The organism is Pseudomonas sp. TH31 (assembly GCF_016650815.1).
Classification (GTDB): domain Bacteria; phylum Pseudomonadota; class Gammaproteobacteria; order Pseudomonadales; family Pseudomonadaceae; genus Aquipseudomonas.
Genome location: NZ_JAEKEZ010000034.1, coordinates 56631 through 171973 on the forward strand (window position 1 = coordinate 56631; position 115343 = coordinate 171973).

The following is a 115343-nucleotide window of genomic DNA, read 5'->3' on the forward strand; positions in this document are numbered from 1 at the left end:
GGTGGCGGCCGGGCAGAACGTGCATTTGATTGGTGGCGCGGACGTGGCGGCGGAACTGGATGCCAAGCGGGCGATCAATCAGGGTTCGCGTCTCGCAGCCGAACTCTGAGGTTTCATAAGGTCCCCGGTAGCAGCTGTCGAGCCCCGGCGAGGCTGCGTTCGGCTGCGAAGCAGTCGTCAATCCAGCCCCTCGGTTTGTCTGCAACACCGCGGTGGTAGGTTTTACGACTGCTTCGCAGCCGAACGCAGCCTCGCTGGGGCTCGACAGCTGCTACGGGGGAGGGCTCACTGTAGACTCTTGTCTTTTGACAGACTGCGTAACGCCCATGCTTTCTCCTCCCGGCAACTGGCTACCCCAAGCCCCGCTCAACCCCCTTCATCTCGACTGGCTCACCGCAGCCGACATCCAGGTCGCCATCCTGCGCCTGGACCAAATTGACCCGCTGATCAGCGGCAACAAGTGGTTCAAGCTCATCGAACACCTCCACGCCGCAGACCACGCCGGCGCCGACGGCACCATCAGCCTCGGCGGCGCCCATTCCAATCACCTGCACGCATTGGCTGCAGCAGGCAAACGCTTCGGCTTCAACACCGTTGGCCTGCTGCGCGGTCATCCACAAGACACCCCGACCGTGAAGGATTTGCAGGACTTCGGCATGCAGTTGCACTGGCTGGGTTACGCCGGGTATCGCGCCCGGCACGACCCCGGTTTTTGGTTACCGTGGCAGGCGCAGTACCCGACACTGCAAGCGGTGCCCGAAGGTGGCGGCGGTTTGCGCGGGGCGCGGGGCTGTATGTCGCTCAGGGATCAGGTCACCGAGCAGTTGCACGGTTTGGGCTGGAGTGACTATGACGGTTGGTGGCTGGCCTGCGGAACCGGCACCACGTTGGCCGGATTAGTGTTGGCCGAGACGGGCGATCATCCGGTTTATGGCGCACTGGCGGTGCCCGATGATCATGGAGTGGCGCAGCAGGTTGAATCGATTGTGCGGGAGGGCGGATTGGCGAATCCGGCTTATGAACTGTTCGATGCCTGTCGCGGTGGATTTGCCAAGGTCGATCCGTTGTTGCTGGCGTTCATCGAACAGACCGAGCAGGCCAGCGGCATTCCCCTGGAGCCGCTGTACACCGGCAAAGCGCTATTGGCGCTCAAGCAGCAGGTCGAAATAGGGACATTCGCCAAAGGCACACGGCTGATCTTCATCCACACCGGCGGTTTGCAGGGCCGACGGGGCTTCACCTCATCACCCTGAAAAAATCATTACCCACTGTAGGAGCTGGCGAAGCCTGCGATCTTTTGATCTTGTTGTGATCGAGCCGAAATCGCTAAAGATCAAAATCAGGATCAAAAGATCGCAGGCTTCGCCAGCTCCTACAGGGGCAGGTGTTGTGTCAGTTGAACGCTTACAGGTTCGGTTCAGCTATTACGGCTCTCCCGCTTCGGCATCATCCGCAACAACGTGTTGTCCCCCACCACATAGTGGTGATACAGCCCGGCCACGGCGTGCAGGCCGATCAGCCAATATCCGATGGTGCCGCCGAGTTCATGCCAGCCCTGGATCTGCTTGGCCAGCGCCTTGTCCTCGGGGACCAGCAACGGCAGGTCGAAGCCGTAGAACATCACCTGATTGCCCTTGGCGCTGGTCACCAGCCAGCCGAGGATCGGCATGGCGATCATGAACAGGTACAACGCCCAGTGCATCATTTTGGCCAGTGTGGTCTGCCAATGCGGTGAAGCCGGGAAGATCTGCGGCGCCGGGCCCAGGCTGCGGGCGAACAAACGCAGCCACACCAGCACAAACACCGTCAGGCCCAGCAAGTAGTGCGACTCAGTGATCAGCGTTCGGCCACCACTGCCTTTGGGAAAGATCCCGCGAAATTCGATGCACGCGTAAACCAGTATCAACAAGACCAGCATCAGCCAGTGCAAGGTGATCGACACCGTGCTGTAACGTGAGTCGGAGTTCTTCCAGGGCATACGGGGGCTCTCCAGAGGTCAATGCTTAAAGTGCCGTTCTTGTGCGGCGCTGTGCTTTAACTGTAATCCTGTTTTGCCGGATTTGCCTGAGGCGATTTGCCCGTTCAATGCACTCGTTCAGCTAATTGACAACAAAAAAGCGCTCTTTTGTTGTAGGAGCGAGCGATGCGGCAACCCGACTTGCCCGCATCGCTCGCTCCTACAGTGAATCAGTTGGTTTGCGGCATCTCGCCTTTGGCCAGGCGCTTGTTGATATCGGCTATCACCTGCGGTAAATCGCTGATGGTGTCGATCATGTAGTGCGGGCGCGAGCCTTCGAACATTGCGTGGATACGCTTGCGCTCGCTGGCCAGTTCCTCGCTGCCGAGGGCCTGATAACCCGGGTAGTCCAGGCCCAGCGCGTTACCGGAGCAGATCAGCGCCACGGTCCACATGCCGGCGCGGCGACCTTCAAGAATGCCTGGCACGGTGTCGTCGATCTTCACGCAGGCGGCGACATCGTCGATCCCCAGGGCGATCACGTTGGCCAGGGCCTGAGCCGGCCATGGGCGGCCGTTCGGCACTTCGTCGGTGGCGACCACGTGATCGGCGACGTAACCCTTGGTAGCGGCCAGTTCCACCACTTTGTCCATGACCTGTTTCGGGTAGCCGGAGCAGGAGCCGATCTTGATCCCTTGCCGGCGCAGATTGGCGATGGTCTCCAGGGCCCCAGGGATCAGCGCCGAGTGCTCGGCGATTTTTTCGATTTGCAGCGGCATGAAGCGCTTATAGATGGCGGTGACGTCATCGTCGGTCGGTGTGCGGCCGAACGCCTTGCGATAACGCTCGGCGACTTGCGGTTGATCGCACAGGGTGCGGATGTGGTCCCACTTGCCCATGCCCATCGGCCCGCGGGCTTCTTCAATGGACACCTGGACGTCGAATTCGGCGAAGGCTTCGACAAAAATCTGGGTCGGCGCGAACGAGCCGAAATCGACCACGGTGCCGGCCCAGTCGAGGATCGCGGCTTGGAGTTGGGTTGGGTTGGTGTAGTTCATGTCTGGAATCCTGTACTTGGGTAGGGAGAAGCCCGTAGCAGCTGTCGAGCCCCAGCGAGGCTGCGTTCGGCGGCGAAGCCGTCGCCAAACCATCCACCACGGTATTTCGGGTGGATCGCGTCGCCAGGGTTTACGACGGCTGCGCCGCCGAACGCAGCCTCGCTGGGGCTCGACAGCTGCTACGGAGCGGTGTGCGTCAGATCTCGAACACTTCCATTTCCTGCAACACTTGGGCAATCGCCGCCACGGCCGCGTGCATCTGCGGCGGGTTCACATGGCCGATGCAGCCGACACGGAAGGTTTCGACCTGGGTCAATTTGCCCGGATAAAGAATGAAACCCTTGGCCTTGACCCGTTCGTAGAATTCCTTGAACTGGTAGCGCGGGTCTTTCGGCGCGTGGAAGGTGACGATGATCGGCGCCTGGATCGCGGCGGGCAGGAAGCTGCGCAAGCCGAGTTTGGCCATGTCATCCAGCAGCACCTGGCAGTTGTTGGCGTAGCGCTGATGCCGGGCCGGCAAACCGCCTTCTTCGTGGTATTGCAGCAGGGCTTCGTGTAACGCCGCGACCACGTGGGTCGGCGGGGTGAAGCGCCATTGGCCGGTCTTGGCCATGTAGGTGTGCTGGTCGAACAAGTCCATCGCCAGCGAATGTGAGTTGCCGGCGGCAGTCGCCAGGGATTCTTTGCGAGCGAAGACGAAACCCATCCCCGGCACACCTTCCAGGCATTTGCCCGAGGCGGCGATCAGCGCGTCGAATGGCACCTGCTGCGCATCGATTGGCAGGGCGCCAAAGGAACTCATGGCGTCGATGATCAGGCGTTTGCCCTGTTGCGCAATAACCTGAGCGATTTGCGGCAGCGGGTTGAGGATGCCGGTGCTGGTTTCGCAATGAATCAGTGCGACGTGGGTGATGCCCGGATCAGCCCGCAGCAGGCGATCAACGTCAGCAGCGGTGGTCGGTTCGTCTTCGGCGGTTTCGAAGGTGCTGAACGAGCGGTCGAGCACTTCGCAGATCTTTGCCAGGCGTTTGCCGTAGGCGCCGTTGATCAGCACCAGGACTTTGCCGTCACGCGGCACCAGCGTGCCGATTGCCGCTTCGACCGCGAAGGTGCCGCTGCCTTGCAGGGGCACGCAGTGATGGCTGTCGGCACCGTTGATGATCGACAGCAGTTGCTCGCAGACGCTGGCGGTCAATTGGTTGAAGCGGTCATCCCATGAACCCCAGTCGACCATCATCGACTGACGGGTGCGGCGCGACGTGGTCAATGGGCCGGGGGTGAGTAGGATGGGTTCGGCAGTACTCATTCTCGTGTCCTCGCAATCGATGGGATGAACCTACGGGGCTTAAATTGCAATTTGCCGTCGCATCAATCAAATTGTTTATTGTTATGCCAACCATCAGTGAGAGTTATTCATGAATCTGTTCCAGCTCCGCGCCTTCGATGCGGTGGCCCGCGAGGGCAGCTTTACCCGTGCCGCCGCGCGACTGTTCATCAGCCAACCGGCGGTCACCGGGCACATCAAGGCGCTGGAGGAGCACTACCAGATCACCCTGTTGCGCCGCACCGCCCGAAGGGTGGAGTTGACGGAGGAGGGCACCAAACTGGCGGCGATCACCCGGGCGATGTTCGGCCTGGCCGAAGAGGCGCAGGTGATGCTGGAAGCCAACCGGCAATTGCTCACCGGGCGCCTGGAAGTGGCGGCGGACGGGCCGCACATGGTCATGCCGATGCTCGCCAGTTTGCGTGCGCGGTATCCGGGGATCACCGTGAACTTGCGTTTGGGCAACGCTCAGGAAACCCTGTCGGCGCTGTTGTCCGAACATGCCGACGTGGCAGTGCTGACCCAGGTTGAACCGCGCAAGGGCCTGCATCTGCAAGCCTTGAGCGAATCACGGATCTGCGCGCTGGTGCCCGCCGGCCATCCGTGGGCGCAGCGTTCGAAGGACGTGCCGCTCAAGGAACTGGACCAGGTGATCATGGTGTTGCGTGAGCCGAGTTCGATTACCCGGCGTACGTTTGATGAGGCGTGCAGTCAGGCGAAGGTCAGCCCGCGGGTGTTGCTGGAACTGGACAGCCGTGAGGCGGTGACCGAGGCTGTCGCCGCTGAGTTGGGGGTTGGCGTGGTGTCGTCAGTGGAAGTCAGCCATGACCCGCGGGTGGTGGCGGTGTCGATTATGGGCGAAGGGTTGGTTAACCGGCACATGATCGGGTGCATGGAGCGGCGGCGGGATTTGCGCTTGATTCAGGCGTTTCTCGATTTGGCGCCCAAGGGATGAGAAAACGATAAATCTCGGCGTAGGAGCTGCCGAAGGCTCGGGCCGCGTTCGGCAGCACCTACACGGGAGTATGGTCAAACCAAACTCTCACGCACCATCTCCAGAAACGTTGCCACCACCCGCCGCGAACTCTGCTTGCGCAAGCACACCAGCGTCTCGGTCAGCCGCCGTTTGCAGTCGGTAATCGGCAACGCACAAATCCGCGAATCTGCACCAAACTCCGCGGCCGACACCACCCCGACTCCAATCCCGACCACCACCGCTTCGCGCGCCGCTTCCCGGCCTTCGACCTGAATCGCCGGACGAATTCGAAACCCGGCCCCGGCCATTTCCTCTTCCAGGGGCTGGCGCGTCACCGAACCGATTTCCCGCAGTACCGGTGGCGTGTCGTCCAGGTCCGCCAGGCAGATGGACTCGCGACTCGCCCACGGATGATTGCGTGAGACGAACGCGACGAAATTCGCCGCGGCGGCGGGGAAGGCTGATAAGGGGTGAGTCACAGGGTTCTTTTAAAGCCTGACACTGACCCTGTGGCTCAATCTCTAATCCAGGTGGGCATCAGGGTATATCCGGGCGATTGACCAGCCAATCGAGCAGCAGGCCCGTGTCGCCGCGCGGTGGCGGGGTGCGGGTGCGGTGTGGGGGCAGCAGTCTTGAGCCGGTGTAAAGGATCGGTCGGTCCGGGTCGCTGTCGAGAAAACTGATGTACACGTCAGTGCCGGCAACGGGGAGCCTGGACGAGGCGTTGGACGCACCGATGGCCACCGGGAGCCAGAGGCCCGCCGGCTCCTGCGCAGGCTGTCCCGGCCACAGGCTGACCTGAATCCGGCCCTGTTTATCGAGTGCCGCCGGCTGCCCGGGCTCGCCCAGCACCTGAGCGGGTTGAAAGCCAGGAATGTTCGGCCGGGGTTGCTTGAGCGCGGGCCGGAATACCGTTGACCAGGGAATGGCGCGAAACCGGTTGCAGTAGCCGGGGACTGCAAAGGGTTTGTCTGGAGCGAGGATCGAGGGTTGTTGCCCTTGGTGCCGGATCTCGGTGAGCAGCCATTGGTCGTTGAAGCTCGCCACCGGGTGTTGCTCCACCTGCACGATGCGTCCGCTGAGCAATCCTGTCTGGTCGCTTTGTCCATGGATTTGTCGGTGTTGGCAGCGCAGCCGTTCCAGCGTCCGGCGACTGCGTTGATCGCCATGCAATTGCCCGGCAGCAGGATGCGTGCTCAACAGGTTTTTGCCGATCAGTGGATGATTGGCCGCACCAAAGCTGACGGTGGCTGAGCTTCTGTCGTGAATCAATCTCTGCGGCAGGATCAACGGCGAGTCGTGGCGTTGAAACAATTCGTGGATCGCGGCAAAGGCCGGTTCCTCAAGCGGATCGCCATGGAAAGGTGTCAGCACCGGGGCCTGGGGGAAACTCAGGCTGTCATCGGCCAGCACCAGCACATGCCCGTCGCGGCGGTGTTCAAAGTGATAGTGGATGCCTTCTTCTTCGCAGAGCCTGTGCAGCAAGGCCAGATCGGTTTCTTCGTATTGAATGCAAAAGGGCCGCACGGGATAGTGCCCGGTGCTGAGTTCAAAACGGTAGCCGTACTCGGGCAACGAGTGTTCTTCCAATAACTGACGCAAAATCGCCGGCACGTTGAGCTGATGAAATACCCGCCGGGTGCGCTGTTGTTCAAGGCGTTGCAGGTGCGGTACCAGCATCAGTCGGTAGCCTGTCCGGTGCGGGCCACGGTGCTCGTGACTGGCACTGTGCAAAATACCGTGAATGCCCTGGCCGTCACCGAGGCTCAGAAAGGCCGGTCGTTGCAGCAGTCGCTCGAGGCTCATTGCCGGGGCCAGGCCGATCACTTCGATGTCGAACCGATAGGGCTGGTTGAGGCCTTCTTGGCCGCTGAACCGTAACACCTGCCAACTCAAATCATCCTCGACCAGGGTCAGGATGAAGGGACTTTCCTTGTCGTTATGCATTGCGTGTGCTTCTGCCATGAAATTCGGGGCGCAGAGGGTACGAAACCACGGCCCTGAATAGTCATCGCAAATCGACTTTTCAGATTTTCCCTATACGCAGTGTTGAAGATGCCGATGGCATGCCGGTCAACAGGATGGAATTTTTGGTCGATTGCCGACTTTAGGCCGTATAAACTTGCGGCCATGCGTCGGCCAATAGATGTCTCGGCGCCACAGATCAAGAGAGTGAGTAATGGGCGCACAGTGGAAGGTTAAACACAAAGAAGCGGCATCCAACGCCAAGGGCAAGATCTTCGGCAAACTGGTGAAAGAAATCACCATTGCTGCGCGTAACGGCACCGATATCTCCACTAACGCACACTTGCGTCTGGTGGTTGAACAAGCGAAAAAGGCCTCGATGCCCCGCGAAACCCTGGAACGTGCGATCAAGAAAGGCTCCGGCCAGCTCGGCGAAACCGTGCAATACCATCGCGTGACCTACGAAGGCTTCGCCCCGCATCAGGTGCCGTTGATCGTTGAATGTGTGACTGACAACATCAACCGCACCGTCGCTGAAATCCGTGTGGCATTCCGCAAAGGCCAATTGGGCGCTTCCGGTTCGGTGTCCTGGGACTTCAACCACGTCGGCATGATCGAGGCGTCCCCGGACAGCCCTGACGCCGACCCCGAAATGGCCGCCATCGAAGCCGGCGCCCAGGATTTCGAGCCGGGTGAAGAAGAGGGCACGACCCTGTTCCTGACCGAGCCTGCAGACCTGGACGCGGTGCAAAAGCCCTGCCTGAGCAAGGTTTCACCGTGTTGTCGGCCAAGTTGGGCTATCAGCCGAAGAACCCGGTCAGCGGGTTGAGCGACGAGCACATGGCTGAAGTCGAAGCCTTCCTGGAAGGCCTCGATAACCACGACGACGTGCAGGACATGTTTGTCGGGTTGGCGGGTTAAGTTTTTTCAGCAAAAGTTGTGTTGTCTGTAAAAGATCGCAGCCTTCGGCAGCTCCTACAGGGGAATGGTGAACACCTGTAGGAGCTGCCGAAGGCTGCGATCTTTTTCTTCAAGACGCCGCAACAATCTCCTGCAATGCAACGACAATCTCTGAAAACCCCGGCCGCGCCAGTACATCTGGCTGACAGCAACGCTGCTCAAGGTCCTCCAGCGTCACCTGATCCACATCGCTCAATCCCGAGTCGATGCGCGCCAGCAATTCCCCCAGCAGCACCCCGAACGCCCGCACTTCGATCCGTTGCAGCGCACGCGTTTCAAGGTTGTCGGTGGTGGCGTGGAACGATGCGCCGCCGAAGTCGCCCAGCAGACAGTCACCGTGCTCGTTCCACATAATGTTGTGGCCGTAGAGGTCGCCGTGGGTGATGCCTTGTTCGTGCAAGTGTTCAGCCGCGCAAGCGATGCCACGGGCGATGCGCAATGCCACGTCCGCGCTGAACCGAGTGTCATCGGTGTAAACGTCACGGCTGCAGGACGCCAGGCTTGGCAATGCCGCGAGGTTGCGGTAACTCGGGTCAATCAACTGCATCACCAGTCCGGCCTGGGCTTGCGGATGGTCGACAATTCGCCCTTCGATGCGGATCAGGTTGGGGTGCAGGCCTGCGGTGATGCAGGCGTTCATTTCGTGCAGCGGCGAGCCATCGCTGGTCATTTCGCCTTTGTAGAGTTTTACCGCGACCTGAGTATCCGCTTGCCCCGGTCGTTGCCAGGTAGCGCGATGAATCACCCCCGAAGCACCTTCGCCGAGTTTGTGTTCCAGGGTCAGCGCCGACCACGGGATGCTCGGTGTGGCCTCAAGGGCGGCGGCATCGGCTTCGGTTTCCAGCGGGTTACCGGCGTAGGCCAGCCAAGTCAGGGCCGGCAGGGTCAGCAGCCACTCGGGCAGTTCGGTGAAGCGGTTGGCCGAGATGCGCAACAGTTCCAGTCGATGGCATTGAACCAGGCTTTCGGGCAATTGCTGCAAGTGGTTGCCGGCGAGCATCAGTTTTTGCATGAGCGGACGTTCACCCAACTCGGTCGGCAGTTCGCTGATGCAGTTGTCGGTCAGGATCAGCCAGCGCAGCAACGGCGGCAGGGCGGCGGCCGGCACCTGTTCGATGCGGTTGGCCCTGAAGCCGATCATGCTCAGCGCGGCGCATTGGCCCAGGCAGGCCGGCAGCTCGGTGAACTGGTTGTCCGAGCAGAACAGAATCCGCAATCGGGTCAGGCGGTGCAGGTCGTCCGGCAGGCTGCTCAAGGCGTTGCCGCTGAGGTTGAGTATCTCCAGCGAATCCGCCAGGTCGAAGATTTCCGGGGAACTTGGTCAGGCCGCAGACCAGGTCCAGACGGGTGATGCCTGCCAGCTCACCGGCTCGCAATTGTGCAAGGGTATTCATGAACGGATTCGCTATTGATCTGGAAGAAGGGCGCGGGCCACATGATAACGACTTGGGACTGTACTGGCCCTGAAAAGATCGCAGCCTTCGGCAGTTCCTGCAGGTGATTGCATTTCTCCCGTAGGAGCTGCCGAAGGCTGCGATCTTTTGATCTTGACCTACGCTTCTCGCACTTCCACCAACTGCCCCAACCGACTCCGCGTGCGCGCCAGGTCAATGGCATCCCCATCCAGACTTTCCCGCAACGAACGCTGCCCCAATAGCACCAAATGCTTGTCCTGATCGTACAAAACGTCGATCAGGTTGATAAACCGTTGCTGCGCAGCGATCGAACAATCGTTCAGGTTGGGCAGTTCATCGATGACCCAGTGATCGAAACGCCGGCACAGTTCCAGGTAATCCATCACGGCGGTGGGGTGGTCGCACAGATCGCGGAAGGTAAAACCGACGGCTCGCCCCTCGCAGTACCGCGCTGGCAGATGCCGTGTTCCGACCGGCAACGCGAGGGGCAAAGCATTTTCAGGCAGGTTCAACGCCTGACGCTGGGCTGGCGTCGCCGGCCAGACGTACCGGCCCTGGGTAAACACCTGCTGGGTATGGGTTCGTGCCTGACTGCGGTAGTCATGAGGACCGCCGACTTCCATGACTTGCATGCGCGTGTTGATCAGGTCGATCACCGGCTTGAAACGCGCGTGGTAGAGCGGGTTCGGCAGCAAGCCTTCGGGTGGGTAGTTGGAGGTCACCAGCAGCAGGACGCCGCGGCGCAGCAACGCCTTGAACAGCCGGATGATGAGCATCGCATCGCCGATGTCGTGGACGTGAAACTCGTCGAAACACAACACCCGACAATCCTGCAGTAGCTCATCAAGGGTGTTCGCCAAGGCATCGGGTTGGTCATGATGGCTGAACATGCCCTGATGCAGCTGCGCGAAAAACTCATGAAAGTGCAGGCGCTGTTTTTGCGCGAGGGGGATGGCCTGGAAAAACCGTCCAGTAGCCAGCTTTTACCGCGACCGACAGCACCGTGCAGATACAGGCCGGGCAGGTTTTTCGCCGAGCTACCCAGCAATGTCGTCGCATGCCGGGCCATGCAGTCGATCACCCGTTGCTGGCTGTGGCTGAGGGTGTAGCCCTGAGCGAGCGCCTTATGGTGAAAGTAGTCGTGGATGACTCGATGGTTGGCGTTCCCGCTGGCAGGCGACGCAATGGCTTTGCCGAGCAAACGGCGCAGCGCGGGCCAGCGTGGTGTGAGTCGCGAACGGATTGGCGGTAGAACGGCCACGATAATATCACCCCGGGATCTTCAGGCCGGCTCACCGAGCTGCGGCGGCGTAGTGTAACCAAACGGGGAATCGCCCTACCACTCGTGTTGACATAGCCATTGCATAGTTAGACAAAAAACTGCGGTTTGTACAGCTGGTTTCCCGCTGGTGCATCAGCGGTTTTCCAACAATTCGATACAACCCCCCTCCGCGCTGAGGGACCCGGCGGGCCGTATGACTGGCGAATTCCCGTTGCGTTGCTAACCTGATTTTCAGAAGTCACCCTCGCAAGGAATGAGGCCGTGAATGGAATTCGGGTATTGGCAACCTTGAGCATGATGCTTGGCACGCAAGCGCTGGCCGCAGAACTCCAGGTGGAGGTGCGCGTCGACGTGCAGCGTGGCTGTCAGTTGGTGGGGCAGCAACGCAGTGCGGGCGTCGAGCAACTGGGCGTGTTGGACTTCGGCAGCACCGCGCGGCTGGATGACCCGGCCGGACCGTTGGGCGCGGCGTTGATGAATGAGCACCTGCCGCGTCTGGAATGCAACCCCGACACGCCTTATCAATTACGCGTCGATGGCGGCCAGCACGGCGGCGTCGGCGATGTGCGTTACATGGCGGGTTCCGCCGAACACGGCAAACCTATCCCTTATCGGCTCTACCAGGACCCCGCGCGACTGATCCCGCTGGCGGTGAACGTCCCGATAAGCGGCCGCGTGCCGGATACCGGTTCCGTGGCTTTACCTTTGTACGCCCGTATCGACCGGCTGGCGGAGATTCCCCGTGTCAGCCGTTATTCAGACCTGGTAAAGGTGACTGTCACCTGGTAACAGCTGTGCAACTTGCCCCCGAAGGAATCGGGTGGCGCAGGGAAGGGGGCATTCCTCGTTGAACGTCCGGGTTTTGGCGTCCTGAGGGAGTTGGGATTGGCACGATGACAAACAAGCACTGGATGGTTATCGCCGTGGGCGTACTGTTTTTTCTCGTCGAGGATGCCCAAGCGGCGATCAGCGGGCAGATCCACGCACGGCTGGTTATCATCGCCGGTTGCGAAGTGACCAATGGCGCCAGCCCAGGCAGCCCGGTCAGCGATTTCGGCAGCCTGGATTTCGGCCAGCAAGGCCCGACCTGGACCCACCCGATCAAGGCCAGCCTCAGCGACGATGCCAGCGGCAAATTGAATGTCGCCTGCAACCCTTCGGTCACCGGGTTCACCGTCACCATCGACGGCGGCGCCCATGGTGACGGTACGACCCGGCGGCTGAGCAACGGCAGCCAGACCCTCCCTTATCAATTGTTCCTCGATGCCTCGGGCAGTCAGAGCTACAGCATCGGCCAACAACACAATTTCGCTGTGACCAGCGCTGCGCGGATACCGATCCCGGTATTTGGCTCGGTGGTGGCGAATACCCGCGCGGTTCCGGCCGGTGTCTACACCGACACCCTGACGGTGACGCTCGATTGGTAAACCCGTAGAGGACGGACGCCATGCACATGTTTGTATCAAGGATAGGTTTGTCATTGTTCAGCCTGGCGCTGGTGTCCAGCGCTCAGGCCGCGACCACCGTCACCGGGCAGATCAGTTCCACGCTGATCCTGACCAGCAGTTGCCTGGTCAACGGCACGGCGGGCAGCACGGGACTTAATTTCGGTACCGTGAACTTCGGCACCACCACCAGTTTGTTCACCGAAGCGGACGGCCAGGTGCTGGGCGGTGGTGGCGGAGCGCTGTCGGTTCAGTGCTCCAGTGGTACCTCGCCAACCATCACCGTCGGCGCGGGAAGCCATGACGCTCAGTCCACGGGTGGCAGCCGAGCGTTATACGACGGCGTCGCCAATTACGTGCCCTACGACTTCTACACCGATGCCGCTCACTCGCAACTTCTGGCCATCAACGGTGTGATCAACCTTGCAGCCAGTACCGGCCAGACGCAGGCGGTGAACATCTATGGCAAAGCCGTGGGCAAGGCGGGACTGCCGGCCGGCACCTACACCGATACCGTTGCTGTCCAACTGACCTTTTAGTGCGATGGCTCGCCATGGCTGTGCCGCGCTGCTCCTGCTCTGTGCGGGCAGTGTGCCGTTGCCGCTGGCGGCGGTGACCAGCCAGAGTTTCCAGGTCAGTGCCACGGTGACCGCCGGTTGCCTGGTGGTGGGCGGGCTGTCGGACTACGGCAGCCTCAACTTCGGCAGCCAGTCGGCCCTGGCCACCAGCACGGTGCAGGTGGCGTTGACCGGTGGCGTGCAGTTGCAATGCACGCCGGGGGTGACGCTGAACATGACGGTCGATGGCGGTCAGTACAACAGCAGCGGGCGGCACATGCAGCTCACCACCGGCAGCAACCGGGTGGCGTATTCGCTGTTTCGCGATGCGGCATTCAGCCAGAGCCTGGGGGTCGGCCAGAGCGTGCCGGTGGCCTACAGCGATGCGAACAACATCAGCCTGCCGATTTACGGTCAGGTGCAGTTGCCGGGCAATCAGCCTGGGGGGACGTACAGCGATGTGCTGCAGGTGCAGCTGTCGTGGTAATGCGGCGTTTTGAAAAGGAGCAGCACATGTGGTCACAGGTCTTGCGCTGTACGGGGCTGGCAATGGTGTTACTCGGGGCTGCCAAGGCACAGGCCGCCAGTTCGGTGTTGATCTGGCCGATTGATCCGGTGCTGGAGGCCGATCAACAGGCCAGTGCCTTGTGGCTGGAAAACCGTGGCAGCGAGACTGCAAACCTGCAAATCCGGGTGTTCGCCTGGAGCCAGAGTGGTTTCAACGACCAGTATCAGAATCAGCGCGATGTGATCGGCAGCCCGCCGGTGGCGAAGATCGAACCGGGCCAGAAACAATTGGTGCGCCTGACCCGCACCCGGAAATTCCACCGGGGCAGGAGCTGGCTTACCGCATCATCATCGACGAAATTCCCTCGGCCAAACCGCCGGCTGCTGAAGATGGCAAGACTGCGGCGGCGATCCGGTTCCAGATGCGTTATTCGGTGCCGCTGTTTGCCTACGGTGCCGGGTTGTGGAGCAAGGAAGACACCACCCGCCAGCGTGATCCCAAAGGCATCGGCTTGCCGGACCTGAGCTGGCGCACGGTGGCGGTGGACGGTCGCTCGTACGTGGAGGTGCGCAACCAGGGCGCGGTACATGCGCGATTGACCGATGTCGCGCTCAAGCAGGGCGGCCAGACCAAACCGCTGGTGGAAGGTTTGCTCGGTTATGTGTTGCCTGGCGCAATCATGCGCTGGCCCGCGCCGGGGCCGATGGCCGGCGAGCCGGCGCTGCAGGTGCGGGTGAACGGCGCGGCGCAGGTGCAGAGCATTTCCCCGTTACGGTGATCACCTGTAGGAGCAAGGCTTGCCCGCGATGGCGTCCTTGAAATCGCCATCGCGAGCAAGCTTGCTCCTACAAAAAAGGCTGCGGAGGAACCTGTCCATTGACGGACATAAAGCGCGAATGAGCCAGGGTTGGGCTCGCAGTTTCCAGTGTCCGTTGTGGGCGGCGACCTGCGCGTGTTGGCTGATGATCATCCCTCGAGCCGAGGCCGGCGACTTGCCGCCTCCGCCCAGCGGCATGGAGGCCGTGGCCGATGCACAGTTGTTTCTGGAGTTGGTGGTCAATCAGATGAATACCGGTCGAGTCGTGGCGGTGGATCAGCGGGGCGGGCGATTCTTTCTGCCAGCCACGGCGCTGCGCGACAGTGGCATGAAACTGCCGGAAAACATCAGCGCCGACGTTGACCTCGACAGCTTGCCGGGCCTGCGCAGCGAGTACGACAGTATTGGTCAAAGGCTACTGCTCAGCGTTCCGCCGGACTGGCTGCCGGAGCAATTCGTCGGCAACCGCCAAGCCTACCCGCGCACCCCGGCACTCAGCAGTTTCGGGACTTTGCTCAACTATGACCTGTACCTCAACGACACCGATGATGCCGGCACCTACCTCGCGGCATGGAACGAAGTGCGGCTATTCGACAGTTGGGGCACGCTGTCCAACACCGGGCAATATCGTCGCACCTTGTCGGGGGCGGCGCTCAGCACGTTGAACAATGGCTATCTGCGCTATGACACTACTTGGCGTTATTCCGATGACGAGCGACTGCTGACGTATGAGGCCGGGGACCTGGTCAGCGGTGCCTTGCCCTGGAGCAGTTCGGTGCGCCTCGGCGGGGTGCAGTTATCCCGCGACTTCGGTGTGCGCCCGGACCTGGTGACCTACCCGTTGCCGCAGTTTGCCGGTGAAGCTGCGGTGCCGTCCTCGGTGGACTTGTTCATCAACGGCTACAAATCCAGCAGCGCCGACCTGCAACCGGGGCCGTACACCCTGACCAATATTCCGTTCATCAACGGCGCCGGCGAAGCGGTGGTCGTCACCACCGATGCCTTGGGTCGGCAGGTCTCGACCACGGTGCCGTTCTACGTCACCAGCAGTTTGCTGCAAAAGGGCTTGAGCGATTTTTCGGTGGCCACCGGGACCTTGCGCCGGGACTATGGACTTCGGGATTTCGGCTACGGGCCCGGCGTCACGTCCGGCAGTTTGCGTTACGGCCTGAGCGACAACTTCACCCTCGAAAGCCACGCCGAAGCCTCGGACTCCCTGACCCTTGGCGGCTTGGGCGGCAACCTGCGCCTGGGTAATTTCGGCGTTCTCAATACCGCGCTCAGCCAAAGCCGGTTCGACGGCGAAAGTGGCCAGCAGCTGAGCCTCGGCTATCAGTACAGCAGCCAGCGCTACAGCTTCTCGTATCAACGACTGCAACGGCGCGACCAATATGCCGACCTGACGGTGGTCGACAGTGCTTACACGACTTTGAGCAAACGAAGCGAACAGGCAACCCTGAGCCTTAACCTTGATGCCTGGGGTAGCCTCGGCGTCGGTTATTTCGACGTGCGTGCGGCGGACGAGTCGCGCACCCGATTGCTCAACCTGACCTGGAGCAAACCGCTGTGGCGCGATACCAGTTTCTATCTGTCGGGCAACCGCGAAATCGGTGACAGCAACTGGGCGGTGCAGGCGCAACTGGTGATTCCTTTCGATCTGCACGGTAGCCTGGCCATCAGCAGCGAACGCAGCAAGACCGGGCAAACCCAGCAGCGAGTCAACTATAGCCGTGCCGTGCCCACCGAAGGCGGGGTGGGTTTCAACCTCGGTTACGCTCAGGGCGACGGGCCGGCTTATCGTCAGGCCGACCTGACCTGGCGCCTGCAATCGGTGCAATTGCAAGCCGGTGTCTACGGCACCAGCGATGCCCAAACCCGTTGGGCCGATGCCAGTGGCTCATTGGTCTGGATGGACCGCCAGTTGTTTGCGGCCAACCGGATCGACGATGCGTTTGTGGTGGTCAGCACCGACGGTTATGCGGACATTCCGGTGCGCTACGAAAACCAGTTGGTTGGCCAGACCGACCGCAACGGCCACCTGCTGGTCCCCTGGAGCAGTGCCTATTACCGCGGCAAATACGAAATCGACCCGCTGAACCTGCCGGCCAACGTGCGCAGCCCCAACGTCGAACAGCGAATCGCGGTGCGCCGTGGCAGCGGTTACCTGTTGGAGTTTGCGTTGAGTCGGATAGTCGCCGCAAGCATCGTGCTGGTGGATGCACGGCAGCGGGAATTGCCCCTGGGCAGCGGCGTCGTGCATGAGCAGAGCGGCACGCAAACCGTGGTTGGATGGGATGGACTGGTGTACCTGGAAAACCTTCAGGCGCACAACAGTCTGCGGGTGACCCTGGCCGACGGGAAGACCTGTCAGGTGCAGTTTGCCGTGGACATGAAACAGGATCAGATCCCGCTGATCGGGCCGTTGGTGTGCGAATGAAGTGCCTGGCACTGCTGGCGTTATGGCTGCCGGGGTCGGCCTGGGCGTTGTGCTCGGTGGTCAGCACCTTGCCCGTAGCGTTTGGCTCGTTGAGTTCGATTGCGGTGCGCACCACGTCGCAGTCCAGTTCCACCACCAATGCGGGGTTGAGTTGCACCGGCTCGTTGCTTTCATTGTTATCCAGTACCGACCATTTCTATGCCACGGTCACCTCCACGCAAACCGGGCTGCTCGGCCCGACGGGCGACATCATTGGCTACACGCTGTACGGCAACAACTCCACCAGTTACCCGCTGACCCGCGGTGTGGCGTTCGACTTCGCCCGTAACGGCATCATCGATGCGCTGGGATTGCTCGGCAGCGTGGTGCCGAAAACCGTGCCGATTTATCTGGGGACGACCATCGGCAGTAACGTCGCGGCAGGGATCTACAGCGAAACCCTGAGCATTGCCTGGAGCTGGAATTACTGCTCCGGCCTCGGCATTGGCAGCTTGTGCCTGGGGCGCGACATCGGCAGCGGCAACACCACCCTGACGGTCAACCTGACCGTGGCCAACGACTGTACGATCACCGCGCCGAACATCAGCTTCGGCAGCGCCCCGGTGATCAGCGCGTTCAGCGCCGTTACCGGCCAGACCATCAACCTCGCCTGCACCAAGGGCAGTGCCTACACCGTTGGCCTGAGCGATGGTCAGCAGGCGATCAGCGTCGGTGGGCGGCGGCGGATGATTTCCGGCAGTAATTACCTGGCCTACGACATCTTCAAAAGTACCGGGACCACCCGTTGGGGCAGCGTCGGCACTGCGCGCCGGGCCAGTTCCGATGCCGAGGTCAACCCCGGCAACGGTTTGGGCACGGGGAGTCAGGTCTTCAATTACAACGCCAAAATCTACACCGACCAGACCACCCCGCCAGCCGGGACTTACCTCGACAGCGTGGTGCTCGACGTAGGTTTCTAGCCGTGCACAAAACCCTGTAGGAGCTGCCGAAGGCTGCGATCTTTTGACTTTGATCTTCAACAATGCCAACTGCGCAGAAGATCAAGATCAAAAGATCGCAGCCTTCGGCAGCTCCTACACGGATTGTGCAAAGCCATGGGGTTGTGGGTGCTGCCTACTAGCGTTCGATACTCCGATTCCACCGCGCATTCCACGCCGGGCGCTGTTCATTCACCTGGTCCCAATCAATCGCAATCGCGGTCTCCAGGTACTGCTTCATCGCCTCAACCTGACCCCGCGTCTTATCCGTGGTCGGGGTGTTGGGGTTGGACGGGATCTGGTCGCCATCCTCCAGCGCAGCCGCTTGCGCGTCAGGCGTCAGCAGAAACGCCGCGAGTTTCTGCGCCAATTCCGGCTGAGTGTTGTTGGCGATCGCACATTCGGCGACGTTCAGCACCACGGCGCCTTCCCTGGGTTGCGCATATTCCACCGGCATGCCCTTGAGTTTCAGCGCCGTGACCTGGGTTGGCGTCAACGGGAACAGCGCCGCTTCATCGGTTTGCAGCATCTCGGAAATCTTCGCCGAGCTCGGGATGTACTCCAGCACGTTGCGCCCCACGCTGTTCGGCCAGGCCTTGAAGCCCGGTTCGACGTCGGTTTCGCTGCCGCCCTGAATCCGGTTGAACATCAGGAAACCATGGAGGCCGAAGGTCGAGGAGGCCATCGACTGGAACACCACTTTGTCCTTGAAGCGCGGATCAGCCATGTCCATCCACGAGGTCGGCGCGGCCCAGCCTTTTTCCTTGAACAACCGCGTGTTGTAGGCCAGTCCGGTGACCCCGAGGCTGACGGCGACGGCCTGCTCCTTGATGCGGCCCTTGGCCGGAATCTGCGCCAGGGTCGGGTTGTCTTCGAGTTTGTCGCACAAGCCCATGGAGATGGCGCGGTACATGATGCCGTCGTCGAGGAACATCACGTGCATCTGCGGATTGCCCTTGCTGGCCTGGACCTTGGCCAGGATGTCGGCGGAAGTTCCCGGCACAATCACCACTTTGACGTTGTTGGCTTTCTCGAAAACCGGCAGCACCTTGTCGGCGTAAAGCCGTTCCATGGTCCCGCCGTTCATGCCCAGGTAAAGCGTTGGTTCGGCCTGGGCCTGAGTGACCGTGAGCAGAGCGCTCATGCAGGAGAAACCGAGCAGTGCAGTGCGTTTGAGGTTATTCATTGGCGCGACCTTCCTCTATCAAGCAACGGAGATGGAGTGAAACCGGGTGATGGAAAACGCATCCAGCGACGTCTTGGCGGCGCCGCTGCAGATGATCTCGGTGAGCGCCTGGCCCACCGCCGGGCCGATCTGGAAGCCGGCGCCGGCAAAGCCAAACCCGTGTAACAGACCGGGCTGGGTACCGCTGTGCCCGATCACCGGTTGGCGATCAGGCAGATAACCCTCGGTGCCGCTCCAGGTGCGAATCGCCTGGGCGCCTTCAAGAAACGGATAGAGCTCGACTGCCTGGCGGAGAATTTCGAGCACCGCGTTCTGGCCGGGGCGGGCGCGGGCGTCGTCGAGGGCGAAACCCTGGCCACCGCCCAGCACACAGTTACCGCGGGTGACCTGGCGGGCATAGATGCCACCGCCCTCGACCCCGGTGCTGGCGTTCATCACCAGCGGCAACGGTTCGGTGACCAGCATCGCCGGGTGCCCGGCATGCATCGGTACCGCTTCGCCAAACTGTGCCGCGAGGGCGCCGGCCCAGGCCCCGGCGCAATTCAACAGCCACGGCGCGCGAAGTTCGAGGCCGGTTTGAGTGCTGACTCGAAAGTGCTGGCCGTCGTGATCCACTTGGGTGACTGCACATTGCTCATGGATTTGCGCGCCATGTCGACGCGCGGTCTGGGCAAACGCCGGGGACACCAGTCGCGGGTTGGCGTGGCCGTCGTCGGGGCAAAACGACGCGCCGACCGCTACATCACCGACCCAAGGGAAACGGGCGCGTAACTGATCCTGGTCGAGGATCTGCAAGTCGAGGCCGAAGCCCTGGCTGCTGGTGGCATAGTCCTGCAAGGCGCGCAAATCGTTGAAGCTGCGTGCCAGTTTCAGGTGACCGCTGCGTTGGTACTCACCGTCGATGCCAAGCAACTGCGGCAGTTGTGCCCAGATTTCGTGAGCCTGTTGCGACAGCGGCAGTTGCGACAACGGTCGGCCTTGACGGCGTACGCCTCCGTAGTTCACGCCACTGGAGTGGGAGCCGCAAAAGTCCCGTTCCAGCAACGCCACGCGACGGCCGGCCTTGCTCAGAAACAGCGCGGCCGAGGCGCCGACAATGCCGCCGCCAATGATGATCGCATCGACTTCGATCATGGCTCGACCTCCAGGCCAAACGGCAGCGGTTTGATTGGTGACTGAGCCCGTAGTCGACCGATGTCCGACACGGGGCGCTGGCTTTCGCAGGCAATGATTTCTGCTGCCGCCGCGCCGCACATCCGGCCTTGGCAGCGCCCCATGCCGACCCGGCAATGGGCCTTGACCCGGTTGATCTCCCAATGTCCTTCGCGCACTACCTGACGGATATTGCCGGCCAGCACCTCTTCGCAGCGGCAGACGATCAGGTCGTCGGGGGTGTTGGCGGCCCAGTCCTCGGGAAAGGCGAAGGCTTGCTCCAGCCCATTGCGGAACGTACCGATCCGTTTCAGTGATTGCTCAAGGGCGGCGGGGCGCTCTGTCGGGATCAGGTCGCCGATATCTTCGAGCAGGGCCAGTGCTGCGCGTTCGCCTGCCATTTCGGCGGCATCGGCGCCCATGATTCCAGCGCCGTCACCGGCCAGGTACACCTGCGCGACACTGCTGCGCCCGGCGTTATCACGTTGCGGCAGCCAGGCGCGGTTGAGCGGGTTCCAGGCGAATTCACAGCCGAGCAGGTCGGCGAGCTGGGTTTCGCTGCGCAGGCCGTGGGCGAAGGCGACGGCGTCGCAATTGATTTGTTGTGAGCCTTTGGCGTTACGCCAATTCAGCGATTGTACGCGCTGTTCGCCGTTGACCCGAAGAAGGCTGGCGCCCTGATGTACCGGGATGCCGTGGGCGGTCAGCCAACTGCGGTAATAAATGCCTTTGGCCAGGGTTGTCGGTTGCGACAGCAGGCCGGGCAGGGCGCGGACCTGGGCGCTGAAAGGCGAGCTGTCGAGCACCGCCATCACCTTCGCGCCGGCCTTGGCGTACTGATAGGCCACCAGGTACAGCAAGGGTCCGCTGCCGGCGAACACCACCCGTTCTCCGATGGAGCAGCCTTGGAACTTCAGCGCAATCTGCGCCGCGCCGAGGCTATAAACCCCCGGCAAGGTCCAGCCCTCTACCGGCAAAATCCGGTCAGTGGCGCCGGTGGCGACAATCACCCGGGAGAATGCCAGTCGCGTGGCGCGGCCATCCTGCAAAGTGTCGAGAGCGCCGGCCTCGGCGTTCCACACCAGGGTTTCAGGGCGGTAGTCGAGCTGTTCGCGAAGTTCGTCGAGGGTCTGATGAATCGCGCTGGCCTTGCGCGCTTCGAAGCCATAAAGCTTGACTGCCGAGCGCTTGAAATTCGCCGGCTGACGCCGATAAACCTGCCCGCCACCGCGTGCGGCTTCGTCCAGCAGGATAGGGCGCACGCCATGCGCCACCAGGGTTTGCGCTGCACGAATCCCGGCGGGGCCGGCTCCAACGATGATCACGGGATTCATATCGATCCCTCGATGTTCAAGATCAAAAGATCGCAGGCTTCGCACGTACGGCGTAGGAGCTGCCGAAGGCTGCGATCTTTTGTGCGCACCGAATAAATGACGCTCATACGCTGCGCCCCGGTTCGCGGCTGATCTGTTGGCCGGCTTCGAGCAGCGTCGAGCAGGCGCGCACCCGGCGACCATCGCCGAGGCGAACCCAGCAATCCTGGCACGCGCCCATCAGGCAGAAACCGGCGCGAGGTTGGGCACTGAAGTCACTGCCGCGCAGGTGTTCGCTGCAGGTCAACACGGCGGTCAGCACGGTATCGCCGAGCAGGCCGCTGGCAGGTTGGCCGTCGAGGGTAAAGTCCAGGGCCGGGCGGTCGCCTTCGGCCAGTCGTTTCAGCAGAGCCATGGCGCCCTCATTGTTTGCCCACCAGAACCCGATCCAGGCCATAGACCCGATCGAGCAAAATCATCGTCAAGGCGGTCAGGCCAATCACCAGTGCCGACACCGCCGCCATCATCGGATCAATGGATTCGGTGGCGTACACGTACATCCGCACCGGCAAGGTTTGCGTGGCCGGCGAAGTCACGAAAATCGACAACGTGACCTCATCGAAACTGTTGATAAACGCCAACAGCCAGCCACCCGCCACACCGGGCAGAATCATCGGCAAGGTGATTTGCCTGAACAGTGTGAAACGCCCGGCACCCAGCGATTGCGCGGCATGTTCGGCGCTGCGATCCAGACCGATCGCCGACGCCAGCACCAGCCGCAGCACATACGGCGTGATCACCAGCACATGGGCGAAGATCAGCCAGCCGAAGCTGCCATTCACGCCCATCAGCGCAAACAGACGCAGCAATGCCACGCCTAAGACCAAGTGCGGAATGATGATCGGCGACAGGAACAATCCATTGAAAAAGCCGCGTCCGGGAAACTCGAATCGGGTGATGGCCAGCGCCGCCGGCACCGCAATCAGTGTCGCCAATGTTGCAGCGCAGAACGCCAGGATCAGGCTGTTGTAGAACGCATCGACAAAGTCGGCGCGCTCGAATACCGCACGAAACCAACGCAGTGAAAAGTGTGTAGTCGGCAGGCTCAGGGTGTTTTCCGGGGTAAAGGCCACCAGGCACACCACCACCAGCGGCGCGAGCATGAACAGCACCACCAGGGTATGAAACAGCAGGGCGAAAGGACCGTTTTTGGACATGACGAGTTATCCCAATGACTTCTTGTAGCGGCCTTCGATCATCCGGTTCCACGACAGCATGATCAGCAGGTTGAGCAACAGCAGGGCCACGGCAATCGCCGCGCCCATCGGCCAGTTCAGCTCCGACAGGTACTGGTCGTAGATCAGCGTCGCGACCATTTTCAATCGACGGCCACCGAGCAATCCGGGAATGGCAAAGGAGCTGGCGGCGAGGCCGAACACGATCAAGGTGCCGGACAAGACGCCGGGCATGATTTGCGGCACCAGCACTTTGCGCATCACCGTGAGGTGGCTGGCACCGAGGGACAGCGCAGCCTGTTCGGCCGCCGGGTCGAGTTTCTGCAGCGAGGTCCAGACCGGAATGATCATGAACGGCAGCATCACGTGGACCAGCGCAATCACCACCGCGAACGGCGTGTAGAGCAACTTCATCGGTGAGCCGCCGAAGGCCTGCAGGGTCTGGTTGACCAGGCCTTCGGCACCGAGCAAGAGGCTCCAGCCAAAGGCGCGCACCACCACCGAAATCAACAGCGGCGTGAGGATCAGGATCAGGAAAATCGAGCGCCACGGTGCGCCCATGCGACTGAGGATGTAGGCCTCGGGCACGCCGATCACCACGCAGAGCAGGGTGGTCAGGGCGCTGATCCAGAACGTGCGCAGAAAGATCTCGTAGAAGTACGGATCGCCCAGCAGGCTGCTGTAGTGGTCGAGGGTGTAAGCGTTGCTGTTGATCCCCGAGCTGTAGTCGAACACGTTGAACGACAGCACCAGCGTCAGCATTAAAGGAATGACCAGCAGGCCCAGGTACAACGCCAGCGCCGGAGCCGACAATAAATACCCTTGGCGTCCCTGGCGGACGGAGGCGAGCAGACTCATGCGCACACCTCGTCGACACTCAGCACCCGCAGCAGCGCCGCGTCCCAGTCCAGGCCCACCGCCGTGCCTTCGGCCAGCGGTGCCGAGCCGTCGTTGCGGCGCACCACGCTGAGTTCGCCAAAGGGCGTCGAAACGCCGTACAACCATTGGCTGCCGAGGAAGAAGCGACTGACGATGTTGCCTTGCAAACGGCCGTGATCTTTTTCCCGTAGATCGATTTTTTCCGGGCGCAGGCTCAGAGTCAGGTCGCCGCCGCTGTGCACCTGAACCACACCCGCATCATCACGCTCGCCGGGCAGCAGATTGGCCTTGCCGACGAACCCGGAAATGAACTCGGTACGCGGGTGTTCATAAAGGGTGTAGGGCGCGTCGATCTGGGTGATGCGCCCGGCCTGCATCACGACTACTCGATCACTGATGGACAGCGCTTCGCACTGGTCGTGGGTGACCATCAGCGTGGTGATCCCGACTTCACGCTGGATGCGGCGAATCTCGAACTGCATCTCTTCGCGCAGGTTGGCGTCGAGGTTGGACAACGGCTCGTCGAGCAGCAGCACTGGCGGCTCGATCACCAAGGCCCGGGCCAATGCGACTCGCTGACGCTGACCCCCCGACAATTCCCGGGGATAGCGTTCGGCGTGCTGGTCGAGGCGCACCAGTTTCAGCACCCGAGCCACCCGTTGCTGCAACTCGGTGTTGGGCACTTTGCGCATCCGCAGGCCGAAGGCGACGTTGTCTTGCACGCTCATGTGCGGGAACAACGCGTAACTCTGGAACACTACGCCCAGGCCACGGCTGGCGGGTTTGGCGTGGGTGATGTCGCGACCGTCCAGCACGATGCGCCCGCTGCTGACCTCGACGAAGCCGGCGATCATTTGCAATGTGGTGGTTTTGCCGCAACCGGAAGGGCCGAGCAGGGAGACGAACTCGCCTTTCTCCACCGAGAGGTTGGTGGCGACGACTGCGTCGATTACGCCGTAGCGTTTACCGAGGTTTTCAAGTTGCACGAATGCCATAGCTGCGCTCCACCTGAGATTGTTATGCGCGGCCTGAAGTCGCGCTTTTTTGTATGGGCAGATACGAAAAGATGCTGCGGGGTGCGTTGGCGCTCGACTTGGGTCGGCTGCCGCTGTTGTTCGAATCGCCCCTGTATGGACGCAGAGTAGGACGAAGACTAGGATGGGCTCAATGGTCTATTTCACTGAGACGATGATTATTTTCAAATTCATTCAGTGAGTAAATTTTAAGTCGAGAAAATTAATGTCTGATTCCATTCAGCGGAATGAAAATAAAAATGAAGTCGGTGTCGGCGCGGTCTCCCGACTGTTTGCAGTGCTGCGCAGCCTGGGTGACACCGTCGAGGTCGGCGAGCGGGTGACGCAACTGGCCCAGCGCATTGGCCTGTCGCAACCGACCACCCACCGCTTGCTGCGCAGCTTGATGGACGAGGGCATGGTCGAGCAGGACGTGCGCAGTAAACGCTATCGCCTGAGCCTGGACTTTTTCGCCCTGGCCGCCCGTGCGGGCAATAACGGCAACCTGCGTGAACTGGTGCGACCGTCATTGCTGCGGTTGTCGGCGTCGCTGGGGGATTCGTTGTTTTTGCTGGCCCGCAGTGGTTTTGATGCGATCTGCCTGGACCGCAGCGAAGGACCGTTCCCGATCCGCACCTTTACCGGGGACATCGGCGGACGGGTGGCGCTGGGTGTCGGGCAGGGCAGCCTGGCGATCCTGGCGTTTTTGCCGGAGGAAGAGCGGGATACGGTGATTCACTACAACCTGCCGCGACTGAAGGATTTTCACCTGTATGACGAGGTGTTCCTGAGGTCGGAAGTCGAGAACGTGCGCAATCTGGGGTATGCCGGGCGTAACACCGGGGTATTGCAGGGCATGGCCGGGGTGGCGGTGCCGATTCTGGATCGTGACGGGCGGGCGGTGGCGGCGTTGAGTGTGGCTACGGTCAGCGATCGGTTGGGGCCGGATCGCTTGCCGACGGTGGTGGAAATGCTCAAGCGCGAAGCGGCGTTGATCGGGCCGCGGATTAATCCGTTTGATCCGTTGCTGCGCAGGCCTTCGCAGGTGTTTGGGCAGGGCTGAAAAAAGATCTCAGCCTTCGGCAGCTCCTACAGGGTTCGCGTGCTTCTGTAGGAGCTGCCGAAGGCTGCGATCTTTTGATCGTTCTAAAATTGTACGGTTTGCCTGAGCATCTGCCCCGCCGCCGTGTCGCTCGGGCTGACCATTGCATAGTTGTACCCGGCCCCCGACCAATACTCGGCCTGCAACTCCCCGTCACTGCGACTGCCCCGTGGCAGTAAGTAATTTTTCGGGCCCGGTGGCCGCACGTAAAAGCTGATTTTGTGCCCTGTAGGGTCTTCGTAAACCACCATCGCCGCCGGTCCTTGCTCGGTGCTGAGCAAGCGCCCGCTCACCGGTTTGAAGCCTGCGCCCGAAAGATCAGGCAAGCGATTGGCCTTGGTGAAGTAACGGTCGAGCCAGCCTTGCATATCGCCGTCGTCGCTGACTTTGTAGTCGGCCGGCAGGATGCCTTGCTGTGCAATCAAACGGTAAGCCTGAATCGCATCGGTCATCGGCGCCTGGGCACTGACGAGGGTCATGTCCCTAGCCTGCCAGCCACTGATTCCGCCGATGCTGACGGCGACCAGCAGCATTGCCGCGCTGGCCAGATGCCGCCGCGACTGACGTTTGAGGCGCTGGCGAATCAGTGTCGGGTCAAGTTCCGGGTTGGCCGGTTGCTGCAAGGCGCCGCCAAGGGCTGCGCGCAGTTGCTGGGCATCCTGCTGCCAGGCGCGTACCAGCGCAGAAATTTCCGCGTTGCTGGCCAGAAAAGTCTCCACCAGACGTCGGTCGGCATCGCTGAGTTGGTGATCGACGTAGGCGTGCAGATCACGCTCGCTTGGGGGCATGCTGATCATTTGAGTCTCCGCAGAGAAGGACGGGTGATTTCGCCGTCGCTGAGTTCGCGCAAGGCCTGGCGGGCGCGGGATAGGCGGGACATCACGGTGCCAGTCGGGACACAGAGAATCTCGGCGACCTCTTTATAGGTCAGGCCTTCCACCGACACCCAGAGCAGCAGCGCGCGCTGCTCGGTGCCGAGCTGGTCGAAGGCTTGCAGGGTCGATTGGGCTATCACGGTGCGCTCGGCCGATGGCTGGGAATCGTCACGGCCGGTAAAGAACTCGAGCATCCGCGCATAACGACGAGAGCGCCGGTGAGCGTCGAGAAACTGTCGATACAGAATCGAAAACAGCCAGGCACGCAGGTCGCCGTCGGGGCGTTTGTCGCTCCAACTCGACAGCGCTCGCTCCAGGCTGGCCTGGACCAGGTCGTCGGCGCTGCTGGGGTTGCGCGTCAACGACACGGCAAACCGACGCAGTCTGGGAATGATTTCTCTCAGTTGTTCGTCGATATCGTTCATGAGGTTCTGACTAGTCACTACGCTAGGGACTAGGAAGACGCCCGGCACTTGAGGTTATTCCACGTCCGTAAAAATAAATACGGCGTGATGGAATAAACCGGTTTGGGGCGCGTCTGCCTGGTTCTTCTCACTTGTGGCCGATGGCCCTGGAGTCTTTCATGGTAGATCGCTCATCACCGCCAACCGGGCCGACCCGGCCACCGCTGAGTGCCGCCAGCCTGGCATTGCGTCTGACCGGCATTGCCGTGATCGTCGCGGCAGTGGCCGGGGCTTTTGCCTACGTCAACGGCACCTTTGACCCACAGCGCCTGACGCCGAAAAAGCTGATCAATGTGCTGGAAACCAACAACGGCGTGCATCCGGGGTTTCGGCGTAACCACTCCAAAGGCGTGTGTGTGATCGGGCATTTTGAAAGCAGCGGCGAGGCGCGTAGCTACTCCACTGCTCAGGTCTTCAATGAAGCGCAGACCCCAGTGGTCGGCCGTTTTGCGTTGCCGTCCGGCAATCCTTATGCGCCGGACACTGCCGTGCCGATCCGCAGCATGGCATTGCGTTTCACCCAGGCTAACGGTCAGCAATGGCGTACAGGGATGAACAGCATGCCGGTGTTCCCGGTGGGGACGCCCGAGGCGTTCTATCAGTTGCAACAGGCCCAGTCGCCAGATCCGGCCACGGGCAAACCGAATCCGGCGGCGGTGCCGGCGTTCTTTGGTTCGCATCCGGAAACCGCGCCGTTCCTGGCGTGGGTCAAAACCGCCAAGCCGTCGGCCAGTTACGTGACGGAAACCTACAACAGCGTGAACGCGTTTTATTTGGTAAACGCGGCCGGGCAGAAGCAGGCGGTGCGTTGGAGCATGGTTGCGCTGGTTAAGGATGCGGCGGGTGCCACGGCGCCTGAAGGTGGCGATTTCCTTGAAAAAGACCTGGTGCAGAGGATTGCTGCAGGGCCGTTGCGTTGGCAGTTGAACATCACGTTGGCCAACCCCGGCGATCCGGTGAATGACGCCAGCAAGGCCTGGCCCGATGGCCGCAAGGTCCTGAACGCCGGGACGTTGGTGCTTGAAGCCACGCAGCCACAACTTAACGGCGAGTGCCGAGACATCAACTACGACCCGCTGGTACTGCCGGCCGGGATCGAAGGTTCCGACGACCCGTTGCTCGCCGCGCGCTCCGCCGGCTACGCCAGTTCCTACCTGCGTCGCACCAGCGAAGTCAGCCAGTTGCCCGTCGCCAAACAGGAGGCTCAATAATGAGTGTCCAACCGAAGCATTTCGCCCCGCTGGCGCGGCTGCTGCACTGGCTGATGGCACTGATGATCATCGCGATGCTGTTTATCGGCGCGGGCATGGTGGCCTCGGTATCCGAGCGCCATGAGTGGCTGATTCACCTGCACAAACCCTTGGGCATTGCGATCTTGCTGCTGGTGATTGTGCGTCTCGCCGTGCGTTTCTCGACCCAACAACCACCGTTGCCGGCAGATCTGCCGGGTTGGCAGGCGCTGGCAGCCAAGGCGTCGCATGTCTTGCTGTATGCATTGATGCTGATATTGCCGCTACTGGGCTGGGCGATGATTTCTGCCGCCGGGGACCCGGTGATGCTCAGTAGTTCGTTGCAGTTGCCATCGATACTGCCGGCCAACGCGCAGGTGTTTGCGTTTCTGCGCAAGGCTCATGGGTATCTCGCCTATCTGTTGTTCCTGACGGTGTTGCTGCATCTGGCTGCGGCGTTGTTTCATGGCTGGGTACGCCGCGACGACGTGCTGGACAGCATGCTGCGGGGCAAGGATCGCTGATCCCCTGTAGCAGCTGCCGAGCACCGCGAGGCTGCGTTCGGCGGCGAAGCCGTCGTAAAATCAGCCACCGCGAAGTTTCAGGTATACCGAGGTGGCAGGATTGACGACGGCTTCGCCGCCGAACGCAGCCTCGCGGTGCTCGGCAGCTGCTACACAGTTAGTGTGAAGCAGCTTCCATGGCCACCATGCAGCCAACGAGCGCAATCAACGCAAGGTTTCGACCATGTCAGCGACGGTCGTCAGTACGTCTTTACCCAACTGTTTGGAGCGTTTGCCCGACCACCCCGTCAGCGCGTTCGGCGCATCGTTGTTATCCTTGAACGGCATCTCCAGCGTCAGCGACAGGCAGTCGAACTTCTGGCCAACGCTGTTGCAGGCCAATGTCATATTGGCCTGGCCCGGCAAGTCGCGGGTGTAGCCGTACTTGGTCTGGAAGTCCTTGGTCAGGTGCTTCAGGTGATCGCGGAAGTGAGTTTCGAGCTTCTCGATCCGCGGTGTATAGCCGGGATTGCCTTCGCAGCCGGCGGTGAACACGTAGGGAATTTCTTCATCGCCATGGATGTCGAGGAACAGATCCACGCCGTATTTTTCCATCTGCTGCTGTACGAACAGGACTTCCGGGCTGACTTCCTGACTGGCGCTCTGCCAGGCGCGGTTGAGGTCCTGGCCATTGGCGTTGGTGCGCAGGTGACCGTGAAAGGCACCGTCCGGATTCATATTCGGCACCAGGTACAGGTCGGCGCTGGCCAGCAGTTTTTTCAGTACCGGGTCGTCATGTTTTTCCAGGCGTTCGATCACGCCTTCCATGAACCACTCGGCCATGTGCTCGCCGGGATGCTGTTGCGCGATGATCCAGACCTTGCGCTGGCCTTCGGCGCCGGTGCCTTTGCGCAGCAACTGGATATCGCGGCCCTCAACGCTTTTGCCGGTGGCCAGCAGTTCGGTGCCGGCCTTGGTCAGCGCCTGCTCGATCAGCCAGTCATGGCGACCGCGGCTGTAGGGTTCGAAATAGGCAAACCAGGCATGGGTGGCCGTGGCTTCCAGGCTGAAACGCAGGCAGTCGCCTTCGAAAATCGTCGGTACGCGGAACCAGTTGACGTGGTCGTAGGACGCCACCGCTTGATAACCGTCCCAGGCTTTGTGGTACGAAGATTTGCTGGCGTTACTCAGGCGAAACCAATGCTCTTGACCGACATGCAGACCACTGGCCTTGAAGTGAAACCACTGGAAATGCTGGCTGCGGGTGTCCGGCTTGATCGCCAAAAGGGCTTGAAGCGGGTTGCTGATGTCCAGCACTTCAATGTTGCCGCTGTCGAAATTGGCGCTGATGTCGAAAGAGGATTTAGCCACGGTCATAGTCGATTCCTGATTATGATTTATGGCAGCTACTTTACACGCAAGAGGGGGAGAAATCGGGGGGAAATTGCGGGGTGCAATGAGGGGGGCGTCCTCCTTGACGCCGAAGCAGCTTAGAGGCTGTGGAATTGATTCTCAAGTGCTATTTTTCATTAGTTTGACCCCTGTGTTGCCGGGGTTCGCTTGCCAACAGATATTCTTTTGATATCATGCCCGCCATTGAATTAGCAGCACCGACAGTCTTCATTAGCCTGAAGCCAAAGCCAGAATAACTGGCAAAAAAAGACCCGGCAAAAAGCCGGGTCAAAAACCGTGATTAGCCTGATGAGGAGATAGTCCAGGAGACCGACCTAAGGTCCTCTGGTCCATCGACTGATCTCGCGACCAGCTGCATGCAATAATAATCATTCTCGTTTGCAAGTCAAATGATTTTATCTGTGCGATTGGAAAACCCTTTCCTGTCCTCCTCGAAAATACCTCCGTCTCAGTCGTTCTGATCGCCATCCAGGGATCGGTCGACCATTGCCTGCGCCATATCGATCATGTGTACCACCGAAAACGCCAGCGCACGGCCCGTGCCTTGCTGGTTTGCTGCTGATTCCTGTGCGGTGGCGGCAGCACAGCGCAGCAGATCGGACGCATGAACCAACGCCTCTTCACGGCTGATGTTGCGGTTGACATCAAAAAAGCGCGACTCGACTTCCACCTCTGAAACAGTTGGTTTCAAGTAATGATCCAGCACCCGCTGTGCGGCGGCGTAGCCCTTTGGCGAGGTGAAAGTGGTGTCGAACTGCAGGTCCTTCATGTCGTTGCTGGGGTTTGTCATGGTGATAGTGAACTCCGTGATAGATTCAGATCCGTGAACCCATCCTAGTACGTACTGTATTTGTGACGAGTATTTAAATACTACATTTTGTGTTTTGCGGGTCGGAGTCGCCCACGTATCGTGCCGCACATGGATAAATGGATTGAATTGGTCAAGGCCAAGATGAGTGAACTCAACCTCACTCAAGAGCTACTCGCTGACCGCCTCGGAATGTCCCAGGGCGGCATCGGCCACTGGCTGAATAAACGTCGCGACCCCGGCATCGTCAACATGAACCGCGTGCTGAAGGCTCTTGGAATGGACTTTCTCGAAGTGGCGCTGGTCATTCGCGAGCCGCTGGCCTCGGAAGCTGAAGAGATGCCCCTGGCGCTCAAGTACAACCCGTACTTCCGCTACCCGGTCAGCGATTGGCGCAAACCGGTTGAGGTGCGTGATGGTGAGCTGACGGTGTACGGCAAGGAGCGTTTTGAGCTGAGCGACTATCACGCCCAGGGCCCGGCGTTCTGGCTCGTAGTGGTCGGTGATGCAATGACGGCGCCCAGCGGTATCAGCATTGCCGAGGGCATGCTGATCCTGGTAGACCCGGCCATTGTGCCGGAGCCCGGAAAACTGGTGATCGCCCAGTGGCCGGACAGCGCCGAGGCGACGTTTCGCAAGCTGATCGAAGAGGGCGGGCAGCGTTACCTGGTCCCGCTCAATCCGACGTATCCGAAAACCCTTTTCACCGAGGAATGCCGAATTATCGGTGTAGTGGTTCAGGCAACAGCCAAATTCTAGTCAGATCGGTCCTCGCAACGCGCAGGACCGATCCTCATTTCACGCTTCTTCCAACTCAACCAGCGCACTGCCTTCGCTGACCATTTCGCCTTCCTGGCAATACAACGCCTTGATCACCCCGGCATGGGGCGCACGAATGCTGTGCTCCATCTTCATCGCTTCCAGCACCACCAGTTGCGCCCCGGCTTCGACCGTTTGCCCGGCCTCCACCAGCACCCGTACGATGCTGCCGTTCATTGGCGCGGTCAGGCCGCCCTGATGGCTGTGGCTCGATTCGACGGCAGCGATCGGATCGTAAGTCTCGATACGGCGCAGTTCACCTTCCCATTGCAGATACAGCACGTCGTCACGGCGGATGGCCCGATGCTGGCGGCGCACGCCGTTGTGTTCGATCAGCAGCTGTTCGCCCTTGAGTTGCGCAGTACTCACATCGCCCAACGTCAGCGCATGATCCTGGCCTTCACAGCTCAAATGCAGGGTGATTTCCTTGGGCAGCCCGGAGCGCAAACCGCTGTTAAAGGCCCACGGCGAATTCGGGTCATCGGCACGCAACACCGGCGGCTGGCTCTGCGCATATGCCTGTGCAGCCGCTTGCCAGAATTCATCGCGCAGGTTGGCAGGTGCTGGCAGCAGTTGCTCCTGATAACGGGGAATGAACCCGGTATCCAGTTCCGCTGCAGCGAATGCTGGATGGCCGACGATCCGGCGCAGGAAGTTGATGTTGGTCTTGAGCCCACCAATGGCGAACTCATCCAGCATGCTCAACAACCGCAGTCGTGCCTGTTCACGGTCCTCGCCCCAGGCAATCAACTTGCCGAGCATCGGATCATAGAACGGCGAAATCTCATCGCCTTCCTCGACACCGCTGTCCACCCGCCGCCCCGGTCCTTCGGCCGACTCGCGATACAACTCCAGAAGCCCGGTGGCTGGCAGAAAATCATTGCCCGGATCTTCAGCGTACAGCCGCACCTCGATGGCATGTCCAATCAGCGGCACTTCAGCCTGAGTCATCGGCAGCGCTTCACCGCGCGCCACACGAATCTGCCAGGCCACCAGGTCCAGGCCGGTGATGGCTTCGGTGACCGGGTGCTCGACTTGCAGGCGCGTGTTCATCTCCATGAAGAAGAACTCGCCGCGCGAATCCAGCAGAAACTCAACGGTGCCGGCCCCGACGTAACCGATAGCCTGGGCCGAACGCACAGCCGCTTCGCCCATGGCGCGACGCAGTTCCGGGCTCAGGCCTGGCGCCGGTGCTTCTTCGACGACTTTCTGGTGCCGGCGCTGGATCGAGCAATCCCGTTCATTGAGGTACAAGCAATTGCCGTGTTGATCGGCAAAGACCTGGATTTCCACATGACGGGGCTTGAGCAGGTACTTTTCCACCAGCATCTGCGAATCGCCGAAAGAGGATTTCGCTTCACGCTGGGCCGAGGCCAGGGCTTCGGCCAACTGGCTGACGTCCTCGACCACTTTCATGCCTTTACCGCCGCCGCCGGCCGTGGCCTTGAGCAGCACCGGATAACCAATGCGCTCACAGGCATCGCGGAAGGTGTCGAGGTCTTGCGCTTCGCCGTGGTAGCCGGGCACTAATGGCACGCCGGCGGTCTCCATCAAGGCTTTGGCGGCGGACTTGCTGCCCATGGCGTCGATGGCCGAGGCGGGTGGGCCGAGGAAAATCAGGCCGGCGGCTTCGATGGCGCGAGCGAACCCGGCGTTCTCGGAAAGAAAACCATAGCCTGGGTGGATCGCCTGGGCACCACTGGCCTGGGCGGCGGCAATCAGTTTGTCGATTTGCAGGTAGCTGTCGGCAGCTTTACTGCCGCCCAGGTCGACGCGGATATCCGCTTCGCGGCTGTGCCGGGCGTTACGGTCGGTGGCGCTGTGCACAGCCACGGTGGTCAGGCCCAGGGCCTTGGCGGTGCGCATCACCCGGCAAGCAATTTCGCCACGGTTAGCCACCAGCAGGGTAGTGAGAACAAGTGTGCTCATCAACGCGGCTCCTTGGAGGGGGGACGGCTTGCCAGTTCGGCGGACGCTTTTGCAGAAAGGCCCGCAGGCCTTCCTGGCCTTCCGGGCTGACACGAATGCGCGCGATGGCGTTTTCGGTGTAGCGGCGCAGGGCCGGGGTCAGGGCACCGTTACCGACTTCACGCAGCAAGTCCTTGCTGACACGCATGGCGGCCGGGCTGTTGAACAGCAGGTTGTCGATCCAGTGTTCGACGCTTTGCTCCAGTTCGGCAACCGGATAACTCTCCGACAACAATCCGATTTCCCGCGCCCGCTGCCCGCCGAAACGCTCGGCCGTCAACGCATATCGCCGTGCCGCACGTTCGCCGATGGCTTGCACCACGAACGGGCTGATCACCGCTGGCGCGAGGCCGATGCGCACTTCCGACAAACAGAACTGCGCGTCATCGGCACCGATGGCCATGTCGCAGCAACTGATCAGACCCAGTGCGCCGCCGTAAGCCGCGCCTTGCACTACCGCCAGGGTCGGGACTTTCAGTTTGGCGAGGTTGTACATCAACTCCGCCAGTTCCCGGGCGTCGTCGAGGTTGGTGTGGTAATCGAGTTCGGCCGATTGCTGCATCCAGGCCAGATCGGCGCCTGCGCTGAAATGCTTGCCGCGACCACGAATCAGCAGGAAGCGCAGGCTGGCATCGCCCGAGACCTTGTCCAGTGCGAGGATCAATTCGCGGATCATTTCGGCGTTGAAGGCGTTGTTCTTTTCTTCACGGCTGAGCCACAGGGTGGCGAAGCCCCGTGGGTCGGTCAGCAGTTCGAGGGTGTTGAAGTCGCTCATATTATCCATCTCCACAACTCTTGCTTGCAGGCGCGAGGCTTGCCCGCGAAAGCGATTGTTCAGTCACATCTGTATTGGATGTACCGACGCCTTCGCGGGCAAGCCTCGCTCCTACAGATCACATCCGGAACACGCCGAAGCGGCTCGGTTCGATTGGCGCGTTCAGCGACGCGGATAAGGCCAGGGCCAGTACGTCGCGGGTCTGGGCCGGGTCGATGACGCCGTCGTCCCACAGCCGTGCGCTGGAGTAGTAAGGGTGGCCCTGTTCTTCGTACTGATCGAGAATCGGTTGCTTGATCTCGGCTTCCTGCTCGGCGCTGAAACCCAGGCCGCTGCGTTCGGCCTGCTCGCGTTTGACCTGAACCAATACGCCAGCAGCTTGCTCGGCGCCCATCACGCCGATGCGCGCGTTCGGCCACATCCACAGGAAGCGTGGATCGTAAGCCCGCCCGCACATGCCGTAGTTACCGGCGCCGAAGCTGCCGCCGATGATCACGGTGAATTTCGGCACCTTGGCACACGCCACGGCGGTGACCAGTTTGGCGCCGTGCTTGGCGATGCCGCCGGCCTCGTATTTCTGACCGACCATGAAGCCGGTGATGTTCTGCAGGAACAGCAACGGGATGCCGCGCTGGCAGGCCAGTTCGATAAAGTGCGCACCTTTCTGCGCGGCTTCGGCGAACAGGATGCCGTTGTTGGCGAGGATCGCGATCGGGTAACCGTGCAGGTGGGAAAAGCCGCAGACCAATGTCGTCCCGAACAAGGCCTTGAACTCATCGAACACCGAACCGTCGACCAGTCGTGCAATCACCTCGCGCACGTCGAACGGCTGCTTGGCGTCGGCCGAGACCACGCCATACAACTCATTGCTACTGTAGAGCGGAGCAATCGGCGTGCGTTGTTGCAGTTCGCCGAGCTTGCGCCAATTGAGATTGGCAACGCTGCGTCGGGCGAGGGCGAGGGCGTGTTCATCGCTCTCGGCGTAATGGTCGGCAACCCCGGAAATCTTGCAGTGCACATCGGCTCCGCCCAAATCTTCAGCACTGACCACTTCGCCGGTGGCCGCTTTCACCAGCGGCGGGCCAGCGAGGAAAATCGTTGCCTGATTACGCACCATGATCGCTTCGTCAGCCATCGCCGGTACGTACGCGCCACCCGCCGTGCACGAACCCATGACCACCGCAATCTGCGGAATGCCCATGGCGCTCATGTTGGCCTGGTTGAAGAAAATCCGCCCGAAGTGCTCACGGTCAGGAAACACTTCATCCTGACGCGGCAGGTTGGCGCCACCGGAGTCCACCAGGTAGATGCACGGCAAACGGTTCTGCTGGGCGATGGTCTGGGCGCGCAGGTGTTTTTTCACGGTCAGCGGGTAGTACGAGCCACCTTTCACCGTGGCGTCGTTGGCGACGATCATGCACTCGACGCCTTCCACGCGGCCGATCCCGGCTATCACGCCGGCCGCCGGAACGTCTTCGCCATACACCGCGTAGGCCGCCAGTTGGCTGATTTCCAGAAACGGCGAACCTGGATCGAGCAAACGGTTGATCCGTTCACGCGGCAGCAATTTGCCTCGCGACGTGTGGCGCTCTTGCGCCTTCGGGCCGCCACCTTGCTGCACTTGGGCGAGCAGGGTGTGCAGGGCGTCGACCTGTTTGAGCATCGCCGCGCTGTTGGCGGCGAACTCCGCCGAACGGGGGTTGAGCTGGGTATGCAGGATCATGGGCTACTCCGTAGCAGCTTCGAGTTGCAAGCTACAAGCTACAAGTTGAAGCAAGAGCGCGCTCCTCTTGCCGCTTGCCGCTTGCCGCTGACGAAATTTATTTCGTTTCGTTAAACAGTTCGCGACCGATCAACATGCGGCGAATCTCACTGGTGCCAGCACCGATTTCGTACAGCTTGGCGTCGCGCAGCAGACGCCCCGCCGGGAATTCGTTGATGTAGCCGTTGCCACCGAGAATCTGGATCGCGTCGAGGGCCATTTGTGTGGCACGTTCGGCGCTGTAGAGGATTACGCCGGCCGCATCCTTGCGGGTGGTTTCGCCGCGCTCGCAGGCCTGGGCGACCGCGTAGAGGTAGGCGCGACTGGCGTTGAGTTGGGTGTACATGTCGGCGACTTTGCCCTGGATCAGCTGGAATTCGCCGATGCTCTGGCCGAACTGCTTGCGGTCGTGGATGTACGGCACGATCAGGTCCATGCACGACTGCATGATCCCGGTCGGGCCGCCCGAGAGGACGACGCGCTCGTAATCGAGGCCGCTCATCAGCACTTTCACGCCGCCGTTGAGTACCCCGAGGATGTTTTCTTCCGGCACTTCGACGTCATCGAAGAACAGCTCGCAGGTGTTCGAGCCGCGCATGCCGAGCTTGTCGAACTTGTTGCTGCGGCTGAAGCCTTTCGAGTCACGCTCAACGATGAATGCAGTGATGCCGTGGGGGCCTTTTTCCAGGTCGGTCTTGGCGTAGATCACGTAGGTGTTGGCGTCGGGGCCGTTGGTGATCCAGGTCTTGCTGCCGTTGAGCACGTAGTGATCGCCGCGTTTGTCGGCGCGCAGTTTCATCGAGACCACGTCGGAGCCGGCATTCGGTTCGCTCATGGCCAGGGCGCCGATGTGCTCGCCGCTGATCAGTTTGGGCAGGTATTTGGTTTTCTGTTCGTGATTGCCGTTGCGGTTGATCTGGTTGACGCAGAGGTTGGAGTGCGCGCCGTAGGACAATGCCACCGACGCCGAGCCACGGCTGATTTCTTCCATGATCACCACGTGGGCCAGGTAACCCAGGCCAGCGCCGCCGTACTCTTCCGGCACGGTCACGCCGAGCAGGCCCATGTCACCGAATTTGCACCACAGGTCAGCGGGGAACAGGTTGTCGATGTCGATCTGAGCGGCGCGCGGGGCGATCTCTTTGGCGACGAAGGACTGAACCTGATCGCGCAGCATGTCGATGGTTTCACCGAGGGCAAAGTTCAGGGATGGATAGCTCATGGGTCACCTTTTGGCTTTTTTGTAGGGTCGGGAGGGCGTGATTCGGCTCTCACCTTTACGTTAACGTAAGCTTGTGATGAATGGCTGTCAATCACCCTTTACGTTAACGTCAACTTGAGCGACTCTGTAGGAGCAAAGCTTGCTCGCGATGAACGATAATGCGGTCCTACTGCTACACCTCGATGCTCCTGTCGCAGGCAAGTCGGATCGCCGCATCGCTCGCTCCTACAATAAAGACAATAGGGGTCGTCATGGATCAACCCAGTGCAAACCCGCAGCGCAGCTATACCCGCGGTTCCCAGGAAAAAGTCTTGCTGGCGATGACGATCGGCGAGAAGTTCGATCACACGGTCGCGCAGTACCCGGACGGGGAAGCGCTGGTCGTGCGTCATCAACGGTTGCGCTACACCTGGCAGCAATTGGCCGACACTGTGGACCTGCATGCCCGGGCACTGTTGGCGCTGGGTTTGCAAGCCGGCGACCGCATGGGCATCTGGGCACCAAACTGCGCACAGTGGTGCATCAGCCAGTTTGCCAGCGCAAAAATCGGGGTGATCCTGGTCAACATCAACCCGGCGTATCGCAGTTCTGAATTGGAGTACGTGTTGAAACAGTCCGGCTGCCAATGGCTGGTTTGCGCCGGGGCCTTCAAGACCTCCGACTATCACGGGATGCTGCAAGGCCTGGTGCCGGAATTGGCGGAGCAATCCATCGGTGAACTGCAGAGCGAACGCTTGCCGGACCTGCGCGGTGTCATCAGCCTCGATACTCGGCCGCCCTCGGGTTTCCTGCCGTGGTCGCAACTGGCGGATCTCGCGGCCAGTGTCTCGGTCGAGCAGTTGAACGAACGCCAGCACAGCCTGCATTTCGATCAGCCGGTGAATATCCAGTACACCTCCGGCACCACCGGTTTCCCCAAGGGCGCGACCCTCAGTCACTACAACATTCTCAACAACGGTTACATGGTCGGCGAAAGCCTGGGCCTGAGCGCCAATGATCGGCTGGTGATCCCGGTGCCGCTCTATCACTGTTTCGGCATGGTCATGGGCAACCTCGGTTGCATCACCCACGGCAGCACCATGATTTACCCCAACGATGCCTTCGATCCGTTGCTGACCTTGACCACCGTTGCCGAAGAGAAAGCCACCGCGCTCTATGGCGTCCCGACCATGTTCATCGCCATGCTCGATCAGCCTCAACGTGCCGGATTCGATCTGTCGACCCTGCGCACCGGGATCATGGCCGGGGCGACCTGCCCGATCGAGGTGATGCGCCGGGTCATCAACGAGATGCACATGAGCGAAGTGCAGATTGCCTACGGGATGACGGAAACCAGTCCGGTGTCGTTGCAGACCGGTCCGTCGGACGAGCTGGAATTGCGCGTCACCACCGTCGGCCGCACCCAGCCGCAACTGGAAAGCAAAATCATCGACGAGGCCGGTAACCTGGTGCCGCGCGGCATGATTGGCGAGCTCTGCACTCGGGGTTACAGTGTGATGCTCGGTTACTGGAACAACCTGCAGGGCACCGCCGAGGCCATCGATCAGGCCGGCTGGATGCACACCGGCGACCTGGCGAGCATGAACGAGGAGGGTTACGTGTGCATTGCCGGGCGTAACAAGGACATGATCATTCGCGGTGGCGAGAATGTTTACCCGCGGGAGCTGGAAGAGTTCTTCTTCACCCACCCGGCAGTGGCGGACGTGCAGGTGATCGGCATTCCCTGCTCGCGATACGGTGAAGAGATCGTTGCCTGGATCAAGTTTCACCCCGGCCACAGCGCGACCGAAGAAGAGTTGAAAACCTGGTGCAAGGCGCGCATCGCGCACTTCAAGACGCCGCGTTACTTCAAGTTCGTGGAAGAGTTTCCAATGACCGTGACCGGCAAGATCCAGAAATTCCGGATGCGCGAGATCAGTATCGAGGAGCTCAAAGCGATACCGTAGGAGCTGCCGAAGGCTGCGATCTTTTGACCTTGCTCTTTTGAAAATCAAAAGATCGCAGGCTGCCGTAGGAGCTGCCGAAGGCTGCGATCTTTTGACCTTGCTCTTTTGAAGATCAAAAAATCTCAGGCTGCCGTAGGAGCTGCCGAAGGCTGCGATCTTTTGACCTTGCTCTTTTGAAAATCAAAAAATCTCAGGCTGCCGTAGGAGCTGCCGAAGGCTGCGATCTTTTGACCTTGCTCTTTTGAAGATCAAAAAATCTCAGGCTGCCGTAGGAGCTGCCGAAGGCTGCGATCTTTTGATCTTGCTCTTTTGAAGATCAAAAAATCTCAGGCTGCCGTAGGAGCTGCCGAAGGCTGCGATCTTTTGATTTTGCTCTTTTGAAGATCAAAAAATCGCAGGCTGCGCCAGCTCCTACAGGAATCGGTTTTGGTGAATGACAGAAAGCACAAAGGGGAGCCGAAGCTCCCCTTTAATTTGTCGTTGCGCGTGCTCTTTTTTATTATTGAGGGGCGGTCTATTGTTGTTTTTGGCAACCGTGGCCCTTTACTGCTGTTTTTGTCGACCCCCATCCGGGGTCAAGAGCAAACGTATTTTTTTGAGCGCTGATCTGCTTTTTCGCCAAGCGATCCAACCAGTTCGGGAGCTACCTGAAGGTAGTTTTATTGTTCTCTGCCCGGTTGCGGGTTACTTCGAAAAGCACCCTGAAAAGCACACCTTCTCCAAAAAAATCTGTTAGCTGCGTCTCTGCCGTGTTGTTCTTGTTATGTCAGAGTCGTTACGTCTTATTTTTATTAGGTTTGCTGCTTTTTATTCTTGTTATGCCATAGAGATAGCAGAAGCCGTGCCAAGTTTTTAAAACCCTTTAAATTCAATAACTTGAGTTTTTTGTAGGATTTTCCTCTCAGTTAAAACTCAACAATTTGTTTCCGTGTTACTCGTTTGTACCCGCACTCCAGACAATGCGGTAACACCCGGACACATCCGCCTCCCTCACTGGGCGCTGCGAGCCTTTGCCACGCGCGAACCGGTCTGGCGCCCCAGCACAGTGCAAATCTGTTGGCCCGCCGGAATCAAGGCGTCCAGGTCGATACCGGTCTCGATTCCGAGACCGTTGAGCAGGTACACCACGTCTTCGGTGGCGACGTTACCGCTGGCGCCCTTGGCATATGGGCAGCCGCCGAGGCCGGCGATGGAACTGTCGAACACCGCGATGCCTTCCAGCAGACTGGCGTAGATATTGGCCATGGCCTGGCCGTAGGTGTCGTGGAAATGCCCGGCCAGTTTGTCCCGCGGCACATCGGCCGAGACCACCTCGAACATCCGGCGGGTAGCGCCAGCGGTGCCGGTGCCGATCGTGTCACCGAGCGAAACCTCGTAACAGCCCATGGCATAGAGCTCACGAGCGACCATCGCGACGTGCTCCGGCGCGACGTTACCTTCGTAAGGACAACCCAGCACACACGACACGTAACCGCGCACGCTCACGCCGTGTTGCTTGGCGGCGTCCATGATCGGTACAAACCGCGCCAGGCTTTCGCTGATCGAACAGTTGATGTTGCGCTGGGAAAACGCTTCGGAGGCGGCGGCGAATACCGCGACTTCCTTTACCCCGGCCGCGATGGCGTCTTCAAACCCGCGCAGGTTTGGTGCCAGTGCGCCGTAGGTTACGCCGGGCTTGCGCTGGATCTGCGCGAAGACCTCGGCGGAACCGGCCATTTGCGGCACCCACTTGGGGGATACGAAGCTGCCGACTTCGATATAGCCAAGGCCCGCAGCGCTCAAGGCGTCGACCAGTCGCACCTTGTCCGCGACGCTGATGGGCTGGGCTTCGTTTTGCAGACCGTCGCGAGGGCCGACTTCGATCAGGCGTACGTGGGTGGGGAGGGACATGGTTTAGGACCTGTTGTAATTGTCTGAATGTTCCGAGAACCCTGCAGGAGCAAAGCTTGCTCGCGAAAGCGTCGGTTCAGTCGACATCAATGTTGAATGACATACCGCTTTCGCGAGCAAGCTTTGCTCCTACAGCGGATTGCGTTTACCTATTGGACAGGCTGCTGACTCTTGATGGTCTGCTCCAGCGCCTGGGTGCAGCGTTCTTGGGCGGTGTCCAGTTCCAGCTTCATCTGCTCGATGTCGAGCATCTGTTGTTCCAATTGATCACGCCGTTCGGCGATTTTGGTCAGCATGGTTTGCAGCTGTTTCTGATTACCTCCGGTGGGGTCGTAGAGTTCTATCAGCTCGCGGCATTCGGCCAGGGAAAAACCGATGCGCTTGCCCCGCAGGATCAGCTTCAGGCTGACCTTGTCCCGGGGCGAATAGATGCGTTCCTGGCCACGGCGCTCGGGGCTGAGCAAACCTTGCTCTTCATAAAAGCGAATGGCCCGTGTGGTGATGTCGAGCTCTCGGGCGAGGTCGGAAATGCTGTAGGTCTGGCTGCTCATGGAAGCGCTCGAAAGAAGGTCATGGCGTTAAGCTAATGTCAGGTTGACGTTTACGTCAAGGGAGAAAAGATCGCAGCTTTCGGCAGCTCCTACAGGTGGAACACAATTGCTCTGTAGGAGCTGCCGAAGGCTGCGATCTTTTGATCTTTGTTAACTTGGCTGCTTATCGAGCTTCTTCTCATGCGCCGTCACCTGCTGGCACAACTCGATCATCTGCTCGCGCATCCAGCGATTCGCCGGGTCCTGGTCGGTGCTTTCGTGCCAATACAGGTGAGTTTCCACCGGTGGCACGTCGTTGACCGGCAGATTGAACGCGTGCAGTTCATGACGACGGGCGAAGCGCTCCGGCACGGTCATGACCATGTCGGTCTGCTGCAACACTTGCGACGCCATCAAATAGTGCTGGGAGCGCAGGGCGATCTTGCGCTGAATCCCCATTTTCCCCAGCGCCAGGTCGACATGCCCCAATCCACTGCGGCGGCTGGAAATGTGAATGTGGGTCAGTGACAGATAGTCATCAAGGGTGAATTTCTCTTTGCCCGCCAGCGGATGGCCCTTGCGCATGGCGCACACGTAACGGTCTTCCATCAACTTGACGTGGCGCACTTGCGGGTCGGTATTGAGCGGCGCATCCACGGCGAAGTCGAGGCGACCGGCCGCCAGTTCCTTGGTGGTCTCGCGGCGCTTGGACAGGAAGCTTTCGATGATCACCGCTGGCGCGAGACGGCGCAGGCGCTGGAACAGCGCTGGCAGGATCACCGCTTCGGTGAGGTCAGTCATGCTGATGCGGTAGGTCTTGACCGCTTGCAATGGGTTGAAGATGCGACTTTCCTGTACCGACACCCGCAGCAAGGAGAGGGCATTGCGCACCGGGCCGATGATGTTCTGCGCCATAGGCGTCGGCACCATGCCTTGGGCGGTGCGCACGAACAACGGGTCGTTGAAGGTCTCGCGCAGGCGGGCCAGAGCGTTCGAAACCGCGGGCTGAGTAATGCCGACAATCTGTCCGGCGCGGGTCAGGTTGGCTTCGGTGTAGATCGCGTCGAAGACGATGAAAAGGTTGAGGTCGACCTTGCTCAGATTCATTACGCGGCTCTCTTGTTGTAGGGGCGTTTTTGGCCTTGATGATCAGCCGATCATATATCGGTGATGAATGTTAATACACGCCGAGAATAGGCTAGGTAAATTTTCATAGCTGTTCTAGCATCGATTACATGACCTAAACAACCTCTCCCAAGAAGGTAGCTGCTCATGGATTTCGCTTATTCGCCCAAGGTTCAGGAACTGCGTGAGCGCGTGACCGCGTTCATGGATACCTACGTTTATCCCGCTGAAGCCGTGTTCGAGCGTCAGGTCGCCGAGGGCGATCGCTGGCAGCCGACCGCAATCATGGAAGAGCTCAAACTCAAGGCCAAGGCTGAGGGGTTGTGGAATTTGTTTCTGCCGGAGTCCGAACTCGGGGCTGGCCTGACCAACCTCGAATACGCGCCCCTGGCCGAAATCATGGGCCGCTCGCTGCTGGGGCCTGAGCCGTTCAACTGCTCTGCGCCGGACACCGGCAACATGGAAGTGTTGGTGCGCTATGCCAGCGAAGAACAGAAGCAGCGTTATCTCGAACCGCTGTTGCGCGGAGAGATTCGCTCGGCGTTCGCCATGACCGAACCGGATGTGGCTTCGTCGGACGCGACCAACATGGCCGCCCGCGCCGTGCGTGAGGGCGACGAGTGGGTGATCAACGGCAAGAAGTGGTGGACCTCAGGCGCTTGCGACCCGCGTTGCAAGATCCTGATCTTCATGGGCCTGAGCAACCCCGACGCACCGCGTCACGCCCAGCACTCAATGATCCTGGTGCCGGTGGATGCACCGGGCGTGAAGATTGTCCGTCCGCTGCCGGTGTTCGGTTACGACGATGCGCCGCACGGTCATGCCGAAGTACTGTTCGAAAATGTCCGGGTGCCGTACGAAAACGTCCTGTTAGGTGAAGGACGCGGCTTCGAAATCGCTCAGGGTCGCCTTGGCCCTGGCCGGATTCACCACTGCATGCGTTCGATCGGCATGGCCGAGCGCGCGCTGGAATTGATGTGCAAACGTGCTGTGAGCCGTACCGCGTTCGGTAAACCGCTGGCGCGATTGGGCGGCAACATCGACAAGATCGCCGATTCGCGGATGGAAATCGACATGGCGCGGCTGCTGACGTTGAAAGCCGCGTACATGATGGACACCGTGGGCAACAAGATCGCCAAGAGCGAAATCGCCCAGATCAAGGTTGTTGCACCGAACGTCGCCTTGCGAGTGATCGATCGGGCGATCCAGATCCATGGCGGGGCAGGGGTGTCCAATGATTTCCCGCTGGCCTACATGTACGCCATGCAACGCACCCTGCGCCTGGCCGACGGTCCGGACGAAGTGCATCGTGCGGCGATTGGCAAGTTCGAGATCGGCAAGTACGTGCCGAAAGAGATGATGCGTAGCAGTCATTAAGACCGCGTCGCTGCCATTCGCGAGCAAGCCCGCTCCCACATTTGGAATGCGTTCCCCTGTGGGAGCGGGCTTGCTCGCGAAGGCGTCGGCTGATTCAACACAGCCCTATCAGTAAACCCAAACCTCAACCCGCCGATTCTTGATCCGCCCTTCATCCGCGCTATTGGCCGCCACCGGCATCTCGGCGCCAAAGCCGCGAATCTCGCGAAACACCACGCCGCTTTTCACCAGTTCCCGGCGCACCGCCATCGCCCGCAGTTTCGACAACAGATCGGCCCGCGCCGGATCGTTCTTGGCATCGCCAAACCCCACCAGCGTCACCTCACGGTTGGCCTTGTCGTGCTGCTTTATATAGTCGAGTACCCGAGCCAGATCCTGCCGGGCCTTGTTATCCAGCGTCGCACTGCCTTCTTCGAAGCGAAAATTCACCGTCAGGCGCTGGGCGTGCCGACTGAGGGCCTGATAACCCTCGGGCATCAGCGCATTGGGCGTGACGCTCATCGCTTGCACGGTCTGGGCGATAAACCCGTTGGCGGCGACAATCGCCTGGCCCTTGCTGCTTTGGGCAAATGCCACCAGCGCCTCGGCCCAAGGATTTTTCCCTGTCGGCGGCAGGTAAAAGAACAAACGGCGGGACAGCGGATAGTCTTCGGTGGCAATCAAACTATTGAGCGGCAACATCGCCTGGGATTGCCCGTCGACAATCGCCACGGCCTTGGCCTGGCGCACATAAGGAAGGCCAATGAAGCCGATGCCTTGCGGGTCCAGGCTGACAGCGTCGGACAATTGCTCGCTGGATTCGAAACGTTTCACCGCACTGTCGAGCGTTTTCCCACGACGGCTGAGGACCAATTCCTTGAACGTATCGTAGGTGCCCGACTGATCATCCCGCGCATACAGATGAATCGGCCCACCCCTGCCGCCGAGTTCTTCCCACGTCGCGGCTTCGCCACTGAAGATGCGTGCCAGTTGTTCGGTATTGAGTTGGTTCAGCGGATTTTGCGGGTGCAGGATGATTGCCAGCCCATCGATGGCGATGACTTGCTCGGCAGCGGGGCTTTTAAGATCGCCCAAGGATTTGAGGCCCGCCAACTCGCTGTCCTTGATCGGGCGCGAAGAGGCGGCCAAGTCGGCGCAGGCGTTTTTTAGTGCGGTGAAACCGGTGCTCGACCCGTGGGCGGCGACTTCGACCACTACCCGGCGACCCTGGGCTGTTTGCCCTACGATGCGTTGTTCGTTGGCCTTGTCCGGGGTTTCGCTGTGCACTTTGAGCAGGCCTTGCTCCTTCATCAGTCCTTCGACCAACGCCGGGCCCAATGCGGCGCCAATGGTGTTGGAACCCTGGATGCGCAGGGCCGGTCCACGCTCGGGCATCGGCAAATCGCTGGCCGAAGCCGTCAACGGCACGCCTGCGCAGAGCATCAACAGGAACAAAACGCGCAGGGTCATGCCGGCACCTTATAAGGACGTAGAAAGTGCCGGGAGAATAAGTCAGTAAGGTGTCCGAAAGATGACAGAGCAAAAGATCGCAGCCTTCGGCAGCGCCTACAGGTAGTAGGGCCTATGTAGGAGCTGCCGAAGGCTGCGATCTTTTGCTTTTTTAGCTCAATTCAAGCCAAATCGGCGCATGGTCCGATGGTTTTTCCATCCCGCGCAGGTCGTAATCGACCCCGGCATCCTTGACCCGCGGCATCAAGCCATGGGACGCCATGATCACGTCAATTCGCAGCCCGCGCTTGGGTTCGTCTTCGAAGCCGCGGCTGCGGTAGTCGAACCAGCTGAAACGGTCGACCACGTCCGGGTTCAGGTGACGGAAGCTGTCCACCAGGCCCCAGTTCTTCAGCCTTGCCATCCACTCGCGCTCTTCCGGCAGGAAGCTGCACTTGCCGGTTTTCAGCCAGCGTTTCATGTTGTCCGGGCCGATGCCGATGTCGCAGTCTTGCGGGGAAATGTTCACGTCGCCCATCACAACCAGCGGCTGGTCGTTGCTGAACTGGCTTTCCAGCAGGTGCTGCAAATCGTTGTAGAAACGCTGCTTGGCCGGGAATTTGGTCGGGTGGTCGCGGCTTTCGCCCTGTGGGAAATAGCCGTTCATGATCGTCACCGGTACACCATTGGCGTCGGCGAACGTGCCCCAGATGAAGCGCCGCTGAGCGTCTTCTTCATCGGTGGCGAAGCCTTTGTGCAAGGCAATCGGCTCCTGGCGCGAGAGCAGGGCGACGCCGTAATGGCCTTTCTGGCCGTGGAAATACACGTGATAGCCCAAGGCCTGAACCTCGGCCAGCGGGAACTGGTCGTCGTGGACCTTGGTTTCCTGCAGGCCAATGACGTCCGGCTGGTGCTTCTCGATCAGCGCTGCCAGCTGATGCGGGCGAGCGCGCAGCCCGTTGATGTTGAAGGAGACGATCTTCATGGTCGGCAGTCCTGGCAAAAGGGCGATGCTAGCTGACATGAAGGAATGGGGCCAGTGTGGGGTGAGGAGATTCGTGTTCGACAGTAGGTCTTCTATCGTCAATGCTGGCGTCTTCGCGAGCAAGCCCGCTCCCACAGGTGATCCTGGTGCAGGCGCCCAATGTCTTCAGTCTGGTCTATACCTTGTGGGAGCGGGCTTGCTCGCGAAGACGGCTTAAGCAGCAACACTGATTCGGATCAGCAGGGAACTGTGCCAGCGCTATAGGCTCGTAACCAGAAGAGTGCCGTCATTTGAACGGCGCCCCGGGGAGAAATACCGATATGCCTGAAACCTCGACCGCCATCGCCGATATCCACATGCTCGACAGCGGCTACTCCCGCGAAGCACGCTCCTTGCTGTATCAGGCTTACCGCCACGAACCGACATTCGGCTACCTGTTTGAAGCCGAGCGCCCCGGATACGAACAACGGGTGCGGGCAACGGTGCGCGAACTGGTCAAGCAACACTTCCTCCAGGACTTGCCGGCCATCGGCCTGCTGGTCAACGACCGCTTGATCGGCATTGCCCTGATCGCGCCGCCGCAACGTCGCCTCGGCATCACTGAAAGCTGGGCCTGGCGCCTGCGCATGGTGCTCAGCACCGGATTCCGTTGCACCCGCCGCTACCTCGAATACCACGATGCCGTCACGGCGTGTGTACCGTCTGATGCGGTGCATGTGCTGCCGTTGTTGGGGATTCACCCGCAATTCCAGGGCAAACACTTTGGCGAACAACTGCTGCAAACGGTGCACAACTGGTGCGCGGTGGATGAGCATTCCGAAGGCGTGATCCTCGATACCGGGAACCCTCGTTATCTCGACTTCTATAAGCGTCAGGGCTATGAGGAAATCGGCGAAGTGGCGGTAGGACCGATCCGTGAACACGTGTTTTTCCACGCCAATCCCCAGGTGTTACAAACCGCAACGGCATAAAGGTAGAACTTTCACCGCGCCCCAGGCTCTATCAGGCTCCCAAGCTCGTGATAGCATCCGCGCCTATGAAGTTTCCAGGAAGATTTACCAGTGGCGTGCTCATGCTGTTATCCAGCTGCGCGGCGCTGGCGCAAAGTGAATTGGATGTGCGGATCAAACCGTCCAACGATGAACTGAAAGCCAATATAGAGGGCTATATCGGCAGCCTCGGCGATCGTGACGAAGAAGCGTTGCTGCGCTTCAGTCGCGGCGCTGAAGAACAGGCGCGCAAGGCCGCCCAGGCCTTGGGTTATTACCAGCCACAGATCGACAGCGAGGTGACGGGCGGCGAGAAGCCGCGCCTGACGCTGAAGATCGACCCCGGCGAACCGATCCATTTGCGCAACGTCACCGTGCGCATCGACGGCCCGGCCAGTTCCCTCAAATCCTTTCGTGCGCCCCCCCCGGAGCTGCTCAAGCCAGGCGCCGTGCTCAATCATGGCCATTACGAAGATGCCAAGCGCCTGATCCAGAACCAGGCCTCGCGTTTCGGCTTTTTCAGCGGTCACTTCACCAGCCAAAAACTGCTGGTGGATCCGCGCGCCGGTGTGGCAGACGTCGAGCTGATCTACGACAGCGGCCCGCGCTACGCCCTAGGCAAGGTCACTTTTGAAGGCGACACCCCGTTCGACGAAGACTTGCTGCAACGCATGGTGCCGTTCAAGGCTGGCGCGCCGTATGACTCCGAACTGATCGCCGAACTCAACCAGGCCCTGCAATCGAGCGGTTATTTCGAAGGCGTGCGAGTGGACGCGGCACCGACCGCGTCCAAGGACGATGTGATCCCGGTGGCGGTCAAACTCGACACCCGCAAGCCGCGCACCATGGGCCTCGGTCTGGGCTACTCGACCGACGTCGGCCCACGGATCAAGGCCAACTGGACCCGGCACTGGGTCAACCCGCAGGGCGACAGCTATGGCTGGGAAGCCGAGCTGTCGGCGCCACGGCAGAACGTCGGGGTGTTCTACGACATTCCGCTGGACCCGCCGCTAACCGACAAACTGCGCTGGGCCGCCGGCTATCAATATGAAGACATCGACGGCTCTGACACCCAGAGTAAATTGCTGACCCTCGGCCCGGAATGGCACAGCAAGTTGCCCAGCGGCTGGCAGCGGGTGGTGTCGCTCAAATGGCAGCGCGAGGAATACACCCTTGGCGATGACTCGGGCTTGAGCACGTTGCTGATGCCCGGCGTCAGCTATTCGTACCTCAAAAGCGATAATCGCATCGACCCGCACAACGGCTATCGCCTGACCTTCGAAACCAAAGTCGCCAAGGAAGGGCTGGGGTCGGACACCAACCTGGTCTACGGCACCGCGCTGATCAAAGGCCTGACCACGGTCTACGATAACCACCGTTTCCTCGCGCGAGTCCAGGTCGGCGGCAGCGCCACCAACGGCTACAAATCCGTGCCGCCGTCCCTGCGTTTCTTTGCCGGTGGCGATCAAAGCGTGCGCGGTTACGACTACCAGAGCCTGTCCCCGGAGAACTCGGCGGGTGATCGCATCGGTGGCCGTTACATGGTCGCTGGCAGTGTCGAGTATCAATACTCCATCGCCGAGAAATGGCGGATCGCGACCTTCGTCGACCAAGGCAACTCCTTCAACACCCTCGAACTGCCGAACCTCAAGACTGGCGTCGGTATCGGCATCCGTTGGGTCTCGCCGGTGGGGCCGCTGCGCCTCGACCTGGCCCATGCGCTGGACGACGACGGCGGCATTCGACTGCACTTTTCCATGGGGCCTGAGCTGTGAATCGTGGTTTGAAAATAACGCTGCTGGCGATTCTGGCGCTGCTGATGCTGGTCGTCCTGGCCGTGGCCACGGTGCTTGGCACGGCGACGGGCAGTCGCTGGGCACTGGGGTTTGTGCCGGGTTTGACCGTGGAGAACTTTCAGGGCCGTTTGGGCGGCCAGTGGAGCGCCGATCATCTGCTGTGGCAGCAGGGCAGCAGCCGGGTTGAACTGAATAAAGTGACTTTCGCCTGGTCGCCGCTGTGCCTGACGCGCATGACCTTGTGCATCGAGCAATTGCAGGCCGATCAGGTCAGCCTGCAATTCCCTCCGAGTACTGAAGAAGCGAGCAGCGGCCCGATCAGCCTCCCGGATTTGAAACTGCCGGTGGCGATTGAACTGGGCGACGTCAAGGTTGGCAGCCTGCTGTTCAACGGCAGCGAAGAACTCAAGGGGCTGCAACTGGCGGCGCACTGGACGGCCAAAGGGTTGCAAATCGACTCGCTGCAATTGCAGCGTGACGACCTGAGCCTGAACCTCTCCGGCCTGCTGCAACCCGGCGGTAACTGGCCGTTGACCGCCGAAGGCAAGCTGACGATGTCGACGCCCGCGCCTTGGGCACTGGCCTTGAAAGTTGACGGCGACCTGCTGAAAACCCTGAACCTGAAAGCCGACAGCAGTGGCTACCTCAACGGGCAACTGACCGGCGAGCTGCAACCGTTGGTAGAAAACCTGCCAGCCAAAGTGCGAATCACCGCTGATGGCTTCAAACCCAGCGCCGACCTGCCGGACACCCTGCAACTCAATCAACTGGAACTCACCGGCGATGGCGACCTGAAAAACGGTTACCAGTTGCTCGGCAAAGCCGTGTTGCCCGCCGAGAAAGGCCCGGTCGCGCTGTTGCTGCAAGGCAAGGTCGACGCCAAGGGCGCGCAGATTGCCGGGCTGGACCTGAGCGCCAGCGACAAACAAAGCTTGAAGCTCACCGGTAGCCTCGATTGGAGCAAAGGTTTCAGTGCCCAGGCGAACATCGACTGGCTGGACTTCCCGTGGCATCGGCTCTACCCGCTGATCGACGAACCGCAAGTCGCGTTGCGCAGCTTCAACGGTGAAGTCTCCTACACCGACGGCAAATACCTCGGCAACTTCAAAGCCGCGCTGGATGGCCCGGCCGGGGCATTCAGCCTGAGCAGCCCGTTCAGCGGCGACCTGACGAAAATCTACCTGCAACAATTTCAGCTCGAAGCCGGGCAGGGCAAGGCCGAAGGCCACCTGAACCTGCAATTCGCCGATGGCATCGCCTGGGACACCGCGCTGGACCTGTCGGCGATCAACCCGGCGTACTGGATGGCGGAACTACCGGGCACACTGGCCGGGCCGTTGCGCAGTAAAGGCGAGATGAAGAATGAAAAGCTCAGCCTGACCGCCGATCTCGATTTGAAAGGCAAACTGCGCGGCCAACCGGCGGTGATCCAGGCCAAGGCTGATGGCGGCGGCGAGCAATGGAACCTCAGTGCCTTGCAGATTCGCCTTGGCGACAACAGCATCAACGGCAAGGGCAGCCTGCAACAGAAACTCGCCGGGCAGATCGAAATCAAGTTGCCGCGACTGGCCCAACTCTGGCCGCAACTGCGCGGCCAGCTCAATGGCCGGGTCGATGTCGCCGGCACGCTCAAGGCGCCGCAAGGCAAGCTCGGGTTGCAAGGTTCGCAACTGGCCTTCCAGGACAATCGGCTGCAAAGCCTCAATCTCGATGCCACCCTCGACAGCGCCCAGCGGGCGAAGATCGACCTCAAGGGCAGCGGCATCCAGGCCGGCGACACTTCGCTGGGCACCCTGGCCGCCAGCGGCCAGGGCGATATCAAGAACCAGAAACTCAGCCTCGACCTGCAAGGGCCGAAACTCAAACTGGCGCTCGGGCTGGACGGCGCACTGGACAACGGCAATTGGCGCGGACGCCTGGCCAGCGGCGATATCCAGGCCGGCGGTCAGGACTGGAAGCTGCAAGGCCCGGCGAAGCTTGAACGGCTGGCGGACGGCAAAATCAATTTCGGCGCCCATTGCTGGATGTCAGGCGACGCCAGTTTGTGCGGCGAGGACCAGCGCCTGATGCCTGAACCGAAGTTGCGTTATCACCTCAAGCAATTCCCGATCGACAGCCTTGCGCAATGGTTGCCGAAGGATTTTGCCTGGCAGGGCAAGCTTAACGCCGACCTGCAACTCGACCTGCCGGCCAGCGGCCCGAACGGTCAGATCAGCATTGATGCCAGCGGCGGCACCTTGCGCATGAAAGAGAAAGACCAGTGGCTGGACTTCCCTACCAGACCCTGAAACTCACCAGCAAACTCACGCCCAAGCGCATCGACACCGACCTCAATTTCGTCGGCGGCAAGCTCGGCGAGTTGATGGTGCAGGCGCAGATCAACCCGTTGCCGAAGAACAAACCGCTGACTGGCTCGTTCCGCCTCAATGGCCTGGACCTGTCGGTGGCCCGGCCGTTTGTGCCGATGGTCGAGAAACTCACCGGCCATTTGAATGGCAGCGGCACGCTCTCCGGCGGATTGCTCGCGCCACTGGTCAACGGCAACCTCGTGCTCAGCGACGGCGAAGTATCCGGGGCTGAATTGCCCATCAGCCTTGAGGCCTTGCAGCTTCAAGCGGTGATCGCCGGCGAAACCGTGCAATTGAACGGTGGCTGGAAAAGCGGCAAGACCGGGCAGGGCAGCTTGAACGGCAACATTGCCTGGGGTCAGGCACTGGTCGTCGACCTGGCGCTCAAAGGCACGCAATTGCCGGTCACCGTCGAGCCCTACGCCAAGCTCGAAGTGGCGCCGGACCTGAAAATCTCGATGAAGGGCGATGAGCTGTCCATCGCCGGCAAAGTGCTGGTGCCCAAGGGGAAATCACCGTGCGTGAGTTGCCGCCGTCGACGGTCAAGGTGTCCGATGACACGATCATCGTCGGTGCGCAAACCGAACAGGGCAAACCGCCGATGGCCATGAGGATGGACATCGACGTGGTGGTGGGTGACGACAAACTTGCCTTCGCCGGTTTTGGCCTGACCGCGAATGTGCAAGGTCATGTGCACATCGGCGACAACATGGACACCCGCGGCGAACTCTGGCTCAACGACGGTCGTTATCGTGCCTATGGCCAGCGCCTGACGGTGCGTCGGGCGCGGCTGCTGTTCGCAGGTCCCATCGATCAGCCGTACCTGGATATCGAAGCGATTCGCCAGACCGACGACGTGATCGCCGGTATTCGCCTGAGCGGCAGCGCCGAACAGCCAACCACGCAAATCTTCTCCGAGCCGGCCATGAGCCAGGAACAGGCATTGTCCTATCTGGTGCTGGGACGTCCATTGAGCACCACCGGCGAAGACAACAACATGCTCGCCCAGGCGGCGCTCGGGCTGGGGTTGATGGGCAGTTCCGGGGTCACCAGCGGCTTGGCCAAGGACTTGGGCATTCAAGACTTCCAGCTCGACACCCAAGGCAGCGGCAACACCACCAGCGTGGTGGCCAGCGGCAATATCTCCGAGAAGCTCAGTTTGCGTTACGGGGTTGGCGTGTTTGAGCCGGCCAACACCATTGCGCTGCGGTACAAGTTGAGCAAGAAGGTTTATCTCGAAGCCGCCAGTGGTGTGGCCAGTTCGCTGGATATTTTCTACAAGCGGGACTTTTAGTCCCTTCAAGATCAAAAGATCGTCCGAATGCGGCCCAAACCTTTGGCAGCTCCTACGGGTGTACGCAAAACCCCTGTAGGAGCTGCCAAAGGTTTGGGCCGCATTCGGACGATCTTTTTGCTTTTGCGCCCCGCCATTTATCCGCTAAATACAAAGCATCCTAACTATTGCGTTGACATTCGCTGCCTAGGCAGTAACATCTCGACATACATTCTCTGCCTAGGCAGCTAATTGGTGGCCAGATGAAGCATTTTACCCCAGACGAATTCCGTAATTGCCACCTCGGCCTCCTGCTGGGACGCGCTGCGCTGCTCAAGGACCGGATTATCGACACGCACATGGAACCCCACGGCATCACCGCCGCGCAGTTCAAAGTGCTGATCATCATGGCCCAGTTCGGCGTCGATACCCCGGCCGAGCTGTGCCGTCACCTGTCGCTGGACAGCGGTTCGATGACACGCATGCTCGATCGTCTGGAGCAGAAAGGATTTCTCGCCCGTCAACGCTCCGAGGCTGACCGACGCCAGGTGCAACTGATGTTGACTGAGGAAGGCCAGAAGCTCGCCGACCGCCTGCCGCACATCGGCGCCGACGCCATGAATGAACTGGCTGGCGCCATCAGCCCGGACGAGTTGAAAACCCTGGAATTGATCCTGAAGAAAATCTTGGTAGCAGCCGGTGACTCAATCACGCTGCTGCGGGTAGGTGATAAATGAGCAGTAAAACCTTGCGTACCGGCCTGAGCCTGGTGCTGGCGACCATGACCCTGGCCGGTTGCGCCAGTTACAGCGGCTTGGACACCGAAGGCAAAAGCCTCGATGCGAAAACCCTGAAGGCCGGGCAATCCCTTACGGGCGTGACCTTGTCGCCGGCGGCCTGGCCGAAAAGCGACTGGTGGAAAAGCCTCGGCGACCCACAACTCGACGGGCTGATCCGCGAAGCCTTGCACGACAGCCCGGACATGCAAATCGCCGAAGCCCGCGCCCACCAGGCCAGCGCCGCCGCGTATGCCGCCGACGCCGCACGGATGCCGACCCTCGATGCCAGCGCCGGCGTCAGCCGTTCGCGGCTGGCCAAGGATCAGGACCCGTCGGGGCAGGGCGACACCTACGCCACCGTGCGTAACATCAGCGCCAATTTCAACTACAACTTTGACCTCTGGGGCGGTCAGCGTGACGCCTGGGAAGCCGCACTCGGCCAGGCCCGCGCCGCCGAAGTCGATCAGCAAGCCGCGCAACTGACCTTGTCTGCCGACGTGGCTCGGGCCTACAGCGACCTGGGGCAGGCGCACATCGTTTATGACCTGGCCAACGACGACCTCAAGCGTACCAAGCAAATGCTCGACCTGAGCCAGCGCCGCTTGAACTCCGGGATCGACAGCCAGTACCAGTTCCAGCAGACCGAAAGCCTGGAAGCCAGCTCCGAAGCGAGCCTGATCGACGCCGAAAAACGCCTGAACAGCGCCAAAATTGCCTTGGCCGTACTGCTCGGCAAAGGTCCGGATCGTGGTAACGAAATCGCCCGGCCGAAAATCCTTCAGGCCAGCGCCGTGGCCTTGCCGTCGGTGCTGCCGGCCGAGTTGCTCGGTCGTCGCCCGGACCTGGTAGCCGCGCGCTGGCGGGTCGAGGCGGCGAGCAAGAACATTGCCGCGAGCAAAACCCAGTTCTATCCCAACCTGAACCTTACGGCCGCTGCCGGTGCCGAATCCTTATTGGGTGACGCGATGTTCGGTTCGGCCAGTCGCTTCTTCAACATCGCACCGACGATTTCGGTGCCGATTTTCGACGGTGGCCGCCTGCGCGCCAACCTCGATGCCCGCGACGCCGACTATGACCTGGCGGTGGCGCAGTACAACAAGAGCCTGGTCAAGGCGCTGGGTGATGTCAGTGACACCATCAACCAGCTGCGCGATATCGGCCGGCAGATTGGTGCCCAGCAGCACGCCACCGAGATTGCCCAGGACTCTTACAACACCGTGGTCCAGCGCTACGGTTCCGGCATTGGCAATTACCTGGACGTGCTCAGCATCGAACAGCAATTGCTCCAGGCCCAGCGCCAACTGGCGAACCTGAATGCCGAGCAGATCGACCTGTCGATCCAACTGATGCAGGCGCTGGGTGGCGGTTTCCAGAGTGAAACCATCGCCTCGGCCAATCCAGCTCCCGCCAAGCTGAACAACTAATTCAAGGTATCTGTCATGGCCACTGCCGAAACGACTTCCGCTCCAACTAACAAAGCGCCTGAAAACGCCCCGGATACCAGCAACCCGCGCAAACGCAAAATCATGCTGACGGTGCTGGCGATTCTGGTGATCCTCGCCGGTGTCGGCGTCTGGGCCTACCACGAACTCTACGGTCGCTGGAATGAAAGCACCGACGACGCCTACGTGAACGGTAACGTGGTGGAAATCACCCCGCTGGTCACCGGCACCGTGGTGAGCATCGGCGCCGACGATGGCGATCTGGTCCACGAAGGCCAGGTGCTGGTCAACTTCGACCCGAACGACGCCGAAGTCGGTCTGCAAAGTGCCCAGGCCAACCTGGCCCGCACCGTGCGCCAGGTTCGCGGCTTGTACAGTAACGTCGACGGCATGAAAGCCCAGGTCAACGCCCAGCAGGCTAACGTGCAAAAAGCCCAGGACAACTTCAATCGCCGGAAAAACCTCGCCGCTGGCGGCGCGATTTCCCAGGAAGAACTGTCCCACGCTCGCGACGACCTGACCTCGGCGCAAAACGCCCTGGCCAATGCCCAGCAGCAGCTCAAGACCACCAGCGCGCTGGTCGATGACACCGTCGTGTCGTCGCACCCGGACGTGATGTCGGCCGCCGCGCAAGTGCGTCAGGCTTACCTGAATAATTCCCGCAGTACCTTGATCGCGCCGGTCACCGGTTATGTGGCCAAACGCTCGGTGCAATTGGGCCAGCGGGTTCAGCCGGGTACGGCGCTGATGGCGGTGATTCCACTGGATCAACTGTGGATCGACGCCAACTTCAAGGAAACCCAACTGCGCGACATGCGCATCGGCCAACCGGTGGACATCGAAGCCGATCTGTACGGCAGCGACGTGAAGTTCAGCGGCACCATCGACAGCCTCGGCGCCGGGACCGGCAGCGCGTTTGCGTTGCTGCCAGCACAAAACGCCACCGGTAACTGGATCAAGATCGTCCAGCGTGTACCGGTGCGGATTCACGTCAACGCCGAAGAACTGACCAAGCACCCGTTGCGCGTCGGTCTGTCGACCCAAGTCGATGTGAACCTGCACGACCAGAGCGGCCCGGTGCTGGCGCAACAACCGCCACAAAAGGCTTCGTTCAGCACCAATGTGTATGACCGCCAGTTGACTGAAGCCGACGCGATGATCGCCCAGTTGATCCATGACAACAGCGCTGCGGTCAGCAAGACCGCGCAACGCTGATTCGCCAATCCCTCAGCGGCGCCGGTTAAACGGCGCCGCGCACACCTGGTTTCAAAGGATTCGCGATGAGCAATAACGCGTCTTTCACGCCGCCCAGCCTGCTGCTCAGCACCATTGGCCTGTCGCTGGCAACCTTCATGCAAGTGCTCGACACCACCATTGCCAACGTGGCCTTGCCGACGATTTCCGGCAACCTGGGCGTGAGCTCGGAGCAGGGCACTTGGGTCATCACATCGTTTGCGGTCAGTAACGCCATTGCGTTGCCACTGACTGGCTGGCTGAGCCGGCGTTTCGGTGAAGTGAAGCTGTTTCTCTGGGCCACGATTCTGTTTGTGCTGGCCTCGTTCCTCTGCGGTATCTCGACGTCAATGCCGGAATTGATTGGTTTCCGTGTACTTCAAGGCCTGGTGGCCGGGCCGTTGTACCCGATGACCCAGACGCTGTTGATCGCGGTCTATCCCCCGGCCAGGCGCGGCATGGCCCTGGCGTTGCTGGCGATGGTCACGGTGGTGGCGCCGATTGCCGGGCCGATTCTCGGTGGCTGGATTACCGACAGCTATAGCTGGCCGTGGATCTTCTTTATCAACGTGCCGATCGGGATCTTCGCGGTGATGGTGGTGCGCTCGCAACTCAAGGCGCGTCCGGTGGAAACCAGCCGTCAGCCGATGGATTATGTCGGTTTGATCACGCTGATCATTGGTGTTGGGGCGTTGCAGGTGATCCTCGACAAAGGCAACGACCTGGACTGGTTCGAATCGAACTTCATCATCATTGGCGCGGCGATTTCAGTGGTTGCCCTGGCGGTGTTCATCATCTGGGAAATGACTGATAAGCACCCAGTGGTGAATCTGCGGCTGTTCGCTTACCGCAACTTCCGTATCGGCACCATCGTGTTGGTGCTGGGTTATGCCGGGTTCTTCGGCATCAACCTGATCCTGCCGCAATGGCTGCAAACCCAGATGGGCTACACCGCCACCTGGGCCGGTCTGGCGGTGGCGCCGATCGGGATTCTGCCGGTGCTGATGTCGCCGTTTGTCGGCAAGTACGCGCAAAAATTCGACCTGCGGTTGTTGGCCGGCCTGGCGTTCCTGGCGATCGGCCTGAGCTGCTTTATGCGCGCCGGGTTTACCAACGAGGTCGATTTCCAGCACATCGCGTTGGTGCAGCTGTTCATGGGGATTGGCGTGGCGCTGTTCTTTATGCCGACCTTGAGCATTTTGATGTCGGACTTGCCGCCAAGCCAGATCGCGGACGGCGCGGGCCTGGCGACGTTCTTGCGGACGTTGGGCGGTAGCTTCGCGGCGTCGTTGACCACCTGGATCTGGATTCGCCGGGCGGATCAGCATCACGCGTACTTGAGCGAAAGCATCACTACCTATGACCAACCGACCCGGGATGCCTTGAACACCCTGGGCGGGGCGGGTACCCCGGCGTATGCGCAACTCGATCAAGTGCTGACCAGCCAGGCGTACATGCTCTCCACCGTGGACTACTTCACGTTGCTGGGCTGGGGATTCATGGGCTTGATGCTGATCGTCTGGCTGGCCAAACCGCCGTTTGCGGCGAAGGCCGGGCCTGCGGCGTCTGGGCATTGATTTAGCGGCGCCTGTTAAAAAGATCGCAGCCTGCGGCAGCTCCTACAGGGTTATGTGTACATCTGTAGGAGCTGCCGCAGGCTGCGATCTTTGATCTTTAAGACGTCCCAAAATCAAACGGTGCCAGCGCAAACCCGTTCTCATCCACCTGCAACGCCCAGCCCTGGCGATCCCAATCCCCCAGCACGATGCGTTTGGCCGCTTGCTCGCCAATCTGCAACTTGTGAATGGCTGGACGGTGGGTATGCCCATGAATCAGGGTTTTCACGCCATATGCCTGCATGATCCGCGGCACTTCGTCCGGCGTCACATCGACAATGTCGTTAGCCTTCATCCGCGTCTGCGCACGGCTTTCACTGCGCAGCTTGCGCGCCAGTTTATGCCGGGTGCTCAAGGGCAGATGCCGGAGGATGAACAGGGTGATGGGGTTGCGCAGGTAGCGCCGCAGCTTCATATAGCCGACGTCGCGGGTGCAGAGGCTGTCGCCGTGCATCAAAAGCACCGGCTCGCCGTAAAACTGCACGACACTCGGGTCCTTCAACAGCGTACAGCCGGCTTCTTTGCAGAACGCCTTGCCGAGCAGGAAGTCACGATTGCCGTGCATCAGAAAAATGGCCGTGCCGCTGTCGCTGAGTGCGCGCAGGGCCTGGCAGATGGAACGCTGGAACGGCGTCATGGCATCGTCGCCAATCCACGCCTCGAAAAAGTCGCCGAGGATGTACAGCGCACTCGCTGTGCGGGCGCGTCCGGCGAGCAAATCCAGAAACGCCCGGGTAATGTCCGGGCGCTCCTCTTCCAGATGCAAGTCTGAAATCAGCAATATCACTCAATGATCTCGGCTTTCTCGATGATCACGTCGTCTGCTGGTACGTCCTGGTGGCCGGACTTGGAAGTGGTGCTCACGCCTTTGATCTTGTCGACGACGTCGGTGCCGGCAACCACTTTGGCGAATACCGCGTAGCCCCAGCCCTGAGTGGTCTTGGCGCTGTGGTTCAGGAAGCTGTTGTCAGCCACGTTGATGAAGAACTGGGCGGAAGCCGAATGCGGCTCCATGGTGCGCGCCATGGCCACGGTGTACTTCTCGTTCGGCAGGCCGTTGTCAGCTTCGTTCTGGATGCTTGGGCGCTTGTCTTTCTTTTCTTTCATGCCTGGCTCGAAACCGCCGCCCTGGATCATGAAGTTACCGATCACACGGTGGAAAACGGTGTTTTCGTAGTGGCCGGCCTTGACGTACTCGATGAAGTTGGCAACGGTCAGCGGTGCCTTTTCAGCGTTCAGTTCCAGGACGATGTCGCCATGGTTGGTGGTCAGTTTGACTTGGGTCATGATCGGGGACTCTTTATAAAAGAAGCGTTTTCAATGAATTCGCGGGTTTCGGGGCGTTTGGGCCCTCAACCGGTTTGGCCAGCAGCAGCCAAGGTGCGCAGTTTAGCGCGACAGGCGCGAATTTCGAGGCTGTTTTTCAAAACAGGTGCATTAAACGCAGCTGTTTTAGGGCCTGCTCTGTCAGCGGCTTGACGGCATCGGCTATGATAGCGGCTTTGTTTTGTCAGGCCTTTAGTTCCGGCCGCGCACTCGTACGTTCAAGGATCCTATGAGCAAGCCCACTGTCGACCCTACCTCGAATTCCAAGACTGGCCCTGCTGTGCCGGTCAATTTCCTGCGCCCGATCATCCAGGCGGACCTGGACTCGGGTAAGCACACGCAGATCGTCACCCGTTTCCCGCCAGAGCCCAACGGCTACCTGCACATTGGTCACGCCAAGTCGATTTGCGTGAACTTCGGCCTGGCCCAGGAATTTGGCGGTGTCACGCACCTGCGTTTCGACGACACCAACCCGGCCAAGGAAGACCAGGAATACATCGACGCGATCGAAAGCGACATCAAATGGCTGGGCTTTGAATGGTCCGGCGAAGTGCGCTACGCCTCGCAGTATTTCGACCAGTTGCACGACTGGGCCGTCGAGCTGATCAAGGCCGGCAAGGCCTACGTTGATGACCTGAGCCCGGAGCAAGCCAAGGAATACCGTGGCAGCCTGACCGAGCCGGGCAAGAACAGCCCGTTCCGTGACCGTTCGGTGGAAGAAAACCTCGACTGGTTCGCCCGCATGAAGGCCGGCGAATTCCAGGACGGCGCACGTGTACTGCGGGCCAAGATCGACATGGCCTCGCCGAACATGAACCTGCGCGACCCGATCATGTATCGCATCCGTCACGCTCACCACCACCAGACCGGTGACAAGTGGTGCATCTACCCGAACTACGACTTCACCCACGGTCAGTCGGACGCCATCGAAGGCATCACCCACTCGATCTGCACCCTGGAGTTCGAAAGCCATCGTCCGCTGTACGAGTGGTTCCTGGACGCCTTGCCAGTGCCGGCGCACCCGCGCCAGTACGAGTTCAGCCGCCTGAACCTGAACTACACCATCACCAGCAAGCGCAAGCTCAAGCAACTGGTCGATGAAAAGCACGTGTTCGGCTGGGACGATCCGCGCATGTCCACGCTGTCGGGCTTCCGCCGCCGTGGCTACACGCCTGCGTCGATCCGCAATTTCTGCGACATGGTCGGCACCAACCGTTCTGACGGCGTCGTCGATTTCGGCATGCTCGAGTTCAGCATCCGTCAGGATCTGGACCAGAACGCTCCGCGCGCCATGTGCGTGCTGCGTCCGTTGAAGGTGGTGATCACCAACTACTCGGAAGACCAGGTCGAGAACCTCGAACTGCCGCGTCATCCGCAGAAAGAAGACATGGGTGTGCGCGTTCTGCCGTTCGCCCGTGAGATCTACATCGACCGTGAAGACTTCATGGAAGAGCCGCCAAAAGGCTACAAGCGCCTGGAACCGAACGGCGAAGTGCGTCTGCGCGGCAGCTACGTGATCCGCGCCGACGAAGCGATCAAGGACGCCGATGGCAACATCGTCGAACTGCGTTGCTCCTACGACCCGCAAACACTGGGCAAGAACCCTGAAGGCCGCAAGGTCAAAGGCGTGGTGCACTGGGTGCCGGCGGCTGCAAGCGTCGAGTGCGAAGTGCGCCTGTACGATCGTCTGTTCCGTTCGGCCAACCCTGAGAAGGCCGAAGACAGCGCCAGTTTCCTGGACAACATCAACCCTGACTCGCTGCAAGTTCTCACTGGTTGTCGTGCTGAGCCTTCGCTGGGCAATGCACAGCCGGAAGACCGTTTCCAGTTCGAGCGCGAAGGCTACTTCTGCGCTGACATCAAGGACTCGAAACCCGGTCATCCGGTCTTCAACCGTACCGTGACCTTGCGTGATTCGTGGGGCCAGTGATTCAAGGAAGCTAAAGTGCTTACGATCTACAACACGCTCACCAAGAGCAAAGAAGTCTTCAAACCGCTGGATGGCAACAATGTGCGCATGTACGTCTGCGGGATGACCGTGTACGACTACTGCCACATTGGCCATGGCCGCAGCATGGTCGCGTTTGACCTGGTGACCCGCTGGTTGCGGTTCAGCGGTTATAACCTGACCTATGTGCGCAACATTACCGACATCGAAGACAAGATCATCAATCGGGCCAGGGAGAACGGCGAGCCGTTCGACGTGCTGACCGAGCGCATGATCACTGCGATGCACGAGGACGAGGCGCGCCTCAACATCCTCAAGCCGGACATGGAACCGCGGGCCACCGATCATATCGCTGGCATGCAGACCATGATCCAGACCCTGATCGACAAGGGTTACGCCTACGCCCGGGTAATGGCGACGTGTACTACCGCGTCGCCAAGTTCATGGGTTACGGCAAGCTGTCGCGCAAAAAGATTGAAGACCTGCGCATCGGCGCGCGGATCGAAGTCGACGAGTCCAAGCAGGACCCGCTGGACTTCGTGTTGTGGAAAGGCGCCAAGCCGGGCGAGCCGAGCTGGCCATCGCCGTGGGGCGACGGTCGTCCGGGCTGGCACATCGAGTGCTCGGTGATGTCGACCTGCTGCCTCGGTGAGACTTTCGACATTCATGGCGGCGGCAGCGACCTCGAGTTCCCGCACCATGAAAACGAAATCGCCCAGAGCGAAGCGGCGACCGGCAAGACCTACGCCAACGCGTGGATGCATTGCGGCATGATTCGCATCAATGGCGAGAAGATGTCCAAGTCCTTGAACAACTTCTTCACCATTCGCGATGTGCTGGAAAAGTACCACCCGGAAGTCGTGCGTTACCTGCTGGTGTCGAGCCACTACCGCAGTGCGATCAACTACTCGGAAGACAACCTCAAGGACGCCAAGGGCGCACTCGAGCGTTTCTACCACGCGTTGAAAGGCCTGCCGAGCGTGGCACCGGCCGGCGGCGAAGCTTTTGTCGAGCGCTTCACCACGGTGATGAACGACGACTTCGGCACACCGGAAGCCTGCGCGGTGCTATTCGAGATGGTTCGCGAGATCAACCGTCTGCGCGAGAGCGATCTCAATGCGGCGGCAGGTCTGGCGGCACGCTTGAAGGAACTGGCCAGTGTGCTGGGGGTGCTGCAGCTCGAAGCCGATGACTTCTTGCAGGCCGGCGCTGAAGGCCGGGTTGATGCTGCGCAAGTTGATGCGCTGATTGCTGCGCGGCTGGCGGCTCGTGCCGGTAAAGACTGGGCCGAATCCGACCGCATCCGCGACCAGCTCACCGCCATGGGCGTGGTGCTGGAAGACGGCAAGGGCGGCACGACCTGGCGTCTGGCTGACTGATTGCTTTATTCGTTGCAAACAAAAACCCGCCTTGTGCGGGTTTTTGTTTTTGGGTGTAGCTCGATAGGCCTTTGAGGTGACTCAGCTCAAGAGGCCGGTACTGACGGCGACAATCAGGAAAATACCCAGCGCCGCGCGGTAAATCACAAACGGCCAGGTGGAGAATTTTTCCAGGAACTTCATCAGGCCCCAGATGGCGAAAAACGCCGAGACGCTGGCGACTACCAGGCCAAAAACCAGGTGGGCCCAGGCCTCCGCCGGGAGCTGCGCATGGAACAACACCCACAGTTCCTTCAGGCCGGCCAAGGCGATAGCGGGCAGACCCAGCAGGAAGGAAAAACGCGCTGCCTCTTCGCGTTTGAAATTAAGGAACAGCGCGGCTGTCAGCGTTGAGCCGGAGCGGGAAACCCCAGGAATCAGCGCGCCGATCTGAGCAATACCGACAATCAGCGCATCGCGCAGACGCATTTCGCCAACGGTGCGCCGGTGACGGCAACTGAGTTCGGCGGCCGCCAGCAAAACGGCCATCACCACGCAGGAGATCCCGATCACCATCAGGCCTCTCAGCGGGGAGTTACAGGCGTTCAGTGTCGATGACAAGGCGATGCCGGCAATGCCGATCGGAATGGTCGCCAGCACGATGGCAACGGCCAGCTTGAACCACTGGTTGTTGTAATCACCCTGGCGCACGGCACCTATGCTGCCGGTCACAACCTGCCTCACATCCCGCCAGAAGTAACTGACAACAGCCGCCAGTGCGGCCAGTTGCATGGCGGCGGAAAACGCCGATCCCGGATCAGGCCAGCCAAGCAGGGCAGGTACGATTCGCATATGCGCAGTGGAAGAAACGGGCAACAACTCGGTGATGCCTTGAATGATGCCCAGGATGCCGATTTGCAGGTAATCCAGTGAGGCGAAGCCGATATCAAGGCCGGCGGAACAGATGTTTGTCAAAGCACTTATCCTGTGAGAATAAGAGGGGAGGGAGGTGTTTGGTTCAAGGCAAGAGAATCTAAAAGCTGAAACATTTCGTCACGTTTAGTCGGCACAGTCAACTCCCTGATGGGCGCAGGGTGCTTGGTTAACAAAATTGGTCTTGAACGCTCGCCGAGCATCCATGTTCTGTACGTTAACTGCGTATATTTCTATCGCAAGAATCGAATAGCTCAAGGCATCCGTCCTTGCCAATTCGGTCAAGTCGTTACAGTCCGATCACAGCTCGGATCTGGATGCAGGACGCGAGGGAATTCTTTATATGGGCGGGGTGGGATGAGCGCGCAAGATCAAAAGATCGCAGCCTTCGGCAGCTCCTACAGGGACGGTGTTCAACCGCGAATGTGCGCGAGGGCGCTGATCGCGTAGGAGCTGCCGAAGGCTGCGATCTCTTGATCCTCAACCCCAAAACGCAAAAACGGCACCCGAAGGTGCCGTTCCTGTTTTCTACCGAGTATCGCTAAACGATCAACCCGCCAGCACTGCCTGCTGAACCAGCGTCAGCAACGGCTGTGGATACAGGCCGAGGAAGAACGCCAGTGCGGCGATGGCCAGCAGCATCACGCCGCCTGCACGTTGTTCCCAGTGCAGTTGCGCATCGTGGCGACGCAGGTTCGGCTCGATCAGGTACAGGGTGACCATCACGCGCAGGTAGTAGAAGACGCCGATGGCGCTACCCAGTACCAGGGAACCGACCAGCCACCATTGGTGCGATTCGACGCCGGTAGCAATGATGTAGAACTTGCCGATGAAGCCCGCGGTCAGCGGGATACCGGCCAGGGACAGCATCATCACGGTCAGTACGGCGGTCAGGTACGGACGACGCCAGAACAGGCCGCGGTATTCGTACAGGGCATCTGCGTCACGGCCCTTGTATGGCGAGGACATCAGGGTGATCACGCCGAAGGCGCCGAGGCTGGTGATCACGTAGGTGACCAGGTACACGCCAATGGCTTCCACGGCCAGACCTTTGCTCGCCACCAGGGCGATCAGCAGGTAACCGAAGTGAGCGATGGACGAGTAGCCCAGCAGACGCTTGAGGTTGTTTTGGGTCAGTGCCAGCAAGTTACCGAACAGAATCGACGCAATGGCGATGATGGTCAGCACGTCGCTTAGCACACCGCTGCTCGCCGCTGGGGAGATCTGGAACAGACGCACCATCACCGCAAACACGGCGACTTTGGAAGCGGTCGCCAGGAACGCGGCCACCGGTGCCGGAGCCCCTTCGTAGACGTCCGGGGTCCACAGGTGGAACGGTACCAGCGACAGCTTGAACGCCAGGCCGATCAGCATCATGCCCAGGCCCATTTGCGCCAGCGAGCTTGGCAGGCCGGTAGACGCCAGCGCCTGACCGATACCGACGAAGCTCAGGGAGCCTGCGTCGGCGTAGAGCAGGGCCATACCGAACAACAGGAACGCGGAGCCGGCGGCCGACAGCACCATGTACTTGATGCCGGCTTCCAGCGAACGCTTGTTGAAGAAGGCGTAAGCCACCAGACCGTAGACCGGCACCGACAACAGTTCCAGACCGATGAACAACCCGGCCAGGTGCTGCGCGCTGACCAGCACCAGGCCACCGGCGGCGGCCATCAGGATCAGCAGGTACAGTTCTTCACGGTTGCCCGGGTAACCCGTGCCGCCATCACCGAGGTAGGCGTGGGCGAGGGTCACACAAGCGAGGGTGGCGACCAGGATCAGCGCCATGTACAAGCAAGCGAAGCTATCGATTTGCAGCAGCGGGGTCACGGCCAGGGGCGCGACTTTCAAGGCTGGCAGGATCGACAGCAACGCCAGGTTCAGGCCCGCCACGGAAATCAGGAAGGTCTGCGAGTGATTGCGGCGCCAGGCGATGGCCAACATCACCACGATGATCGTGGCGGTGGTGATCAACAATGGCGCGAGCGCGATAAAGTGTTGAGTCGTGAATTCCATAGCGCTCTTACCGGGCCGAAGCGAGTTGAGTGAAGGCGGTGCCGAGCCACTGCTGCACGCCATGCATCGTCGCGGCAGAGGTGTCGAGGAACGGTTGCGGGTACACGCCGATGTAAATCAGCAGCATCGCAAGCCCGACCACCATGATCAGTTCGCGACCATCCATGCCATGCAACACCGCATCCGATTTGGAAGGGCCGAAGTAGGCGCGGTGGATCATGATCAGCGAGTAGACCGAACCGAACACCAGGCCAGAGGTGGCAATCGCGGTGATCCACGGTGCAGCAGCGAAGGTGCCGATCAGGATCAGGAACTCACCGACGAAGTTACCGGTACCCGGCAAGCCCAGCGACGCGGCTGCGAAGAACAGGCTGATGGCCGGCAGGTAAGCGATCTTCGACCACAAACCACCCATTTCACGCATATCGCGGGTGTGGGTGCGTTCGTACAGCTGACCACTGAGGATAAAGAGTGCCGCGGCCGAAACACCGTGCGCCAGCATCTGCATCACGGCGCCTTGCAGCGCCAGTTGGCTGCCGGAGTAGATGCCGATCAGGACGAAGCCCATGTGGGAAACGGATGAGAAGGCAATCAGGCGCTTGATGTCGGTTTGGGCGAACGCCAGGAACGCACCGTAGAAGATCCCGACCAGACCGAGGGTCATGGCGATCGGCGCAAACTCGGCCGAGGCATTCGGGAACAGCGGCAGGGCGAAACGCAGCAGGCCGTAAGCCGCCGTCTTCAACAAGATACCGGCCAGGTCGACCGAACCTGCGGTTGGCGCCTGGGCGTGAGCATCAGGCAACCAGGAGTGGAACGGTACGACCGGCAGCTTCACCGCGAAGGCGATGAAGAAGCCGAGCATCAGGATGTACTCGGTGGTGAGCGACATCTTGGTTTTCAGCAGGTCGGCGTAGTTGAACGTGATCACGCCGGTGCTGTTGAAGTTGACCAGCACCAGACCCAGGATCGCCACCAACATGATCAGGCCGGACGCCTGAGTGAAGATGAAGAACTTGGTCGCCGCGTAGATCCGGGTTTTCTTGCCGTCCGAAGAACTGTGACCCCAGAGCGCGATGAGGAAGTACATCGGCACCAGCATCATTTCCCAGAAGAAGAAGAACATGAACAGGTCGAGGGCGAGGAACACGCCGACGACACCGCCCAGGATCCACATCAGGTTCAGGTGGAAGAAGCCAACGTGACGCTGGATCTCTTTCCACGAGCAGAGTACCGAGAGGATACCCAGCAGACCGGTCAGCAGGATCATCAGCAACGACAGGCCGTCGAGGGCCAGGTGCACGCTGATGCCGAAGCGCTGAATCCAGATGTGCTTGAACTCAAGCGCCCAGACCGGATCGGCGCCAGGCGCCGGTGCAAATGAGTAATTACCGTGGGCCCACAGCCAGAGGCCGAGTGCGAGTTCCAGGGTCATGGTCAACAGCGCAATCCAGCGGGGGAGGGTAGCGCCGAAGCGCTCACCCATCCAGCACAGCAGGCCGCCGATGAAGGGGATCAGGATTAGCCAAGGCAGAATCATGACGGGCTCAATTCCTTTCGCAAGTTCGCAAGGTTCATATTCAGACCGCTACCAGCACGATGGCGCCGATGACCAGCACGGAGCCGGCTGCCATCGATGCCGCGTACCAGCGCAGTTGACCGGTTTCGGTACGGCTCAGGGCGGTGTGACCCCCTTGGCCATACGCGGGATCAAACCGATGGTCTGATCGAGCGGGTCTTTGCGCAGTACGTGGCTGATCGCAAGGTATGGCTTGACGAACAGTTTGTCGTAGATCCAGTCGAAGCCCCAGGCAGCGAACCACCAGGCCGAAAGGAAGCGGCCGATGCCGCTGTTGGCGATAGCAGTGACGAAACGACGCTTGCCGAGGAACAGCAGCGCGGCCAGCAGGATACCGGCCAGGGCGATGGCGCCCGAAGCGATTTCCAGACTGTGCTTGGCTTCGCCGCCGGCATGGCCGACGCTCTCTGGCAACACACCGTGCAGTGGCGGAACGATCATCGCGCCGACGAAGGTCGACAGCACGATCAGCACCGACAGTGGCAGCCAGTGAGCGATGCCGTGACCGGCGTGGGCTTCGGTCTTCGCTTCACCGTGGAACGCGATGAAGATCAGGCGGAAGGTGTACAGCGAAGTCATGAACGCGCCGACCAGGCCTGCATACAGCAGACCGTGGTTGCCGCTGGCGAACGCTTCCCAGAGGATTTCGTCCTTGGAGTAGAAGCCCGCGGTCACCAGTGGCAGGGCAGACAGGGCCGCGCCGCCGACGATGAAGCTGGTGTAGGCCAGTGGCAGTTTCTTCCACAGACCGCCCATCTTGAAGATGTTCTGCTCGTGGTGGCAGGCAACGATCACCGCACCGGACGCAAGGAACAGCAGCGCCTTGAAGAAGGCGTGGGTCATCAGGTGGAAGATCGCGCCTTCCCATGCACCAACGCCCAGCGCCAGGAACATGTAGCCGATCTGGCTCATGGTCGAGTAGGCGAGGATGCGTTTGATGTCGGTCTGGACCAGTGCGGCAAAACCGGCGAGTACCAGGGTCACGCCGCCGACAATGCCGACCAGGTGCAGGATATCCGGCGCCAGGGCGAACAAGCCGTGAGTACGGGCAATCAAGTAAACGCCTGCGGTCACCATGGTCGCGGCGTGGATCAGTGCCGAAACCGGGGTAGGACCGGCCATCGCATCCGCCAGCCAGGTTTGCAGCGGCAGTTGCGCCGATTTACCGACCGCGCCGCCCAGCAGCATCAGGGTCGCCAGAACGATCCAGAAGTCGCCGACCTTAAAGTGCTCAGGTGCCTTGACCAGCAGTTCCTGGATGTTCAACGTGCCCAACTGTTGGAACAGGATGAACAGGCCGATGGCCATGAACACGTCGCCGATACGGGTGACGATAAAGGCTTTGAGTGCAGCGTTACCGTTGTTGCGGTTGCTGTAGTAGAAACCGATCAACAGGTACGAGCACAGGCCCACGCCTTCCCAGCCGAAGTACAGGAACAACAGGTTATCGCCCAGGATCAGGAACAGCATGCTGGCGATAAACAGGTTGGTGTAGGCGAAGAAGCGTGAGTAACCATCTTCACCGCGCATGTACCACGACGCAAACAGGTGGATCAGGAAGCCGACGCCGACGACCACACCGAGCATGGTCACGGACAGGCCATCCAGGTACAGCGCGAAGTTAGGCGTGAAGCCTTCAACGGCCATCCACTGCCACAACACCTGGGTGTAGTGACCGCCTTCTGGCGGGGCGACGTTGAATTGCCAGATCACATAAGCGGCGACGATCGCCGACAGGCCAATGGAACCGACGCCAATCAGCGCCGACAGGTTTTCCGAGAAGCGGCCGCGAGAGAACGACAGCAGCAGGAAACCTATAAGAGGGAATACGAAAGTCAGATAGAGAAGATTCATCCGCGCATCTCGCTGGCAGCGTCGATATCGAGAGTGTGGAAGCGGCGATACAGCTGCAACAGAATCGCCAGGCCAATACTGGCCTCGGCGGCTGCCAGGCTGATCACCAGGATGAACATGATCTGTCCATCCGGCTGACCCCAGCGGCTACCGGCAACGATGAACGCCAAAGCGGAGGCATTCATCATGATCTCCAGGCTCATCAACACGAAGAGAATGTTGCGGCGGACCATCAGGCCGACCAGACCGAGGCAGAACAGGATGCCGGCAACGGCTAATCCATGCTCGAGAGGGATAGCAGGCATGACTTACTCCTTAGCCTCGTTACGGCCCAAGTGGAACGCCGTGACGGCTGCGGCGAGCAGCAACATCGAGGCGAGTTCGACCACCAGCAGATACGGGCCGAACAGGCTGATGCCCACGGCCTTGGCGTCTACGGTGGTGTGGCCGATGGCCTGGCCGCTGGAGTGGCTGAACAGTACATACAGCAGTTCAGCCAGCAGCAGGGCGCCGAGAATCACCGGGCCGATCCAGATACCGGGCTTGAGCCAGACGCGCTCTTGCTGAACCGAGGCGGGACCGAGGTTCAGCATCATCACCACGAACACGAACAGCACCATGATGGCGCCAGCGTAGGCGATCACTTCCAGCACACCGGCAAACGGTGCGCCGAGGGCGAAAAAGGTCATCGCCACGGCAATCAGCGAAATGATCAGGTAGAGCAGGGCGTGCACAGGGTTGGTGTTGGTGATCACGCGAAGCGTGGACACCACAGCGATACCCGATGCGAAATAGAAAGCGAATTCCATCTTTCTTCCTTAAGGCAGCAAGCTCTTCACGTTGATCGGCTGGGCTTCATTCTGCGCGGCGCCTTTCGGCTTCCCGGCAATCGCCATACCTGCAACACGATAGAAGTTGTAATCAGGGTTTTTGCCGGGGCCGGAGATCAGCAGATCTTCTTTCTCGTAAACCAGGTCCTGACGTTTGAACTCGGCCATCTCGAAATCCGGTGTCAGCTGGATCGCGGTGGTCGGGCAGGCTTCCTCGCAGAGGCCGCAAAAGATGCAGCGCGAGAAGTTGATGCGGAAGAAGTCCGGGTACCAGCGACCGTCTTCGGTTTCGGCTTTCTGCAGCGAGATGCAACCGACCGGGCAGGCCACGGCGCACAGGTTGCAGGCTACACAACGCTCTTCGCCATCAGGGTCGCGGGTCAGGACGATACGGCCACGGTAGCGCGGCGGCAGGTACACGGCTTCTTCCGGGTACTGCAGCGTGTCGCGCTTGCGGAAGGCGTGGCCGAAGATCATCACCAGGCTGCGAAGCTGGGTGAAGAAGCCATGCACGATGTCAAAAATGTACTTCATGATTCTCTATCCTCACTGAGCCGCGACGGCGGGCGTGTTGAGCAACACGATCGCAGCGGTCACCAGCATGTTGACGAGGGTCAGCGGCAGGCAGAACTTCCAGCTGAAATCCATCACTTGGTCATACCGTGGGCGCGGAATCGAGGCGCGCAGCAGGATGAAGATCATGATGAAGAACGCGGTTTTGAGCGCGAACCAGAGGAACGGGATCTGCGGCAGAATGCCGAACGGACCGTGCCAGCCACCGAAGAACAAGGTCACCAGCAGCGCCGAAACCAACACGATGCCGATGTACTCACCGACGAAGAACATGCCCCATTTCATGCCGGCGTATTCAATGTGGTAACCGTCGGCCAGTTCCTGCTCCGCTTCCGGCTGGTCGAACGGGTGACGGTGAGTCACGGCGACGCCAGCAATGAAGAAGGTCAGGAAACCGAAGATCTGCGGAATGATGAACCACAGGTGCTGGGCTTGATAATCGACGATGTCGCGCATGTTGAACGAGCCGACCTGGATCACGATGCCCATCAACGACAGGCCCATGAACACTTCGTACGACACGGTTTGTGCCGAGGCCCGCAAGCTGCCCAGCAGGGCGAACTTGTTGTTACTCGACCAACCGGCGAACAACACGGCGTAGACCGACAGGCCGGCCATGGCGAAGAAGAACAGGATGCCGATGTTCAGATCCGCCACGCCCCAGGTCGGGGTGATCGGGATGATCGCAAAGGCAATCAGCAGGGCGCTCATGGCCACGACCGGCGCCAGGGTGAAGATCATCTTGTCGGCGAACGGCGGCGTCCAGTCTTCCTTGAAGAACATCTTGATCATGTCGGCGGCAATCTGGAACGCGCCGAACGGGCCGACGCGGTTCGGACCGTAACGGTCCTGCCAGAGGGCGAGCAGGCGACGCTCGACCCAGCTCAGCAGCGCGCCGCAAACAACGACGGCGAGCAGAATCACGATGGCCTTGAGGACGGCGATGATTACGTCGATCACTTCAGGCGTGAACCAGGTCATTGAGCTGCCTCCTGCAGACCGTCAACGGTTTTGCCAAAGATCGCCGCTGGAATGCCGGCGATACCCGCAGGCAATGCCACCAGGCCAGCGCCCAGCTCTTCGTTGATACGCAGTGGCAGACGCAAGGTCTGGCCCTCTACGGTCAAGCTGAGCATTGCGCCCTCGTTGACACCCAGGCGATCGGCTTCGGATTTGGCCAGTGCGACGTAGGCGGCCGGGATACGTTCCTGAACCGGTGCGGCTTTGGAAGAGGTCTCTTCGCTGCCGAGCAGGTGGAAGAACGGCACGACCTGCCAGGTCCCTTGAGCCGGGTTGAACGCGCGCGGAACACTGGCGAACCAGTTCAGAGAATCACCGGTGCTTTCGATCAGGCGGGTACCCGGATCGCCAGCACGGATGTGACCACCGACTTCGTCCTGGAACTTGTTCCAGGCTTGCGGCGAGTTCCAGCCCGGCGACCAGGCAAACGGCACTTGCTGACGCGGTTCGACCGAGCCCGAGTAACCTTCCATCGAGAAGTTGAACGCGGTGTCGTTGTCTTGCGGGGTACGCGGTTCGTGAACGCTGATGTCAGCGCGCATGGCGGTACGACCGGAATAACGTAGCGGTTCGCGGGCCAGTTTCATGCCCTTGATACGGAACGCGGCGGACGGTGCAGCATCAACGATGCGCGCCAGTTGCGGCGTGCTCGAAGCGACTGCTGCGGTGACGTGGTCCAGCTGAGTCCAGTCGATCGGCTGATTCAGCAGGGTCGCGCGCAGGGCGTGCAGCCAGCGCCAGCCTTCGTGAACCAGGATGCTCGCGTCCATGTATTTCGGGTCGAACACCTGGAAGAAGCGCTGGGCGCGGCCTTCCTGGCTGACCAAGGTACCGTCGCCTTCAGCAAAGCTGGCAGCTGGCAGAACCAGGTGTGCGCGATCGCTGGTAGCGGTCTTCTGGTGGTCGGCCACGATCACCACTTTCGCGGCGTTCAGGGCAGCATCGACACGGGCTTTGTCGGTACGGGTGTACAGATCGTTTTCCAGCACGACGATGGCGTCGGCCTTGCCATCGATCACCGCTTGCAGCGCGTCGTCGACCGAATTGCCACCGAGCATGGCCAGGCCAAGGCTGTTGGCCTCTGGCACGATCAGGCTGATGGAACCGTTCTTCTCGCGCAGCTTCAGGGCCTTGGCAATGTTTGCCGCCGCTTCGATCAGCGCTTTGGAGCCCAACGAAGTACCGGCAATGATCAACGGACGCTTGGCGGCCAGCAGGGCATTGGCGATGCGTTGAGCCAGTTCAACGGCTTCAGCGTCCAGGCCTTCAACGGCCGGTGCGCTGGCGTCGAGGGCGTGAGCCACGGCGAAACCGATGCGGGCCAGGTCGTCCGGGGCCGCGTGAACGCATTCTTCGGCGATGTCGTCGAGCTTGGTTTCAGCCAGGCTGGCGATGAACAGTGGGTTCATCTCATGCTGGCCGATGTTCTTCACCGCGGCATCGAGCCACGGCTGAACGCGCATGGCGTCGGCCATGTCTTCGGCTTTGCCCTTGACCGATTGACGCAGGGACAGGGCCATGCGCGCAGCCGTCTGGGTCAGGTCTTCACCGAGGACGAAGATCGCGTCGTGGTCTTCGATGTCGCGCATGTTCGGGATCGGCAGCGGGCTGTCTTTCAGCACTTGCATGACCAGGCGGATGCGATCCAGTTCGGCGGCTTCGATACCGGAGTAGAAGTGCTCGGCGCCGACCAGTTCACGCAACGCGAAGTTGCTTTCGAGGCTGGCACGTGGCGAACCGATACCGACGATGTTGCGGCCGCGCAGCAGGTCAGAGGCTTTATCCAGTGCTTCGTCGAGGCTCAGCTTGGCGCCGTTGGCCAGCAGTGGCTGACGCGGGCGGTCTTCGCGGTTGACGTAGCCATAGCCGAAACGGCCACGGTCGCACAGGAAGTACTGGTTGACCGAACCGTTGAAGCGGTTTTCGATACGACGCAGTTCACCGTAGCGCTCGCCCGGGGAAATGTTGCAACCGCTGGAGCAGCCATGGCAGATGCTCGGCGAGAACTGCATGTCCCACTTGCGGTTGTAGCGCTCGGAGTGAGTCTTGTCGGTGAACACACCGGTCGGGCAGACCTCGGTGAGGTTGCCGGAGAACTCGCTTTCCAGCACGCCGTCTTCAACGCGACCGAAGTACACGTTGTCGTGGGCGCCGAATACACCGAGGTCGGTGCCGCCAGCGTAATCCTTATAGAAGCGCACGCAGCGGTAGCAAGCGATGCAGCGGTTCATCTCGTGGGAAATGAACGGGCCCAGTTGCTGGTTTTGGTGAGTACGCTTGGTGAAGCGGTAACGGCGCTCGTTGTGGCCGGTCATTACCGTCATGTCTTGCAGGTGGCAGTGACCGCCTTCTTCACAGACCGGGCAGTCGTGAGGGTGGTTGGTCATCAGCCATTCGACGACGCTGGCGCGAAATACTTTCGCTTCCTCGTCTTCGATGGAGATCCAGCTGCCGTCGGTGGCGGGGGTCATGCAGGACATGACGATCCGACCACGGGTGTCGTTGGCGTCGGTGTACTGCTTGACCGCGCACTGGCGGCAAGCGCCAACGCTGCCAAGGGCTGGGTGCCAGCAGAAATAAGGGATATCGAGGCCTAGCGACAGACATGCCTGTAACAGGTTGTCTGCCCCATCGACTTCGAGCTCTTTGCCGTCTACGTGGATAGTGGCCATGGTTCAAAGTTCTTCGTTGGCCCGGTGTCAGCGGGCGTGGCTAATGGAATCTTGTTATTCGTGTGAATCAACACAGCCGATGAAGGCGTCATCACACGAGAAGGCGAAGGGCACGGACCCTTCGCCTTTTTAAGCGTTTACGCGCCGACTACGATCGGCCTTGCCAGGGGCGGGACGGCGGCGCTGGTAGGCGCGATGCCGGCTTCGAACTCTGGACGGAAGTATTTGATTGCGCTGCCCAGTGGCTCCACGGCGCCCGGTGCGTGAGCACAGAAGGTCTTGCCAGGGCCGAGGAAACCGACCAGACCCAGCAGGGTCTCGATATCGCCGGCTTGCCCTTCACCGTTCTCGATCGCACGCAGAAGCTTGACGCTCCACGGCAAACCGTCACGGCACGGGGTGCAGAAGCCACACGACTCGCGGGAGAAGAACTCTTCCATGTTGCGCAGCAGGGATACCATGCTGACGCTGTCGTCCACCGCCATGGCCAGGCCGGTACCCATCCGGGTGCCCACCTTGGCGATGCCGCCGGCGTACATTTGTGCGTCCAGGTGTTCCGGCAACAGGAAACCGGTACCGGCGCCGCCAGGCTGCCAGCACTTGAGCTTGAAGCCGTCGCGCATACCGCCGGCGTAGTCTTCGAACAACTCGCGACCGGTCACGCCGAATGGCAGTTCCCACAGGCCCGGTTCTTGACCTTGCCGGAGAAGCCCATGAGCTTGGTGCCCATGTCTTCGCTGCCCGCGCGAGCCAACGATTTGTACCAGTCCACGCCGTCGGCAATGATCGCCGGCACGTTGCACAGGGTTTCAACGTTGTTCACGCAAGTCGGCTTGCCCCACACGCCAACGGCGGCAGGGAAGGGTGGCTTGGAGCGCGGGCTGGCGCGGCGGCCTTCGAGGGAGTTGATCAGTGCGGTTTCTTCACCGCAGATGTAACGCCCGGCGCCGGTGTGGACGAACAGCTCGAAATCGAAGCCGCTGCCCAGGATGTTCTTGCCCAGCAGGCCCGCTGCCTTGGCTTCTTCCACGGCACGGTTCAGGTGCTTGGCGGCGGTGGTGTATTCGCCACGCAGGAAGATATAGCCACGGTAGGTTTTCAGCGCGCGAGCACTGATCAGCATGCCTTCGATCAGCAGATGGGGAAGTTGCTCCATCAGCATGCGGTCTTTCCAGGTATTCGGCTCCATTTCATCCGCGTTGCACAGCAGGTAGCGGATGTTGATGGATTCGTCCTTGGGCATCAGGCCCCACTTCACGCCCGTGGGGAAGCCTGCACCGCCGCGACCTTTGAGGCCGGCGTCTTTCACGGTCTGGACGATATCGTCCGTGGCCATGTCGGCGAAGGCTTTGCGCGCAGCGGCGTAACCGTTCTTGGCCTGGTACTCGTCGAGCCACACAGCCTCGCCGTCGTCACGCAGACGCCAGGTCAGCGGATGAGTCTCTGCGACACGCTTGATGCGGTTGGCAGGACCGAAGGAAGTCAGGGTCATACGTAGCCCTCGAGCAATTTGGCGACGCCAGCAGGCTGCACGTCACCGAATGTGTCGTCGTCGATCATCAACGCCGGTGCCTTGTCGCAGTTGCCGAGGCAGCAAACCGGCAGCAGGGTGAAACGACCGTCGTCGGTGGTCTGACCCAGGCCGATGCCGAGCTTGCTCTGGATTTCGCCGACCACGGACTCGTGGCCGCCGATGTAGCAGACCATGCTGTCGCAGACGCGAATGATGTGGCGGCCGACCGGCTGACGGAAGATCTGGCTGTAGAACGTCGCCACCCCTTCAACGTCGCTGGCCGGGATGCCGAGCATTTCGCCGATGGCGTAGAGCGCGCCGTCAGGCACCCAGCCACGTTCCTTCTGGACGATCTTCAGGGCTTCGATCGACGCCGCGCGCGGGTCTTCGTAGTGATGCAGCTCGTGCTCGATGGCCGAGCGCTCGGTTTCGCTCAGGGCGAAACGGTCTGTCTGGATAAGCGTGTTATTCATGCTTAGCGGTCCACGTCGGCCATAACGAAATCGATACTACCCAGGTACGCGATCAAGTCCGCGACCATGCTGCCTTTGATCACCGAAGGGATCTGCTGCAAGTGCGGGAAGCTTGGGGTACGAATCCGGGTGCGGTAGCTCATGGTGCCGCCATCGCTCGTCAGGTAATAACTGTTGATGCCCTTGGTCGCTTCGATCATCTGGAAGGATTCGTTGGCCGGCATGACCGGGCCCCACGAAACTTGCAGGAAGTGCGTGATCAGGGTCTCGATGTGTTGCAGCGTGCGTTCTTTGGGCGGCGGTGTAGTCAGCGGGTGATCCGCCTTGTACGGGCCTTCCGGCATGTTGCGCATGCACTGCTCGATGATCTTCAGGCTCTGGCGCATTTCTTCGACGCGCACGATGCAACGGTCGTAGGCATCGCCATTGGCCGCCAGCGGCACTTCGAATTCGAAGTTCTCGTAGCCGGAGTACGGACGCGCTTTACGCAAGTCGAAGTCGCAACCGGTCGAACGCAGGCCAGCACCGGTGACGCCCCATTCCAGGGCTTCCTTGGTGTTGTAGGCGGCAACGCCGATGGTCCGGCCTTTGAGGATGCTGTTGTCCAGCGCGGCTTTCTGGTATTCGTCCAGACGCTTTGGCATCCACTCGACGAAGTCTTTCACCAGTTTTTCCCAGCCGCGTGGCAGGTCGTGCGCGACGCCACCGATGCGGTACCAGGCCGGGTGCAGGCGGAAACCGGTGATGGCTTCGATCACCGTGTATGCCTTCTGGCGGTCGGTGAAGGTGAAGAACACCGGGGTCATCGCGCCGACGTCCTGGATGTAGGTCCCCAGGAACAGCAGGTGGCTGGTGATCCGGAAGAACTCGGCCATCATGATGCGGATGACATCGACTTTTTCGGGCACCTTGATGCCGGCCAGCTTCTCGACCGAGAGCACGTACGGCAGGTTGTTCATCACACCGCCGAGGTAGTCGATACGGTCGGTGTACGGGATGAAGCTGTGCCAGGACTGACGCTCGGCCATCTTCTCGGCACCACGGTGGTGGTAGCCAACGTCCGGCACGCAGTCGACGATCTCTTCACCGTCCAGCTGCAGGATGATGCGGAACGCACCGTGCGCGGAAGGGTGGTTAGGGCCGAGGTTGAGGAACATGTAGTCCTCGTTCGCCCCGGAACGCTTCATGCCCCAGTCTTCAGGCTTGAAGCGCGCGGCTTCTTCCTCAAGCTGTTGCTTGGCCAGGGTCAGGCTGAACGGGTCGAACTCGGTGGCACGGGCCGGGAAGTCCTTGCGCAGCGGGTGACCTTCCCAGGTCGGCGGCATCATGATGCGGGTCAGGTGCGGGTGACCTTTGAAGTCGATCCCGTACATGTCCCAGACTTCACGCTCGTACCAGTTGGCGTTCGGCCAGATGCTGGTGACGGTCGGCAGGCTGAGGTCGCTCTCGGACAAGGCGACCTTGATCATTACGTCACTATTACGTTCGAGCGACATCAAGTGATAGAACACAGTGAAGTCGGCGCCGCTTGGCAGCCCTTGACGCTTGGTGCGCAGACGCTCGTCCACGCCGTGCAGGTCATAGAGCATGACATACGGCTTGGGCAGGTTGCGCAGGAAGCTCAGGACTTCGACGAGTTTGGCACGGGCAACCCAAAGCACCGGCATGCCGGTGCGGGTAGGCTGGGCGGTGAACGCCTCGGGGCCAAAACGGTTGTTCAGTTCGACGACCACATCCTGGTCGTCTGCCTTATAAGGCGGGATGTACAGAGCACTGCCTGTAGTCATGGTTATTTATCGCTTTCGGTCAACGTAAAGAATGAAGCCAGTGTCTCGTTCTATAAAAGAAGCAGAGCTGGATCAGACTTCGTCGGGGCTGCGCAGGTTGGTGACTGCGATTCGCTGTTCGCGGCGCGCATCCTTTTGCGAAGGCATCTCGGCGCGGTATACGCCTTGATCGCCGACGACCCAGGAAAGCGGACGACGCTCCTGTCCAATCGACTCTTGCAACAGCATCAAGCCTTGCAGAAAAGCTTCAGGGCGGGGCGGGCAGCCAGGCACGTAGACGTCCACGGGCAGGAACTTGTCCACCCCTTGAACGACGGAGTAGATGTCGTACATGCCACCGGAGTTGGCGCACGAACCCATGGATATAACCCATTTAGGTTCGAGCATTTGCTCGTAGAGACGCTGAATGATCGGCGCCATCTTGATGAAGCAGGTACCGGCGATAACCATGAAATCCGCCTGACGCGGCGATGCCCGGATAACCTCGGCGCCAAAGCGCGCGATGTCGTGGGGCGCCGTGAAGGCGGTGGTCATTTCCACGTAGCAGCACGAAAGACCGAAGTTATACGGCCACAGGGAGTTCTTGCGCCCCCAGTTGATCGTGCCGTTAAGCACGTCTTCGAGCTTGCCCATGAAGATGTTTTTGTGAACTTGATCTTCTAACGGATCGGAAACGGTTTCCCGCTCGCCAATCGGATACTGCTCGTTAGGAGCATCGGGGTCGATCCTGGTGAGATTGTATTGCATTGCCAAAGCCTCATTGTTTCAGCTTCGCCTGCCGCTTGCGACGAGCTTCCGGAGCCCAGTCAAGGGCGCCCACTCGGAACAGGTAGACAAGACCTGCCAACAGAATTGCTATGAAAACGAGAGCTTCGACGAATCCGGTCCAGCCGCTTTCGCGGACGGACACAGACCAGGCAAAGAGAAAGAGGGCTTCGATATCGAAGATCACGAAGAGCATCGCGACCAGATAGAATTTGGCTGAGAGCCGCAAGCGGGCGCCACCTGTAGGTAGCATGCCGGACTCGAACGGTTCGTTTTTGCTGCGGCCCCAGGCTTTTGACCCGAGGAGGCTGGAGACGCCGAGCATGAAGGCGCAGAGGCCGACGACGCCCAGAAGGAAAATGGCAAAGCCCCAGTTGTGGGCCATGAGTCCTGTCGCTTCGGGCATGCTGGTAATCCTTAACAGAGAGCAAAGGTCTCTGAGCTTGAAAAGAAACAAAGCAGTGACGATATGTCGCAGCAATCAATCGCGGTGATTTTATGGCTAAACACCCGGCAAGTAAAATTCCTATAGCGAAATTATTTATAGGAATCAGGACATAGCGCACCTCCGAAGGCCTGCAGCCCATGCGGTTCGGGCATTAGGGGGCATTTCACCAATTATGTTTTGTGGGGGATGTAACGAATATAGTTGCAGCTAAATGATAATCAATATTGTTTGTGGTGGTTTTTAAACTGTTTAACGGGTGAGCGGCCGGGAAGTTGTCTTATATAGCTGTTACTGCAAGTAGCAGTGGGGCTCGTTTTACCGGACTTTTCTGATAGCGACGGTGCGCTGGATCAATGTGCCGCCGCTTTTGTAGGAGCAAGGCTTGCCCGCGAAGAACGATGACGCGGTATTCCTGATTCACCGCGGCGCATCCATCGCGGGCAAGCCTTGCTCCTACAGAATTGTGTCGAGGTCGAATTCCAGGCAAAAAAACGCCCCGAACAAGTCGGGGCGTCAGATGTGCGGCGTTGCGGTTAGCTTTTACTCGGTCCGCAACGGCCGTTTACTCAGTATCAGTGAAACTGTTCTTCTTCAGTCGAACCGGTCAGCGCGGTCACCGAAGACGAGCCACCCTGGATCACGGTGGTCATGTCGTCGAAGTAGCCGGTGCCCACTTCCTGCTGGTGAGCCACGAAGGTGTAACCCTTGGCGGCGTCAGCGAACTCTTGCTCTTGCAGCTTCACGTAGGCAGTCATGTCGTTGCGGGCGTAGTCGTGCGCCAGGTTGAACATGCTGTGCCACATGTTGTGAATGCCGGCCAGGGTGATGAACTGGTGCTTGTAGCCCATGGCGGACAGTTCGCGCTGGAACTTGGCGATGGTCGCGTCGTCCAGGTTTTTCTTCCAGTTGAAGGAAGGCGAGCAGTTGTACGACAGGAGTTGGTCCGGGTATTCCTTTTTGATCGCTTCGGCGAAGCGACGAGCTTCGTCCAGGTCCGGCTTGGCGGTTTCGCACCAGATCAGGTCGGCGTACGGCGCGTAGGCCAGGCCGCGAGCGATGGCCTGGTCGAGACCGGCGCGCACTTTGTAGAAGCCTTCCTGGGTACGTTCGCCAGTCACGAACGGCTGATCGTACGGGTCGCAGTCCGACGTCAGCAGGTCAGCAGCGTTAGCGTCGGTACGGGCCAGAATGATGGTCGGTGTACCGGCAACGTCAGCAGCCAGGCGAGCAGCGGTCAGCTTCTGTACGGCTTCCTGGGTAGGAACCAGTACCTTGCCGCCCATGTGGCCACATTTTTTCACGGAAGCCAGTTGGTCTTCGAAGTGAACGCCGGCGGCGCCTGCTTCGATCATGCTCTTCATCAGCTCGTAAGCGTTCAGTACGCCGCCGAAACCGGCTTCAGCGTCAGCCACGATGGGTGCGAAGTAGTCGATGTAACCTTCGTCGCCCGGGCCTTTGCCGGCTTTCCACTGGATCTGGTCAGCACGACGGAACGAGTTGTTGATGCGCTTGACCACGGTTGGAACCGAGTCCACCGGGTACAGCGACTGGTCCGGGTACATCGATTCGGCGGAGTTGTTGTCCGCAGCCACTTGCCAGCCTGACAGGTAGATCGCCTGGATACCGGCTTTAACTTGTTGTACAGCCTGGCCGCCAGTCAGGGCGCCCATGCAGTTGACGAAATCTTTCTCAGGACGGAAGGACGGCTTGGCACCCTGGGTCACCAGGTTCCAGAGCTTCTCGGCGCCCAGTTTTGCAAAGGTGTGCTCAGGCTGAACCGAGCCACGCAGACGGACGACGTCAGCAGCGGAGTAAGCGCGTGTCACGCCTTTCCAGCGTGGGTTTTCAGCCCAATCTTTTTCAAGGGCTGCAATTTGCTGTTCGCGTGTCAGTGCCATGGAGATAAACCTCGTCGCATAGGTCTGGGGTGGAAAATTCCTGCTCCTGCCGACTACGCGTAAAGGGGCGTAAAAGGCTGCTCGCTGACCAGAAGCTTAGGCGCTCAAGTCGGATTCGGCGGGGATGGCGACGGGATGAACGATGGGCTCGAGGGGAAGTGAGCAGGTAAGGGCGAACTGGCGAGCGCATTCGGGCGTCGTGGGCCTCTATACGAACTTCAGTGTGGTGCCGGGTTACCTAATTACGCTTCCGTCCCTCGGGACAACTTCGTTCCAGTCGGCAACCTCGTCAAACACACCTTGTGGGCGGTACAGACACGAAGCGGCTCGCGGGGTAGATGCGAGCGTCGCCTCGAAGGCCCTTGCCAGGGCCCCTGATTAGCGGGAGCGAGGCCATCATGCCTTTGCTTTTTTGGCTCGTCAAACATTTTGTAGTGCTTTTTTTAAGGCACTACATCTTTAGTCTAATACGACTAATCAGTCAGTTTTTGGTGCTTTAGTCCAGCGTGTCGACTTTCACCCGCAAGGTCATGTCATCGCGGCCCTGAGTAGAGTAGCTGCGGGTTATGCCCTGTTTGTCGGCCTGAGTCTGGCGATTCACGCCGGCCAGGGTGATCCACTCGCCCAGCCGTCCCGTGACAGTTGTGTCGGTACTTTGCACATTCACTACATCGGGACGTTCCTGGCTCATGCGGTCACGGTTGGTACTGATCGCCAGGTGAACGATGTCACCGGTGACGCTGGCGGTGACGTAGAACCCCTGGGTGACGTTGCGATACTGGGTCTGGCTTTGCACGCGACCGTAGGTGTCGGTTTGCGTGCTGGTCAGCGGCACGCTCTGGCCGACCTGGATCAGTGCCGGCGTACCTTCGCTGGCCTGGACCTGTTGGATGCCGCCGTCACGGCTGTCGGTGCTGCGATTGATGATCCGCGTCTGGCTTGGCGCCGCGCCGTTCACCGAATAACCCTGGTCGCCCTGGAAGTTGTTTTCGTTGGTGTCGACGGTGATCAACAGGCGTTTGGCGGCCACATCAAGGTGACTGATCAGGGTCTTGAGTTCGTCGATCTTGCGTTGTTCGGCGTTGACAATCAGTTGATTGCCATAGGCGCTGACCTGGCCGTCCTTGCCGATAAAATTCTGCGCCACCGGTAGCATGTCGGCGCTGGTGCGGTAGCTCAGGGGCACGATCTCGGTAGCGGCGGTGACCGAAAAACTGCAGGTCAACAGCAGCGTGGTGAGCAGGGTGCGTAGGGACATGTCCGTTATCTCCGCTTTCTAAAGGCTTGATATTGCCAGTTTGTCGGCCCGGGGTGGGGCAAGTTGAATCGTAGACAGCAAAACGCCCCGGCATCGGTTGATGGCGGGGCGTTTTGGGGTGTTCATGAAGCCGCTATCGCGAGCAGGCTCGCTCCCACAGGTTCAGCGTAATCCTTGTGGGAGCGAGCTTGCCCGCGAAGGCCGCGACTCGGTATCAAGCCGAATGCCGCACCATGTCCACATGCGGAATTCCGGCTTCCAGGAACTCCTCACTGACCAGGCTGAAGCCCAGGCGCTCATAGAACGGCGTGGCCTGCACTTGCGCACTCAGCATTTGCTGCTTCAGCCCGCGCTTCTCGGCCTCGCCGATCACCGCTTGCATCAGCGCATCGCCGACTTTCAAGCCGCGCCAGTCCTTGAGCACCGAGACCCGGCCGATGTGACCATCGGGCAGCAGGCGGGCGGTGCCAATCGGAAAGTCGCCTTCGAAAGCGAGGAAATGCACCGCTGTCGCGTCATCGGCATCCCATTCCAGTTCTGGCGGAACGGATTGCTCGGCGATGAACACCGTCTCACGAATGCGCCGTATCTCGGCGATATCCTTCTGCCAGTCTGCGACACGAACGTGGATTTTATTCATCAGCAAACCCCAGGCTGCCTTGTTTGACCAGTTCGCACAGCAGGCCGCGACCGTCTTCGTCGTTCAGCCAGTCACCGAGGTTGTCGGTGTGCAGGGCGTCGGCGGCGCAGATCAACTTCAGCAGTTCGCGCAGTTTGCCCGGCAGGTAGCGGCTCTGGCCGCTGGCGAACAGCAGCAGGTCGTCATCGACTTCGGACCAGGCCATGCGCGCGCTTGGGTTGCGGATCAGCACGGCGCCTTGTTCCAGGCTCGCGAGGAAGTCTTCTTCTTCGATTTCCTCCGGGCCGACCACCAGTTCCGGGTAGCGCGGCTCAGTCATGTACTGGCCGAACCAGGTCAGCAGCAGGCGCTCGTCGCTCATGTGCTCGGCCAGCAAAGCTTTCAGGCGATCAAGTGCGTCGTGCTGAATCTGGTGCGGATCGACCGCCGGCAGGGCGTCGGCATCGGTGTAGCGCTCTTCGTCCGTCAGGAACTGGCTGAGGAAGTCGGTGAAGTGAGTCAGCACTTCAGAGGCGCTCGGGGCGCGGAAGCCGACCGAGTAGGTCATGCAGTCATCAATCGCGACGCCGCAATGGGCCAGGCGTGGCGGCAGGTAAAGCATGTCACCCGGCTCCAGGACCCACTCATCGGTGGCTTCGAAGTCGGCGAGGATGCGCAGGTCCGCGTGTGGCAGCAGCTTGCTCTCGGAATCGCACATCTGGCCGATTTTCCAGTTGCGCTTGCCGTGACCTTGCAGCAGGAACACATCGTAGTTGTCGAAGTGCGGGCCGACGCTGCCACCCGGGCGGCGAAGCTGATCATCACGTCGTCGACGCGCCAGCTCGGCAGGAAGCGGAACCGCTCCAGCAACTCGCCGACTTCCGGCACGAACTGGTCGACCGCTTGAACCAGCAGGGTCCACTCGGTTTCCGGCAGCTTGCTGAATTCGTCTTCGGCGAACGGGCCGCGGCGCAACTCCCAGGGACGCTCGCCGTGCTCGATCACCAGGCGCGATTCAACTTCTTCTTCAAGCGCCAGGCCGGCCAGTTCGTCGGGATCGATCGGGCTTTCGAAATCAGGGATCGCCTGGCGGATCAGCAGCGGTTTTTTCTGCCAGTAGTCACGCAGGAATTCGCGCGCCGTGATGCCACCCAGAAGTTGAAGAGGAATATCAGGATTCATGTGTAACCTATTGAAAAAATGCACTTTTCAGACGGGAATAAAAACGCCCGGCGCTGCCGGGCGTCTCAAAATTGTCAAGCGGTCGATCAGATGCGTTTGGCTTGCTCGCAAGCGTTGCCGATGTAGTTCGCCGGGGTCAGCAATTTCAGCTCGGCCTTGGCAGCGGCTGGCATGTCCAGGCCGTCGATGAAAGTTTGCAGCGCTTCAGGGCCGATGCCCTTGCCGCGAGTCAACTCTTTCAACTTCTCGTACGGGTTTTCGATGTTGTAGCGGCGCATCACGGTCTGGATTGGCTCGGCCAATACTTCCCAGCAAGCGTCCAGGTCGGCAGCGATCTTCTGAGCGTTGAGCTCCAGTTTGCTGATGCCTTTGAGGCTGGCTTCGTACGCGATCACGCTGTGGGCGAAGCCGACACCGAGGTTGCGCAGGACGGTGGAGTCGGTCAGGTCGCGCTGCCAGCGGGAGATTGGCAACTTGCTCGCCAGGTGCTGGAACAGTGCGTTGGCGATACCCAGGTTGCCTTCGGAGTTTTCGAAGTCGATCGGGTTGACCTTGTGCGGCATGGTCGACGAACCGATTTCGCCAGCGATGGTGCGCTGCTTGAAATAACCCAGGGAGATGTAGCCCCAGATGTCGCGGTCGAAGTCGATCAGGATGGTGTTGAAGCGGGCGATCGCGTCGAACAGCTCGGCAATGTAGTCGTGCGGTTCGATCTGCGTGGTGTACGGGTTGAAGCCCAGGCCCAGTTCGTCTTCGATGAAAGCGCGGGCGTTTTCTTCCCAGTCGATTTCCGGGTAGGCGGAGATGTGTGCGTTGTAGTTGCCGACAGCGCCGTTGATCTTGCCCAGCAGCGGAACGGCAGCGACTTGAGCGATTTGACGCTCCAGACGGTAAACCACGTTCGCCAGCTCTTTGCCCAGGGTGGTCGGCGAAGCCGGTTGACCGTGGGTGCGCGACAGCATTGGCACGTCAGCGAAACGGATCGCCAGTTCGCGGATGGCCTCGCTGGTTTGACGCATCAGCGGCAGCATCACGTCATCACGGCCTTCGCGCAGCATCAGGGCGTGGGACAGGTTGTTGATGTCCTCGCTGGTGCAGGCAAAGTGGATGAACTCGCTGACCTTGGCCAGTTCCGGCAGCTTGGCCGCTTGCTCTTTGAGCAAGTATTCGATGGCTTTGACGTCGTGGTTGGTGGTGCGCTCGATCTCTTTGACACGCTCGGCGTGCTCCAGAGCGAAATTGTCCGCCAGGGTGTTCAGCACCGCGTTGGCTTCGGCGGAGAACGCCGGCACTTCGCTGATGCCTGGATGGGCGGCCAGGCGCTGGAGCCAGCGCACTTCAACCAGAACGCGAGCACGGATCAGGCCGTATTCGCTGAAAATTGGGCGCAGGGCCTGGGTTTTGCCGGCGTAGCGGCCGTCAACAGGGGAAACCGCAGTGAGCGAAGAGAGCTGCATGGGGTGTTCTCGGACAGTCGGGCAACGAAATGGGGCGCGTATCATACATGAAAAATTCCGCCGGTCCGTTGCCAACTGACCGGCGTACTACGCGTTACTGACTACAAAGCGGTGTTGCGGGCGCGGCTCAGCTGCTGCGCATCAGCGGGTAAAGCTCTTTGAGCAACTTGCGACGGCTGATCACCAGCTGCCAGCGATGGCCGCCCAACTGTCGCCACAGCCGCGCCGAACGAATCCCGGCGAGCAACAGCGCGCGGATCTTCGAGGCATTGCTCGGTTGCTGCAAATTACGCATGTCGCCGTGGACCTGGATCCGTTGGCGCAGGGTGCTCAGGGTATCCTGATACAGCGCACCGCAGGCCGCGATCACGTTTTCGTGGGCCGGGCCGAAGTGCTCAACCTGGGATTGAATCTGTGGCAGGCGCTTGCCGATCACCTCGAGCATGTCGCCACGCTTGGCCAATTGACGCTCAAGACCCAGCATCGCCAGGGCATAACGCAGTGGTTCACGCTGTAGGGTGCTCGGGTCGCGTTCCAGGGCGCCGATCAACGCGCGATAACCTTCACGCAGATTGATGTCGTCGCCGCCGTAGACTTCCAGGGTGTCCTTGGGGTCGCGAATCAGCAGGCTGCCGAGCATGCACGTCAGTCCGGCTTCGCTGGTCTGGCCGCTCTTGGCAATCTTGTCCACCAGCACGGCGGCGAGAAACACGCCGCCCAGTGCCGTCAATTGCTCCTGAGTCGGGCTCATTGCTGTGCGCCTTGAGGAGTGCCTTTGCTGATCCATGGTTCGGCAATTTCGATCACGCCGCCGCCGAGGCAGATTTCCCCGTCATAGAACACCACGGATTGGCCTGGGGTGACCGCGCGTTGCGGGTCATCGAAGATCGCGCGGTAGCCGGTGGCGGTCTTTTCCAGCGTGCAAGGCTGGTCGCTTTGGCGATAACGGACCTTGGCGGTCAACCGGCGTGGCTCGTTCAGATCAATCGGGTTGACCCAGTAAATGTCCGAGGCGAGCAGGGCGCGGGAGAACAGGTACGGGTGGTCATTGCCTTGGCCAACGATCAGCTCGTTGTTGACCAGGTCCTTGATCAGCACATACCACGGCTCGTCACTGGCGTCTTTCAAGCCACCGATGCCCAGGCCCTGGCGCTGACCGATGGTGTGGTACATCAAGCCGTGGTGGCGGCCGATGACTTCACCTTCGGTGGTCTTGATCTCGCCTGGCTGCGCCGGCAGGTACTGTTTGAGGAAGTCGCTGAAGCGGCGTTCGCCGATAAAGCAAATCCCGGTGGAGTCCTTTTTCTTCGCGGTGGCCAGTTCGTGTTTCTCGGCAATCGCGCGGACTTCGGGTTTCTCCAGCTCGCCGACCGGGAACAGGGTCTTGGCGATCTGTTCTGCGCCCACGGCGTGCAGGAAGTAGCTCTGGTCCTTGTTCGGGTCCAGGCCCTTGAGCAGCTCGGTGCGGCCATCGATGTCGCGGCGGCGCACATAGTGGCCGGTGGCGATCAGGTCGGCGCCGAGCACCATGGCGTAGTCGAGGAACGCCTTGAACTTGATCTCGCGGTTACACAGGATGTCCGGGTTCGGCGTGCGCCCGGCCTTGTATTCGGCCAGGAAGTGTTCGAACACGTTGTCCCAGTACTCGGCGGCGAAGTTGGCGGTGTGCAGCTTGATGCCAATCTTGTCGCACACAGCCTGCGCATCCGCCAGGTCGTCCATGGCGGTGCAGTATTCCGTTCCATCGTCTTCTTCCCAGTTCTTCATGAACAGGCCTTCCACCTCATAACCCTGCTCGATCAGCAGGAGAGCGGAAACGGAAGAGTCCACGCCGCCGGACATGCCGACAATGACGCGCTTCTTTTGTGTGTCAGAAGGGGCTGGATCACGCATAGGGATTCAATGAGTGTCTTGAAAAAGGACGCGATTCTAACAGGCCGAAGCCCGCAAGGCTAAAGAGAAGGGCGGATCAGTTCGAGACCGAAGTGTTTACCGTCCAGATAATCATCGATACAGCGGATGATCAGCTCACTGCGCCAGTTTGCGCGCTGTTCTACCAATTCGTCACGGGTCAGCCATTTGGCGCCGACGATGCCGTCGTCCAGCTGATAGTCGGGGTGGTGTTTGATGGCTTTGGCAATGAAGCAAACTCGCTGGTACGTCACGCCGTTGCTTGGGGCGGTGTAGAGATAAATGCCTGTCACGCCGGTTGGCTCGACGTCCCAACCGGTTTCTTCGAGGGTTTCGCGCACGGCGGCCTCGATCAGGGTTTCGTTGGGGTCCAGGTGGCCGGCGGGCTGGTTGAGTACCGCTCGTCCGCCCTTGAGTTCTTCGACCATCAGGAACCGGCCATTGTCTTCGACGATGGTGGCGACGGTGATGTGGGGTAGCCAGGTCATGCTTTGTCCTCTGGTGGTTTTGGGCTTGATCATGGCGATCAAAAGATCGCAGCCTTCGGCAGCTCCTACAGGGCTCGGCGTAGGAGCTGCCGAAGGCTGCGATCTTTTGATCTTGGGTGCAAACACAAACCCCGGCACAAGGCCGGGGTTTGTGGTGTTCCCTTACAACCTTAAACCAGCGCAGCGATCGCGGCGTTGAAGGTGTTGCTTGGGCGCATGGCTTTGCTGATCAGCTCGGCATTGGCGTGGTAGTAGCCGCCGATGTCCACGGGCTTGCCCTGAACGGCGTTGAGCTCGGCGACGATGGTCGCTTCGTTCTCGGCCAGGGTCTTGGCCAGCTGACCAAACTGCGCTTGCAGTGCAGTGTCTTCAGTCTGGGCGGCCAGGGCTTGTGCCCAGTACAACGCCAGGTAGAAGTGGCTGCCGCGGTTGTCGATGTTGCCGACTTTGCGCGATGGCGACTTGTTGTTGTCCAGGAACTGGCCAGTGGCCTGGTCCAGGGTCTTGGCCAAAACCAAAGCTTTAGGGTTGTTGTACGTCACACCCAGATGCTCAAGGGAGGCGGCCAGGGCCAGGAACTCGCCCAGGGAATCCCAGCGCAGGAAGTTCTCTTCCAGCAGCTGCTGAACGTGCTTCGGTGCCGAACCGCCAGCGCCGGTTTCAAACAGACCGCCGCCATTCATCAGCGGCACGATCGACAGCATCTTGGCGCTGGTGCCCAGTTCCATGATCGGGAACAGGTCAGTCAGGTAGTCGCGCAGTACGTTGCCGGTCACCGAGATGGTGTCCTTGCCTTCGCGAGTGCGACCCAGGGTGAACGCCATCGCGTCAACCGGGGACATGATGCGGATATCCAGGCCGCAAGTGTCGTGATCCTTCAGGTAAGCCTGAACTTTCTCGATCACAACGCCGTCGTGCGCGCGCATTGGGTCCAACCAGAAAATCGCTGGAGTAGCGCTTGCGCGGGCACGGTTGACGGCCAGTTTGACCCAGTCCTGGATCGGTGCGTCTTTGGTCTGGCACATGCGGAAGATGTCGCCGGCTTCAACCGACTGCTCCAGTAGAGTGCGACCAGCGCTGTCGCAAACCCGAACCACGCCGTTGCTCTTGATCTGGAAAGTCTTGTCGTGCGAGCCGTACTCTTCAGCTTTTTCGCCATCAGGCCGACGTTTGGCACGCTGCCCATGGTGGTTGGATCGAAGGCGCCGTGCAGCTTGCAATCTTCGATGACCGCCTGGTAGATGGTGGCGTAGCAGCGATCCGGGATCACAGCCTTGGTGTCGTGCAACTGACCGTCAGTGCCCCACATCTTGCCGGAGTCACGGATCATTGCCGGCATCGAGGCGTCGACGATCACGTCGCTCGGCACGTGCAGGTTGGTGATGCCTTTGTCGGAGTTGACCATGGCCAACGACGGACGAACGGCGTAGACCGCCTGGATGTCCGCTTCGATCTGCGCTTGTTGCTCAGCCGGCAAAGCCTTGATGCGAGCGTACAGGTCGCCGATGCCGTTGTTCAGGTTAAAGCCGATCTGCGCCAGCACGTCAGCGTGCTTGGCCAGTGCGTCTTTATAGAACTCGGCAACGATCTGGCCGAACATGATCGGGTCGGAGACCTTCATCATGGTGGCTTTCAGGTGAACCGACAGCAGCACGCCTTTTTGCTTGGCGTCTTCGATCTCGGCGGCGATGAAGCTGCGCAGGGCGTTTTTGCTCAGTACCGCGCAATCGAGGATCTCACCGGCTTGCACGGTGGTTTTTTCTTTCAGGACGGTGGTGGTGCCGTCTTGAGCGATCAGTTCGATTTTAACGGCGTCAGCGGCGTCGATCAGGGCAGCTTTTTCGCTGCCGTAGAAATCGCCGGTGCTCATGTGCGCGACGTGGGACTTGGAGTCCGCAGCCCAGGCGCCCATTTTGTGCGGGTGCTTGCGCGCGTAGTTCTTGACCGACAGCGGGGCACGACGATCGGAGTTGCCTTCGCGCAGAACCGGGTTCACGGCGCTGCCCTTGATCTTGTCGTAGCGCGACCTGGCTTGTTTGTCGGCGTCGGTGGTCACGGTTTCCGGGTAGTCCGGCAGGGCGAAGCCCTGGGCTTGCAGCTCTTTGATCGCGGCTTGCAGCTGAGGAACCGAGGCGCTGATGTTCGGCAGTTTGATGATGTTGGCTTCAGGCGTAACGGCCAGGTCGCCCAGTTCGGCGAGGTGGTCGGCTACGGCTTTGTCACCCAATTGCTCGGGGAAGCTGGCCAGGATGCGCCCTGCAAGAGAGATGTCGCGGGTTTCCACGGCAATATCAGCGGAGGCGGTGAAGGCCTCTACGATAGGCAACAGTGAATAGGTGGCGAGGGCTGGGGCTTCGTCGGTGAAGGTATAGATGATCTTCGAGCGGGTGGGCATATTCGGATTAACTCTCTCTTCTTTGCTAAAGCGTGCGCCGAAACTCGAGGGGCGCCGTGTAAGCGCGTTCGTTCAAAGTCATCCATGAGCCGAATGTCGAGGTTTCTTCGCGGTGATGTTGGGTGCATCAGTCGAGCGTCAAGCGGGTGGGCTGCGGTAACAACCCGGCTTCAATCTGGCTGAAAGTCTCGTAATAGAGAGCTTGGCCTTTGTGACCCTTCGGTCAGCGGCGGCATTATACATAGGTAGCTGGCAATCTGCCGATGGTTCATAGGCAACGATTCTCGTCCATTGGTCTAAAGGTCGCAGGTCGGTGGGCGGCGTAGAGTCTTGCACCGTGCTTGAGTTTGGCGCTTTTCCCTTTGCTTTCAGGCTTGTAGATCACGAACTGCACAGCTTTGCGGCAGATGGGTGGAACATAGGGTTTGCGCGCTGATTTAACTGGGGTACGCTCGAACGAAGCCAGATGTTCAATCCAAACAATGGAGTTCAGCATGGGATACAAGAAGATTCAGGTTCCAGCAGTCGGCGACAAAATCACCGTCAATGCAGACCATTCTCTCAATGTTCCTAACAACCCGATCATCCCCTTCATCGAAGGCGATGGCATCGGCGTTGATATCAGCCCGGTCATGATCAAGGTTGTCGATGCTGCTGTTAAGAAGGCTTACGGCGGCGAGCGCAAAATTTCCTGGATGGAAGTCTACGCCGGGGAAAAAGCGACTCAGGTTTACGATCAGGACACCTGGCTGCCTCAGGAAACCCTGGACGCAGTCAAGGATTACGTGGTTTCCATCAAGGGCCCTCTGACCACCCCGGTCGGTGGCGGCATCCGTTCGCTGAACGTGGCCCTGCGCCAACAACTCGACCTTTACGTCTGCCTGCGTCCGGTACGCTGGTTCGAAGGCGTGCCTAGCCCTGTCAAGAAGCCAGGCGACGTCGACATGACGATCTTCCGTGAGAACTCGGAAGACATCTATGCCGGCATCGAGTGGAAGGCCGGTTCGCCGGAAGCGACCAAAGTCATCAAGTTCCTGAAAGATGAAATGGGCGTCACCAAGATCCGCTTCGACGAAAACTGCGGCATCGGCATCAAGCCGGTTTCGCTGCAAGGCACCAAGCGTCTGGCGCGCAAGGCTCTGCAATATGTGGTCGACAACGACCGCGATTCGCTGACCATCGTGCACAAAGGCAACATCATGAAGTTCACCGAAGGTGCCTTCAAGGAGTGGTCCTACGAAGTGGCGGCTGAAGAGTTCGGCGCGACCCTGCTCGACGGTGGTCCGTGGATGCAGTTCAAGAACCCGAAAACCGGCAAGAACGTCATCGTCAAGGACGCCATCGCCGACGCCATGCTCCAGCAGATCCTGCTTCGCCCGGCCGAATACGATGTGATCGCGACCCTGAACCTGAACGGCGACTACCTCTCCGACGCCCTGGCGGCTGAAGTGGGCGGCATCGGCATCGCGCCGGGTGCCAACTTGTCCGACACCATCGCCATGTTCGAGGCGACCCACGGCACTGCGCCGAAATATGCCGGCAAGGACCAGGTCAACCCAGGCTCCTTGATTCTGTCTGCCGAGATGATGCTGCGTCACATGGGCTGGACCGAAGCGGCTGATCTGATCATCAAGGGCACCAACGGCGCGATTTCCGCCAAGACCGTGACCTATGACTTCCATCGTTTGATGGAGGGCGCGAAACTGCTGTCTTCTTCGGCGTTTGGTGATGCGCTGATTTCGCACATGTAAGAAATTTGCACGAAAAAAAACCGCCTTCGGGCGGTTTTTTTATGACTGGATGACGGGTTTCGTCAACTTGGCACCGTTTCGTGGTGAGTGGAGGGCGTGACTGGTTCGTTCGCGACAGGCGCAGACGTGATCTTCACGGCGTGCAGGCCCTTGGGGCCCTGAACGATCTCGAAGCTTACGGCCTGTCCGGCCTTGAGGGTCTTGTAGCCCTCCATTTCAATGGCCGAGTAGTGGGCAAAGAAGTCGATCTCTTTGCCCGCCTCATCGCGTCCATCTCTGGCGTCGGTGTTAATGAAACCGAACCCCTTGGCATTGTTGAACCACTTCACCTTACCGACTGCCATGCTCATATCCCTCTGCAACAGACTCCATCACTGGAGTATCATCCAGTATATCCGCAGTCTAATCTTGCAAATAAGATTGACTCCGCGGACCTTTTTTACCCACTGTGGGCTCTATTGTTTGTAACACCGTTTTCCCGATAGTCAAGGTGACCGGGCAGTCGGAGTTGAAATCGTTGATAGCCGCCCCCACCACTGTATTTGCACAACTGACGAACCTTTCTTTCCATGCATGCAATCAGCCAGATTCGACTAACATTCAATCAGGATCATCCTGATTTACACGACGACGATTCCGCAGGCATTGCTGTTCAGGAGGCTAAGCCTGCTTTACAGGCGCCGCCGATGTACAAGGTGGTTTTGTTTAATGATGACTACACACCGATGGATTTCGTCGTCGAAGTGCTCGAGGTGTTTTTTAACCTGAATCGCGAGCTGGCGACCAAGGTCATGCTGGCCGTCCACACAGAAGGACGGGCAGTGTGTGGCGTGTTTACCCGTGACATCGCCGAGACGAAGGCCATGCAGGTCAACCAGTACGCCAGGGAAAGCCAGCATCCGCTACTCTGTGAAATCGAGAAGGACGGTTAATCGCCGACCACTTGGGTATGAGGTGAAGCTATGTTAAACCGCGAGCTCGAAGTCACCCTCAATCTAGCCTTCAAGGAGGCTCGTTCGAAACGTCATGAATTCATGACCGTCGAACACCTCCTGCTGGCCCTATTGGACAATGAGGCTGCCGCCACCGTTTTGCGTGCATGCGGCGCAAACCTCGACAAACTCAAGCATGACCTGCAGGAGTTCATCGACTCCACCACGCCGCTGATCCCCGTCCATGACGAGGATCGCGAGACCCAACCGACACTGGGCTTCCAGCGTGTTCTGCAGCGTGCTGTCTTTCACGTACAGAGCTCGGGTAAACGCGAAGTGACTGGCGCCAACGTGCTGGTCGCGATCTTCAGTGAGCAAGAAAGTCAGGCGGTGTTCCTGCTGAAACAGCAGAGCGTTGCCCGCATTGATGTCGTCAACTACATCGCCCATGGCATTTCGAAAGTGCCGGGGCACGGCGATCACTCTGAAGGTGAGCAAGATATGCAGGACGACGAGGGCGGTGAGTCTTCTTCTTCAGGCAATCCTCTGGATGCTTATGCCAGTAACCTCAACGAACTCGCGCGCCAGGGTCGAATCGACCCGCTGGTAGGCCGTGAGCTCGAAGTCGAGCGCGTCGCGCAGATCCTGGCGCGTCGTCGCAAAAACAATCCGTTGCTGGTAGGCGAGGCGGGTGTGGGTAAAACCGCAATTGCCGAAGGCCTGGCCAAGCGCATTGTCGACAACCAGGTGCCGGACCTGCTGGCCAACAGTGTGGTGTACTCCCTTGATCTGGGGGCCTTGCTGGCCGGGACCAAATACCGCGGCGATTTCGAGAAACGCTTCAAGGCGTTGCTCAATGAGCTGAAAAAACGTCCGCAGGCGATCCTGTTCATCGACGAGATCCACACCATCATTGGTGCGGGTGCCGCGTCCGGTGGCGTCATGGATGCCTCGAACCTGCTCAAGCCGTTGCTGTCGTCCGGCGATATCCGCTGCATCGGTTCGACCACGTTCCAGGAATTTCGCGGGATCTTCGAGAAGGACCGTGCCCTGGCACGACGCTTCCAGAAGGTCGATGTGTCGGAGCCTTCGGTAGAAGACACCATCAGCATCCTGCGCGGCCTGAAAGGGCGGTTCGAAACGCACCACGGCATCGAGTACAGCGATGAAGCCCTGCGTGCGGCGGCTGAACTGGCCTCGCGCTACATCAATGACCGGCACATGCCGGACAAGGCCATCGACGTCATCGACGAGGCGGGTGCCTACCAGCGCCTGCAACCGATCGAGAAGCGTGTGAAACGCATCGAAGTGCCTCAGGTCGAGGACATCGTGGCGAAAATCGCGCGGATTCCGCCTAAGCACGTCAACAGTTCCGACAGAGAGCTGTTGCGTAACCTGGAGCGCGACCTGAAGCTGACGGTATTTGGCCAGGATGCCGCGATCGACTCGTTGTCGACGGCGATCAAACTGTCCCGTGCCGGCCTCAAGTCGCCTGACAAACCAGTCGGTTCGTTCCTGTTCGCCGGTCCTACCGGTGTCGGTAAAACCGAAGCGGCGCGTCAGTTGGCCAAGGCACTGGGTATCGAGCTGGTTCGCTTTGACATGTCCGAGTACATGGAGCGCCACACCGTATCGCGTTTGATCGGTGCACCTCCGGGCTATGTCGGGTTCGACCAGGGCGGCCTGTTGACCGAAGCCATTACCAAGCAGCCTCACTGCGTGCTGTTGCTCGATGAAATCGAGAAGGCGCATCCGGAAGTCTTCAACCTGCTGCTGCAGGTCATGGATCACGGTACGCTGACCGATAACAACGGGCGCAAGGCGGACTTCCGTAACGTGATCGTCATCATGACGACCAACGCCGGTGCCGAAACTGCAGCTCGCGCTTCGATCGGTTTCACCCATCAGGACCACTCGTCCGATGCGATGGAAGTGATCAAGAAGAGCTTCACGCCGGAGTTCCGCAACCGTCTGGACACCATTATCCAGTTTGGTCGCCTCAGTCATGAGGTCATCAAAAGCGTGGTGGACAAGTTCCTTACCGAGCTTCAGGCGCAGCTGGAAGACAAGCGTGTGCAGCTGGAAGTGACCGACGCTGCGCGCAGCTGGCTGGCGGCGGGTGGCTACGACTCGGCAATGGGTGCTCGACCAATGGCGCGTTTGATCCAGGACAAGATCAAGCGTCCGCTGGCCGAAGAGATCCTCTTTGGCGAACTGGCCGACCATGGCGGTGTGGTTCACATCGACCTCAAGGACGGCGAGCTGACCTTCGAGTTCGAGACCACGGCAGAAATGGCCTGACGTTAACCGCAACAAAGCAAAAGGCGCCGAAAGGCGCCTTTTTGCTGTTTGTCAGATCTACGCCGATCCGCCGTAGGAGCTGCCGAAGGCTGCGATCTTTTGATCTTTGATTTTCAAGATCAGCATCAACATCAAAAGATCGCAGCCTTCGGCAGCTCCTACACATGCAGGGTTGTTAAATCCCGGACAAACAAAAACGCCCGGCATAGCCGGGCGTTTTGTATTGACTTGATTAGCGAGCGCGGTAAGTAATGCGCCCTTTGCTCAAGTCATAGGGCGTCAGCTCGACGCGCACTTTGTCACCGGTAAGAATACGAATGTAGTTCTTGCGCATCTTGCCGGAAATATGCGCGGTTACGACGTGCCCATTTTCCAACTCCACACGAAACATGGTGTTGGGCAGGGTGTCGACGACAGTGCCTTCCATTTCGAAGCTGTCTTCTTTCGACATGCAGTAAAGCCCTCGGTATCCAATGAATGGCCCGGTGCAACTGCGCCAGGCAAAAGCGGCGTGCATTGTGCCCGAAAAATGGGGTTTACGCCAAGCGGTTTACAGATTGCCTTAGTTGAGGATGACCCAGCGCTGATTAATCAGCAGTTCGATGGGGCGATACTGGGTCTTGTAGTTCATCTTTTTGCAGTTCTTGATCCAGTAGCCGAGGTAGACCGCTTCCAGTCCCAGTCGCTGGGCTTCGGCAATCTGCCAGAGGATGGCGTAACGTCCGAGGCTGCGATGGTCCTCGGCGGGCTCGTAGAAGGTGTAGACCGCCGACAGGCCGTTGGGCAGCAGGTCGGTGACCGCCACGGCGACTAACCGGCCGTCGAGACGGAATTCGTAGAACCGGGAAAACGGCAGGTCACGCACCAGGAACGTCGAAAACTGATCGCGGCTCGGCGGGTACATGTCGCCGTCGGCGTGACGCTGTTCGATGTAGCGTTGATAGAGGTCGAAATACTCTTCGCTGAACCCGGGCCTGGCCGGCCGTACCTGCAAGTCGGCGTTGCGCTTGAAAATGCGTTTTTGCTGACGGTTGGGCGCAAATTGAGCTACAGGGATGCGCGCAGGCACGCACGCATTGCAATTCTGGCAATGCGGCCGATAGAGATGATCGCCACTGCGACGAAAGCCCATTTCCGACAGGTCTGCGTAGACATGCACATCCATGGGCTGGCTAGGATCGAGAAACAGGGTCGTGGCCTGCTCCTCGGGCAGATAACTGCAAGAGTGAGGCTGAGTGGCATAGAACTTCAAACGCGCCAACTCGGTCATGATCAACCCTCGGGATAAGCTTTGATTGGGGGCGTTCTCAATGAGTTTCACCGCCGCGTTGTCGCCTTAAAACGGGCCAGGCAAGGCGCAGGCCGCTGGAAATGGTTGTTCCCTTTCCAAGGCCTGCAACGCAGCCTGGCCCGTTTTAAGGCACAACCCGAAGGGCCGGGCCTGCTGTTGTGCAGGGCTGCGTTGCTCGAAGCTTATTTGGAATAACCCAACCACGCTTCTCGCGCCTTGCCCTGCACAACAGCAGACCCGGCGCGGCGGCGAAACTCATTGAGAACGCCCCCTAAGTGTAAGCCACGCGAACGAAAGTCGCTCAGCAAACCCAGGTAGCGCGATTGGGTTGATCCAGGTGTCGAGCCAGGTAACCGGCAAACTCGCTGCGCGGTATCGCCCGGGCGCCGAGGCTGTGCAAATGATCGGTGGGCATCTGGCAATCGATCAGTACAAAACCCGAGTCTTTCAGATGTCGCACCAGTGTGGCAAAGCCATATTTGGAGGCATTGTCGGCACGACTGAACATCGATTCGCCAAAAAACAGCTGCCCCATGGCCAGGCCGTACAAGCCTCCGACCAGCTCACCCTGGTCCCAGACTTCCACCGAATGGGCGTAGCCGCGCTTGTGCAGCTCCAGGTAGGCGTTCTGCATGGCTTGCGTGATCCACGTGCCGTCGGCGTAATCTCGCGGCGCGGCGCAGGCGCGGATGACGGCGGCAAAATCCTGATCGAAGGTCACTTGATAGCGTTGTTGGCGCAGTAACTTGTTCAGGCTGCGGGAAACGTGCAGTTCGTCGGGAAGCAGCACGGTGCGTGGATCGGGCGACCACCAGAGAATCGGTTGGCCTTCGGAAAACCAGGGAAAGCAGCCGTGGCGATAGGCCTGGATCAGCCGATCAGCGGACAGGTCGCCGCCCGCCGCCAGCAACCCGTTGGGATCGCGCATGGCTTTTTCCAGCGGCGGAAAAGTCAGGGTGTTGCGTTGTAACCAAGTCAGCATGGCATCCGGGCTTGCAGAAGGGGAGGGCAGGGGCGGACATGTCGGTCCGTCGTGAAGTGGTGCGTCAAACGCCAGGAATATCGTCGAGGTATTTCTCGGCGTCCAGCGCGGCCATGCAGCCAGCCCCGGCAGACGTCACGGCCTGGCGGTAAACATGATCCGCTACATCGCCGGCGGCGAACACTCCTTCGATGTCAGTGGCAGTGGCATCGCCTTCGTTGCCGCCCTTGATCAGCAGGTAGCCGTCACGCATTTTCAGTTGGCCCCGGAACAGGTCGGTGTTGGGTTTGTGGCCGATGGCGATAAACACGCCGGCCAGCGGTAGCTCGCGGGTTTCGCCGGTTTGGCTGTCGCGCAAACGGGCGCCGGTCACGCCGCTGGCATCGCCCAGCACTTCATCGAGGTTCTGGTTCCAGTGCAGGCGGATATTACCGTTGGCGGCTTTTTCGAACAGCTTGTCCTGAAGGATCTTCTCCGAGCGCAGCTTGTCACGCCGGTGCACCAGGTGCACTTCCTTGGCGATGTTCGACAGGTACAGCGCTTCTTCCACTGCCGTGTTGCCGCCGCCGATCACCGCGACCACCTGATTGCGGTAGAAGAAACCGTCGCAGGTTGCGCAGGCCGAAACGCCCTTGCCGGCAAAGGCTTCTTCCGACGGCAGCCCCAGGTACTGGGCCGATGCGCCGGTGGCAATAATCAGCGCGTCGCAGGTGTAGGTGCCGTTGTCGCCGATGAGCTCGAAAGGGCGCTGTTGCAACTTGGCGGTGTGGATGTGGTCGTAAACGATCTCTGTGTCAAAGCGCTCGGCGTGTTTTTGCATGCGTTCCATCAGCACCGGGCCGGTGAGGCCTTCGACGTCGCCGGGCCAGTTGTCGACTTCGACGGTGGTGGTGAGCTGGCCACCGGCCTGTATGCCGGTAATGACCACGGGCTGGAGGTTGGCGCGGGCGGCATAAACGGCAGCGCTGTAACCGGCAGGGCCAGAGCCCAGAATGATCAGGCGTGAATGCTTGGCTTCACTCATAAAAACACCTCATAAGCCTTTGTCACAAAAGAGAATGCATGCTCAAATTGAACCGTGTGTCATGTGCTTTTGGCTATGCTACACCCAAGGGTCTGAAGCATGGCATCGGGCGAACAAACCCGTACAATGCCCGCTTGTAACAGCGTTTGTATAAAAAAAGCCGTGCGTGCCCTGTTTTGAAACACCGGGGTGCAGTGTTAAAAGTAGTCCCAGTTACGCCGGTTAACTTTTTTACCTGCCTGGATTGGGCAGTTTTTATAGTCATTCAACAGATGGACGCGCCACTGGCGCAGGAATAGAAGCGTTTTGAAGAAATCCACCGCAGCACCTAAACCAGCCGTCGTTCCGCTCTGGCGCCAGCATTTGCACTACCGACTCAAGGAAGGTGCATTGATCGCCATCGGCGCCTTGTGCCTGTTCCTGATGATGGCCTTGTTGACCTATGGCAAGGACGATCCGGGCTGGAGCCATAACAGCAAGATCGACGATGTGCAGAACTTCGGCGGGCCGGTTGGCTCCTACAGTGCCGATATCCTGTTCATGGTGCTCGGTTACTTCGCCTACATTTTCCCGCTGTTACTGGCGGTCAAGATCTACCAGATTTTCCGTCAACGTCACGAACCGTGGCAGTGGAGCGGTTGGCTGTTCTCCTGGCGCCTGATCGGCCTGGTGTTCCTGGTGCTGTCGGGCGCAGCCCTGGCTCACATCCATTTCCATGCGGCGACCGGCTTGCCGGCCGGCGCAGGCGGCGCGTTGGGCGAAAGCCTTGGCGACCTGGCCAAAAACGCCCTGAACATCCAGGGCAGCACGCTGCTGTTCATCGCACTGTTCCTGTTCGGCCTGACGGTGTTCACCGACCTCTCGTGGTTCAAGGTGATGGACCTCACCGGCAAGATCACCCTCGACCTGTTTGAACTGTTCCAGAGTGCGGCCAATCGCTGGTGGAGCGCGCGTACCGAGCGCAAGCAACTGGTCGCCCAACTGCGTGAAGTCGATGACCGCGTCCATGACGTGGTGGCGCCGACCGTCACCGACAAGCGTGAGCAGGCCAAGGTCAAGGAACGCCTGATCGAACGCGAGCAAGCGCTGAGCAAGCACATGTCCGAGCGCGAGAAACAGGTGCCGCCGGTCATCGCCCCGGCTCCGATCAAGGCGCCCGAGCCAAGCAAGCGCGTACAGAAAGAGAAACAGGCGCCATTGTTCGTCGACAGCGCCGTGGAAGGCACCTTGCCGCCGATCTCGATTCTCGATCCTGCGGAAAAGAAACAACTCAATTACTCGCCTGAATCCCTGGCTGCAGTTGGCCACTTGCTGGAAATCAAACTCAAGGAATTCGGCGTCGAAGTCACCGTGGATTCGATTCACCCGGGCCGGTGATTACCCGTTACGAAATCCAGCCGGCAGCCGGCGTCAAGGTCAGTCGCATTTCCAACCTGGCCAAAGACCTGGCGCGTTCGCTGGCGGTGACCAGTGTGCGGGTGGTGGAAGTGATTCCGGGCAAGACCACGGTCGGTATCGAGATCCCGAACGAAGACCGGCAGATCGTGCGCTTCTCCGAAGTGCTGTCGTCGCCCGAATACGACAACTTCAAATCGCCGGTCACCCTGGCCCTGGGTCACGACATCGGCGGCAAGCCGGTCATCACTGACCTGGCGAAAATGCCGCATTTGCTGGTGGCCGGTACCACCGGTTCCGGTAAGTCGGTGGGTGTGAACGCGATGATCCTGTCGATCCTGTTCAAGTCCGGCCCGGAAGACGCCAAGCTGATCATGATCGACCCGAAAATGCTTGAGCTGTCGATCTACGAAGGCATTCCACACTTGCTCTGCCCGGTGGTCACCGACATGAAGGACGCGGCCAATGCCCTGCGCTGGAGCGTGGCGGAGATGGAGCGTCGCTACAAACTGATGGCGAAGATGGGCGTGCGTAACCTGTCGGGCTTCAACCAGAAGGTCAAGGATGCCGAGGAAGCGGGCACGCCGCTGGCCGACCCGTTGTACAAGCGCGAAAGCATCCACGACGAAGCGCCGCTGCTGCACAAGTTGCCGACCATCGTCGTGGTGGTGGACGAATTCGCCGACATGATGATGATCGTCGGCAAGAAGGTTGAAGAACTGATTGCCCGTATCGCCCAGAAGGCCCGTGCGGCCGGTATCCACTTGATCCTCGCGACCCAGCGTCCATCGGTTGACGTGATCACCGGTCTGATCAAGGCCAACATTCCGACCCGTATGGCGTTCCAGGTCTCGAGCAAGATCGATTCCCGGACCATCATCGACCAGGGCGGTGCCGAGCAACTGCTGGGCCACGGTGACATGCTCTACATGCCGCCGGGCACCAGCCTGCCGATCCGTGTTCACGGCGCGTTCGTGTCCGATGAAGAGGTTCACCGGGTGGTCGAGGCCTGGAAACTGCGCGGGGCGCCGGAATACAACGACGAGATCCTGGCCGGTGTCGAAGAGCCCGGTAGCGGTTTTGAAGGCGGCAGCGGCGGCGATGACGACAGTGAATCCGATGCGCTCTACGACGAAGCCGTGCAGTTCGTGCTGGAAAGTCGTCGGGCGTCCATTTCGGCGGTCCAGCGCAAGTTGAAAATCGGCTACAACCGCGCCGCGCGCATGATCGAAGCCATGGAGATGGCCGGGGTCGTGACGTCCATGAACACCAACGGTTCGCGCGAAGTCCTGGCTCCCGGCCCGGTGCGCGACTGATTTGATTGAAGCAATGCGGTGGAGCAATGACGCACCGCCGCCACCCCACGAATACTAAAGAGGACTCCCATGCGTCTTATCCGCATGTTGTTGCTGCCGGTTCTGGCTTTGACCACACTCTCGGCCCACGCCGATGACAAGGACGTGGCGCGTCTGACCCAATTGCTGGAAACATCCAAGACCCTGACCGCACGCTTCTCCCAGCTGACCCTCGATGGCAGCGGCACCCGGTTGCAGGAAACCGCCGGTGACATGTCGCTGCAGCGTCCGGGCCTGTTCTACTGGCACACCAATGCGCCGGCTGAACAAACCATGGTTTCCGACGGCAAGAAGGTCACCCTGTGGGACCCGGACCTGGAACAGGTCACCATCAAGACCCTCGACCTGCGCCTGACCCAGACCCCGGCCTTGCTGCTGTCCGGTGACGTGTCCAAGATCAGCCAGAGTTTCGACATCAGCGCCAAGGAAGCCGGCGGTGTGATCGACTTCACCCTCAAGCCGAAAACCAAGGACACTCTGTTCGACAGCCTGCGCCTGTCGTTCCGCAATGGCCTGGTCAATGACATGCAACTGATCGACAGCGTCGGCCAGCGCACCAATATCCTGTTCACCGGCGTGAAGGCCAACGAGCCGATCCCGGCGTCCAAGTTCAAGTTCGATATCCCTAAAGGGGCGGACGTGATCCAGGAATAAAACACCGTACCTGTGGGAGCGAGCCTGCTCGCGATGAGGGAGTGCCAGTCACCATCAATGTCGTCTGGCACACCGCATTCGCGAGCAGGCTCGCTCCCACAGGGATTGTGGTGTTTAGCACTTTGACTGATCGGCATGCAGGACCCAGTGAGGTTTCATAAGTTGTGATGGACCTGTTTCGCAGTGCCCCGATTGCTCAGCCCTTGGCCGCTCGCTTACGTGCGGCCAATCTGGATGAGTACGTCGGTCAGGAACACCTGCTCGCTCGCGGCAAGCCTTTGCGCGAAGCCCTGGAGCAGGGTGCCCTGCATTCGATGATTTTCTGGGGCCCGCCAGGGGTCGGGAAAACCACCCTGGCACGGCTGCTGGCAGAAGTCTCGGATGCGCACTTCGAAACGGTTTCGGCGGTGCTCGCCGGCGTCAAGGAAATCCGTCAGGCGGTGGAAATCGCCAGGCAGCAGGCCGGGCAGTACGGCAAACGTACGATCCTGTTTGTTGACGAAGTACACCGCTTCAACAAATCCCAGCAGGATGCCTTCCTGCCGTATGTGGAAGACGGGACGCTGATTTTTATCGGTGCGACCACTGAAAACCCGTCCTTTGAACTCAACAATGCCTTGCTCTCGCGGGCTCGCGTGTATGTGCTCAAGAGCCTCGACGAGGCCGCCCTGCGCAAACTGGTGCATCGTGCGCTTACCGAAGAACGTGGCCTGGGCAAGCGGCAACTGACCCTCAACGATGAAGGCTTCCAGATGCTGTTGTCCGCCGCTGACGGTGATGGCCGGCGGCTGCTCAACCTGCTGGAAAACGCCTCGGACCTGGCTGATGACAACAGCGAGATCGGCGTCGATCTGCTGCAAAGTCTGCTCGGTGATACCCGTCGGCGTTTCGACAAGGGTGGCGAAGCGTTCTACGACCAGATTTCCGCGCTGCACAAGTCGGTGCGAGGCTCCAACCCCGACGGCGCGCTGTACTGGTTCGCGCGCATGATCGACGGCGGTTGCGATCCGCTGTACCTGGCCCGGCGCGTGGTGCGCATGGCCAGCGAAGACATCGGCAACGCCGACCCCCGCGCCCTGAGCCTGTGCCTGGCGGCGTGGGAAGTGCAGGAACGCCTCGGCAGCCCCGAAGGTGAGCTGGCAGTGGCCCAGGCCATCACCTATCTGGCTTGCGCGCCAAAAAGCAACGCGGTGTACATGGGTTTCAAAGCCGCGCTGCGCAGCGCCGCCGAACACGGTTCCCTCGAAGTGCCGCTGCACCTGCGTAACGCGCCGACCAAGCTGATGAAGCAATTGGGTTATGGCGATGAGTACCGTTATGCCCATGATGAGCCGGACGCCTACGCCGCTGGCGAAGACTACTTCCCGGAAGAGCTCGACCCGCAACCCTTCTATCAACCGGTGCCGCGAGGCCTGGAACTGAAGATCGGCGAAAAGCTTAACCACCTCGCGCAACTTGACCGTCTCAGCCCCCGGCAGCGGAGAAAATAGTGATTCGAACGATTCTTGCGGTGTCCGTGGCCGGTATCGCTGGTACATTACTGCGTTTCGCAACCAGCACTTGGGTCAGCGCCAATTGGCCGCGGCATTTTTATGCGGCGACCTTGGCCGTCAATCTGGTGGGCTGCCTGATCATCGGTTTGCTCTACGGGCTATTTCTGACGCGCCCGGAAGTACCAATCGAAATTCGCGCCGGCCTGATCGTCGGTTTTGTCGGCGGTCTGACGACTTTTTCATCCTTTTCACTGGATACGCTGCGCTTGCTGGAAAGCGGGCAGGCACCGATAGCCTTCGGTTATCTGGCCATCAGCGTATTCGGCGGGCTGCTCGCCACCTGGGCTGGCCTGTCCTTGACCAAACTTTGATAACGAGAGACCGACATGCTCGATTCCAAACTGTTACGTAGCAACCTTCAGGACGTAGCGGACCGCCTGGCATCCCGTGGCTTTGTGCTGGATGTTGCGCGCATCGAAGCGCTGGAAGAACAGCGCAAGACCGTCCAGACCCGCACCGAAGCACTGCAGGCTGAACGTAATGCACGCTCAAAATCCATCGGTCAGGCCAAGCAGCGCGGTGAAGACATCGCGCCGTTGATGGCTGACGTCGAGCGCATGGCGAACGAATTGAGCGCCGGCAAGGTTGAACTGGACCAGATCCAGACCGACCTCGACTCGATCCTGCTCGGCATCCCGAACCTGCCACACGAATCCGTGCCGATCGGCGCCGATGAAGACGGCAACGTCGAAGTGCGCCGCTGGGGCACCCCGACTGCGTTCGATTTCCCGGTTCAGGACCACGTTGCCCTGGGCGAGAAGTTCGGCTGGCTGGACTTCGAAACCGCCGCCAAGCTGTCCGGCGCGCGTTTCGCCCTGTTGCGTGGCCCGATCGCCCGTCTGCACCGCGCGCTGGCGCAATTCATGATCAACCTGCACACCACCGAGCACGGCTATGAAGAGGCCTACACGCCTTATCTGGTCCAGGCGCCTGCGCTGGTCGGCACCAGCCAGTTGCCGAAGTTCGAAGAAGATCTGTTCAAGATCACCCGCGAAGGCGAAGCCGATCTGTACCTGATCCCGACGGCTGAAGTGTCACTGACCAACATCGTCGCTGGCGAAATCCTCGATTCGAAACTGTTGCCGATCAAGTTCGTTGCCCACACGCCGTGCTTTCGCAGCGAAGCCGGCGCGTCGGGCCGTGACACGCGCGGCATGATCCGTCAGCACCAGTTCGACAAGGTCGAAATGGTCCAGATCGTTGAGCCATCGACCTCGATGGACGCGCTGGAAGGCCTGACCGCCAACGCCGAGAAAGTCCTGCAATTGCTGGAACTGCCGTATCGCACCCTGGCGCTGTGCACCGGCGACATGGGCTTCAGCGCGGTGAAGACTTATGACCTCGAAGTGTGGATTCCGAGCCAGGACAAGTACCGTGAAATTTCGTCGTGCTCCAACTGCGGCGATTTCCAGGCCCGTCGTATGCAAGCGCGCTTCCGTAACCCGGAAACCGGCAAGCCTGAACTGGTTCACACCCTGAACGGCTCCGGCCTGGCGGTCGGCCGTACCCTGGTGGCCGTGCTGGAAAACTACCAGCAGGCCGACGGTTCGATCCGTGTGCCAGCCGTACTGAAGCCGTACATGGGTGGCCTTGAGGTCATCGGCTAAATGGACTATCTGCCGCTGTTTCATAACCTGCGCGGCAGTCGTGTGTTGGTCGTCGGCGGCGGGGAGATTGCCTTGCGCAAGTCCCGCCTGCTGGCCGAAGCCGGTGCGCAGCTGCGGGTGGTCGCACCTGAAATCGAACCGCAACTGCGCGAACTGGTGACCGGCAGCGGTGGCGAGTGCCTGTTGCGTGGCTACGTCGAAGCGGATCTGAACGGTTGCGGGCTGATCATTGCCGCCACCGACGACGAACCGCTGAACGCGCAAGTCTCTGCCGACGCTCATCGGCGTTGCGTGCCGGTCAACGTAGTGGATGCGCCAGCCCTGTGCAGCGTGATCTTTCCGGCGATTGTCGACCGTTCCCCGCTGATCGTTGCCATCTCCAGCGGCGGCGATGCGCCGGTACTGGCGCGGCTGATCCGGGCCAAAATCGAAACCTGGATTCCTTCCACCTACGGTCAACTGGCCGGCCTGGCAGCGCGTTTTCGTACTCAGGTCAAAAACCTGCTTCCGGATGTGCAGCAGCGTCGGTCGTTCTGGGAAGATGTTTTCCAGGGGCCGATTGCCGACCGGCAACTGGCCGGGCAGGGCGCTGAAGCCGAGCGCTTGCTGCTGGCGAAAATCGCTGGCGAGCCGCCGAAAAAACCGGTGAAGTGTATTTGGTCGGTGCCGGGCCGGGCGATCCGGACCTACTGACCTTCCGTGCGTTGCGGCTGATGCAGCAAGCCGATGTGGTGCTCTACGACCGGTTGGTCGCGCCGGCAATTCTGGATTTGTGCCGTCGCGATGCCGAGCGGGTTTACGTCGGCAAGCGTCGTGCTGACCACGCTGTACCGCAAGATCAGATCAACCAGCAACTGGTGGATCTGGCCAAGGCTGGCAAGCGCGTGGTGCGGCTCAAGGGCGGTGATCCGTTCATCTTCGGTCGCGGCGGTGAAGAGATCGAAGAACTGGCGGCCCATGGCATCCCGTTCCAGGTCGTGCCGGGCATTACGGCGGCCAGTGGTTGCGCGGCGTATGCCGGGATTCCGTTGACTCACCGTGATTACGCGCAGTCGGTGCGGTTCGTTACCGGGCACTTGAAGGATGGTTCCACCGATTTGCCGTGGGCCGACCTGGTCGCCCCGGCGCAAACCCTGGTGTTTTACATGGGGCTGGTGGGCTTGCCGATCATCTGCGAGCAGTTGATCAAGCACGGTCGCGGGGCGGATACCCCGGCGGCGTTGATTCAGCAGGGCACCACGGTCAATCAGCGGGTGTTTACCGGCACACTGGCCGATCTTCCACGACTGGTGGCGGAGCATGAAGTGCATGCACCGACATTGGTGATTGTTGGGGAAGTGGTGCAATTGCGCGAGAAACTGGCGTGGTTTGAAGGGTCTCAGGCGCAGGTCTGAATACTGCGTCGCCTGTTGGAAAAAGATCGCAGCCTGCGGCAGCGCCCACAGGCGCGTAGGAGCTGCCGAAGGCTGCGATCTTTTGATCTTAACGCTTCTGCCAAACCCCTTTCCCGCTCAACCGCGCCCGATCATGCGCTGCAGTAAAGTCCTGCGCCGGCCCTTTGGGCACAAATACCCGTCGGATTGATGGTCTTGTGGCTAGCGTAGTAGTGATGCTTGATGTGCTCGAAATCCACCGTCTCCGCAATCCCCGGCCACTGATACAACTCCCGCAACCAGTTCGACAGGTTCGGATAATCGGCAATCCGCCGCAGATTGCACTTGAAGTGCCCGTAATACACCGCGTCAAAGCGAATCAGCGTGGTGAATAGCCGAATGTCCGCTTCCGTCAGGTATTCGCCGACCAGGTAGCGGTTCTCGCCTAACAGCAGCTCCAGCCGATCCAGTTCGGCAAACACATCATCGAACGCTTCTTCATAAGCCGTCTGCGACGTGGCAAACCCGGCGCGGTACACGCCGTTGTTCACCGCCGGATAAATCCGTTCGTTCAGCGCATCGATCTCGCCTCGTAGCGGCGCAGGATAGAAATCCAGCTCATTGCCGGTCAGGTCATCGAAGGCGCTGTTGAACATGCGGATGATCTCCGCCGATTCATTGTTGACGATGCGCTTGTGCTGTTTGTCCCAGAGCACCGGCACGGTGACGCGGCCGGTGTAGTCGGCGGTATCGGCGGTGTAGCGCTGGTGCATGAAAGTGAAGTGATTGAGCTTGTCGCCGGTGGATCCCAGGTTCTGGTCGAAGGTCCAGCCGTTTTCCAGCATCAGCCAACTGACCACCGACACGTCGACCAGGCTGTCGAGGCCTTTGAGTGTGCGCAGGATCAGCGTTCGATGGGCCCACGGGCAGGCGAGGGAGACATAGAGGTGATAGCGACCAGGTTCGGCCACAAAGCCACCGACCCCGGTCGGACCTGGCTTGCCGTCGGCGGTGAGCCAGTTGCGGCGCTGCGCTTGTTCACGCTGGAACGCGCCGTCCTTGCTGCTTTCGTACCACTGGTCTTGCCAGCGGCCTTCAACTAACAAACCCATGTTCAAGACTCCTCAACCTATAAGCGTTGGAGAGGAGTCTATGCCCATGAGTTCGAACAAAAAGCGCAAAGGTTGCACCGTTATAATCGGTTAAATCGATCTGTCCCGGGCATCCCAGTACTGCTGGGCGGTTTCGAAAGCGTGCTCGCGGGGCTGGCCGAGGCCGCGCAAGGCCAGGGCCATGGTCGAAATCAGGGCCATTTTCGGGTAACTGTCGACCACATCGCCACGCCACACGGCTTTCATGTGTTCAGGGTCGAGCGCCACCGGTTTGACGTGGCGTTGTGCCGACAGTTGCGGCCATTCCTCATCCCAGCTTTCGCCGCCGGTGGTGCCATACAAGTGACTGTCGGCGTCCGGGTTGATCTCGATTTCGCCGCCGTCGCCCTTGACCACAATGGCCGTATCACCGAGCAAACCGCTGGCATCGCGATGCACGGCCTGGTAGCCGGGGTGGAAAATGCTTTGCAGGCCACAGCGCGCACTCAATGGATTGAGAATCCGCGTGAGGGAGTGGATTGGCGAACGCAGGCCCAAGGTGTTGCGCAGGTCGATCATGCGCTGAAGTTGCGGTGCCCAATCCACCAGCGGCATGAATGCCAGGCCGCCGTTATCCAGCGCTTCGCCAACCTGCTGCCAGGTGCGGCACAAGGGAATTTTCAATTCTTCCAGCAGTTGCTCGCTGTACAGCCGACCCGCCGTGTGTGCGCCGCCGCCGTGCATAAAGATGCGCACGCCGTTCTGCGCCAGGCACTTGGCCGCCAGCAGATACCACGGCAGATGACGTTTCTTGCCGGCGTAGGTCGGCCAGTCCAGGTCGACATTTAACGCCGGAGCCTCCAACCGTTCACGAAGGGCCTGGGTGAAGCCCGCCATCTCCTCGGCGCTTTCTTCCTTGTGTCGCAACAGCATCAGGAATGCGCCGAGCTGAGTGTCCTCGACCTTGTCATCAAGCACGAAGCCCATGGCTTGTCGGGCTTCCTCACGCGTCAGGTCGCGGGCGCCGCGTTTGCCTTTGCCGAGGATCCGCACGAACTGGGCGAACGGATGCTCGGCGGGCGTTTCGAGGGTCAGAGCAGGGTAGTCGGTCATAAGCAGTTCGTCGGTTTGGGCAGGCCCGCCAGTTTTGCGGCGAGTTTGGCAGGGGTGCCTTTGAACAGTCGATTCAGGTGCAGGCTGTTGCCTTTTTCCGGACCGAGTTTCAACGCGGTGTATTTGATCAGCGGGCGTGTGGCCGGGGACAGCTGGAATTCATCGTAGAAACTGCGCAGCAGTTCGAGGATTTCCCAGTGCTCGGGGCTCAACTTGATGTCTTCGGCGGTGGCGAGGGCGCTGGCCACGTCAGTGGACCAGTCGCTCAGTTCGACCAGGAAACCATCCTTGTCCAGTTCGATGGCGCGGGCGCCGACGGTCAGGGAGTTCATAGCCAACTGTTGACCTTGTCGTAGTGAATCGACAACTCGACGAAGGACGAGTAGTCGATGGCTTGGGCCCAATCGGGCACTGGGAGCGCGCGAGCCTGGGCGTCTTCAGCCAGTACGAACAGTTTCAGGCCACGAATGCTCAATGCGTTGAACGGCGCGGTGCCTGGCTGCAAGGCATAAGCCGCGTCGCCAGACAGCAGCAGCGCATCGTTGGCGCCGATCACGCGCAGGCAACTGGTCAGGCGATCGTCGCCAAACGGGGAATGAGACAACACATGCAAAGTCGACATCAGAGGGTGATCACCTGGTCGTAACGGTCAATAAGGGCGGTGATTTCACTGGCGGTCAGTGGCAGCGCTTCTTCCAACGATAATCCTGTCGGGTCGAGGCCTCGTTCGGCGGCACTGTCGGCGCAGACAAACAATTCCTCGACGCCGAACATCGGCAACGCTTGCAGGTTGGCGCTCAGGTCTTTTTGCTGCAGGGCCTTGGCGTCCTGTTTCGACGCGAGTTGGAAAACCCCGTCATCGAGAAACAGCAGGCCGATCGGCAAGTCGAACGCGCCGCCGGCCAGCACGATGTCCAGCGCTTCGCGCGCGTTCGGCCCGGACCACGGCGCCTGACGGCTGATAATCAGCAAGGATTCAGGCATGTCACGCGCCTCCAAAACAGATCAGGCGGTCGGCGTCTTGTACCGCGTCATGCAACTGGCCGAGGCCGGACAATTCCCACGGCGCACCGACCGCAACCGCTTCACGCTGATAGCGCTTGGCTTCTTCTTCGTTCAACACCCCACGGCGCAAAGCGGCGGCGATGCAGACAACAGCATCAAGTTGATGCTCGGCGACAAAGGCGCGCCATTGCTTGGGCAAGTCTTGCTCGTCCTGGGGTGTGACCACGCTGCCGGACGCGTTGTAGACGCCGTCCTGATAGAAAAACAGCCGGACAATCTCATGCCCGCCAGCCAGCGCGGCCTGGGCGAACAGCAAGGCACGGCGCGAGGAGGGCGCATGGGCGGCGGAAAACAGCGCGATGGCGAACTTCATGACGGACTCGATCAGCAAAACTGCGGCCATGATAAAGCTTTATCGGTGGGGCGGCGAAGGGGGTTTGCTCGCGGACTGGGTTACTGCCTTCGCGAGCCTGCGTCCAGCCACGGTTTAGTGATCAACACAACACCGTGTAGGAGCTGCCGAAGGCTGCGATCTTTTGACGTTGATTTTTACAGCAAGATCAAAAGATCGTCCGAATGCGGCCCAAACCTTCGGCAGCTCCTACGGTGATGGGGGCAACCGGTGTTCAGCGTGGCATGTAACCCAATTGCCAGCGCCGCGGAATCTTCAGCGACAGCAATCCCACCGCCCCGGCCAGCAGGCCGCTGACAAGCAGGGCCTTGAGCCCCAGGTGATGCTCCAGCACCGCGCCGAGGATCGCCCCGGCGAACATGCCGCTCCACGGAATCAACTGGACCCGCCATCCATTGCGCCGCTCGCCGAGCATCCAGCGTCCCAGGCCACGGCCGAAGCGCGAGAGGGCGCCGGTGACGTAGGTCAGGCCGACCGGCAGTCCGTTCACTTCTTCCACGGCAGCATTGAGCATGCCCATGGCGATGATCGCCGCCAGCAGCGCCGGCAGTTGCTCGTCATAGGGCCACGCGGCCGCACCGCAGAGCAGAGTGGCGATGCATAACAGCAAGGGCAGCGCCCGACGTCCGCCGAGGCGGCTGACGACAATGCCCAAGGCATTGCCGACGATAAACGTGGTCACGAGGATCAACAAACGCACGGTCAGGCCGAGGTCACCATCGCTGATGGCCACGGCGAGACGAGTGGTGTTACCGCTCATGAAGGACACGAAGTCGCCGCTGGCCATGAAGCCAATGGCATCGGTCATGCCGGCGAGCACTGAAAGTGTAGCCACCAGCGACATGCCAATGCGTCCGCGCCATTTCTGGATATGCAAATGGCCAGGGCTGGCGCGGTGAGTGGAGGCAGATGGCAGCATTGGTGCAGGTCTTCCTCAGGCAGTAGTCGAGACGGTCACTTACTCAATCCATATAACTCGCAATACTCCAGCCAGTCCATGCCGGCCATCTCGGCCACTTCCTTGTGCACTTCCAGACGCTGGGTCTGGTAGTCCTCGGCAGTGGACGCGGTCAGTTGCAGGGTCAGCTCCCAGGCAAACAGCCCCAAGCGCTCAGCCTCGGCTTCGAAGGCTTCGTGCAAGCGCTCCTCGCGGTACTCGGCCGCAGTTTCACCCTTGGCCTGGGCGAGCAACGGGTTGAGATTGTCGAGCTCGTGACGCAGTTGCGGGCGCTCATCGAGAAACTTCTTCAGCGCCTGCTCGTGTTGCTGTTCGGTGGCTGCCATGGTCGCTCCTTGAACGTCAGGTTACGAAGACTGCTTCTTGGCTTTGGCTGCTGCGGCCAGGCACTCGAGGGCGAACTGCTCGGGGTAGGTCATCTGGATCGGCGTGGTTTCGCCTTTGACGGTTCTTTCGCCGTCGAGGATGTAACGAATCCGCTTGTCGGTAACGCCGATTCGCTTGGCGATCCAGGCAGGCGTCTGACCGATCTGGCTGATCAGCTTGTCGGCGTATTCGGCAGTTGGTTTGTAAAATTCGGCGTTGGGTGTCATGTGGCTTTCCAGAAAAAGAGCTGATGCGCTGTGAATTGCGCGACAGGGTGCGCGAATCGTCACGCGGTGTCGCGCTATAAATGAAGTAAAGCAGAACGATACGCTGCGCCACGGTGATACAGTCCGCTTTTTCTTGATGAGCGAACACAATGCGAATTCTGATGGTGGTGCTGGCCGCAACCCTGCTGGCGGGATGTGCGGGCTCGGTGATGGACAACTCCCGCACCAAATCCCCGACCAAGGTCCTGAACTCCGACAAACCGGAAAAAGTCGTCGCCCAGTGTGTGCAATTCGCCTGGCAGGACGAAGCGGTGTTCGGTGTCGATGCCGGGGCTTACCTGCAACCGGGCCGCAAGGGCGGTTCTACGGTCTACACCCGTTCGGCGGAATCCTTTGTGGACGTGTCCAGCGATGCATCCGGTACGGTGCTGAGTTATTACGCGCAGCACGATGATTTTGTGGCCAAGCGCCGGTTGGCGGCGTTGGCGACCTGTTTGTAGGATCTTGTAGGAGCAAAGCTTGCTCGCGAAGAACGATGACGCGGTGTGTCAGTACCGACGCCATCGCGAGCAAGCTTTGCTCCTACAGAAGACCGATGTCGTTCAGAGGCGCTTCTGGAAGAAGAAGCGCTGGTGCCCCGGCGGGTAGTCAGCGATGTGGCCCAGCTCGCTATAACCGAGCTTCTTGTAGAACGCCGGCGCCTGGAAGTCGAAGGTATCGAGCCAGATCCCCACGCATTCTTTCTCTCTGGCCAGTTCTTCGGCCATGTTCATCAGCCTGGAGCCCATGCCCTGTCCCCGGGCCTGTTCCGGTACCGATAGTAATTCGATGAACAACCATTGGTAAAACACCCGGCCGTAGAGCCCGCCGAGAATCTCGTCGTTGTCGTCGCGCACCAGCAGGGCAAACGGTTGTGGGTTGGCGGGCCCGGCTTGCGCTGCGTTATAGGCGCGCAGCGGCGTCAGGATGGCCTCGCGCTCTTCATGGGTGGGGTCCAGCGAGCGCTCGATACGCAAAGTCATGGCTACGTCCTTATGGCAGTGAGCCAAGAGACTATCCGGCTCGCCGAGATTGTTCCATCCCTCAACGCAGTGGAACCGCCGATTGCGCGCGGATGTCTAGCCTCTAGAGCAGCATTTCAGAACGCGGCCACGAGGAGCGCCCATGAACATTTTCGAAGCCTTGCGCGAAAGCCACGACCGCCAGCGCCGCTATGCCGACGCGCTGATCCAGACCCGCGGTGACACCCCGGAGCGGGCTGAGGCTTACAAACAGCTCAAATCCGAGCTCCAGGCCCATGAAACCGCGGAAGAACGGTATTTCTACATTCCGCTGATGGAGTTCGACAACGGTGTCGATCTGAGCCGCCACGCCATTTCCGAACACCATGAAATGGACGAAATGATGGAGACGCTGGATGAGACACAAATGTCTGATCCAACGTGGCTGGTGACGGCGAAAAAGCTGTCCGAAAAGGTCCATCACCACCTCAAGGAAGAAGAGCAGAAGTTCTTCCAGATGGCTGGCAAGTTACTCGATGAAAAACAGAAAGAATCCCTCGCCGGCCAATATGAGAAGGAATACAAGGCACAGCTTTCCTAAGGTGAGAATCGTTCCGATTGCTGCCTTGCGGCGTAGTCCTTCTGCTACACGGGCTGTAGGACTTGGCTTAAACAGCTGTGTTTATATCCAGTGTTTGTCGGTGGCAGGCCAAGTAAACATCACTCGAGGCGGTAAATCGGTCGGTGGACAAAAAAGCAGCTTCGTTAGGTTGGAGGCCTCTCCTCAGGAAGGAGAGTTCTTAAATCAACGGAGTGAAAAAGATGAACAAGCCACAGACTCAACCAGAACTACGACACGGTCGTGTCACCTCCCCATCCAGCCGCGGCGCGGTAGCCGTCGAGCTGGGGCTGCTGGGTAACTGGCAAGTCAACGAAATGGAAGGCGGCAAGAACTTCCCGTCGTTGGTCGCCGGGCCATTCCCGGCGCCGTATCAAACCGACACGGCCAGCGACGTACCACCGGCCGACGGCCATATCCTCAGTGGCGGCAAGGTCGACGCCCGTGACTGCATCAACTTCACCAACGAGGAACTGAGCAAAAAGCTCAACCGTCCGTTCGCCTGGCCGCTGCTGAATGTCGAGCCGGGCCAGACCTTCAAGGTCACCTGGGAATACACCGCCCCCCACGTCACCCGTGGCTACAGCTGGTTTATCACCAAGGACGGCTGGGACCCGAAACAGCGCATCAACCGCGCGCAGCTGGAGCCTAAATCGTTCTTTGAGGACTTCTACACCCAGGTTCCGTACTACAGCCATTCCGAAGAAATGAAGGCCAAGGTCAACCACGAAGTGAAATTGCCGGGCAACAAAAGCGGTCATCACGTGATCGTGCTGGTGTGGATCGTGGCCAACACGGGCAACGCCTTCTATCAAGCGTTCGACGTGGACTTCAAGTAAGCCGACTGCGTTAACTCCCCACACGTTCTGAAGGAATAGAACATGTCAAAGATCGACTTTACGTTAATGAAATCTCAACTGAGTGACGCTGCTTCGTTGATGCCGAGCATTGCCGACAAAAAAATCCTGATGGGCTTCTGGCATAACTGGCCCGCGGGGCCGAGTGACGGTTACCAGCGTGGCCAATTCGCCAACATCGCGCTGCAGGACGTGCCCAAGGATTACAACGTGGTGGCCGTGGCCTTCATGAAGGGCAATGGCATCCCGACCTTCAAACCGTACAACCTGTCCGACACCGAGTTTCGCCGCCAGGTCGGCGTGCTGAACAGCCAGGGCCGTGCGGTGCTGATTTCCCTTGGCGGCGCCGATGCGCACATCGAACTGCACAAAGGCAACGAGCAGCCACTGGCTAACGAAATCATTCGTCTGGTGGAAACCTACGGCTTCGATGGGCTGGACATCGATCTTGAACAAAGCGCGATTGATTTCGCCGATAACAAGACTGTCTTGCCTGCCGCGCTGAAACTGGTCAAGGACCATTACGCCGGTGAAGGCAAACACTTCATCATCAGCATGGCGCCGGAATTCCCGTACCTGACCAGCGCCGGCAAATACGTCGGCTACCTCCAGGCCCTGGAAGGCTATTACGACTTCATCGCCCCGCAGTATTACAACCAGGGCGGTGACGGGATCTGGGTGCAGGAAGCCAATAACGGTAACGGCGCGTGGATTGCCCAAAACAACGACGCGATGAAAGAGGACTTCCTGTTTTACCTGACCGAAAGCCTGGTGAGTGGTACTCGCGGGTTCACCAAAATCCCGGCGGACAAGTTTGTGATCGGCTTGCCGGCCAACGTCGACGCCGCGGCCACCGGGTATGTGATCGACCCGGCGGCGGTGGTAAATGCCTTCAAGCGTCTCGACGCCAAAGGGCTTTCGATCAAAGGCCTGATGACCTGGTCGGTGAATTGGGATAACGGGGTCAACAAAGACCATGTGCCATACAACTGGGAATTCAGCCGTCGCTACGGGCCGTTGATC

At 60.1% G+C, this 115343-nt stretch carries 91 protein-coding genes and 15 pseudogenes (2 of these 106 cut by a window edge); 39 read left to right on the forward strand and 67 right to left on the reverse strand.

From position 1 onward, the window contains the following. On the forward strand, positions 1 to 109 hold the 3' portion of the coding sequence (locus JFV26_RS28730) for an oxidoreductase (RefSeq protein WP_201197063.1). 1931 nt of this gene lie to the left of the window's left edge; the window shows 109 of its 2040 coding nt (coding positions 1932–2040); the start codon falls outside the window, past its left edge; the stop codon is at positions 107 to 109. Between the two features lie 217 nt (positions 110 to 326). Then, positions 327 to 1253 (forward strand): 1-aminocyclopropane-1-carboxylate deaminase/D-cysteine desulfhydrase, encoded by a 927-nt coding sequence (locus JFV26_RS28735; RefSeq protein WP_201197064.1) that lies wholly within the window; start codon positions 327 to 329, stop codon positions 1251 to 1253. A gap of 164 nt (positions 1254 to 1417) precedes the next feature. Here the strand turns inward: JFV26_RS28735 and JFV26_RS28740 are convergent, their stop codons facing one another. The 3 genes from JFV26_RS28740 to JFV26_RS28750 form a co-directional block, all read right to left on the reverse strand. Continuing rightward, positions 1418 to 1978, reverse strand: a complete 561-nt coding sequence (locus tag JFV26_RS28740; RefSeq protein WP_201197065.1) for a cytochrome b — start codon at positions 1976 to 1978, stop codon at positions 1418 to 1420. Positions 1979 to 2187: 209 nt separating this feature from the next. Next, positions 2188 to 3015, reverse strand: a complete 828-nt coding sequence (gene phnX, locus JFV26_RS28745; RefSeq protein WP_201197066.1) for a phosphonoacetaldehyde hydrolase — start codon at positions 3013 to 3015, stop codon at positions 2188 to 2190. Positions 3016 to 3211: 196 nt separating this feature from the next. Then, positions 3212 to 4321 carry a 2-aminoethylphosphonate--pyruvate transaminase gene (locus tag JFV26_RS28750; RefSeq protein WP_201197067.1) on the reverse strand — a complete coding sequence of 370 codons (1110 nt, stop codon included), beginning with the start codon at positions 4319 to 4321 and terminating at the stop codon, positions 3212 to 3214. 109 nt (positions 4322 to 4430) lie between these two features. Between JFV26_RS28750 and JFV26_RS28755 the strand changes: the two genes are divergently transcribed. Continuing rightward, positions 4431 to 5294 (forward strand): LysR substrate-binding domain-containing protein, encoded by an 864-nt coding sequence (locus JFV26_RS28755; protein ID WP_201197068.1) that lies wholly within the window; start codon positions 4431 to 4433, stop codon positions 5292 to 5294. Positions 5295 to 5368: 74 nt separating this feature from the next. Here JFV26_RS28755 and JFV26_RS28760 read toward each other — a convergent pair. Further along, positions 5369 to 5749 (reverse strand): annotated as a pseudogene (locus JFV26_RS28760) (LysR substrate-binding domain-containing protein); the annotation flags it as partial. Between the two features lie 103 nt (positions 5750 to 5852). Beyond that, positions 5853 to 7262: a type VI secretion system Vgr family protein gene (locus JFV26_RS28765; RefSeq protein WP_201197069.1), complete on the reverse strand. Its 1410-nt coding sequence runs from the start codon at positions 7260 to 7262 to the stop codon at positions 5853 to 5855. Between the two features lie 232 nt (positions 7263 to 7494). Here JFV26_RS28765 and JFV26_RS28770 point away from each other — a divergent pair. Continuing rightward, positions 7495 to 8201 (forward strand): annotated as a pseudogene (locus tag JFV26_RS28770) (YebC/PmpR family DNA-binding transcriptional regulator). Positions 8202 to 8310: 109 nt separating this feature from the next. Here the strand turns inward: JFV26_RS28770 and JFV26_RS28775 are convergent. Both JFV26_RS28775 and zapE read right to left on the reverse strand, forming a co-directional pair. After that, positions 8311 to 9634, reverse strand: a pseudogene (locus JFV26_RS28775) (leucine-rich repeat-containing protein kinase family protein). 158 nt (positions 9635 to 9792) lie between these two features. Beyond that, positions 9793 to 10916: pseudogene (gene zapE / locus JFV26_RS28780) on the reverse strand (cell division protein ZapE). A 315-nt stretch (positions 10917 to 11231) separates the two neighbouring features. On the opposite strand from zapE, the gene JFV26_RS28785 reads away from it, so the two are divergent. The 7 genes and pseudogenes from JFV26_RS28785 (at position 11232) to JFV26_RS28815 (ending at position 17660) form a co-directional block, all read left to right on the forward strand. Further along, positions 11232 to 11726: a Csu type fimbrial protein gene (locus JFV26_RS28785; protein WP_207204080.1), complete on the forward strand. Its 495-nt coding sequence runs from the start codon at positions 11232 to 11234 to the stop codon at positions 11724 to 11726. 104 nt (positions 11727 to 11830) lie between these two features. Next, positions 11831 to 12364, forward strand: a complete 534-nt coding sequence (locus JFV26_RS28790) for a Csu type fimbrial protein (protein WP_201197071.1) — start codon at positions 11831 to 11833, stop codon at positions 12362 to 12364. 20 nt (positions 12365 to 12384) lie between these two features. Further along, positions 12385 to 12921: a Csu type fimbrial protein gene (locus tag JFV26_RS28795; protein ID WP_201197072.1), complete on the forward strand. Its 537-nt coding sequence runs from the start codon at positions 12385 to 12387 to the stop codon at positions 12919 to 12921. A gap of 4 nt (positions 12922 to 12925) precedes the next feature. Then, entirely contained in the window at positions 12926 to 13426 is a 501-nt protein-coding gene (locus JFV26_RS28800) for a Csu type fimbrial protein (protein WP_201197073.1), read from the forward strand. A gap of 26 nt (positions 13427 to 13452) precedes the next feature. Further along, positions 13453 to 14225: pseudogene (locus JFV26_RS28805) on the forward strand (fimbrial biogenesis chaperone). A 118-nt stretch (positions 14226 to 14343) separates the two neighbouring features. Next, entirely contained in the window at positions 14344 to 16701 is a 2358-nt protein-coding gene (locus JFV26_RS28810) for a fimbria/pilus outer membrane usher protein (protein WP_201197074.1), read from the forward strand. Beyond that, the gene (locus JFV26_RS28815; RefSeq protein WP_201197075.1) at positions 16698 to 17660 is read left to right on the forward strand and encodes a Csu type fimbrial protein; all 963 of its coding nucleotides are present in this window, start codon (positions 16698 to 16700) and stop codon (positions 17658 to 17660) included. Before JFV26_RS28810 ends, JFV26_RS28815 begins: the two co-directional genes overlap by 4 nt. A gap of 157 nt (positions 17661 to 17817) precedes the next feature. Here JFV26_RS28815 and JFV26_RS28820 read toward each other — a convergent pair whose 3' ends face one another. The 7 genes from JFV26_RS28820 to JFV26_RS28850 all read right to left on the reverse strand — a co-directional run bounded on the left by JFV26_RS28820 (position 17818) and on the right by JFV26_RS28850 (position 24438). Then, positions 17818 to 18864 carry an ABC transporter substrate-binding protein gene (locus tag JFV26_RS28820; protein WP_201197076.1) on the reverse strand — a complete coding sequence of 349 codons (1047 nt, stop codon included), beginning with the start codon at positions 18862 to 18864 and terminating at the stop codon, positions 17818 to 17820. Between the two features lie 18 nt (positions 18865 to 18882). Continuing rightward, positions 18883 to 19998: an NAD(P)/FAD-dependent oxidoreductase gene (locus tag JFV26_RS28825; protein ID WP_201197077.1), complete on the reverse strand. Its 1116-nt coding sequence runs from the start codon at positions 19996 to 19998 to the stop codon at positions 18883 to 18885. Further along, the gene (locus JFV26_RS28830; protein ID WP_201197078.1) at positions 19995 to 21350 is read right to left on the reverse strand and encodes an FAD/NAD(P)-dependent oxidoreductase; all 1356 of its coding nucleotides are present in this window, start codon (positions 21348 to 21350) and stop codon (positions 19995 to 19997) included. The genes JFV26_RS28825 and JFV26_RS28830 overlap by 4 nt, the downstream gene beginning before the upstream one ends. Positions 21351 to 21453: 103 nt before the next feature. After that, on the reverse strand, positions 21454 to 21744 hold the full coding sequence (locus JFV26_RS28835; protein WP_201197079.1) for a (2Fe-2S)-binding protein: 291 nt from the start codon (positions 21742 to 21744) through the stop codon (positions 21454 to 21456). A 7-nt stretch (positions 21745 to 21751) separates the two neighbouring features. Then, a complete protein-coding gene (locus JFV26_RS28840) occupies positions 21752 to 22546 on the reverse strand; it encodes an ABC transporter permease (RefSeq protein ID WP_201197080.1) in 795 nt (264 codons plus the stop codon). Positions 22547 to 22552: 6 nt separating this feature from the next. Continuing rightward, a complete protein-coding gene (locus tag JFV26_RS28845) occupies positions 22553 to 23422 on the reverse strand; it encodes an ABC transporter permease (RefSeq protein ID WP_201197081.1) in 870 nt (289 codons plus the stop codon). Then, positions 23419 to 24438, reverse strand: coding sequence for an ABC transporter ATP-binding protein (locus JFV26_RS28850; RefSeq protein ID WP_201197082.1), 1020 nt, complete (start codon positions 24436 to 24438; stop codon positions 23419 to 23421). Before JFV26_RS28850 ends, JFV26_RS28845 begins: the two co-directional genes overlap by 4 nt. Before the next feature lie 244 nt (positions 24439 to 24682). Here JFV26_RS28850 and JFV26_RS28855 point away from each other — a divergent pair, with 244 nt between their 5' ends. Next, positions 24683 to 25519, forward strand: a complete 837-nt coding sequence (locus JFV26_RS28855; RefSeq protein ID WP_201197083.1) for an IclR family transcriptional regulator — start codon at positions 24683 to 24685, stop codon at positions 25517 to 25519. Between the two features lie 83 nt (positions 25520 to 25602). Here JFV26_RS28855 and JFV26_RS28860 read toward each other — a convergent pair whose 3' ends face one another. Both JFV26_RS28860 and JFV26_RS28865 read right to left on the reverse strand, forming a co-directional pair. Further along, positions 25603 to 26355 carry an anti-sigma factor family protein gene (locus tag JFV26_RS28860; protein WP_201197084.1) on the reverse strand — a complete coding sequence of 251 codons (753 nt, stop codon included), beginning with the start codon at positions 26353 to 26355 and terminating at the stop codon, positions 25603 to 25605. After that, positions 26352 to 26858 (reverse strand): sigma-70 family RNA polymerase sigma factor, encoded by a 507-nt coding sequence (locus tag JFV26_RS28865; RefSeq protein WP_201197085.1) that lies wholly within the window; start codon positions 26856 to 26858, stop codon positions 26352 to 26354. The genes JFV26_RS28860 and JFV26_RS28865 overlap by 4 nt, the downstream gene beginning before the upstream one ends. Before the next feature lie 158 nt (positions 26859 to 27016). Here JFV26_RS28865 and JFV26_RS28870 point away from each other — a divergent pair, with 158 nt between their 5' ends. Both JFV26_RS28870 and JFV26_RS28875 read left to right on the forward strand, forming a co-directional pair. Beyond that, positions 27017 to 28108 (forward strand): catalase family peroxidase, encoded by a 1092-nt coding sequence (locus JFV26_RS28870; RefSeq protein ID WP_201197086.1) that lies wholly within the window; start codon positions 27017 to 27019, stop codon positions 28106 to 28108. Continuing rightward, positions 28108 to 28650, forward strand: a complete 543-nt coding sequence (locus JFV26_RS28875) for a cytochrome b (protein ID WP_201197087.1) — start codon at positions 28108 to 28110, stop codon at positions 28648 to 28650. The genes JFV26_RS28870 and JFV26_RS28875 overlap by 1 nt, the downstream gene beginning before the upstream one ends. Before the next feature lie 204 nt (positions 28651 to 28854). On the opposite strand, the gene JFV26_RS28880 is transcribed toward JFV26_RS28875, so the two are convergent. Then, complete coding sequence (locus tag JFV26_RS28880; protein ID WP_201197088.1) at positions 28855 to 30006, reverse strand: M14 family metallopeptidase; 1152 nt, start codon at positions 30004 to 30006, stop codon at positions 28855 to 28857. A gap of 484 nt (positions 30007 to 30490) precedes the next feature. Continuing rightward, the gene (locus JFV26_RS28885) at positions 30491 to 30832 is read right to left on the reverse strand and encodes a DUF6124 family protein (RefSeq protein ID WP_201197089.1); all 342 of its coding nucleotides are present in this window, start codon (positions 30830 to 30832) and stop codon (positions 30491 to 30493) included. 129 nt (positions 30833 to 30961) lie between these two features. On the opposite strand from JFV26_RS28885, the gene JFV26_RS28890 reads away from it, so the two are divergent. After that, positions 30962 to 31609, forward strand: a complete 648-nt coding sequence (locus tag JFV26_RS28890) for a LexA family protein (protein WP_201197090.1) — start codon at positions 30962 to 30964, stop codon at positions 31607 to 31609. A gap of 39 nt (positions 31610 to 31648) precedes the next feature. Here JFV26_RS28890 and JFV26_RS28895 read toward each other — a convergent pair whose 3' ends face one another. The 4 genes from JFV26_RS28895 to JFV26_RS28910 all read right to left on the reverse strand — a co-directional run bounded on the left by JFV26_RS28895 (position 31649) and on the right by JFV26_RS28910 (position 37396). Beyond that, positions 31649 to 33598, reverse strand: a complete 1950-nt coding sequence (locus JFV26_RS28895) for an acetyl/propionyl/methylcrotonyl-CoA carboxylase subunit alpha (protein ID WP_201197091.1) — start codon at positions 33596 to 33598, stop codon at positions 31649 to 31651. After that, positions 33561 to 34412 (reverse strand): gamma-carboxygeranoyl-CoA hydratase, encoded by an 852-nt coding sequence (locus JFV26_RS28900; RefSeq protein ID WP_242487938.1) that lies wholly within the window; start codon positions 34410 to 34412, stop codon positions 33561 to 33563. The genes JFV26_RS28895 and JFV26_RS28900 overlap by 38 nt, the downstream gene beginning before the upstream one ends. 118 nt (positions 34413 to 34530) lie before the next feature. Then, a complete protein-coding gene (locus JFV26_RS28905; RefSeq protein ID WP_201197092.1) occupies positions 34531 to 36135 on the reverse strand; it encodes a carboxyl transferase domain-containing protein in 1605 nt (534 codons plus the stop codon). A gap of 97 nt (positions 36136 to 36232) precedes the next feature. Continuing rightward, complete coding sequence (locus JFV26_RS28910; protein WP_201197093.1) at positions 36233 to 37396, reverse strand: isovaleryl-CoA dehydrogenase; 1164 nt, start codon at positions 37394 to 37396, stop codon at positions 36233 to 36235. Between the two features lie 251 nt (positions 37397 to 37647). Between JFV26_RS28910 and JFV26_RS28915 the strand changes: the two genes are divergently transcribed. Next, the gene (locus tag JFV26_RS28915; protein WP_201197094.1) at positions 37648 to 39342 is read left to right on the forward strand and encodes an AMP-binding protein; all 1695 of its coding nucleotides are present in this window, start codon (positions 37648 to 37650) and stop codon (positions 39340 to 39342) included. Positions 39343 to 40332: 990 nt separating this feature from the next. Here JFV26_RS28915 and JFV26_RS28920 read toward each other — a convergent pair. The 3 genes from JFV26_RS28920 to JFV26_RS28930 form a co-directional block, all read right to left on the reverse strand. Then, positions 40333 to 41232 carry a hydroxymethylglutaryl-CoA lyase gene (locus JFV26_RS28920; RefSeq protein WP_201197095.1) on the reverse strand — a complete coding sequence of 300 codons (900 nt, stop codon included), beginning with the start codon at positions 41230 to 41232 and terminating at the stop codon, positions 40333 to 40335. A gap of 149 nt (positions 41233 to 41381) precedes the next feature. Further along, positions 41382 to 41783 carry a MerR family transcriptional regulator gene (locus JFV26_RS28925; protein WP_133838710.1) on the reverse strand — a complete coding sequence of 134 codons (402 nt, stop codon included), beginning with the start codon at positions 41781 to 41783 and terminating at the stop codon, positions 41382 to 41384. Positions 41784 to 41933: 150 nt separating this feature from the next. Next, a complete protein-coding gene (locus JFV26_RS28930; protein WP_201197096.1) occupies positions 41934 to 42869 on the reverse strand; it encodes a LysR family transcriptional regulator in 936 nt (311 codons plus the stop codon). Positions 42870 to 43034: 165 nt separating this feature from the next. Here JFV26_RS28930 and JFV26_RS28935 point away from each other — a divergent pair, with 165 nt between their 5' ends. Then, positions 43035 to 44264 (forward strand): acyl-CoA dehydrogenase, encoded by a 1230-nt coding sequence (locus tag JFV26_RS28935; protein ID WP_201197097.1) that lies wholly within the window; start codon positions 43035 to 43037, stop codon positions 44262 to 44264. Between the two features lie 108 nt (positions 44265 to 44372). Here the strand turns inward: JFV26_RS28935 and JFV26_RS28940 are convergent, their stop codons facing one another. After that, entirely contained in the window at positions 44373 to 45713 is a 1341-nt protein-coding gene (locus JFV26_RS28940) for a substrate-binding domain-containing protein (protein WP_201197098.1), read from the reverse strand. 151 nt (positions 45714 to 45864) lie between these two features. Then, positions 45865 to 46677: an exodeoxyribonuclease III gene (gene xthA / locus JFV26_RS28945; protein ID WP_201197099.1), complete on the reverse strand. Its 813-nt coding sequence runs from the start codon at positions 46675 to 46677 to the stop codon at positions 45865 to 45867. A 320-nt stretch (positions 46678 to 46997) separates the two neighbouring features. On the opposite strand from xthA, the gene JFV26_RS28950 reads away from it, so the two are divergent. From JFV26_RS28950 to JFV26_RS28980, 7 genes and pseudogenes are all read left to right on the forward strand, one after another. Beyond that, complete coding sequence (locus JFV26_RS28950) at positions 46998 to 47648, forward strand: GNAT family N-acetyltransferase (RefSeq protein WP_201197100.1); 651 nt, start codon at positions 46998 to 47000, stop codon at positions 47646 to 47648. Positions 47649 to 47713: 65 nt separating this feature from the next. Further along, positions 47714 to 49441 carry an autotransporter assembly complex protein TamA gene (locus JFV26_RS28955; RefSeq protein ID WP_201197101.1) on the forward strand — a complete coding sequence of 576 codons (1728 nt, stop codon included), beginning with the start codon at positions 47714 to 47716 and terminating at the stop codon, positions 49439 to 49441. After that, positions 49438 to 53104 (forward strand): annotated as a pseudogene (locus JFV26_RS35075) (translocation/assembly module TamB domain-containing protein). Before JFV26_RS28955 ends, JFV26_RS35075 begins: the two are co-directional and overlap by 4 nt. Positions 53105 to 53346: 242 nt before the next feature. Next, complete coding sequence (locus JFV26_RS28965; protein ID WP_201197102.1) at positions 53347 to 53820, forward strand: MarR family winged helix-turn-helix transcriptional regulator; 474 nt, start codon at positions 53347 to 53349, stop codon at positions 53818 to 53820. After that, complete coding sequence (locus JFV26_RS28970) at positions 53817 to 55286, forward strand: efflux transporter outer membrane subunit (protein WP_201197103.1); 1470 nt, start codon at positions 53817 to 53819, stop codon at positions 55284 to 55286. Before JFV26_RS28965 ends, JFV26_RS28970 begins: the two co-directional genes overlap by 4 nt. Positions 55287 to 55301: 15 nt before the next feature. Then, positions 55302 to 56519, forward strand: a complete 1218-nt coding sequence (locus JFV26_RS28975) for an HlyD family secretion protein (RefSeq protein ID WP_201197104.1) — start codon at positions 55302 to 55304, stop codon at positions 56517 to 56519. Positions 56520 to 56584: 65 nt separating this feature from the next. Further along, positions 56585 to 58114 (forward strand): DHA2 family efflux MFS transporter permease subunit, encoded by a 1530-nt coding sequence (locus tag JFV26_RS28980; protein ID WP_201197105.1) that lies wholly within the window; start codon positions 56585 to 56587, stop codon positions 58112 to 58114. Positions 58115 to 58211: 97 nt separating this feature from the next. On the opposite strand, the gene lpxH is transcribed toward JFV26_RS28980, so the two are convergent. Together lpxH and JFV26_RS28990 are read right to left on the reverse strand one after the other, a co-directional pair. Next, the gene (lpxH, locus tag JFV26_RS28985; protein ID WP_201197106.1) at positions 58212 to 58940 is read right to left on the reverse strand and encodes a UDP-2,3-diacylglucosamine diphosphatase; all 729 of its coding nucleotides are present in this window, start codon (positions 58938 to 58940) and stop codon (positions 58212 to 58214) included. Beyond that, positions 58937 to 59440: a peptidylprolyl isomerase gene (locus JFV26_RS28990; protein ID WP_201197107.1), complete on the reverse strand. Its 504-nt coding sequence runs from the start codon at positions 59438 to 59440 to the stop codon at positions 58937 to 58939. The genes lpxH and JFV26_RS28990 overlap by 4 nt, the downstream gene beginning before the upstream one ends. A 268-nt stretch (positions 59441 to 59708) precedes the next feature. Here JFV26_RS28990 and JFV26_RS28995 point away from each other — a divergent pair, with 268 nt between their 5' ends. Then, positions 59709 to 61409, forward strand: coding sequence for a glutamine--tRNA ligase/YqeY domain fusion protein (locus JFV26_RS28995; RefSeq protein WP_201197108.1), 1701 nt, complete (start codon positions 59709 to 59711; stop codon positions 61407 to 61409). Between the two features lie 15 nt (positions 61410 to 61424). Then, positions 61425 to 62806: pseudogene (cysS, locus tag JFV26_RS29000) on the forward strand (cysteine--tRNA ligase). Between the two features lie 81 nt (positions 62807 to 62887). Here cysS and JFV26_RS29005 read toward each other — a convergent pair. From JFV26_RS29005 to JFV26_RS29115, 23 genes and pseudogenes are all read right to left on the reverse strand, one after another. After that, the gene (locus JFV26_RS29005; RefSeq protein WP_201197109.1) at positions 62888 to 63760 is read right to left on the reverse strand and encodes an undecaprenyl-diphosphate phosphatase; all 873 of its coding nucleotides are present in this window, start codon (positions 63758 to 63760) and stop codon (positions 62888 to 62890) included. Between the two features lie 507 nt (positions 63761 to 64267). Next, positions 64268 to 65731, reverse strand: coding sequence for an NADH-quinone oxidoreductase subunit NuoN (gene nuoN / locus JFV26_RS29010; protein WP_201197110.1), 1464 nt, complete (start codon positions 65729 to 65731; stop codon positions 64268 to 64270). A gap of 7 nt (positions 65732 to 65738) precedes the next feature. After that, positions 65739 to 67271: an NADH-quinone oxidoreductase subunit M gene (gene nuoM, locus JFV26_RS29015; protein ID WP_201197111.1), complete on the reverse strand. Its 1533-nt coding sequence runs from the start codon at positions 67269 to 67271 to the stop codon at positions 65739 to 65741. Between the two features lie 40 nt (positions 67272 to 67311). After that, positions 67312 to 69164, reverse strand: a pseudogene (nuoL, locus tag JFV26_RS29020) (NADH-quinone oxidoreductase subunit L). Beyond that, the gene (gene nuoK, locus JFV26_RS29025; RefSeq protein ID WP_010458852.1) at positions 69161 to 69469 is read right to left on the reverse strand and encodes an NADH-quinone oxidoreductase subunit NuoK; all 309 of its coding nucleotides are present in this window, start codon (positions 69467 to 69469) and stop codon (positions 69161 to 69163) included. The pseudogene nuoL and the gene nuoK overlap by 4 nt, the downstream one beginning before the upstream one ends. Before the next feature lie 3 nt (positions 69470 to 69472). Next, entirely contained in the window at positions 69473 to 69973 is a 501-nt protein-coding gene (nuoJ, locus tag JFV26_RS29030) for an NADH-quinone oxidoreductase subunit J (protein ID WP_201197112.1), read from the reverse strand. Between the two features lie 9 nt (positions 69974 to 69982). Next, positions 69983 to 70528, reverse strand: coding sequence for an NADH-quinone oxidoreductase subunit NuoI (gene nuoI, locus JFV26_RS29035; RefSeq protein WP_201197113.1), 546 nt, complete (start codon positions 70526 to 70528; stop codon positions 69983 to 69985). Positions 70529 to 70540: 12 nt separating this feature from the next. Further along, positions 70541 to 71548 carry an NADH-quinone oxidoreductase subunit NuoH gene (gene nuoH, locus JFV26_RS29040; RefSeq protein ID WP_201197114.1) on the reverse strand — a complete coding sequence of 336 codons (1008 nt, stop codon included), beginning with the start codon at positions 71546 to 71548 and terminating at the stop codon, positions 70541 to 70543. Continuing rightward, entirely contained in the window at positions 71545 to 74259 is a 2715-nt protein-coding gene (nuoG, locus tag JFV26_RS29045) for an NADH-quinone oxidoreductase subunit NuoG (protein WP_201197115.1), read from the reverse strand. Before nuoG ends, nuoH begins: the two co-directional genes overlap by 4 nt. A 137-nt stretch (positions 74260 to 74396) precedes the next feature. Beyond that, positions 74397 to 75751 (reverse strand): annotated as a pseudogene (gene nuoF, locus JFV26_RS29050) (NADH-quinone oxidoreductase subunit NuoF). Beyond that, positions 75748 to 76245 (reverse strand): NADH-quinone oxidoreductase subunit NuoE, encoded by a 498-nt coding sequence (gene nuoE, locus JFV26_RS29055; RefSeq protein WP_201197116.1) that lies wholly within the window; start codon positions 76243 to 76245, stop codon positions 75748 to 75750. The pseudogene nuoF and the gene nuoE overlap by 4 nt, the downstream one beginning before the upstream one ends. 2 nt (positions 76246 to 76247) lie before the next feature. After that, positions 76248 to 78032 (reverse strand): NADH-quinone oxidoreductase subunit C/D, encoded by a 1785-nt coding sequence (gene nuoC / locus JFV26_RS29060; protein WP_201197117.1) that lies wholly within the window; start codon positions 78030 to 78032, stop codon positions 76248 to 76250. A gap of 72 nt (positions 78033 to 78104) precedes the next feature. Next, positions 78105 to 78779 (reverse strand): NuoB/complex I 20 kDa subunit family protein, encoded by a 675-nt coding sequence (locus tag JFV26_RS29065; protein WP_150766759.1) that lies wholly within the window; start codon positions 78777 to 78779, stop codon positions 78105 to 78107. Between the two features lie 10 nt (positions 78780 to 78789). Further along, complete coding sequence (locus JFV26_RS29070; protein ID WP_003223812.1) at positions 78790 to 79203, reverse strand: NADH-quinone oxidoreductase subunit A; 414 nt, start codon at positions 79201 to 79203, stop codon at positions 78790 to 78792. Between the two features lie 614 nt (positions 79204 to 79817). After that, positions 79818 to 81143 carry an isocitrate lyase gene (gene aceA / locus JFV26_RS29075; protein ID WP_008032724.1) on the reverse strand — a complete coding sequence of 442 codons (1326 nt, stop codon included), beginning with the start codon at positions 81141 to 81143 and terminating at the stop codon, positions 79818 to 79820. Positions 81144 to 81639: 496 nt separating this feature from the next. Then, complete coding sequence (locus JFV26_RS29080) at positions 81640 to 82401, reverse strand: secretin N-terminal domain-containing protein (protein WP_201197118.1); 762 nt, start codon at positions 82399 to 82401, stop codon at positions 81640 to 81642. Positions 82402 to 82615: 214 nt separating this feature from the next. Continuing rightward, positions 82616 to 83041 (reverse strand): GNAT family N-acetyltransferase, encoded by a 426-nt coding sequence (locus JFV26_RS29085; protein WP_201197119.1) that lies wholly within the window; start codon positions 83039 to 83041, stop codon positions 82616 to 82618. Further along, positions 83034 to 84202: pseudogene (locus tag JFV26_RS29090) on the reverse strand (ribosomal protein uL16 3-hydroxylase). The gene JFV26_RS29085 and the pseudogene JFV26_RS29090 overlap by 8 nt, the downstream one beginning before the upstream one ends. Before the next feature lie 86 nt (positions 84203 to 84288). After that, the gene (purB, locus tag JFV26_RS29095; RefSeq protein ID WP_201197120.1) at positions 84289 to 85659 is read right to left on the reverse strand and encodes an adenylosuccinate lyase; all 1371 of its coding nucleotides are present in this window, start codon (positions 85657 to 85659) and stop codon (positions 84289 to 84291) included. A 127-nt stretch (positions 85660 to 85786) separates the two neighbouring features. Then, positions 85787 to 86410: a high frequency lysogenization protein HflD gene (gene hflD, locus JFV26_RS29100; protein ID WP_201197121.1), complete on the reverse strand. Its 624-nt coding sequence runs from the start codon at positions 86408 to 86410 to the stop codon at positions 85787 to 85789. Continuing rightward, positions 86407 to 87552, reverse strand: coding sequence for a tRNA 2-thiouridine(34) synthase MnmA (mnmA, locus tag JFV26_RS29105; protein WP_201197122.1), 1146 nt, complete (start codon positions 87550 to 87552; stop codon positions 86407 to 86409). Before mnmA ends, hflD begins: the two co-directional genes overlap by 4 nt. 59 nt (positions 87553 to 87611) lie before the next feature. After that, positions 87612 to 88058, reverse strand: a complete 447-nt coding sequence (locus JFV26_RS29110; RefSeq protein ID WP_201197123.1) for an NUDIX hydrolase — start codon at positions 88056 to 88058, stop codon at positions 87612 to 87614. A 170-nt stretch (positions 88059 to 88228) separates the two neighbouring features. Then, positions 88229 to 90453: pseudogene (locus tag JFV26_RS29115) on the reverse strand (NADP-dependent isocitrate dehydrogenase). A gap of 494 nt (positions 90454 to 90947) precedes the next feature. Between JFV26_RS29115 and icd the strand changes: the two are divergent. Further along, positions 90948 to 92204 (forward strand): NADP-dependent isocitrate dehydrogenase, encoded by a 1257-nt coding sequence (gene icd, locus JFV26_RS29120; RefSeq protein ID WP_201197124.1) that lies wholly within the window; start codon positions 90948 to 90950, stop codon positions 92202 to 92204. Between the two features lie 62 nt (positions 92205 to 92266). On the opposite strand, the gene JFV26_RS29125 is transcribed toward icd, so the two are convergent. Further along, complete coding sequence (locus tag JFV26_RS29125) at positions 92267 to 92548, reverse strand: cold shock domain-containing protein (RefSeq protein ID WP_201197125.1); 282 nt, start codon at positions 92546 to 92548, stop codon at positions 92267 to 92269. 225 nt (positions 92549 to 92773) lie between these two features. Here JFV26_RS29125 and clpS point away from each other — a divergent pair, with 225 nt between their 5' ends. Together clpS and clpA are read left to right on the forward strand one after the other, a co-directional pair. Beyond that, positions 92774 to 93136, forward strand: coding sequence for an ATP-dependent Clp protease adapter ClpS (clpS, locus tag JFV26_RS29130; RefSeq protein ID WP_201197126.1), 363 nt, complete (start codon positions 92774 to 92776; stop codon positions 93134 to 93136). A gap of 30 nt (positions 93137 to 93166) precedes the next feature. After that, on the forward strand, positions 93167 to 95437 hold the full coding sequence (gene clpA, locus JFV26_RS29135) for an ATP-dependent Clp protease ATP-binding subunit ClpA (protein ID WP_201197127.1): 2271 nt from the start codon (positions 93167 to 93169) through the stop codon (positions 95435 to 95437). Between the two features lie 232 nt (positions 95438 to 95669). Here clpA and infA read toward each other — a convergent pair whose 3' ends face one another. The 4 genes from infA to trxB all read right to left on the reverse strand — a co-directional run bounded on the left by infA (position 95670) and on the right by trxB (position 98734). Further along, entirely contained in the window at positions 95670 to 95888 is a 219-nt protein-coding gene (gene infA / locus JFV26_RS29140) for a translation initiation factor IF-1 (protein WP_002553999.1), read from the reverse strand. A gap of 111 nt (positions 95889 to 95999) precedes the next feature. Then, positions 96000 to 96707: an arginyltransferase gene (locus JFV26_RS29145; RefSeq protein ID WP_201197128.1), complete on the reverse strand. Its 708-nt coding sequence runs from the start codon at positions 96705 to 96707 to the stop codon at positions 96000 to 96002. Positions 96708 to 97029: 322 nt separating this feature from the next. Beyond that, complete coding sequence (aat, locus tag JFV26_RS29150; protein ID WP_201197129.1) at positions 97030 to 97710, reverse strand: leucyl/phenylalanyl-tRNA--protein transferase; 681 nt, start codon at positions 97708 to 97710, stop codon at positions 97030 to 97032. Positions 97711 to 97774: 64 nt separating this feature from the next. Then, on the reverse strand, positions 97775 to 98734 hold the full coding sequence (gene trxB, locus JFV26_RS29155; RefSeq protein ID WP_201197130.1) for a thioredoxin-disulfide reductase: 960 nt from the start codon (positions 98732 to 98734) through the stop codon (positions 97775 to 97777). A gap of 306 nt (positions 98735 to 99040) precedes the next feature. Between trxB and JFV26_RS29160 the strand changes: the two are divergent. The 6 genes and pseudogenes from JFV26_RS29160 (at position 99041) to cysG (ending at position 106692) form a co-directional block, all read left to right on the forward strand. Further along, a pseudogene (locus JFV26_RS29160) lies at positions 99041 to 101445 on the forward strand (DNA translocase FtsK). A gap of 69 nt (positions 101446 to 101514) precedes the next feature. After that, entirely contained in the window at positions 101515 to 102138 is a 624-nt protein-coding gene (lolA, locus tag JFV26_RS29165) for an outer membrane lipoprotein chaperone LolA (protein ID WP_201197131.1), read from the forward strand. 167 nt (positions 102139 to 102305) lie between these two features. After that, on the forward strand, positions 102306 to 103628 hold the full coding sequence (locus JFV26_RS29170) for a replication-associated recombination protein A (RefSeq protein ID WP_201197132.1): 1323 nt from the start codon (positions 102306 to 102308) through the stop codon (positions 103626 to 103628). Continuing rightward, positions 103628 to 104002 carry a fluoride efflux transporter CrcB gene (crcB, locus tag JFV26_RS29175; RefSeq protein WP_201197133.1) on the forward strand — a complete coding sequence of 125 codons (375 nt, stop codon included), beginning with the start codon at positions 103628 to 103630 and terminating at the stop codon, positions 104000 to 104002. Before JFV26_RS29170 ends, crcB begins: the two co-directional genes overlap by 1 nt. A 15-nt stretch (positions 104003 to 104017) precedes the next feature. Further along, on the forward strand, positions 104018 to 105298 hold the full coding sequence (serS, locus tag JFV26_RS29180; RefSeq protein WP_201197134.1) for a serine--tRNA ligase: 1281 nt from the start codon (positions 104018 to 104020) through the stop codon (positions 105296 to 105298). Further along, positions 105299 to 106692, forward strand: a pseudogene (gene cysG / locus JFV26_RS29185) (siroheme synthase CysG). Between the two features lie 88 nt (positions 106693 to 106780). Here cysG and JFV26_RS29190 read toward each other — a convergent pair. From JFV26_RS29190 to JFV26_RS29230, 9 genes and pseudogenes are all read right to left on the reverse strand, one after another. Continuing rightward, positions 106781 to 107783, reverse strand: a pseudogene (locus tag JFV26_RS29190) (glutathione S-transferase family protein). A gap of 90 nt (positions 107784 to 107873) precedes the next feature. After that, positions 107874 to 108875: a glycosyl transferase family protein gene (locus JFV26_RS29195; RefSeq protein WP_201197135.1), complete on the reverse strand. Its 1002-nt coding sequence runs from the start codon at positions 108873 to 108875 to the stop codon at positions 107874 to 107876. Further along, entirely contained in the window at positions 108872 to 109207 is a 336-nt protein-coding gene (locus tag JFV26_RS29200; RefSeq protein WP_201197136.1) for a TusE/DsrC/DsvC family sulfur relay protein, read from the reverse strand. The genes JFV26_RS29195 and JFV26_RS29200 overlap by 4 nt, the downstream gene beginning before the upstream one ends. Beyond that, positions 109204 to 109497 carry a sulfurtransferase complex subunit TusB gene (tusB, locus tag JFV26_RS29205; protein ID WP_201197137.1) on the reverse strand — a complete coding sequence of 98 codons (294 nt, stop codon included), beginning with the start codon at positions 109495 to 109497 and terminating at the stop codon, positions 109204 to 109206. The genes JFV26_RS29200 and tusB overlap by 4 nt, the downstream gene beginning before the upstream one ends. Continuing rightward, the gene (tusC, locus tag JFV26_RS29210; RefSeq protein WP_201197138.1) at positions 109497 to 109859 is read right to left on the reverse strand and encodes a sulfurtransferase complex subunit TusC; all 363 of its coding nucleotides are present in this window, start codon (positions 109857 to 109859) and stop codon (positions 109497 to 109499) included. The genes tusB and tusC overlap by 1 nt, the downstream gene beginning before the upstream one ends. 1 nt (position 109860) lies before the next feature. Continuing rightward, a complete protein-coding gene (tusD, locus tag JFV26_RS29215) occupies positions 109861 to 110253 on the reverse strand; it encodes a sulfurtransferase complex subunit TusD (protein ID WP_201197139.1) in 393 nt (130 codons plus the stop codon). Positions 110254 to 110506: 253 nt separating this feature from the next. Then, entirely contained in the window at positions 110507 to 111211 is a 705-nt protein-coding gene (locus JFV26_RS29220) for a YoaK family protein (RefSeq protein WP_201197140.1), read from the reverse strand. A gap of 35 nt (positions 111212 to 111246) precedes the next feature. Continuing rightward, positions 111247 to 111576, reverse strand: coding sequence for a DUF6388 family protein (locus JFV26_RS29225; RefSeq protein ID WP_201197141.1), 330 nt, complete (start codon positions 111574 to 111576; stop codon positions 111247 to 111249). A gap of 21 nt (positions 111577 to 111597) precedes the next feature. Then, entirely contained in the window at positions 111598 to 111843 is a 246-nt protein-coding gene (locus JFV26_RS29230) for a hypothetical protein (RefSeq protein WP_201197142.1), read from the reverse strand. A 149-nt stretch (positions 111844 to 111992) separates the two neighbouring features. Here JFV26_RS29230 and JFV26_RS29235 point away from each other — a divergent pair, with 149 nt between their 5' ends. Further along, entirely contained in the window at positions 111993 to 112343 is a 351-nt protein-coding gene (locus JFV26_RS29235) for a hypothetical protein (protein ID WP_201197143.1), read from the forward strand. A 102-nt stretch (positions 112344 to 112445) separates the two neighbouring features. Here JFV26_RS29235 and JFV26_RS29240 read toward each other — a convergent pair whose 3' ends face one another. Continuing rightward, positions 112446 to 112865, reverse strand: a complete 420-nt coding sequence (locus JFV26_RS29240) for a GNAT family N-acetyltransferase (protein WP_201197144.1) — start codon at positions 112863 to 112865, stop codon at positions 112446 to 112448. Between the two features lie 142 nt (positions 112866 to 113007). Here JFV26_RS29240 and JFV26_RS29245 point away from each other — a divergent pair, with 142 nt between their 5' ends. From JFV26_RS29245 to JFV26_RS29255, 3 genes and pseudogenes are all read left to right on the forward strand, one after another. Beyond that, on the forward strand, positions 113008 to 113445 hold the full coding sequence (locus JFV26_RS29245) for a hemerythrin domain-containing protein (protein ID WP_201197145.1): 438 nt from the start codon (positions 113008 to 113010) through the stop codon (positions 113443 to 113445). A gap of 221 nt (positions 113446 to 113666) precedes the next feature. After that, positions 113667 to 114302: a lytic polysaccharide monooxygenase auxiliary activity family 9 protein gene (locus tag JFV26_RS29250; RefSeq protein WP_201197146.1), complete on the forward strand. Its 636-nt coding sequence runs from the start codon at positions 113667 to 113669 to the stop codon at positions 114300 to 114302. A 42-nt stretch (positions 114303 to 114344) separates the two neighbouring features. Then, positions 114345 to 115343, forward strand: a pseudogene (locus tag JFV26_RS29255) (chitinase) (its annotated part continues 3 nt past the right edge of the window); the annotation flags it as partial.

What these genes read in the sequence shown, in the direction of transcription:
- JFV26_RS28755 (WP_201197068.1), top strand. Translation starts at nt 4,431, where the DNA reads ATGAATCTGTTCCAGCTCCGCGCCTTCGATGCGGTGGCCCGCGAGGGC.
- nuoE (WP_201197116.1), bottom strand. Translation starts at nt 76,245, where the DNA reads ATGAATAACACGCTTATCCAGACAGACCGTTTCGCCCTGAGCGAAACC.
- JFV26_RS28975 (WP_201197104.1), top strand. Translation starts at nt 55,302, where the DNA reads ATGGCCACTGCCGAAACGACTTCCGCTCCAACTAACAAAGCGCCTGAA.
- tusC (WP_201197138.1), bottom strand. Translation starts at nt 109,859, where the DNA reads ATGCCTGAATCCTTGCTGATTATCAGCCGTCAGGCGCCGTGGTCCGGG.
- mnmA (WP_201197122.1), bottom strand. Translation starts at nt 87,552, where the DNA reads ATGCGTGATCCAGCCCCTTCTGACACACAAAAGAAGCGCGTCATTGTC.
- serS (WP_201197134.1), top strand. Translation starts at nt 104,018, where the DNA reads ATGCTCGATTCCAAACTGTTACGTAGCAACCTTCAGGACGTAGCGGAC.
- JFV26_RS29085 (WP_201197119.1), bottom strand. Translation starts at nt 83,041, where the DNA reads ATGAATAAAATCCACGTTCGTGTCGCAGACTGGCAGAAGGATATCGCC.
- JFV26_RS29110 (WP_201197123.1), bottom strand. Translation starts at nt 88,058, where the DNA reads ATGACCTGGCTACCCCACATCACCGTCGCCACCATCGTCGAAGACAAT.
- JFV26_RS29070 (WP_003223812.1), bottom strand. Translation starts at nt 79,203, where the DNA reads ATGCCCGAAGCGACAGGACTCATGGCCCACAACTGGGGCTTTGCCATT.
- JFV26_RS28910 (WP_201197093.1), bottom strand. Translation starts at nt 37,396, where the DNA reads ATGAGCTATCCATCCCTGAACTTTGCCCTCGGTGAAACCATCGACATG.
- JFV26_RS28750 (WP_201197067.1), bottom strand. Translation starts at nt 4,321, where the DNA reads ATGAGTACTGCCGAACCCATCCTACTCACCCCCGGCCCATTGACCACG.
- JFV26_RS29220 (WP_201197140.1), bottom strand. Translation starts at nt 111,211, where the DNA reads ATGCTGCCATCTGCCTCCACTCACCGCGCCAGCCCTGGCCATTTGCAT.
- JFV26_RS28845 (WP_201197081.1), bottom strand. Translation starts at nt 23,422, where the DNA reads ATGAGTCTGCTCGCCTCCGTCCGCCAGGGACGCCAAGGGTATTTATTG.
- JFV26_RS28810 (WP_201197074.1), top strand. Translation starts at nt 14,344, where the DNA reads ATGAGCCAGGGTTGGGCTCGCAGTTTCCAGTGTCCGTTGTGGGCGGCG.
- nuoI (WP_201197113.1), bottom strand. Translation starts at nt 70,528, where the DNA reads ATGAAGTACATTTTTGACATCGTGCATGGCTTCTTCACCCAGCTTCGC.
- JFV26_RS28915 (WP_201197094.1), top strand. Translation starts at nt 37,648, where the DNA reads ATGGATCAACCCAGTGCAAACCCGCAGCGCAGCTATACCCGCGGTTCC.
- JFV26_RS28795 (WP_201197072.1), top strand. Translation starts at nt 12,385, where the DNA reads ATGCACATGTTTGTATCAAGGATAGGTTTGTCATTGTTCAGCCTGGCG.
- JFV26_RS28860 (WP_201197084.1), bottom strand. Translation starts at nt 26,355, where the DNA reads ATGATCAGCATGCCCCCAAGCGAGCGTGATCTGCACGCCTACGTCGAT.
- JFV26_RS28875 (WP_201197087.1), top strand. Translation starts at nt 28,108, where the DNA reads ATGAGTGTCCAACCGAAGCATTTCGCCCCGCTGGCGCGGCTGCTGCAC.
- JFV26_RS29245 (WP_201197145.1), top strand. Translation starts at nt 113,008, where the DNA reads ATGAACATTTTCGAAGCCTTGCGCGAAAGCCACGACCGCCAGCGCCGC.
- JFV26_RS28785 (WP_207204080.1), top strand. Translation starts at nt 11,232, where the DNA reads ATGATGCTTGGCACGCAAGCGCTGGCCGCAGAACTCCAGGTGGAGGTG.
- JFV26_RS28865 (WP_201197085.1), bottom strand. Translation starts at nt 26,858, where the DNA reads ATGAACGATATCGACGAACAACTGAGAGAAATCATTCCCAGACTGCGT.
- hflD (WP_201197121.1), bottom strand. Translation starts at nt 86,410, where the DNA reads ATGAGCCCGACTCAGGAGCAATTGACGGCACTGGGCGGCGTGTTTCTC.
- tusD (WP_201197139.1), bottom strand. Translation starts at nt 110,253, where the DNA reads ATGAAGTTCGCCATCGCGCTGTTTTCCGCCGCCCATGCGCCCTCCTCG.
- nuoN (WP_201197110.1), bottom strand. Translation starts at nt 65,731, where the DNA reads ATGGAATTCACGACTCAACACTTTATCGCGCTCGCGCCATTGTTGATC.
- xthA (WP_201197099.1), bottom strand. Translation starts at nt 46,677, where the DNA reads ATGAAGATCGTCTCCTTCAACATCAACGGGCTGCGCGCTCGCCCGCAT.
- JFV26_RS28815 (WP_201197075.1), top strand. Translation starts at nt 16,698, where the DNA reads ATGAAGTGCCTGGCACTGCTGGCGTTATGGCTGCCGGGGTCGGCCTGG.
- JFV26_RS28895 (WP_201197091.1), bottom strand. Translation starts at nt 33,598, where the DNA reads ATGAGCACACTTGTTCTCACTACCCTGCTGGTGGCTAACCGTGGCGAA.
- JFV26_RS29065 (WP_150766759.1), bottom strand. Translation starts at nt 78,779, where the DNA reads ATGCAATACAATCTCACCAGGATCGACCCCGATGCTCCTAACGAGCAG.
- nuoG (WP_201197115.1), bottom strand. Translation starts at nt 74,259, where the DNA reads ATGGCCACTATCCACGTAGACGGCAAAGAGCTCGAAGTCGATGGGGCA.
- lolA (WP_201197131.1), top strand. Translation starts at nt 101,515, where the DNA reads ATGCGTCTTATCCGCATGTTGTTGCTGCCGGTTCTGGCTTTGACCACA.
- JFV26_RS28900 (WP_242487938.1), bottom strand. Translation starts at nt 34,412, where the DNA reads ATGAGCGACTTCAACACCCTCGAACTGCTGACCGACCCACGGGGCTTC.
- JFV26_RS29230 (WP_201197142.1), bottom strand. Translation starts at nt 111,843, where the DNA reads ATGACACCCAACGCCGAATTTTACAAACCAACTGCCGAATACGCCGAC.
- icd (WP_201197124.1), top strand. Translation starts at nt 90,948, where the DNA reads ATGGGATACAAGAAGATTCAGGTTCCAGCAGTCGGCGACAAAATCACC.
- JFV26_RS28925 (WP_133838710.1), bottom strand. Translation starts at nt 41,783, where the DNA reads ATGAGCAGCCAGACCTACAGCATTTCCGACCTCGCCCGAGAGCTCGAC.
- JFV26_RS28995 (WP_201197108.1), top strand. Translation starts at nt 59,709, where the DNA reads ATGAGCAAGCCCACTGTCGACCCTACCTCGAATTCCAAGACTGGCCCT.
- JFV26_RS28920 (WP_201197095.1), bottom strand. Translation starts at nt 41,232, where the DNA reads ATGTCCCTCCCCACCCACGTACGCCTGATCGAAGTCGGCCCTCGCGAC.
- nuoM (WP_201197111.1), bottom strand. Translation starts at nt 67,271, where the DNA reads ATGATTCTGCCTTGGCTAATCCTGATCCCCTTCATCGGCGGCCTGCTG.
- aat (WP_201197129.1), bottom strand. Translation starts at nt 97,710, where the DNA reads ATGCTGACTTGGTTACAACGCAACACCCTGACTTTTCCGCCGCTGGAA.
- JFV26_RS28835 (WP_201197079.1), bottom strand. Translation starts at nt 21,744, where the DNA reads ATGGCTCTGCTGAAACGACTGGCCGAAGGCGACCGCCCGGCCCTGGAC.
- JFV26_RS28825 (WP_201197077.1), bottom strand. Translation starts at nt 19,998, where the DNA reads ATGATCGAAGTCGATGCGATCATCATTGGCGGCGGCATTGTCGGCGCC.
- JFV26_RS28830 (WP_201197078.1), bottom strand. Translation starts at nt 21,350, where the DNA reads ATGAATCCCGTGATCATCGTTGGAGCCGGCCCCGCCGGGATTCGTGCA.
- JFV26_RS28905 (WP_201197092.1), bottom strand. Translation starts at nt 36,135, where the DNA reads ATGATCCTGCATACCCAGCTCAACCCCCGTTCGGCGGAGTTCGCCGCC.
- trxB (WP_201197130.1), bottom strand. Translation starts at nt 98,734, where the DNA reads ATGAGTGAAGCCAAGCATTCACGCCTGATCATTCTGGGCTCTGGCCCT.
- JFV26_RS28855 (WP_201197083.1), top strand. Translation starts at nt 24,683, where the DNA reads ATGTCTGATTCCATTCAGCGGAATGAAAATAAAAATGAAGTCGGTGTC.
- JFV26_RS29200 (WP_201197136.1), bottom strand. Translation starts at nt 109,207, where the DNA reads ATGAACTCCCTGACCGTCGGCGCCCGCGCCATCGAACTGGACAAGGAT.
- JFV26_RS28885 (WP_201197089.1), bottom strand. Translation starts at nt 30,832, where the DNA reads ATGACAAACCCCAGCAACGACATGAAGGACCTGCAGTTCGACACCACT.
- nuoJ (WP_201197112.1), bottom strand. Translation starts at nt 69,973, where the DNA reads ATGGAATTCGCTTTCTATTTCGCATCGGGTATCGCTGTGGTGTCCACG.
- JFV26_RS28965 (WP_201197102.1), top strand. Translation starts at nt 53,347, where the DNA reads ATGAAGCATTTTACCCCAGACGAATTCCGTAATTGCCACCTCGGCCTC.
- JFV26_RS28970 (WP_201197103.1), top strand. Translation starts at nt 53,817, where the DNA reads ATGAGCAGTAAAACCTTGCGTACCGGCCTGAGCCTGGTGCTGGCGACC.
- JFV26_RS29250 (WP_201197146.1), top strand. Translation starts at nt 113,667, where the DNA reads ATGAACAAGCCACAGACTCAACCAGAACTACGACACGGTCGTGTCACC.
- tusB (WP_201197137.1), bottom strand. Translation starts at nt 109,497, where the DNA reads ATGTCGACTTTGCATGTGTTGTCTCATTCCCCGTTTGGCGACGATCGC.
- JFV26_RS28820 (WP_201197076.1), bottom strand. Translation starts at nt 18,864, where the DNA reads ATGAATAACCTCAAACGCACTGCACTGCTCGGTTTCTCCTGCATGAGC.
- JFV26_RS29240 (WP_201197144.1), bottom strand. Translation starts at nt 112,865, where the DNA reads ATGACTTTGCGTATCGAGCGCTCGCTGGACCCCACCCATGAAGAGCGC.
- JFV26_RS28990 (WP_201197107.1), bottom strand. Translation starts at nt 59,440, where the DNA reads ATGACCCAAGTCAAACTGACCACCAACCATGGCGACATCGTCCTGGAA.
- JFV26_RS28935 (WP_201197097.1), top strand. Translation starts at nt 43,035, where the DNA reads ATGGATTTCGCTTATTCGCCCAAGGTTCAGGAACTGCGTGAGCGCGTG.
- infA (WP_002553999.1), bottom strand. Translation starts at nt 95,888, where the DNA reads ATGTCGAAAGAAGACAGCTTCGAAATGGAAGGCACTGTCGTCGACACC.
- JFV26_RS28980 (WP_201197105.1), top strand. Translation starts at nt 56,585, where the DNA reads ATGAGCAATAACGCGTCTTTCACGCCGCCCAGCCTGCTGCTCAGCACC.
- nuoH (WP_201197114.1), bottom strand. Translation starts at nt 71,548, where the DNA reads ATGACCTGGTTCACGCCTGAAGTGATCGACGTAATCATCGCCGTCCTC.
- JFV26_RS28940 (WP_201197098.1), bottom strand. Translation starts at nt 45,713, where the DNA reads ATGACCCTGCGCGTTTTGTTCCTGTTGATGCTCTGCGCAGGCGTGCCG.
- JFV26_RS28950 (WP_201197100.1), top strand. Translation starts at nt 46,998, where the DNA reads ATGCCTGAAACCTCGACCGCCATCGCCGATATCCACATGCTCGACAGC.
- JFV26_RS29080 (WP_201197118.1), bottom strand. Translation starts at nt 82,401, where the DNA reads ATGTCCCTACGCACCCTGCTCACCACGCTGCTGTTGACCTGCAGTTTT.
- JFV26_RS28930 (WP_201197096.1), bottom strand. Translation starts at nt 42,869, where the DNA reads ATGAATCTGAGCAAGGTCGACCTCAACCTTTTCATCGTCTTCGACGCG.
- JFV26_RS29145 (WP_201197128.1), bottom strand. Translation starts at nt 96,707, where the DNA reads ATGACCGAGTTGGCGCGTTTGAAGTTCTATGCCACTCAGCCTCACTCT.
- JFV26_RS29170 (WP_201197132.1), top strand. Translation starts at nt 102,306, where the DNA reads ATGGACCTGTTTCGCAGTGCCCCGATTGCTCAGCCCTTGGCCGCTCGC.
- phnX (WP_201197066.1), bottom strand. Translation starts at nt 3,015, where the DNA reads ATGAACTACACCAACCCAACCCAACTCCAAGCCGCGATCCTCGACTGG.
- nuoK (WP_010458852.1), bottom strand. Translation starts at nt 69,469, where the DNA reads ATGCCTGCTATCCCTCTCGAGCATGGATTAGCCGTTGCCGGCATCCTG.
- nuoC (WP_201197117.1), bottom strand. Translation starts at nt 78,032, where the DNA reads ATGACTACAGGCAGTGCTCTGTACATCCCGCCTTATAAGGCAGACGAC.
- JFV26_RS29195 (WP_201197135.1), bottom strand. Translation starts at nt 108,875, where the DNA reads ATGACCGACTACCCTGCTCTGACCCTCGAAACGCCCGCCGAGCATCCG.
- clpS (WP_201197126.1), top strand. Translation starts at nt 92,774, where the DNA reads ATGCATGCAATCAGCCAGATTCGACTAACATTCAATCAGGATCATCCT.
- JFV26_RS28800 (WP_201197073.1), top strand. Translation starts at nt 12,926, where the DNA reads ATGGCTCGCCATGGCTGTGCCGCGCTGCTCCTGCTCTGTGCGGGCAGT.
- JFV26_RS29235 (WP_201197143.1), top strand. Translation starts at nt 111,993, where the DNA reads ATGCGAATTCTGATGGTGGTGCTGGCCGCAACCCTGCTGGCGGGATGT.
- JFV26_RS28765 (WP_201197069.1), bottom strand. Translation starts at nt 7,262, where the DNA reads ATGCATAACGACAAGGAAAGTCCCTTCATCCTGACCCTGGTCGAGGAT.
- clpA (WP_201197127.1), top strand. Translation starts at nt 93,167, where the DNA reads ATGTTAAACCGCGAGCTCGAAGTCACCCTCAATCTAGCCTTCAAGGAG.
- JFV26_RS28955 (WP_201197101.1), top strand. Translation starts at nt 47,714, where the DNA reads ATGAAGTTTCCAGGAAGATTTACCAGTGGCGTGCTCATGCTGTTATCC.
- JFV26_RS29125 (WP_201197125.1), bottom strand. Translation starts at nt 92,548, where the DNA reads ATGGCAGTCGGTAAGGTGAAGTGGTTCAACAATGCCAAGGGGTTCGGT.
- JFV26_RS29225 (WP_201197141.1), bottom strand. Translation starts at nt 111,576, where the DNA reads ATGGCAGCCACCGAACAGCAACACGAGCAGGCGCTGAAGAAGTTTCTC.
- JFV26_RS28880 (WP_201197088.1), bottom strand. Translation starts at nt 30,006, where the DNA reads ATGACCGTGGCTAAATCCTCTTTCGACATCAGCGCCAATTTCGACAGC.
- JFV26_RS28890 (WP_201197090.1), top strand. Translation starts at nt 30,962, where the DNA reads ATGGATAAATGGATTGAATTGGTCAAGGCCAAGATGAGTGAACTCAAC.
- JFV26_RS28735 (WP_201197064.1), top strand. Translation starts at nt 327, where the DNA reads ATGCTTTCTCCTCCCGGCAACTGGCTACCCCAAGCCCCGCTCAACCCC.
- JFV26_RS28740 (WP_201197065.1), bottom strand. Translation starts at nt 1,978, where the DNA reads ATGCCCTGGAAGAACTCCGACTCACGTTACAGCACGGTGTCGATCACC.
- aceA (WP_008032724.1), bottom strand. Translation starts at nt 81,143, where the DNA reads ATGGCACTGACACGCGAACAGCAAATTGCAGCCCTTGAAAAAGATTGG.
- JFV26_RS28840 (WP_201197080.1), bottom strand. Translation starts at nt 22,546, where the DNA reads ATGTCCAAAAACGGTCCTTTCGCCCTGCTGTTTCATACCCTGGTGGTG.
- JFV26_RS28790 (WP_201197071.1), top strand. Translation starts at nt 11,831, where the DNA reads ATGACAAACAAGCACTGGATGGTTATCGCCGTGGGCGTACTGTTTTTT.
- JFV26_RS28870 (WP_201197086.1), top strand. Translation starts at nt 27,017, where the DNA reads ATGGTAGATCGCTCATCACCGCCAACCGGGCCGACCCGGCCACCGCTG.
- purB (WP_201197120.1), bottom strand. Translation starts at nt 85,659, where the DNA reads ATGCAGCTCTCTTCGCTCACTGCGGTTTCCCCTGTTGACGGCCGCTAC.
- JFV26_RS28850 (WP_201197082.1), bottom strand. Translation starts at nt 24,438, where the DNA reads ATGGCATTCGTGCAACTTGAAAACCTCGGTAAACGCTACGGCGTAATC.